Annotated in this window: 100 protein-coding genes, 2 tRNA genes and 1 pseudogene (2 of these 103 only partly in view); 43 read left to right on the top strand and 60 right to left on the bottom strand. The window is 69.7% G+C overall.

The window, feature by feature from the left end:
* A protein-coding gene (locus E5N76_RS12960) for a CarD family transcriptional regulator (protein ID WP_149537728.1) crosses the window boundary here: on the bottom strand, nt 1-155 show its start. Its footprint begins 331 nt before the window's first position; the window shows 155 of its 486 coding nt (coding positions 1-155); it begins with the start codon at nt 153-155; the stop codon falls past the left edge of the window.
* A 343-nt stretch (nt 156-498) separates the two neighbouring features.
* On the opposite strand from E5N76_RS12960, the gene E5N76_RS12965 reads away from it, so the two are divergent.
* On the top strand, nt 499-1,293 hold the full coding sequence (locus E5N76_RS12965; RefSeq protein WP_149537729.1) for a hypothetical protein: 795 nt from the start codon (nt 499-501) through the stop codon (nt 1,291-1,293).
* A gap of 72 nt (nt 1,294-1,365) precedes the next feature.
* Here E5N76_RS12965 and fdxA read toward each other — a convergent pair whose 3' ends face one another.
* Nucleotides 1,366-1,698 (bottom strand): ferredoxin FdxA, encoded by a 333-nt coding sequence (gene fdxA, locus E5N76_RS12970; protein ID WP_149537730.1) that lies wholly within the window; start codon nt 1,696-1,698, stop codon nt 1,366-1,368.
* Nucleotides 1,699-2,065: 367 nt separating this feature from the next.
* On the opposite strand from fdxA, the gene E5N76_RS12975 reads away from it, so the two are divergent.
* From E5N76_RS12975 to E5N76_RS12990, 4 genes are all read left to right on the top strand, one after another.
* Nucleotides 2,066-2,953 (top strand): PhzF family phenazine biosynthesis protein, encoded by an 888-nt coding sequence (locus E5N76_RS12975; protein WP_149537731.1) that lies wholly within the window; start codon nt 2,066-2,068, stop codon nt 2,951-2,953.
* A 270-nt stretch (nt 2,954-3,223) separates the two neighbouring features.
* Entirely contained in the window at nt 3,224-4,861 is a 1,638-nt protein-coding gene (locus tag E5N76_RS12980; protein WP_149537732.1) for an acyl-CoA dehydrogenase family protein, read from the top strand.
* Nucleotides 4,862-5,214: 353 nt separating this feature from the next.
* Complete coding sequence (locus tag E5N76_RS12985; protein WP_149537733.1) at nt 5,215-5,979, top strand: Crp/Fnr family transcriptional regulator; 765 nt, start codon at nt 5,215-5,217, stop codon at nt 5,977-5,979.
* 277 nt (nt 5,980-6,256) lie between these two features.
* Complete coding sequence (locus E5N76_RS12990) at nt 6,257-8,302, top strand: diguanylate cyclase domain-containing protein (protein WP_149537734.1); 2,046 nt, start codon at nt 6,257-6,259, stop codon at nt 8,300-8,302.
* Nucleotides 8,303-8,648: 346 nt separating this feature from the next.
* On the opposite strand, the gene E5N76_RS31590 is transcribed toward E5N76_RS12990, so the two are convergent.
* Nucleotides 8,649-8,837, bottom strand: a complete 189-nt coding sequence (locus tag E5N76_RS31590; protein ID WP_457852678.1) for a succinate dehydrogenase assembly factor 4 — start codon at nt 8,835-8,837, stop codon at nt 8,649-8,651.
* 256 nt (nt 8,838-9,093) lie between these two features.
* Here E5N76_RS31590 and htpX point away from each other — a divergent pair, with 256 nt between their 5' ends.
* The gene (gene htpX, locus E5N76_RS13000; protein ID WP_149537735.1) at nt 9,094-10,050 is read left to right on the top strand and encodes a zinc metalloprotease HtpX; all 957 of its coding nucleotides are present in this window, start codon (nt 9,094-9,096) and stop codon (nt 10,048-10,050) included.
* A 246-nt stretch (nt 10,051-10,296) separates the two neighbouring features.
* A complete protein-coding gene (locus E5N76_RS13005) occupies nt 10,297-10,680 on the top strand; it encodes a c-type cytochrome (protein ID WP_149537736.1) in 384 nt (127 codons plus the stop codon).
* Nucleotides 10,681-10,986: 306 nt separating this feature from the next.
* On the opposite strand, the gene E5N76_RS13010 is transcribed toward E5N76_RS13005, so the two are convergent.
* The 4 genes from E5N76_RS13010 to E5N76_RS13025 all read right to left on the bottom strand — a co-directional run bounded on the left by E5N76_RS13010 (nt 10,987) and on the right by E5N76_RS13025 (nt 14,714).
* On the bottom strand, nt 10,987-12,051 hold the full coding sequence (locus E5N76_RS13010; RefSeq protein ID WP_149537737.1) for a ketopantoate reductase family protein: 1,065 nt from the start codon (nt 12,049-12,051) through the stop codon (nt 10,987-10,989).
* Between the two features lie 44 nt (nt 12,052-12,095).
* On the bottom strand, nt 12,096-12,530 hold the full coding sequence (locus E5N76_RS13015; protein ID WP_149537738.1) for a hypothetical protein: 435 nt from the start codon (nt 12,528-12,530) through the stop codon (nt 12,096-12,098).
* Between the two features lie 393 nt (nt 12,531-12,923).
* The gene (locus tag E5N76_RS13020) at nt 12,924-13,676 is read right to left on the bottom strand and encodes a DUF7168 domain-containing protein (RefSeq protein ID WP_149537739.1); all 753 of its coding nucleotides are present in this window, start codon (nt 13,674-13,676) and stop codon (nt 12,924-12,926) included.
* An 81-nt stretch (nt 13,677-13,757) separates the two neighbouring features.
* Complete coding sequence (locus E5N76_RS13025; protein ID WP_149537740.1) at nt 13,758-14,714, bottom strand: Bug family tripartite tricarboxylate transporter substrate binding protein; 957 nt, start codon at nt 14,712-14,714, stop codon at nt 13,758-13,760.
* 229 nt (nt 14,715-14,943) lie between these two features.
* Here E5N76_RS13025 and E5N76_RS13030 point away from each other — a divergent pair, with 229 nt between their 5' ends.
* Nucleotides 14,944-15,327: a VOC family protein gene (locus E5N76_RS13030; RefSeq protein ID WP_149537741.1), complete on the top strand. Its 384-nt coding sequence runs from the start codon at nt 14,944-14,946 to the stop codon at nt 15,325-15,327.
* A gap of 219 nt (nt 15,328-15,546) precedes the next feature.
* Here the strand turns inward: E5N76_RS13030 and E5N76_RS13035 are convergent, their stop codons facing one another.
* The 4 genes from E5N76_RS13035 to E5N76_RS13050 form a co-directional block, all read right to left on the bottom strand.
* Complete coding sequence (locus tag E5N76_RS13035; protein ID WP_187830141.1) at nt 15,547-16,458, bottom strand: NAD(P)-dependent oxidoreductase; 912 nt, start codon at nt 16,456-16,458, stop codon at nt 15,547-15,549.
* Between the two features lie 8 nt (nt 16,459-16,466).
* Nucleotides 16,467-17,696 carry an ABC transporter substrate-binding protein gene (locus tag E5N76_RS13040; RefSeq protein WP_149537743.1) on the bottom strand — a complete coding sequence of 410 codons (1,230 nt, stop codon included), beginning with the start codon at nt 17,694-17,696 and terminating at the stop codon, nt 16,467-16,469.
* A 200-nt stretch (nt 17,697-17,896) separates the two neighbouring features.
* Nucleotides 17,897-18,763 carry a flagellar motor stator protein MotA gene (motA, locus tag E5N76_RS13045; RefSeq protein ID WP_149537744.1) on the bottom strand — a complete coding sequence of 289 codons (867 nt, stop codon included), beginning with the start codon at nt 18,761-18,763 and terminating at the stop codon, nt 17,897-17,899.
* Nucleotides 18,760-19,866 (bottom strand): flagellar motor protein MotB, encoded by a 1,107-nt coding sequence (locus E5N76_RS13050; RefSeq protein ID WP_149537745.1) that lies wholly within the window; start codon nt 19,864-19,866, stop codon nt 18,760-18,762. The genes motA and E5N76_RS13050 overlap by 4 nt, the downstream gene beginning before the upstream one ends.
* A gap of 317 nt (nt 19,867-20,183) precedes the next feature.
* On the opposite strand from E5N76_RS13050, the gene E5N76_RS13055 reads away from it, so the two are divergent.
* From E5N76_RS13055 to E5N76_RS13065, 3 genes are all read left to right on the top strand, one after another.
* Nucleotides 20,184-21,800: an ABC transporter substrate-binding protein gene (locus E5N76_RS13055; protein WP_149537746.1), complete on the top strand. Its 1,617-nt coding sequence runs from the start codon at nt 20,184-20,186 to the stop codon at nt 21,798-21,800.
* 47 nt (nt 21,801-21,847) lie between these two features.
* On the top strand, nt 21,848-22,801 hold the full coding sequence (locus tag E5N76_RS13060; protein WP_149537747.1) for an ABC transporter permease: 954 nt from the start codon (nt 21,848-21,850) through the stop codon (nt 22,799-22,801).
* A gap of 198 nt (nt 22,802-22,999) precedes the next feature.
* On the top strand, nt 23,000-23,911 hold the full coding sequence (locus E5N76_RS13065) for an ABC transporter permease (protein ID WP_149537748.1): 912 nt from the start codon (nt 23,000-23,002) through the stop codon (nt 23,909-23,911).
* A 98-nt stretch (nt 23,912-24,009) separates the two neighbouring features.
* On the opposite strand, the gene E5N76_RS13070 is transcribed toward E5N76_RS13065, so the two are convergent.
* Nucleotides 24,010-25,830 (bottom strand): glycoside hydrolase family 15 protein, encoded by a 1,821-nt coding sequence (locus tag E5N76_RS13070; protein WP_149537749.1) that lies wholly within the window; start codon nt 25,828-25,830, stop codon nt 24,010-24,012.
* A 147-nt stretch (nt 25,831-25,977) separates the two neighbouring features.
* Nucleotides 25,978-27,450, bottom strand: a complete 1,473-nt coding sequence (locus tag E5N76_RS13075; protein ID WP_149537750.1) for a helix-turn-helix domain-containing protein — start codon at nt 27,448-27,450, stop codon at nt 25,978-25,980.
* A 150-nt stretch (nt 27,451-27,600) separates the two neighbouring features.
* Between E5N76_RS13075 and aceA the strand changes: the two genes are divergently transcribed.
* A complete protein-coding gene (aceA, locus tag E5N76_RS13080) occupies nt 27,601-28,935 on the top strand; it encodes an isocitrate lyase (RefSeq protein ID WP_149537751.1) in 1,335 nt (444 codons plus the stop codon).
* Between the two features lie 14 nt (nt 28,936-28,949).
* Complete coding sequence (locus tag E5N76_RS13085) at nt 28,950-29,156, top strand: hypothetical protein (RefSeq protein ID WP_149537752.1); 207 nt, start codon at nt 28,950-28,952, stop codon at nt 29,154-29,156.
* A gap of 114 nt (nt 29,157-29,270) precedes the next feature.
* On the opposite strand, the gene E5N76_RS13090 is transcribed toward E5N76_RS13085, so the two are convergent.
* Nucleotides 29,271-29,903, bottom strand: coding sequence for a DUF1345 domain-containing protein (locus tag E5N76_RS13090; RefSeq protein ID WP_149537753.1), 633 nt, complete (start codon nt 29,901-29,903; stop codon nt 29,271-29,273).
* A gap of 207 nt (nt 29,904-30,110) precedes the next feature.
* On the opposite strand from E5N76_RS13090, the gene E5N76_RS13095 reads away from it, so the two are divergent.
* The 8 genes from E5N76_RS13095 to E5N76_RS13130 all read left to right on the top strand — a co-directional run bounded on the left by E5N76_RS13095 (nt 30,111) and on the right by E5N76_RS13130 (nt 38,926).
* A complete protein-coding gene (locus tag E5N76_RS13095; RefSeq protein ID WP_187830142.1) occupies nt 30,111-31,484 on the top strand; it encodes an ABC transporter substrate-binding protein in 1,374 nt (457 codons plus the stop codon).
* Nucleotides 31,485-31,903: 419 nt separating this feature from the next.
* Nucleotides 31,904-32,737, top strand: coding sequence for a carbohydrate ABC transporter permease (locus E5N76_RS13100; RefSeq protein WP_235907697.1), 834 nt, complete (start codon nt 31,904-31,906; stop codon nt 32,735-32,737).
* Nucleotides 32,737-33,639, top strand: coding sequence for a carbohydrate ABC transporter permease (locus E5N76_RS13105; protein ID WP_149537755.1), 903 nt, complete (start codon nt 32,737-32,739; stop codon nt 33,637-33,639). The genes E5N76_RS13100 and E5N76_RS13105 overlap by 1 nt, the downstream gene beginning before the upstream one ends.
* 79 nt (nt 33,640-33,718) lie before the next feature.
* Nucleotides 33,719-34,822 carry an ABC transporter ATP-binding protein gene (locus tag E5N76_RS13110; protein WP_149537756.1) on the top strand — a complete coding sequence of 368 codons (1,104 nt, stop codon included), beginning with the start codon at nt 33,719-33,721 and terminating at the stop codon, nt 34,820-34,822.
* 102 nt (nt 34,823-34,924) lie between these two features.
* A complete protein-coding gene (locus E5N76_RS13115; protein ID WP_149537757.1) occupies nt 34,925-35,767 on the top strand; it encodes an FkbM family methyltransferase in 843 nt (280 codons plus the stop codon).
* Nucleotides 35,768-35,796: 29 nt separating this feature from the next.
* Nucleotides 35,797-36,882 (top strand): malate/lactate/ureidoglycolate dehydrogenase, encoded by a 1,086-nt coding sequence (locus tag E5N76_RS13120; protein ID WP_149537758.1) that lies wholly within the window; start codon nt 35,797-35,799, stop codon nt 36,880-36,882.
* 1 nt (nt 36,883) lies between these two features.
* Entirely contained in the window at nt 36,884-37,621 is a 738-nt protein-coding gene (locus E5N76_RS13125) for a hypothetical protein (RefSeq protein WP_149537759.1), read from the top strand.
* 333 nt (nt 37,622-37,954) lie between these two features.
* Nucleotides 37,955-38,926: a Bug family tripartite tricarboxylate transporter substrate binding protein gene (locus tag E5N76_RS13130; protein WP_149537760.1), complete on the top strand. Its 972-nt coding sequence runs from the start codon at nt 37,955-37,957 to the stop codon at nt 38,924-38,926.
* Between the two features lie 143 nt (nt 38,927-39,069).
* Here E5N76_RS13130 and E5N76_RS13135 read toward each other — a convergent pair whose 3' ends face one another.
* From E5N76_RS13135 to E5N76_RS13145, 3 genes are all read right to left on the bottom strand, one after another.
* Entirely contained in the window at nt 39,070-40,023 is a 954-nt protein-coding gene (locus E5N76_RS13135) for a Bug family tripartite tricarboxylate transporter substrate binding protein (RefSeq protein WP_149537761.1), read from the bottom strand.
* On the bottom strand, nt 40,023-40,937 hold the full coding sequence (locus E5N76_RS13140; protein ID WP_149537762.1) for a TauD/TfdA dioxygenase family protein: 915 nt from the start codon (nt 40,935-40,937) through the stop codon (nt 40,023-40,025). Before E5N76_RS13140 ends, E5N76_RS13135 begins: the two co-directional genes overlap by 1 nt.
* A gap of 174 nt (nt 40,938-41,111) precedes the next feature.
* The gene (locus E5N76_RS13145) at nt 41,112-42,071 is read right to left on the bottom strand and encodes a threonine dehydratase (protein WP_149537763.1); all 960 of its coding nucleotides are present in this window, start codon (nt 42,069-42,071) and stop codon (nt 41,112-41,114) included.
* Nucleotides 42,072-42,170: 99 nt separating this feature from the next.
* On the opposite strand from E5N76_RS13145, the gene E5N76_RS13150 reads away from it, so the two are divergent.
* From E5N76_RS13150 to E5N76_RS13160, 3 genes are all read left to right on the top strand, one after another.
* The gene (locus E5N76_RS13150) at nt 42,171-42,713 is read left to right on the top strand and encodes a hypothetical protein (protein WP_149537764.1); all 543 of its coding nucleotides are present in this window, start codon (nt 42,171-42,173) and stop codon (nt 42,711-42,713) included.
* Between the two features lie 391 nt (nt 42,714-43,104).
* Nucleotides 43,105-44,793 (top strand): sigma-70 family RNA polymerase sigma factor, encoded by a 1,689-nt coding sequence (locus E5N76_RS13155; RefSeq protein WP_457852679.1) that lies wholly within the window; start codon nt 43,105-43,107, stop codon nt 44,791-44,793.
* A 220-nt stretch (nt 44,794-45,013) separates the two neighbouring features.
* Entirely contained in the window at nt 45,014-45,982 is a 969-nt protein-coding gene (locus tag E5N76_RS13160) for a Bug family tripartite tricarboxylate transporter substrate binding protein (RefSeq protein ID WP_149537766.1), read from the top strand.
* 76 nt (nt 45,983-46,058) lie between these two features.
* On the opposite strand, the gene E5N76_RS13165 is transcribed toward E5N76_RS13160, so the two are convergent.
* On the bottom strand, nt 46,059-46,379 hold the full coding sequence (locus tag E5N76_RS13165; protein WP_149537767.1) for a hypothetical protein: 321 nt from the start codon (nt 46,377-46,379) through the stop codon (nt 46,059-46,061).
* A gap of 90 nt (nt 46,380-46,469) precedes the next feature.
* Nucleotides 46,470-46,769, bottom strand: a complete 300-nt coding sequence (locus E5N76_RS13170; RefSeq protein ID WP_149537768.1) for a hypothetical protein — start codon at nt 46,767-46,769, stop codon at nt 46,470-46,472.
* Between the two features lie 191 nt (nt 46,770-46,960).
* On the opposite strand from E5N76_RS13170, the gene E5N76_RS13175 reads away from it, so the two are divergent.
* Nucleotides 46,961-47,434: a DUF1203 domain-containing protein gene (locus E5N76_RS13175; RefSeq protein ID WP_149537769.1), complete on the top strand. Its 474-nt coding sequence runs from the start codon at nt 46,961-46,963 to the stop codon at nt 47,432-47,434.
* 92 nt (nt 47,435-47,526) lie between these two features.
* On the opposite strand, the gene E5N76_RS13180 is transcribed toward E5N76_RS13175, so the two are convergent.
* Nucleotides 47,527-49,386, bottom strand: coding sequence for an ABC-F family ATP-binding cassette domain-containing protein (locus E5N76_RS13180; RefSeq protein ID WP_149537770.1), 1,860 nt, complete (start codon nt 49,384-49,386; stop codon nt 47,527-47,529).
* A 385-nt stretch (nt 49,387-49,771) separates the two neighbouring features.
* On the opposite strand from E5N76_RS13180, the gene ndk reads away from it, so the two are divergent.
* Nucleotides 49,772-50,194 (top strand): nucleoside-diphosphate kinase, encoded by a 423-nt coding sequence (ndk, locus tag E5N76_RS13185; protein WP_149537771.1) that lies wholly within the window; start codon nt 49,772-49,774, stop codon nt 50,192-50,194.
* Between the two features lie 85 nt (nt 50,195-50,279).
* Here the strand turns inward: ndk and E5N76_RS13190 are convergent, their stop codons facing one another.
* The gene (locus tag E5N76_RS13190; protein ID WP_149537772.1) at nt 50,280-51,617 is read right to left on the bottom strand and encodes a dipeptidase; all 1,338 of its coding nucleotides are present in this window, start codon (nt 51,615-51,617) and stop codon (nt 50,280-50,282) included.
* A gap of 133 nt (nt 51,618-51,750) precedes the next feature.
* Nucleotides 51,751-52,578: an SDR family NAD(P)-dependent oxidoreductase gene (locus E5N76_RS13195; RefSeq protein WP_149537773.1), complete on the bottom strand. Its 828-nt coding sequence runs from the start codon at nt 52,576-52,578 to the stop codon at nt 51,751-51,753.
* 94 nt (nt 52,579-52,672) lie between these two features.
* Here E5N76_RS13195 and E5N76_RS13200 point away from each other — a divergent pair, with 94 nt between their 5' ends.
* On the top strand, nt 52,673-53,587 hold the full coding sequence (locus E5N76_RS13200) for an AraC family transcriptional regulator (protein ID WP_149537774.1): 915 nt from the start codon (nt 52,673-52,675) through the stop codon (nt 53,585-53,587).
* Nucleotides 53,588-54,153: 566 nt separating this feature from the next.
* On the opposite strand, the gene E5N76_RS13205 is transcribed toward E5N76_RS13200, so the two are convergent.
* Nucleotides 54,154-54,239: transfer RNA gene (locus tag E5N76_RS13205), tRNA-Leu, on the bottom strand.
* A 49-nt stretch (nt 54,240-54,288) separates the two neighbouring features.
* Nucleotides 54,289-55,695 (bottom strand): amidase, encoded by a 1,407-nt coding sequence (locus E5N76_RS13210; RefSeq protein ID WP_149537775.1) that lies wholly within the window; start codon nt 55,693-55,695, stop codon nt 54,289-54,291.
* A 146-nt stretch (nt 55,696-55,841) separates the two neighbouring features.
* Here E5N76_RS13210 and E5N76_RS13215 point away from each other — a divergent pair, with 146 nt between their 5' ends.
* On the top strand, nt 55,842-57,176 hold the full coding sequence (locus tag E5N76_RS13215; protein WP_149537776.1) for an LLM class flavin-dependent oxidoreductase: 1,335 nt from the start codon (nt 55,842-55,844) through the stop codon (nt 57,174-57,176).
* Between the two features lie 123 nt (nt 57,177-57,299).
* Here E5N76_RS13215 and E5N76_RS13220 read toward each other — a convergent pair whose 3' ends face one another.
* From E5N76_RS13220 to E5N76_RS13240, 5 genes are all read right to left on the bottom strand, one after another.
* Nucleotides 57,300-58,331 carry an LLM class flavin-dependent oxidoreductase gene (locus E5N76_RS13220; protein WP_235907698.1) on the bottom strand — a complete coding sequence of 344 codons (1,032 nt, stop codon included), beginning with the start codon at nt 58,329-58,331 and terminating at the stop codon, nt 57,300-57,302.
* 507 nt (nt 58,332-58,838) lie between these two features.
* On the bottom strand, nt 58,839-59,615 hold the full coding sequence (locus E5N76_RS13225) for a hypothetical protein (RefSeq protein WP_149537777.1): 777 nt from the start codon (nt 59,613-59,615) through the stop codon (nt 58,839-58,841).
* 1,332 nt (nt 59,616-60,947) lie between these two features.
* Nucleotides 60,948-61,199 (bottom strand): hypothetical protein, encoded by a 252-nt coding sequence (locus tag E5N76_RS13230; protein ID WP_149537778.1) that lies wholly within the window; start codon nt 61,197-61,199, stop codon nt 60,948-60,950.
* A 343-nt stretch (nt 61,200-61,542) separates the two neighbouring features.
* Nucleotides 61,543-61,743: a hypothetical protein gene (locus E5N76_RS13235; protein ID WP_149537779.1), complete on the bottom strand. Its 201-nt coding sequence runs from the start codon at nt 61,741-61,743 to the stop codon at nt 61,543-61,545.
* Nucleotides 61,736-62,332, bottom strand: a complete 597-nt coding sequence (locus tag E5N76_RS13240) for a hypothetical protein (protein ID WP_149537780.1) — start codon at nt 62,330-62,332, stop codon at nt 61,736-61,738. Before E5N76_RS13240 ends, E5N76_RS13235 begins: the two co-directional genes overlap by 8 nt.
* A 588-nt stretch (nt 62,333-62,920) precedes the next feature.
* Here E5N76_RS13240 and E5N76_RS13245 point away from each other — a divergent pair.
* From E5N76_RS13245 to E5N76_RS13265, 5 genes are all read left to right on the top strand, one after another.
* Complete coding sequence (locus E5N76_RS13245; RefSeq protein ID WP_149537781.1) at nt 62,921-64,516, top strand: primase-helicase family protein; 1,596 nt, start codon at nt 62,921-62,923, stop codon at nt 64,514-64,516.
* Nucleotides 64,517-65,304: 788 nt separating this feature from the next.
* A complete protein-coding gene (locus tag E5N76_RS13250; RefSeq protein ID WP_149537782.1) occupies nt 65,305-65,859 on the top strand; it encodes a recombinase family protein in 555 nt (184 codons plus the stop codon).
* A gap of 1,836 nt (nt 65,860-67,695) precedes the next feature.
* Nucleotides 67,696-68,271 carry an Nmad2 family putative nucleotide modification protein gene (locus tag E5N76_RS13255; protein ID WP_149537783.1) on the top strand — a complete coding sequence of 192 codons (576 nt, stop codon included), beginning with the start codon at nt 67,696-67,698 and terminating at the stop codon, nt 68,269-68,271.
* A 5-nt stretch (nt 68,272-68,276) separates the two neighbouring features.
* Nucleotides 68,277-69,419: an ImmA/IrrE family metallo-endopeptidase gene (locus tag E5N76_RS13260; protein ID WP_149537784.1), complete on the top strand. Its 1,143-nt coding sequence runs from the start codon at nt 68,277-68,279 to the stop codon at nt 69,417-69,419.
* Nucleotides 69,403-69,906, top strand: coding sequence for a hypothetical protein (locus E5N76_RS13265; protein WP_149537785.1), 504 nt, complete (start codon nt 69,403-69,405; stop codon nt 69,904-69,906). The genes E5N76_RS13260 and E5N76_RS13265 overlap by 17 nt, the downstream gene beginning before the upstream one ends.
* 44 nt (nt 69,907-69,950) lie before the next feature.
* On the opposite strand, the gene E5N76_RS13270 is transcribed toward E5N76_RS13265, so the two are convergent.
* Entirely contained in the window at nt 69,951-73,214 is a 3,264-nt protein-coding gene (locus tag E5N76_RS13270) for an error-prone DNA polymerase (protein WP_149537786.1), read from the bottom strand.
* Complete coding sequence (locus E5N76_RS13275; RefSeq protein WP_149537787.1) at nt 73,211-73,654, bottom strand: hypothetical protein; 444 nt, start codon at nt 73,652-73,654, stop codon at nt 73,211-73,213. Before E5N76_RS13275 ends, E5N76_RS13270 begins: the two co-directional genes overlap by 4 nt.
* 126 nt (nt 73,655-73,780) lie before the next feature.
* Between E5N76_RS13275 and E5N76_RS13280 the strand changes: the two are divergent.
* Both E5N76_RS13280 and E5N76_RS13285 read left to right on the top strand, forming a co-directional pair.
* Nucleotides 73,781-74,387: pseudogene (locus E5N76_RS13280) on the top strand (SOS response-associated peptidase family protein); the annotation flags it as partial.
* A 473-nt stretch (nt 74,388-74,860) separates the two neighbouring features.
* A complete protein-coding gene (locus E5N76_RS13285) occupies nt 74,861-75,922 on the top strand; it encodes a site-specific integrase (RefSeq protein WP_207791966.1) in 1,062 nt (353 codons plus the stop codon).
* Between the two features lie 114 nt (nt 75,923-76,036).
* On the opposite strand, the gene E5N76_RS13290 is transcribed toward E5N76_RS13285, so the two are convergent.
* The 4 genes from E5N76_RS13290 to E5N76_RS13305 all read right to left on the bottom strand — a co-directional run bounded on the left by E5N76_RS13290 (nt 76,037) and on the right by E5N76_RS13305 (nt 78,038).
* Nucleotides 76,037-76,111, bottom strand: a tRNA-Thr gene (locus tag E5N76_RS13290).
* Between the two features lie 110 nt (nt 76,112-76,221).
* Nucleotides 76,222-76,614 carry a hypothetical protein gene (locus tag E5N76_RS13295; protein ID WP_149537789.1) on the bottom strand — a complete coding sequence of 131 codons (393 nt, stop codon included), beginning with the start codon at nt 76,612-76,614 and terminating at the stop codon, nt 76,222-76,224.
* 259 nt (nt 76,615-76,873) lie between these two features.
* Entirely contained in the window at nt 76,874-77,770 is an 897-nt protein-coding gene (locus tag E5N76_RS13300) for a DUF6065 family protein (protein ID WP_149537790.1), read from the bottom strand.
* A gap of 70 nt (nt 77,771-77,840) precedes the next feature.
* A complete protein-coding gene (locus E5N76_RS13305; protein WP_149537791.1) occupies nt 77,841-78,038 on the bottom strand; it encodes a hypothetical protein in 198 nt (65 codons plus the stop codon).
* A 661-nt stretch (nt 78,039-78,699) separates the two neighbouring features.
* Between E5N76_RS13305 and E5N76_RS13310 the strand changes: the two genes are divergently transcribed.
* Together E5N76_RS13310 and E5N76_RS31035 are read left to right on the top strand one after the other, a co-directional pair.
* Entirely contained in the window at nt 78,700-80,736 is a 2,037-nt protein-coding gene (locus tag E5N76_RS13310; RefSeq protein ID WP_187830143.1) for a BTAD domain-containing putative transcriptional regulator, read from the top strand.
* A gap of 74 nt (nt 80,737-80,810) precedes the next feature.
* Nucleotides 80,811-81,227, top strand: a complete 417-nt coding sequence (locus E5N76_RS31035; protein ID WP_207791967.1) for a kinase — start codon at nt 80,811-80,813, stop codon at nt 81,225-81,227.
* Nucleotides 81,228-81,247: 20 nt separating this feature from the next.
* Here the strand turns inward: E5N76_RS31035 and E5N76_RS13320 are convergent, their stop codons facing one another.
* The 5 genes from E5N76_RS13320 to E5N76_RS13340 form a co-directional block, all read right to left on the bottom strand.
* Complete coding sequence (locus tag E5N76_RS13320) at nt 81,248-81,838, bottom strand: HD domain-containing protein (protein ID WP_149537793.1); 591 nt, start codon at nt 81,836-81,838, stop codon at nt 81,248-81,250.
* 141 nt (nt 81,839-81,979) lie between these two features.
* Nucleotides 81,980-82,966 (bottom strand): Bug family tripartite tricarboxylate transporter substrate binding protein, encoded by a 987-nt coding sequence (locus E5N76_RS13325; protein WP_187830144.1) that lies wholly within the window; start codon nt 82,964-82,966, stop codon nt 81,980-81,982.
* Nucleotides 82,967-83,140: 174 nt separating this feature from the next.
* Nucleotides 83,141-84,109, bottom strand: a complete 969-nt coding sequence (locus E5N76_RS13330; RefSeq protein WP_149537795.1) for a tripartite tricarboxylate transporter substrate-binding protein — start codon at nt 84,107-84,109, stop codon at nt 83,141-83,143.
* A gap of 13 nt (nt 84,110-84,122) precedes the next feature.
* On the bottom strand, nt 84,123-84,629 hold the full coding sequence (locus tag E5N76_RS13335) for an anthrone oxygenase family protein (RefSeq protein WP_149537796.1): 507 nt from the start codon (nt 84,627-84,629) through the stop codon (nt 84,123-84,125).
* 15 nt (nt 84,630-84,644) lie between these two features.
* Nucleotides 84,645-85,709 carry a ketopantoate reductase family protein gene (locus E5N76_RS13340; protein WP_187830145.1) on the bottom strand — a complete coding sequence of 355 codons (1,065 nt, stop codon included), beginning with the start codon at nt 85,707-85,709 and terminating at the stop codon, nt 84,645-84,647.
* A 127-nt stretch (nt 85,710-85,836) separates the two neighbouring features.
* Between E5N76_RS13340 and E5N76_RS13345 the strand changes: the two genes are divergently transcribed.
* On the top strand, nt 85,837-86,688 hold the full coding sequence (locus E5N76_RS13345) for an LLM class F420-dependent oxidoreductase (RefSeq protein ID WP_149537798.1): 852 nt from the start codon (nt 85,837-85,839) through the stop codon (nt 86,686-86,688).
* Nucleotides 86,688-87,074, top strand: a complete 387-nt coding sequence (locus E5N76_RS13350; RefSeq protein ID WP_149537799.1) for a RidA family protein — start codon at nt 86,688-86,690, stop codon at nt 87,072-87,074. The genes E5N76_RS13345 and E5N76_RS13350 overlap by 1 nt, the downstream gene beginning before the upstream one ends.
* Nucleotides 87,075-87,203: 129 nt before the next feature.
* Here the strand turns inward: E5N76_RS13350 and E5N76_RS13355 are convergent, their stop codons facing one another.
* The gene (locus E5N76_RS13355; protein ID WP_149537800.1) at nt 87,204-87,941 is read right to left on the bottom strand and encodes a DUF3750 domain-containing protein; all 738 of its coding nucleotides are present in this window, start codon (nt 87,939-87,941) and stop codon (nt 87,204-87,206) included.
* A gap of 92 nt (nt 87,942-88,033) precedes the next feature.
* Here E5N76_RS13355 and E5N76_RS13360 point away from each other — a divergent pair, with 92 nt between their 5' ends.
* Entirely contained in the window at nt 88,034-89,026 is a 993-nt protein-coding gene (locus tag E5N76_RS13360) for an LLM class flavin-dependent oxidoreductase (protein WP_149537801.1), read from the top strand.
* 92 nt (nt 89,027-89,118) lie between these two features.
* Here the strand turns inward: E5N76_RS13360 and E5N76_RS13365 are convergent, their stop codons facing one another.
* Nucleotides 89,119-90,441: an APC family permease gene (locus tag E5N76_RS13365; protein ID WP_149537802.1), complete on the bottom strand. Its 1,323-nt coding sequence runs from the start codon at nt 90,439-90,441 to the stop codon at nt 89,119-89,121.
* A 51-nt stretch (nt 90,442-90,492) separates the two neighbouring features.
* Here E5N76_RS13365 and E5N76_RS13370 point away from each other — a divergent pair, with 51 nt between their 5' ends.
* Nucleotides 90,493-91,383: an SDR family NAD(P)-dependent oxidoreductase gene (locus tag E5N76_RS13370; protein WP_207791968.1), complete on the top strand. Its 891-nt coding sequence runs from the start codon at nt 90,493-90,495 to the stop codon at nt 91,381-91,383.
* A gap of 98 nt (nt 91,384-91,481) precedes the next feature.
* Here the strand turns inward: E5N76_RS13370 and E5N76_RS13375 are convergent, their stop codons facing one another.
* The 14 genes from E5N76_RS13375 to pcaDC form a co-directional block, all read right to left on the bottom strand.
* Entirely contained in the window at nt 91,482-92,342 is an 861-nt protein-coding gene (locus tag E5N76_RS13375) for a DMT family transporter (protein ID WP_207791969.1), read from the bottom strand.
* Between the two features lie 6 nt (nt 92,343-92,348).
* Nucleotides 92,349-93,596 carry a M20/M25/M40 family metallo-hydrolase gene (locus E5N76_RS13380; protein ID WP_149537803.1) on the bottom strand — a complete coding sequence of 416 codons (1,248 nt, stop codon included), beginning with the start codon at nt 93,594-93,596 and terminating at the stop codon, nt 92,349-92,351.
* Nucleotides 93,597-93,868: 272 nt separating this feature from the next.
* On the bottom strand, nt 93,869-95,101 hold the full coding sequence (locus E5N76_RS13385) for a flavin monoamine oxidase family protein (RefSeq protein ID WP_187830146.1): 1,233 nt from the start codon (nt 95,099-95,101) through the stop codon (nt 93,869-93,871).
* Nucleotides 95,102-95,109: 8 nt separating this feature from the next.
* Nucleotides 95,110-96,135 (bottom strand): MBL fold metallo-hydrolase, encoded by a 1,026-nt coding sequence (locus E5N76_RS13390; protein ID WP_149537805.1) that lies wholly within the window; start codon nt 96,133-96,135, stop codon nt 95,110-95,112.
* Nucleotides 96,136-96,372: 237 nt separating this feature from the next.
* A complete protein-coding gene (locus E5N76_RS13395; RefSeq protein ID WP_149537806.1) occupies nt 96,373-97,383 on the bottom strand; it encodes a KpsF/GutQ family sugar-phosphate isomerase in 1,011 nt (336 codons plus the stop codon).
* On the bottom strand, nt 97,384-98,121 hold the full coding sequence (locus E5N76_RS13400) for a 3-deoxy-manno-octulosonate cytidylyltransferase (protein ID WP_149537807.1): 738 nt from the start codon (nt 98,119-98,121) through the stop codon (nt 97,384-97,386). It lies immediately after the preceding gene.
* Nucleotides 98,118-98,960: a 3-deoxy-8-phosphooctulonate synthase gene (gene kdsA, locus E5N76_RS13405; RefSeq protein WP_149537808.1), complete on the bottom strand. Its 843-nt coding sequence runs from the start codon at nt 98,958-98,960 to the stop codon at nt 98,118-98,120. The genes E5N76_RS13400 and kdsA overlap by 4 nt, the downstream gene beginning before the upstream one ends.
* Before the next feature lie 484 nt (nt 98,961-99,444).
* On the bottom strand, nt 99,445-100,389 hold the full coding sequence (locus tag E5N76_RS13410; RefSeq protein WP_149537809.1) for a hypothetical protein: 945 nt from the start codon (nt 100,387-100,389) through the stop codon (nt 99,445-99,447).
* Nucleotides 100,386-101,117: a polysaccharide pyruvyl transferase family protein gene (locus tag E5N76_RS13415; RefSeq protein WP_187830148.1), complete on the bottom strand. Its 732-nt coding sequence runs from the start codon at nt 101,115-101,117 to the stop codon at nt 100,386-100,388. The genes E5N76_RS13410 and E5N76_RS13415 overlap by 4 nt, the downstream gene beginning before the upstream one ends.
* A gap of 114 nt (nt 101,118-101,231) precedes the next feature.
* The gene (locus E5N76_RS13420; RefSeq protein WP_187830149.1) at nt 101,232-102,332 is read right to left on the bottom strand and encodes a polysaccharide pyruvyl transferase family protein; all 1,101 of its coding nucleotides are present in this window, start codon (nt 102,330-102,332) and stop codon (nt 101,232-101,234) included.
* 305 nt (nt 102,333-102,637) lie between these two features.
* Nucleotides 102,638-103,984: a 3-carboxy-cis,cis-muconate cycloisomerase gene (pcaB, locus tag E5N76_RS13425; protein ID WP_149537812.1), complete on the bottom strand. Its 1,347-nt coding sequence runs from the start codon at nt 103,982-103,984 to the stop codon at nt 102,638-102,640.
* A gap of 140 nt (nt 103,985-104,124) precedes the next feature.
* Complete coding sequence (gene pcaG, locus E5N76_RS13430; RefSeq protein ID WP_149537813.1) at nt 104,125-104,658, bottom strand: protocatechuate 3,4-dioxygenase subunit alpha; 534 nt, start codon at nt 104,656-104,658, stop codon at nt 104,125-104,127.
* On the bottom strand, nt 104,655-105,350 hold the full coding sequence (pcaH, locus tag E5N76_RS13435) for a protocatechuate 3,4-dioxygenase subunit beta (RefSeq protein WP_149537814.1): 696 nt from the start codon (nt 105,348-105,350) through the stop codon (nt 104,655-104,657). Before pcaH ends, pcaG begins: the two co-directional genes overlap by 4 nt.
* On the bottom strand, nt 105,347-106,501 hold the full coding sequence (gene pcaDC / locus E5N76_RS13440) for a bifunctional 3-oxoadipate enol-lactonase/4-carboxymuconolactone decarboxylase PcaDC (RefSeq protein WP_149537815.1): 1,155 nt from the start codon (nt 106,499-106,501) through the stop codon (nt 105,347-105,349). Before pcaDC ends, pcaH begins: the two co-directional genes overlap by 4 nt.
* 390 nt (nt 106,502-106,891) lie before the next feature.
* On the opposite strand from pcaDC, the gene cobA reads away from it, so the two are divergent.
* The gene (gene cobA, locus E5N76_RS13445; RefSeq protein WP_207791970.1) at nt 106,892-107,674 is read left to right on the top strand and encodes a uroporphyrinogen-III C-methyltransferase; all 783 of its coding nucleotides are present in this window, start codon (nt 106,892-106,894) and stop codon (nt 107,672-107,674) included.
* Nucleotides 107,675-107,785: 111 nt separating this feature from the next.
* Here cobA and E5N76_RS13450 read toward each other — a convergent pair whose 3' ends face one another.
* The 4 genes from E5N76_RS13450 to E5N76_RS13465 form a co-directional block, all read right to left on the bottom strand.
* The gene (locus E5N76_RS13450; RefSeq protein WP_149537816.1) at nt 107,786-109,111 is read right to left on the bottom strand and encodes a TRAP transporter large permease; all 1,326 of its coding nucleotides are present in this window, start codon (nt 109,109-109,111) and stop codon (nt 107,786-107,788) included.
* A complete protein-coding gene (locus E5N76_RS13455) occupies nt 109,111-109,602 on the bottom strand; it encodes a TRAP transporter small permease (protein ID WP_149537817.1) in 492 nt (163 codons plus the stop codon). The genes E5N76_RS13450 and E5N76_RS13455 overlap by 1 nt, the downstream gene beginning before the upstream one ends.
* A gap of 10 nt (nt 109,603-109,612) precedes the next feature.
* Nucleotides 109,613-110,650: a TRAP transporter substrate-binding protein gene (locus E5N76_RS13460; RefSeq protein WP_149537818.1), complete on the bottom strand. Its 1,038-nt coding sequence runs from the start codon at nt 110,648-110,650 to the stop codon at nt 109,613-109,615.
* 212 nt (nt 110,651-110,862) lie between these two features.
* Nucleotides 110,863-111,750, bottom strand: a complete 888-nt coding sequence (locus E5N76_RS13465; RefSeq protein ID WP_149537819.1) for a 2-dehydro-3-deoxygalactonokinase — start codon at nt 111,748-111,750, stop codon at nt 110,863-110,865.
* 155 nt (nt 111,751-111,905) lie between these two features.
* Here E5N76_RS13465 and E5N76_RS13470 point away from each other — a divergent pair, with 155 nt between their 5' ends.
* Nucleotides 111,906-112,072, top strand: the beginning of a protein-coding gene (locus E5N76_RS13470) for a universal stress protein (RefSeq protein WP_149537820.1). Its footprint extends 676 nt past the window's final position; only the first 167 of its 843 coding nucleotides appear in the window; its start codon is at nt 111,906-111,908; its stop codon lies off the right edge, out of view.

Here is a 112,072-nt window from a genome sequence, read left to right on the forward strand (position 1 = left end):
TTGTTGACCGGGACGCGGAGCGTCATCCGGTTCTCTTCGAAGGTGACGACGATGACCTGCAGGGAATGCCCTGCGGCGGACATGGTCTCGATTCCCTGAACGGTGCCGACCCCATGGGTCGGGTAGACGACGTGGTCGCCGGTTTTGAATTCCACGGGCTTGGCAGGCTGTCTCTGAGGAGGGAGGGGAGGCCCCTCGCGCCGGGCCGAGGCGACGGCGGCGGGGGCGGCGGAACGGCCGGCTTCGGCTGCCGCGTGTGGCAGCTTTGGCGGCGGCAGGGGGGCGGCGGCCTGCGCCTCGGCGAAGCCGGAGGGGCGGGGCGATGTGGCGGGCCTGGGCGGCTCGGCCGGCCGGGCGGCGGCAGGGGCCGGGGCAGCCGGCTTCGCGGCCGCCGGGGCTGGGGCTGCTGGGGCGGCGGCCGGCCTGGCGGCGGCGGCAGGCTTCGCCGGGGCGGCCTTGGCGGCCGATGGCGGTTCCGCCCCCGGCGCGGGGGCGGGCTTGGCTGCCGGCCTGGTGGCCGGGCCGGGCTTCGCGGCCGGCTTGGCCGCGGGTGATTTGGCAGAGGCAGAGGTCAAGACGGGAGTCTTCGGAGCAGGGGGCTTCACAGGGGCAGGCTTGGCAAGGGCGGAGGCGGTGGTGGCGGGCTTGGCGGCGAGGGCCTTCGGGGCTGCTGGCGGCACCGTGACAGGCTTCGCCTGGCCGGGCCGGGCGGCGGGCTTCGCCGCGGCGGCAGCCGGTTTGGCGCTGGCCGGCTTCGCGTTGGCCGGTTTCGCCGGCGCCGGCCTGGGGGCGGCCGGCTTCGCGGCCTGGGCCTTTGCGCCGGCCGGCTTCGGCGATGCCGGCTTGCCGGTAGCGGATTTCGGCGCCGCGGGTTTCGCGGCGGCGGCGCGGGGGACGGCAGGTTTCGCGGCAGGGCTGCGGGGCTTGGTCGGGCTGGCGCTGCGCCGGGGGGTCACCACCTGCTTGGCCTTGGCGACGGGCGGCTTGGCCTTGGTGGCGGTGCCGGAGGGGGTGCGCTTCCGCTTCCGGGTAGGGGTCTTGGCGCGGGCGGGTGCCTTCATGCCGGACAACTCTCCTGCGGCGCTGCCCGGACGCGTGGCCGACCGCGCTTCCTGCGCGCCCACCCGCTTCGGCCAGACCATGTCAGCGGCCAGAGATCCGTCCGGTGCAGGCCCGGGCCGCGCAGCGCCCCCGCCGCGCGCCCCGATTCGGGGAAAAAGCTTCGCGGCAGTGTCACAGAACGCGACGGGCCGCCGGCTCACGCCGACCTCCGCCATCAAGTTGAAAGCATAGCATTAATTTTGGGCTGAGTCACCCTCACCCCGGCAAGGCCCGCGTCACGCCCGCGCTGGGGCGGGCCCGGCCTCAGGGCTTGCCGGGGTCCGGGCTGAACAATTCCTTCTTGCCAGGCTTGCCTTTCCATTCCTCGGCATCGGCCGGCGGCTCCCCCTTGCGGGTGATGTTCGGCCATTGCGCGGCATAGGTCCGGTTCAGCTCCGCCCATTCGGTCGCGCGGTCGTCGCTGTCCGGCGCGATGGCCTCGGCGGGGCATTCCGGCTCGCACACCCCGCAATCGATGCACTCATCCGGGTGGATCACCAGCATGTTCTCGCCGACGTAGAAACAATCCACCGGACAGACCTCGACGCAGTCCATGTACTTGCACTTGATGCAATTCTCGAGAACGACATAGGTCACGGCGGCCAGGTCCTTCAGGCCCCCGCATCGGCGGCGCGGGGCGTTGTGCGACGCGACACATGGCGCGACGGCGCGCCGCTGGCAAGCCGCAAGGCGGGAAAAGCGCCCGGGGACAGGCGCTTGGCGGCGGCGTGTGGGGCGCCGGCCATGTGCTTTGCCGCTCCCTGTCCCGGGTCGTCCCCGGGGTCGTCCCCGGGGTGTCCAGCTCCGCCGGAACTGCTCCGGGCCATGGCCGGCAGGGCTGCCACGCGCCTGCCGGCGGTGCCGCCCCGGGGCGATCTGCTCTAGGCTGCCGGCCCATCCCGCGCGGGCGGGGCGCCCTTCGCCGCGGGGGGGCGTCATCGCCGCGCCAGCCCAGGGGCCGCCCATGCGCCGCTTCGCCTTCCTCACCTTGGACGTCTTCACCGACCGCCGTTTCGGCGGCAACCAGCTCGCGGTCTTCCCGGATGCGCGCGGGCTGGGCGATGCCGAGATGCAGGCCCTGGCGAATGAGTTCAACCTCAGCGAGACGACCTTCGTCCTGCCGCCGGACAACCCCGCCAACACTGCCCGGGTGCGGATCTTCAACCGCACGGCGGAGATGGATTTCGCCGGCCACCCCAATGTCGGCACCGGCTATGCGCTGGCGGAGCGGGCGGTGGGGGGCGTGCTGCGCTTCGAGGAACGCGCCGGGCTGGTGGAGGTGCGGGTGGAGCGGGATGCGGCGGGGCGGCTGCTCGGCGCCACCATCGATGCGCCGCAGAAGCTGAAGATCGGGACGGAGGTGCCGGTGGCGCTGGCCGCCGCCTGCGCCGGCATTCCGCCGGAAGGGGTGGTGACCGCCCGCCACCTGCCGGTGACGGCGAGCGATGGCGGCAACCCGAGGCTGCTGCTGGAGGTGACGGAGGCGGCGATGGCCGCGGCGGTGCCGGACCTGGCCGCTTTCCACCGCGCCGTCGCCGAGGTGCCGGCGCTGGGCGGGTGGCTTTCGCTGTACCTGTACCGCCGGGCCGGGCCGGGGCTCCGGGCGCGGATGTTCTCGCCGCTCTCCGGCACCTGGGAGGATGCGGCGACCGGCAGCGCGGCGACGCCTTTGGCCGGCTTCCTGCTGCATCTCGGCGGTGGCGAGAGCGGGGCCTGGGAGATCGCCCAGGGCGTGGAGATGGGAAGGCCCAGCCTGCTGCGTGCCAGCGCGCGGCGGAATGCGGCGGGCGAGATCTTCGCCAGCGTCGGCGGCGGCTGCGTGCCCGTGCTGCGGGGCGAGGTGGAGCTGTAGCCCGACGAACCCGAGGTCCGACTCGGGCCGGGGTCCGGGGCCGGTCCGGTCCCCCGGCGGAGGTGCGGGGTCGCGGGCACCGCCCACGACGCCCTCCTGCCGGGGTGCCAGGGGCAGCGCCCCTGGCACCCAAGGTGCTAGAGCGGCTTCACGCTGATTGTGCAGCGCGAAACCGCTCTAGCTCATGGATTGTAGAGCAGATTCACGCCCCTGGGCGATGCCGCCCTCCGGCGATCTGCTCTAAGGGATACCGAAGAACGGAGGCAACGCATGACCGCTGCACCCACCCAGGCGGAGGATCTGGTCTTCGGCCTCACCCGCCTGATTGATTTGCCCGGCCTCACCGGCGGCGCCCTGGCGGCGGAGGACATCGCCGCCATCATCGGCGAGGCGGAGCGCTTCGCCACCGGCATCCTCTGGCCCGCCTCGCAGGAGGCGGACCGCCATGGCGCCCGCTACGAGAACGGCGTGGTCCGCACCCCGCCTTCCTATAAGGCGGCCTACCAGGCCTGGGTGGAGGGCGGCTGGCAGGGCCTCGCCGCCCCGGCGGAGCTGAACGGCGTGGAGCTGGGCGGGCAGGAACTGCCGCAGGCCCTGTGGATGGCGGTTTCGGAACTAGTCACCACCGGCGACATGGCCTTCAGCCTCTGCCCCTTGCTGACCGCCGGCGCCATCGAGGCGATTGCCCGCTTCGCCTCCCCGGCCCAGCAGGCCGCCTGGCTGCCGCCTTTGGTGCGCGGCGAATGGACCGGCACCATGTGCCTCACCGAGCCCCAGGCCGGTTCCGACCTCTCCCTGGTCCGCACCAGGGCGGAGCCGGACGGCGCCGGCGGCTACCGGCTGCACGGCCAGAAGATCTTCATCACCTGGGGCGAGCACGACCTGACCGAGGATACGCTGCACTTGGTGCTGGCCCGGCTGCCGGATGCGCCGCCCGGCACCCGCGGCATCAGCCTGTTCGCCGCGCCGAAGCGGCTGCCCGATGGCCGCCGCAACGCGTTGCGCTGCGGCGGCATCGAGAAGAAGCTCGGCATCCACGCCTCCCCCACCTGCGTGATGCTGTTCGAGGGGGCGGAGGCGGAGCTGGTGGGCGCGCCGCATCGCGGCCTGCACGCCATGTTCGCGATGATGAACGCCGCCCGGCTCGGCGTCGGCGTGGAGGGCGTGGCGCAGGGCGCCCGCGCCTTGGCCCTGGCGGAGACCTATGCGGCGCAGCGCATCCAGGGTGGCAAGCCCATCGACCGCCACCCGGATGTGGCGCGCATGCTGGCGGAGATCCGCGCCATCACCCTCGCCGGGCGGCTGCTGGCGCTGGAGGCGGGGGCGGCGCTGGACCGCGCCCGGCGGCTGGGCGAGAGCGAGGCGCGGGTGGCGCTGCTGACGCCGATCGTGAAGGGCTGGTGCACGGACCGCGGCGTGGAATGCGCCTCGCTCGGCATCCAGGTGCATGGCGGGATGGGCTTCGTCGAGGAGACCGGCGCCGCCCAGGTGCTGCGGGATGCGCGGATCGCCCCGATCTATGAGGGGACCAACGGCATCCAGGCGCTGGATCTGGTGGGGCGGAAGGTGCAGCGCGATGGCGGGGCGGAGATGCGCGCCCTGCTGGCCGAAGTGAAGGCGGCCGATCCGCGCCTGGCCGAGTCGGTGGCGGGGCTGGAGCGCGCCACCGCCTGGCTGCTGGAGCGCGGGGTGCGGGAGCCGGCGGCGGCGGAGGCGGCGGCGACCGCCTATCTGGAGGCCTGCGGCTGGACCCTGGGCGGCTGGATGCTGGCCCGGGCTGCGGCGGCGGAGCCGCGCTACGCCCCCATCGCCGGCTTCTACCTGGCCCGGCTGTTGCCGCGGGCGGCGGCGCGGGTGGCGGAGATCGAGGCGGCGGACGCGCTGCTGGCGCTGCTGCCCACGGGCTGAGTTTCCACAGCACAGGGACCTGTTCCCGCCTCGCTCCGTCCTGGCCGGCGCGAGGCTCGGCTCGGCCCCGGGGCAGGCGCACCAGCGCGCGTGCCCATGACATGCGACTTGCCGCAAGACGTGCGACGAGACGCCTGGCCGGGCATTTGCACGCAATCCCTAAGGCAGATATTCCTCTTTCGGTTGCAATCTGCATTCCGCGACGTGCTGGCTGCGACGGAGATGACGGAAAGAGCGGCCCGAAAGGGCTGGACAGGAAGTTGTGGCGATTGCGAATCGGTCGCAGTTTCCCCCATGGCAGGCCCGGTGATCTCTGATATCAACTGTTCGCGATACGACTTCGGAGGTCCTCGGTGGCGTCATCGAGTGCGGAAGACGAGGGCGGGATCCGGTCCTGGGCGGTTCGGCGTTCCGGCAACCGCCTGCTGGACCGCCTGCCCCTGGCGGACCTGGAATTGCTGCAGACGCAATTCGTGCCGGTCATCCTCACCATGGGCAGCCAGCTCGAATTCGGCGACCGCGCCACCTCCTTCGCGGTGTTTCCCTGCGATTCCACCGTGCTGTCGCTGCAGATCGCCACGGAGGACGGGCGCGCGGTGGAAGCGCTGATGGTCGGCGCCGAAGGGGTGGTGGGACAGCCGAGCGACCTGACCGGCTTGCGCGGACTGCGCTGCCAAGTGCTGGCCGGCGGGCCGGGGCTGAAGGTGGAGGCCTCCCGCCTCGCCGCCGCGGCGGCCGCGGCGCCCAGCCTGCAGGCGCTACTGGACGGCTATCGCACCGCGCTGCTGGGCCAGGCGATGCAGGCGGCGGCCTGCGCCGCGCTGCATCAGGTGGAGGAGCGGACCTGCCGCCGGCTGCTGGAACTGCACGACCGCATCGGCCGCGCGGAATTGCCGATGACCCAGGAAGCGCTCGCCGATGCGCTGGGCGTGCGGCGCACCACCATCACCCGCATCATCGCCGGGCTGGAAGAGCGCGGGCTGGTGCAGCATCGGCGCAGCCGCGTGCTGGTGCTGGACCGGAAGGGGCTGGAAGCGGCGAGCTGTGAATGCCATGGCGCCGTGGCGGCCATGTTCGCGCGGCTGGTGCCAGGGCTTTATCCGAGCGCGGGAGGGTGAAGGACGGGGGGCTCCGCCCCCGTGCCCGGCAGGAGCGCTGCAAGGCCGACCCGCTCCTCGGGCCGATCCGACGATCCGTCTCGAGCGCATGATTCGGGACTTCGCGTCGGCAGGGCAGGCCGATATGTTTGACCGGAACTCATTTCAATTCCGCGAATTTGCCGCGCATCCGGCGACCGCGCATGGCTGAGGGCGGCTGATCGACACCGGGCTCGCGGCCTGTGGCTGGCACGCGGCGATCCCCGGGCGCGGACGAAGCTCGCCCAGGGGCGAGCCGATGGGCGCGGCCGTCGTGCGGAAGCCGCTCTGTGGCCGCTGCCACGGCGGGCCGAACGCTGGAAGGAAGGGCATGCATCCCCCGGAGTGTTCCAGTGCCGCACAGGACAGCGCCCGGCGCCCGGATGCTCAGGCGCGTTCGGATAGCCTGCGCGCCTACCTGCTGCTGGGCCTTGTGTGCCTCGCGATCTTTGCCGTGGAGGGCTGGCATGAGTGGACGCGCCGGGAGAGCCAGCTCCAGGAAGTCCAGACGGCCTCGGCGAATCTGGCCCATTCCATTCTCCAGGAGGCGGAAGGCGCCATCGCCGCGGCGGATGCGGCGCTGGTGGGAATTGTCGACCGCCTGGAAGCGGATGGTACGGGCCCGGAGGCGATGGCACGTCTCGGCGGCCTGATGGCCGCCGCTTCCGCCAACCAGCCGCAGCTACGCGGCTTCTCTGTCGATGACCGCGACGGGAAACGCCTGCTCAGCTCGGTGCCGAACCAGACGCTGAGCGTCAGCAACGCCGACCGCCCCTACTTCCAGCATCATCGCGCGGATCCCGGTCGCGGTCCGTTCCTCGGTCCGCCGGTCCGCAGCCGGCGGAACGGCGACTGGCTCCTGACGATCTCCCGGCGCGTCGAGGATCGCCAGGGGCAGTTCGCCGGCGTCGCGCTCACCTCGATCGCCTCGGCCAGCGTGGCGCAGATCTACTCCACCTTCGATGTCGGCCGGGAGGGCTCGATCACCCTGGTGCACACGAACGGCATGATCATGTCGCGCCATCCCTTCGACGATTCCGTCATCGGCCGGATCCTGCCGATGGTGCCCTCTCTGGCGGAGCGCGGGCCCGCGGGTCAATTCCGTGTCGTGTCCGCCATCGATGGCGTGTCGCGGCTGGTTGCCTACCGCCGGAGCGAGCGCTTCCCAATTCTCGTGACGGTCTCCGCCGGAACCGATGAGGCCCTGGCCGCCTGGCTCCGCGGCGCCCGGTTCCGGATGGTATCGGTCCTCGCCGTGACGGGCGTCATTCTGGTTCTCGGGCTGCGCCTGATCGCGCAATTGCGGCGGCGCCGGCAGGCGGAGCGGGTCCTGGCGCAGAGCGAGGCCCAATTCCGCATGCTGGCGGAGCATGCGAGCGACATGGTGTCGCGCGTGGGCGCAGACGGTCTGCGGCGCTATGCCTCGCCGGCCGCGAAGCGCCTGCTGGGGATGGATGCCGAGAAGCTCGTCGGGCGGCGCCCCGAGGAGAACATCCATCCGCAGGATCGGCCGGAATTCGAGGCCGCCGTCGCCTCCCTGGGCGAGGGCCAGGAGCAGGCCGGCCTGACCTACCGCGCACGGCGCGGCGACGGCGCGGAGATCTGGATCGAGTCGACCCTCCGGCTGGTGCGCGACCCGCGGACCGGCGCGCCGGATGGCTATGTCGGCATCTCGCGCGACGTGACCGTCAGCCGGGCGATGGAAGCGAAGCTGGCGGAGCTCGCCGCGACGGACGGGCTGACCGGCATCGCCAATCGCCGGCATTTCGACGATGAGCTGGTCATGGAGTGGCGCCGCGCCGCGCGGAGCAGCAAGCCGCTGGCGGTGATGCTGCTCGACGTCGATCACTTCAAGCGGTTCAACGACCTTTACGGGCATCCGGCGGGCGATGACTGCCTGCGGAGCGTGGCCTCGGCCATCGCCGCGACGATCCGCCGGCCCGGGGATCGCGCCGCCCGCTATGGCGGGGAGGAATTCGCGGCCATCCTGCCCTCGACGGACCTCGCCGGCGCCAGGGACGTCGCCGAGCGCGTCCGTGCGGCCATCCAGGCCCTGGCCATCCGCCACGAGGGAAGCGAGGCCGGTGTCGTCACGGGCAGCATCGGCGTGGCCGCGGTGGTGCCCGGAGCAAAGGCCGCGCCCGAGATTTCCGCCCTCCTCGGCACGGCCGACGCGGCGCTGTACGAGGCGAAGCGGGAGGGGCGCAACCGTGTGGCGTGCATGCCGGTGCCGGATGCGTCCGAGGCAGGCCTGGACTCCCACCCTGCATCGCCGCGCGTCCCTCCCGACAGCAAGGCCCTGTAGAACACCCGGACTTGCCGCAGGGGCCGGGGCGGCCTGCCTTCGCTGCAGGCCGGGGAAGGAGGCCGGCGTGGCCGCGCCGCCAGCCCCTGGCCCCTGCAGCACGGCCGGTTCGACGCGCTGGAACGAAGCCTGAATCGCCGCCCCCAGGCCGCCAACAGATTCTGATCGGAATCAACCGCCTGGCCCGAGTCGCACGAACGAATCGCCACCCCGCGACTCGGGAGACCGCCAACCCCCTGACCCACAAGGGTTTGTGGCTGAAGGCAGCGCGGCCTACCAGGCCGTTCCCGCTCCGATCCCGCATCCCGCCCGAGTCGCAATCGCGCCCGGCGCGTGCGTCGCTGGGTCAGAAATCCGAGACCCGGCCCTTGCGTTCCCAGTCGCCGTAGCGGGTCGGCTCCGGCCCGGTAGGGCCGCCGATTTCCTTCGCCCGCATTTCCTTCACCCGCACCGGCGGATCGCTCGGCGGGTCCCCGGCCGGTGGCAGCCTGGGGTCGCCGGGCAGCGGCACGTCCTGCCCGGGCGGGTCGTCGATCGGCGGCTCCGGCAGATCCGGCCCAGGTGGGGGCGGCGGCACCGGCGGCACCGGCGGCGGCGGCCCGGCGGGGGGCAGCGGATCGGACAGTCGGGCGGGGTGCGGCACGGCACCCCCTTGTCGAGTCTCGGTCATGCTTCTCATCTGGGGCATCGGGGCCGGCTTGGCCACCAGGCTTCAGGTTCAAGGGCTGCGCCACCCGCCCGGCCAGGGCGGGGGTGGAACAGCCACAACGCGGCTTCCGGGGGTCGGGATCATGGGCGGCTATCTGCGGACGGCGATTCTCCTGGCGGGGCTCACCGCCCTCTTTCTTGCCATCGGCTATGCGATGGGCGGGCGGCAGGGGATGGTCATCGCCTTCCTCCTCGCCTGCGGCACCAATCTCTGGGCCTGGTGGAACAGCGACCGCGTCGTGCTCTCCATGCACAATGCGGAGCCGCTGGCGCCGGAGAGCGCCCCGCGCCTCTACCGCCTGGTGCAGGGGCTGGTGCAGCGCGCCGGCCTGCCCATGCCGGCGCTCTACGTAATCCATGAGGACCAGCCCAACGCCTTCGCCACCGGCCGCAACCCGGAGAATGCCGCGGTCGCCGTCAATACCGGCCTGCTGAACCTGATGAGCGAGGAGGAGGTGGCCGGCGTGGTGGCGCATGAGCTGGCGCATATCAGGCATCGCGACACGCTGCTGATGACCATCACCGCGACGCTCGCCGGCGCCATCGGCATGCTGGCGCAATTCGGCTTCCTGTTCGGCGGCCGGCGGGAGGATGGCGGGCGCAACCCCTTCGGCCCGATCGGCGCGATCCTGCTGATGATCGTCGGGCCCATCGCCGCCATGCTGGTGCAGATGGCGATCAGCCGCGCCCGGGAATATGAGGCGGACCGGCTGGGCGCCGAGATCTGCGGCGACCCGCGCTGGCTGGCGAGCGCGCTGCAGAAGCTGGAGCGCTACAAGCAGGGCATCGTGAACCCAACGGCGGAGGCGCATCCGGCGAGCGCGCATCTGTTCATCATCAACCCGTTGTCCGGCATCCGGCTGGACAGCCTGTTCACCACCCACCCGCCGACCGAGGAGCGGGTGGCGCGGCTGCTGGCCATGGCGGCGCCGCAGGGCGGCGGTGGCCGGGGCGGTGGCGGCTGGGGTGCCGCCCCGGCGGCGCCTGTCCGCCAGCCAGGACCGTGGAGCGGCGGAGCGCGGCGCAACCCCTGGGGGTGAGGCCGGTCCCGAAGACTCCGCGGGGGGGCGCCCTGCGCGGCTTCCATTGGCCGTCCCAGGCCCCGCCCCCTGGCCCGGCTCTTTGGCCCCGCTCCTGGCCCTGGCCGTGCCGCGCGGCCCTGGCCTGGGGCGAAATCCCGTGCCGGCCCGCGGCCGGGACCCTTGCTGGGCAGGCGTCGCGGCAGCCTTGACGCAGTGCAGCATGGCGCGCATCTCCGGCGCATCGCAGCGGGAGACACCAGCCGCATGATCCGTGTCGCCAGCCTTGCCCTTGCCGTCGCCATGCTGGGCGGTTCCGCCCTGCCCGCCGCGGCGCAGGATGCCGCTGCCGGGCAGCGCGTCTTCAACCAGTGCCGTGCCTGCCACACCGTCGATGCCGGCGGGCGCAACGGCGTCGGGCCCAACCTGCACGGCATCATCGGCCGCAAGGCGGCGAGCATCGAGGGCTTCCGCTATTCCGCCGCCATGCGCGCCAAGGCCGAAGGCGGGCTGGAATGGGATGAGGAGACGCTGCGCGCCTATGTCACCAACCCGAGGGCGGTGGTGCCGGCCGGCTCCATGTCCTATCCCGGGCTGCGCAATGAGCAGCAATTGAACGACCTGCTCGCCTATCTGAAGGCGAACAGCTAGTGTCTTGTCCGCTGCGTTCGCTGATTTCCAGCGAACGCAGCGGACAAGCAGGCCACTGAGAACAAAAGCCAGTGGCCCGAGAACGAAGTCCGCGGGACTGCGGAATCGGGACGCTAGAGCGGTTTCACCTCGCCTGCGCTCGGCGAACCCGCTCTAGCCCCTTGTTCGGTCGCATTTTCCGAGTCGTCCGGCGATTCCGCCGGACTTGAAAATGCTCTAGAGCGGTTTCACCTCGTCTGCGCTCGGCCCCGCGGCGCGGCGCGCCAGCGCGTGCCGGTCGCCGCTGCCCCTGGCGACCAGCCGCCCTCAGATATTGATGCCGATGATGTTCTCCGGCCGCGCCGGCACCTCGCCCAGCTCCACCCGCTTCACGATCTCCGTCAGCGCGGCATTGGCCGGGGCGGGGAGACCAGCCTTCTTCCCCTCCGCTGCGATGAAGCCGTTGATGAAGTCGATTTCCGTCTTGCGGCCCTTCGCCATGTCCTGGGCCATGGAAGGCCGCTGCAGATCGCTGCGCTGCGCCTTGCGGCCATTCTCCACCAGCGTCGCCTCGGCGGTTTCCAGCGCCGTCAGGTCACCCTCGCCGGCGGCCGCCAGCAGCGCGGGATCCATGGCCTGGATCTTCTCCAGGCTGTAGCCCAGCGCCTGGCCGATGCGCACTGCCTCCGCCCCGATGCGCAGCGCGAAGCGGCGGATCTGCGGGTGCTGGTCGCATTGATTGCCGGAAAGCCCGGTGGCGGCGCTGGTCGGGTTGCGCATGGCGTTGACGCAAAGCTTCGACCAGCGCTCGCCCCAGAGATTGGTCGTCGCCTTCACGCTGTCGATGCCGGCGATCATGTCGCGCAGCGCCTCCAGCCGCGGGGTGATGCGGCCATGCACCTCCCCCACCGCGAAGACGATGCGCCCGCTGCCGCCGCGGCCGACGGTGCGGCGGATCTTCCCCGCCTCGTACAGATCGACCGAGATGGTCGCCGCGATCATGCTTAGCGTGCGGCCCCAGCCGACGGCGCTCGCGATCCGTTCCTCGTTGATGCAATTCTGCAGCGAGACGACGAAGCCGCCCTCCGCCAGATAGGGCGCGACGAGATGCGCGGCCCAGACCGTGTCGTAGGACTTCACGCTGACGAAGGCGATGTCGATCGGGCGGTGGCGGAAGGCGGATTGCACTTCCGTCAGATGCAGGGCCGGGACCTGTACCGTCACATTCTCCTCCGGCTCCAGCCCGGAGAGGGCGAGGCCATGGGCGCGGATCGCCTCCACATGCTCCGGCCAGGGGTCGATGAGGGTGACATCCTGGCCCAGCCGGGCGAGGTGGCCGCCGACATAGCCGCCCACCGCGCCGGCGCCGATGAAGGCAATTCTTGGCCGCATGGTCCCGTTCCTCCGCAAGAGGGGGAAGCCTAGCGCGGCCGGGCTCAGTCGAGGAAGGCGGGGCGCGGCGCCGGATCGAAGGCGAGGCCCGCTTCGCGCAGGGAGGCTTCCAGCGCCGCCCGCGGCATGCGGGCATGGCGGACCAGCAGATGCAGGTAAAGGCCGAGGAAGAGCGGCCCATGCCCGTCGCTGGCGCCCTCCACCGTGCTGCTCATGGCATGCGCCAATTCGTGCAGCAGGATCCAGGTGGGGAGTTCGGGCGGCGCCTCGATGGCGGTGCGGCTGGCGCGTGCCACGGTGCTGCGCGCCTGGCGCGGGAGGGGCCGCACCCGTGGTGGGAAGCGCAGCCCTTCGGCGGTCCAGACGTGATCGACCAGCGCCTGCAATTGCCCGAAGGGCACGCGGGAGACGTCGCGCGGCGCCACCTCCGCATCCTCCCAGGCGTAGAGCCGCCGCGCCGCCACGTCGCCGCGGCTCATCGCGCCCTGCCTCGCCGGCACATGGAACTGCCTGCGACGGTGACTGGGGCTCCGCGAAGCTTGCCTCGCAGGGTGAGGGCGAGGGCAACCATCGCCCCGGGCCATGGAGCTGGAAGGCTGGCAAGGGTTTCGCCGCGCGTCGTGCAGACGGCGCGCCGCCAGCGTGAGGTGCGGACAGCAGGCCCCCGGCGCGCCGTGCGGACAGCACACCGCCAGCGCAACCTGCGGGCAGCCCGTCCCCGGCATGATGTGCGAGCCGCGCGCCGCTGGCGTGGCGCGCGGCGCGGCTTCGCCGCCGCCTCGGTGCTCTTCAGCCCCATGGCGTTGGCTCCGGGTGCGTTCGACGGTGTCGAACGCATCATGGGGCGCGTCGGCGTGAGGTAGGGAGGGGCGTCACTTCCGCGGCAGGCTCCTGGTCCCGGCGCCCGCGCCCACCGGCCGCCCCAGCCCGACGCGCCCGCCCGCCGCCGCGCCCTTGCCATAGGCGCCGCGATCCCGAACCGTCGCCGTGCTGTACACGGTGCGCAGCCGCACGCCGAGGCCACGGAACCCCTCCTCCACCTTCTTCTCCTTGGCCAGCACCAGCGCGGTCGAAGCACTCGCCGCCGCCGGCCCCGCCGCGTCGCGCCGTGCCTCGGCCGCTGCCTCCCGCTCCGCCACCATCGCTTCCAGCCGCTTCGCGATCCGGTCGGCGAAGCCGTAGCGGAAGCTGCGCAGCCGGGTCTGCGGCGTGGCGCGGCTGCGGGCGTAATCGGCGCTGGCGCGGAACTGCCCTTCCTCCCAGGCCAGCGCGCCGCCGATGACGCGCAGCAGGTACTCCGCCATCTGCACATCCGGCTCCAGACCGAACAGCACGAAATCTGCCCGCCCATCGGTCCAGCCGCGGCATTCGCAGAAGCGCAGCAGCGCCGGATACAGCCAGCGCAGCGCCAGGCGTTGCGGCCCGGCGAAATCCAGCCGGCGCTGCACGCATTCCTCCGCGCGCAGCTCCACCTCGCTCATCGAAAGCCCATAGACCTCCAGCAGCTCCCCCACCTTGGCGGCGGCAGCCAGGGCCTCGGCCTCGGAACAGCCGCGCTCCACGGTCTTCGCGGCCAGGGCCCGGATGCGGGCTTTCACCTTGGCGAGTTCGCTCTGCTGATCCATGGGCGCTAGGTGCCGGCGGCGCCCGCCCGGGGTCAAGCCCGCCGGATGGCGGGCGCGGCGCGGCCCCGGGCCGCAGGCCGTTCAGTCCAGCGTCACCCCGGCCGCCTGCACCACCGGGCGCCACAGGGCGAATTCCGCATCCCAGAATTGCGCCAGCCCCTCCGGGTCGCTGCCCACGGCGTCGATGCCGTTCTCTGCCAGGCGCTGCGCGACCGCGGGCGAGCGCACCGCCGCCCGCAACCCCTCCGCCAGCCGCGCCACCGCCGGCGCCGGCGTGGCGGCGGGGGCGAAACAGCCGAACCAATTGAGGATGCGGTAGCCCGGCAGCCCCGCCTCCTCCGCCGTCTGCACCGCCGGCAGCGAGGGATGCCGCGCCGCGCCCGTCACCGCCAGGCCACGCAGCGCCCCGCTCGCCACATGCGGGTGCAGGGAGGCGAAGCCCTCGATGAGGACGTCCACCGTGCCGGCGATGAGGTCCGGAATCACCAGCCCCGCCCCGCGATAGGGCACATGCTCCGCCCGCCCGCCGGCGCGCATCGCCAGCAGATGCGCCGAGAGATGGTTGATGGAACCCGGCCCGGCCGAGCCATAGGTCAGCGGCCGCGGGCTTTCGCGCAGCAGCGTCAGCAGGTCCCCAAGGGTGTGCGCCGGCACATGCGGCCCCGCCACGACCAGCATGGGCATGGTGCCGATGAGGGAGACGGGCGCCAGGGCCCGCCGCGTCTCGAAGCGCAGCCCCGGCCGCAGCAGCGCATTCAGCACGGCGGAGCTGACGGTGAAGAAGCCCAACGTGTTGCCGTCCGGCGCCGCATTCACCGTGGCTTCCGTGCCGATGACCGTGCCGCCGCCGCCGCGATTCTCGATGACCACCGGCCGCCCGAGCGCTTCCCCGAGGCTCGGCGCGATCAGCCGCGCCGCGACATCCGTGGCGCCGCCCGGGGCAAAGGGCACGATGACCCGCAACGGGACAGGCTGGGCCCGCGCCGCCGGCGCGGCGAGCAGCCCGGCCAGCGTCGCGCGGCGGCTGACATGCGGCATGACGTTTCCCCGGAAACCCTGCCGCCACTCTCCCGCCCGAGCCCTGCCCCTGTCCAGCCGCCCCGCCCCGTCCTAGTCTCCTGGGTCCGAAGTCCTGCGGGCTTCGGACCCAGGACGCCAGCTCTTGTTTTCAGTGGCCTGCTTGTCCGCGCCGTTCGCTGGAAATCCGGCGCGCTTCGCGGGCAGGACACCAGGCTGCGCCCGGAGCAAAGCCAGGAGGAAACGAGCCATGCCCAAGATCCGCTTCGACCACATCCATCTGCGCAGCCCGAACCCGGAAGCGACCGCCGCCTGGTTCGCCGACACCCTGGGCGCGGAAATCCTCCGCTCCGCCCCCGGCGGCAAGCCGCGCATCGACCTGAAGCTGGGCGGCCAGGACATCTTCATCGCCGAGGCCGATGCGGCGGTGGCGGCGGCGCCCTCCTCGCCCTATCAGGGCCTCGACCATATCGGCTTGTTCGTCGAAGGGCTGGACGAGGCGGCGGCGGAGCTGAAGGCGAAGGGCGTGACCTTCACCATGGAGCCGAAGCAGGCCCGCCCCGGCGTCCGCATCTGCTTCATCCGCGGGCCGGAGAACATCTCCATCGAGCTGCTGGAGCGGACGCCGGCCTGAGCAGGGGCTTTGCCCGTTGGCGGCAGTCCCGCCAACCCCCCACCAGGGGCGCTGCCCCTGGACCCCGCCGGAGGTGGACCACCCTCCGACCTCGATGGGAGTTCTGCGGTTCAGCCTGCCGAGGCAGACCGGGGTCCGGGGCCAGGTCCTGGCCCCGGCGGGAGCGCGGAGGGCAAAGCCCTCTGCCGGGGGGGGCGGGAACAGCGCCCTCGATCGGCGCTACGCCTCGTTCCGCCGGCTCGCCACCAGCTCCGTGCCGGACCAGCCCTCGGTGATCTTCGCCAGCTCCGAGATGTCGCCCTTGGCGAGGCCGCCGGACATGGCGAGGCCATAGAGCATCTGCGCCGCCCGGCTGGTCGGCATCACCAGCCCCAGCGCCTCCGCCTCCTGCAAGGCCAGGCGCATGTCCTTCGCCATCAGCTCCATACGGAAGCCGAAATCGAAGCGGCGGGACAGCACCGGCCCCTCGGCAAAGCGCTCCGTGGCGAAGCTGCGGCCGGAGCTCTTGTTGATGACGCCGACCATCAGCTCCGGGTCCAGCCCGGCCTTGGCGCCCATGGCGAAGGCCTCGCAGGCCGCGGCCCAGGTGGCGGCGGCCAGCAGGTTGTTCACCAGCTTCAGCGTCTGGCCCAGCCCGACCTGCGGCCCGACGAAGACGGTGTTGCTGCCGATCGCCTCCAGCACCGGCCGCACCGCATCGAAGGCCGCCCGGTCGCCGGCCGCCATGACGGAGAGCGTGCCTGCCTCCGCCCCCGCCACGCCGCCCGAGACCGGCGCGTCCAGCGCCGTCACCCCGCGCGGCGCCAGGCCCTCAGCGACCGCCACAGCCACCTGTGCCCCGGTGGTGGAGAGATCGACATAGGTGCGCAGCGCCGCGCCCTCCGCCAGCCCGCCCGGGGCCAGCGCCACCTTCTGCACCACATCCGGCGTCGGCAGGCTGACCAGCACGGTCGCCGCCTCCGCCGCGACGGCGGCGGGGGAGGGGCGGGCGCTGGCGCCGGCGGACACCGCGGCGGCCACCGCCACCGGATTCACGTCATGCACCAGCACCTGATGCCCGGCGCCGAGCAGCCGGCGGACCATCGGCGCCCCCATGGCGCCGAGGCCAATGAAGCCGAGGGGGGCAGTCATCGGCGCGCTCATGGCCGCACCAGCGGGCAGCCGCCCTCGTTCAGCGGGCGGAAGGCCTGCTCGCCCGGGATGGTGGCCAGGATGCGGTAGAGATCCCAGGGGCTGGAGGAGTCCGCCGGCTTCTTCACCTCCATCAGATGCACGTCATGCACGTGCCGGCCATCCGCGCGCACCCGGCCGCCATGGGCGAAGACGTCGTCCACCGGCAGTTCCCGCATCTTCGCCGCGACCGCCATCGCCTCATCCGTGCCGGCGGCCTCGATGGCTTTCAGCCAGTGGCGCACGCCGGAATAGACGCCAGCCTGGTACTGCGTCGGCATCCGGCCCTGGTGGCGTTCGGCGAAGCGGCGGGCGAAGGCGCGGGTCTCCTCGTTCTGGTCCCAGTACCAGCCATCCACCAGGACGACGCCCTGCGCCGTCTGCAGGCCCAGCGCCTTCACATCGGTGATGTTGACGAAGAAGCCGACGAGGCGCTGGCCCTGCCGGGTGAGCCCGAACTCACCCGCCTGCTTGATCGCGTTCACGGTATCCGCGCCGCCATTGGCGAGGGCGACGACCTGCGCGCGAGAGGCTTGCGCCTGCAGCAGGAAGGAGGAGAAGTCCGGCGTGTTCAGCGGGTGGCGCGCCCGGCCGAGCACCCGGCCGCCCTCCGCGGTCACCACCGCCTCGGAGCCGCGCTCATTGGCGTAGCCGCCCTCGTAATCGACGGTCAGGTAGTACCAGCTCCGGCCGCCTTGCTGCATGACGGCGCGGGTGATGCCGGAGGACAGGGCATAGCTGTCCAGCACCCAGTGGAAGCCGACCGGCGAGCATTGCCGGCCGGTGAGTTCGGTGGTGACGGCGGAGGTGTTGATGATGATGCGGTTGCGTTCCCGCCCCACCTGCTGCACGGCCAGCGCGACGGCACTGTTCGGCATGTCGATGACCATGTCCACGCGGTCCGTGTCCACCCAGCGGCGGGCCAGGGCGGCGCCGACATCCGGCTTGTTCTGGTGGTCGCCGCCCACCACCTCGATCGGCTTGCCGAGGGCGCGGCCGCCATTGTGGTCCTCCGCCGCCATGCGCGCCGCGATGACGGAGCCGGGGCCGGCGAAATCCGCATAGGGGCCGGAGATGTCGGTGAGCACGCCGACGCGCACCACGTCATCCGAAACCTGGGCGCCGGCAACCTGGACACCGGCGGCAAGGGGCGCAAGGCACAGGGCAAGCGCGCAGGCCGCGCCGCGAAGCAGGGACATCCATTTCCTCCGTCGGTTGCGCCTTCCGGCGCTTGGCGGAAGATGCTACACCATCGCGCCCCGGATGCCAGCCCGGCCCCGCTTCGCCGGTCCGGCGCTGCCTGTTCTGGTTCCTTGCCCGGCGCTGCGTCGCCGGCCCGGCCCGGCCTGCCCTGCCTCAGCCTTCCGGCCCGCTCCGCGTTTCCTCACGCGGCCCGGCGTCAGGAAATCTGCAGCTCCTGCAGTACCGCCTCCAGCTCCTGGAAGCTCGGCATGGCATGGGTGGGCACGGTCTTGCGCCCGGCCTCCACCGCCACCTGCGGCGCATTGCCATGCAGGTGGGAGACGATGACGGCGCGGATCACCTCGTAATACAGGGCCTCCTCCTCCACCACGCCCTTCAGCCGCGCGGCCATCGGCCCCATCATGCCATAGGCGAGGAGGATGCCGAGGAAGGTGCCGACCAGCGCGCCGCCGATCATCCCGCCGAGCACCACGGGCGGCTGGTCGATGGAGGCCATGGTCTTGATGACGCCGAGCACCGCCGCGACGATGCCGAGCGCCGGCAGCGCATCCGCGATGGCCTGCATGGCATGGGAGGCGTGCAGCTCCTCATTCGTCCGCTTCTTCAGCTCCCGCGCCATGATGTCCTCGATCTGGTGCGGGTCGTCGGCATTCATGCCGACCATGCGGAGATAGTCGCAGATCATCGCGCAGGCGGTCTTGTCCGCGGCGATGCCCGGGAATTTCTGGAAGGCGGCGCTTTCCTCCGGCTTCTCGATATGCGGCTCCAGCGCCATGGCGCCCTTGGACTGCGCCAGGCGGACGAACCAGTAGAGCAGGGCGAGCAGGTCCGTGTATTCGTGCTTGTGGAATTTGCAGCCCTTCACGATCTTTCCGAAGCCGCCCAGCACATGCTTGATGTCGTGCGGGCTGTTGGACATGACGAAGGCGCCGATCGCCGCCCCGCCGATGGTGATCATCTCATGCGGCAGGGAGTGCAGGATGACGTCGAATTTGCCGCCGGCGATGACATAGCCGCCGAAGACGCAGGCGAGCAGGAAGACGAGGCCGCCGATCGTGGTCATGGGGTTCCCGGAGCCGCGGCGGAAGGTGGAGCAAGGGGCGGCGCGGCGCGCAGCAGGGTGATGGCCACGCGGCGATTGGCCGCGGCATTGGGCTGGTCGGGCAGCAGCGGGTCGCGGTCGGCATTGCCGGTGACGCTGCGCAGCCGCGCTTCGCCGATGCCGCTTTCCACCAGGATGCGGCGCACCGCATTGGCGCGCTCGGCGGAGAGTTCCCAATTGCTGCGTTCGCCGCCGCGGAAGGGGGTGGAATCGGTGTGGCCGGCAATGGCCAGGGCATTGGGCAGCCGGGCGGCGATCTGCGCCACGCGCTGGATCAGCGCCCGCGCCCGGTCGTTCGGCGTGGCGCCGCCCACCGGGAACATCGGCTGGCGGTCGGCATCGAGGAGCTGGATGCGCAGCCCCTCCGGCACCTGGTCGATGCGGAGCTGGCGGGCGAGCTCGGCCAAAGCGGGGTCGTCGCGGACGGCGGCGCGCAGCTCCTCGGCGGCCTGCTCGAAGGCGGCGGCCTCGCGCCGCGCGGCCTCGGCGCGGAATTCGGCATCGGTGATGCCGTCCGGCCGGCTGCCGCCGAGATTGCCATCCGTGGTGCCGGGGGTCTGGAGAGCGCCCTGCAGGGCGCCTTGCGGCGTGCCCATCGGCGGCGCGGCGCCGGGCGGCGCGGTGCTGGCCTGGTTGGGGCCGAGGCCGGCCTCGCCGGGGATGGGGTGGTCGGTCGGGGCGCCGGGGCCGGATTGCGGCGCCTGCTCCGCCTCCTCCTCCTCATCCAGGTCGACGCGGGCGGGGGAGGGGCCGCGCTCCACCCGCAGCAGGGTGGTGCTGCTGGACATCTCCCCGGGCGCGTTCGGCGTGGCGCCGCCGAAGGGGGCGCCGGAGCCGGTGGCGTTGCGGCCAAGGACGTTGGTGGGGGAGAAATAGTCGGCGAGGCCGCGGCGCTGCTCCTCCGAGGTGGCGTTGAGCAGCCACATCAGCAGGAAGAAGGCCATCATGGCGGTGACGAAATCGGCATAGGCCACCTTCCACGCGCCGCCATGATGCGCGTGGCCGCCTTCCTCATATTTCCGGACCACGATGGTGGCGCCGTCCCGCTTGCCTCTGCCCGCCATGTCCCGGCCATGCTCCTGCGCGGGCATCTTGCCGGGCGGGGCTTAAGAGACCGTTTGAGGCCGGCGGCGGGCCGGCGCGCCACCGGCCCACCGCCCCCGGCGCCCGGCGATGCCCGCCCCGGGGCATGCGGGCCGCTGCCGGCATGGGCAGGCTGCCCTTGGAATGGGCAGGGCGGCGGCGGGGCAGGGCCCAATCCCCCCCGGAGGGCCCCGCCAGGGGGTGGCACGACCCTTGCGAAACCCCTGGCGGGTCCGCCGGGAGGCGTGGGCCTTCGTCATCACACGGCACAAGCCAGGTCTCCGGGAGACGCCTTGCCATGACCCTCAGGCGTGCAATCTTTGCTGCCTGCATCGCCAGCCTGCCCCTGCTCGCCGCCGGCCCCGCCGCGGCGCAGGGCACCATCCGCATCGGCATGACCGCGGCGGACATCCCGCTGACCCATGGCCAGCCCGATCAGGGTTTCGAGGGCAACCGCTTCACCGGCATCCCGCTTTACGACGCGCTGACGCATTGGGATCTGTCCGCGGCCGACAAGCCTTCCACCGTCATCCCCGGCCTTGCCACGGAGTGGGCGGTGGATGAGGCGGACAAGACGCGCTGGGTGTTCAGGCTACGCCCCGGCGTCACCTTCCATGACGGCTCGCCCTTCAACGCCGATGCGGTGGTGTGGAATGTCCGGAAGGTGCTGGACCGCGAGGCGCCGCACTACGATCCGCGCCAGGTGGGGCTGACGGCCACGCGCATGCCGGCGCTGCGCCGGGCGGAGAAGGTCGACGAGCTCACCGTCGCGCTTTTTACGAGCGAGCCGGACAGCCTGCTGCCGATCAACCTGACCAACCTCTTCATGGCTTCCCCCACGCAATGGGAGAAGCTGCGCGCCGCGGCGCCGAACGCCGAGGCCGCCTGGAACGCCTTCGCCGCCAACCCCGCCGGCACCGGGCCCTTCCGCCTGGTGCGCTTCGTCCCGCGGGAGCGGGTGGAGATGGTGCGGAACGAGAATTACTGGGGCGAGAAGGCCAAGGCCGAGCGCATCGTCCTGCTGCCGATCCCGGAGGCGAATGCGCGCACCGCCGCGCTGCTCTCCGGCCAGGTGGACTGGATCGAGGCGCCGGCGCCGGATGCCGTGCCGCAGCTCCGCGCGCGCAACATGGTGATCACCCAGAATTTGCAGCCGCATGTCTGGCCCTGGCAGCCCTGCTTCGTCCAGGGCAGCCCGCTGGCCGATGTGCGGGTGCGACGGGCGCTGAACCTGGCGATCGACCGGGAGGGGCTGAAGCAGCTCCTCGGCGGCTTCATGGTGGCCCCGGTGGGCACCGTGGCGCCGGGCCATCCCTGGTGGGGCAACCCCGGCTTCCAGATCCGCACGGACAAGGCGGAGGCGCGGCGGCTGCTGGCCGAGGCCGGCTACGGCCCGAACCGGCGGCTGGCGCTGAAGGTGCAGATCAGCGCCAGCGGCTCCGGCCAGATGCAGCCGCTGCCGATGAACGAATTCCTGCAGCAGGATTTGAAGGAGGTCGGCATCGACGTCGAATTCGACGTGGTGGACTGGAACACCCTCTTCACCAATTGGCGCCAGGGCTGCACTGCGCCTTCGGCCCGGGGCGCGCACGCCACCAACGTCTCCTTCGCCGCCATGGACCCCTTCTTCGCCATGGTGCGGTTCTGGGACAGCCGGATGGCGCCGCCGACGAGCAATAATTGGGGCTTCTTCGACGACCCGAAATTCGACGCCATGATCCGCGAGGCGCGCAACACCTTCGACCCGGCGGCACGCGACGCGGCGCTGGCCCGGCTGCATGCCGCAGGGGTGGATGAGGCGCTGTTCATCTGGATCGCCCATGACGTGGCGCCGCGTGCCATGGCGCCGCGCATCCGCGGCTTCGTCCAGCCGCAGAGCTGGTTCGTCGATCTTCGCCTGCCCTATGTGCAGTAACGCCTGCGGGGCGGGCCGGCGGCCCGCCCCATTCGAGGAATGACCGCATGATTCTCTACCTGCTCCGCCGCGTGCTCTACGCCATCCCGATCGCCCTCGCGGTCGGGTTCGTCTGCTTCATGCTGGTGCAGATCGCGCCGGGCGACCCGATCAACGCCATCGTCCCGCCGGATGCGCCGGCGGATGTGGTGGAGCAGGTGAAGAAGGATTACGGCCTGGACAAGCCGCTGCCGGCGCAATTCGGGCTGTGGCTGTACAAGGTGGTGCAGGGCGATCTCGGCCGGTCGCTGGCCACCGGAAGGCCGGTCTGGTCGGATCTTTCGACCGCCATCGGCAATACGCTGATGCTGGCCTTCTGCGCCTCGACGCTCGGCTTCCTGCTGGGCTGCATCCTGGGGGGGCTGGCGGGAACCTTCCGCGGCTCGGTGCTCGATCGCGGCGCGGTGGGGCTGGCCGTCGCCGGCGTGTCCGTGCCGCATTACTGGCTGGGCATGGTGATGGTCGTCATCTTCTCCGTGCAGCTCAATTGGCTGCCGGCGATGGGGGCGGGGCCCGGCGGTTCCTCCGACTGGGCCTGGGACTGGGACCATGTGAAGCACCTGGTGCTGCCGATGGTCACGCTTTCCGTCATCCCCATGGGCATCGTGACGCGCACGGTGCGCGGCCTGGTCGCCGAGATCATGAACCAGGAATTCATCACCGCGCTGCGCGGCAAGGGCATGACCCGCGGTGCCATCTTCCTGCATGTGGTGAAGAATGCCGCGCCGAACGCGCTGGCTGTGATGGGGCTGCAGCTCGGCTACCTGATGGGCGGCTCCATCCTGGTGGAGACGGTGTTCTCCTGGCCCGGCACCGGGCTGCTGCTGAACAGCGCCATCTTCCAGCGGGACCTGCCGGTGCTGCAGGGGACCATCCTGGTGCTGGCCATGTTCTTCGTGGCGCTGAACCTGATAGTCGACCTGATGCAGACGGCGCTCGATCCGCGGATCAAGCGGGCATGATCCGCGGAACCATCTGCGCATGTTGCCGCGCTCTTCCGTCCGTGCGCAGCGCTGCGTGGCTACCATCCGCGCGCATTGCCGCGCGGCTTCCACCCGCGCGCGTTGCCGCGTGGCTACCATCCGCGCGCGTTGCCGCGTGGCTACCATCCGCGCGCGTTGCCGCGCGACGTCTCAAGCGGGCCTGAGGAGGGAATACCCATGAGCACCGCCACCACCCCCTCCGCCGCCGAGGCCGAGCTCGCCGTCCAGGCACGCCAGGCCCAGGCGAAATCCGACGGCTACTGGGCCGGCGTGTGGAAGCGCGTGCGACGGGACCCGGTGACGATCCTCTGCGCCAGCATCCTGCTGCTGATGCTGTTGGCCATCGTCTTCGCCCCGCTGCTGGCGCCGCACGACCCCTACCAGGGCAGCATGATCCGAAGGCTGCGCGCCATCGGCACGCCGAACTACCCGCTGGGTACGGACGAGCTGGGGCGCGATATCCTGACGCGCCTGCTCTATGGCGGGCGGCTCTCCTGGTTCATGGGCATCACGCCGGTGGTCTTCGCCTTCATCATCGGCACCACCCTGGGCGTCACCGCCGGCTATGTGGGCGGCAAGGTGAACATGGCCATCATGCGCGTCACCGACGTGTTCTACGCCTTCCCCTCCGTGCTGCTGGCCGTCGCCATTTCCGGCGCGCTCGGCGCCGGCATCTTCAACGCCATCCTGGCGCTGACCCTGGTCTTCATCCCGCAGATCATCCGGGTGGCGGAGAGCGTGACCCAGGGCGTGCGCAGCCTGGATTTCGTGGATGCCGCGCGGGCCTCCGGCGCCTCCGGCTTCACCATCGTCCGCGTGCATGTGCTGGGGAATGTGCTGGGGCCGATCTTCGTCTATGCCACCTCGCTGATCTCGGTCTGCATGATCATCGCCTCCGGCCTCAGCTTCCTCGGCCTCGGTACCAAGCCGCCGGAGCCGGAATGGGGGCTGATGCTGAACACGCTGCGCACCGCGATCTATGTGCAGCCCTGGGTGGCGGTGCTGCCGGGCGCCTGCATCTTCGTCACCTCCATCTGCTTCAACCTGCTGGCCGATGGGTTGCGCCAGGCGATGGACGTGAAGGGGTGATGCGGCCGGCCCCACGGGTCTGAAAGGTGTCGAGGGGTCCGGGGAGGCTTTCGCCTCCCCGGTGGAGGTTCGGGGGCAAAGCCCCCGATCTTCCTTCGTCAGTTCCTCGCCGGTTCCGCCCCCTCGCCCTCCGCCCGCTCCCGCGCCGGCCGGCGGGCCAGGGCGAAGGCCAGGCCGACCAGACCGAGATGCGAGAAGGCCTGGGGGAAATTCCCCACCTGCCGCTCGGCCCGCGCGTCGTATTCCTCCGCCAGCAGCCCGACATCATTGGCCAGGCCCACCAGCCGGTCCAGCACCGCATGCGCTTCCGTCCATCGGCCCTGCAGCGCGTAGACCTCGCCCAGCCAGGCGGTGCAGGCCAGGAAGGTGCCCTCCCGCTGCGGCGGCAGGCCTTCCACCCGCGGGTCCGGGCGGTAGCGCAGCACCAGCCCGTCCTCCAGCAACTCCTCCTCGATGGCGCGGACGGTGCCCTGGATGCGCGGGTCGTCGGCCGGCAGGAAGCCGACCAGGGGCATGCGCAGCAGCGCGGCATCCAGGGCAGGGCTGCCATAGCTCTGGATGAAGCTGCCGCGCTTCGCGTCGAAGCCCTGGGCGCAGACCTCCGCATGCACCTCCTCCCGCAGCGCGCGCCAGGCGGCGATCGGCCCTTCCAGCCCGTATTCCTCGGCCGCCCGCACCGCGCGGTCGAAGGCGACCCAGACCATGACCTTGGAGTGGACGAAGTGCCGGCGCGGGCCGCGCACCTCCCAGATGCCCTCATCCGGCTCCCGCCAGATCTGCGCCAGGTGGTCCAGCATCGCCCGGGTCATCGCCCAGGTCTGGCCATTGCCCTGCAGCCCGACATGGCGGGCAGCGTAGAAGGCATCCACCACCTCGCCATAGACGTCGAGCTGGAGCTGGTTGCTGGCGGCATTGCCGATGCGCACCGGGGCGGCGCCCTCATAGCCCGGCAGCCAGGGCAGGATCATCTCCGGCGTCCGCCGCTGGCCGTCCAGGCCGTAGAGCGGGCGGACCTGCTCCGCCGTGCCGGCGACGGCGCGCAGCAGCCAGCGGCGCCAGGCCTCCGCCTCCCCCAGATGCCCGGCGCGGACCAAAGCGTGCAGGGTCAGCGCCGCGTCGCGCAGCCAGCACAGGCGGTAATCCCAGTTCCGCTCGCCGCCCAGCGTCTCGGGCAGGGAGGTGGTGGGGGCGGCGACGATGCCGCCGGTCGGCGCATAGGTCAGCGCCTTCAGGGTGAGGAGGGAGCGGCGCAGCATCTCCGGATGCGGGCTTTCCTCTGCGATCCGGCAGCCGGCCAGCCAGTCCCGCCAATGGTGCTCGGTGGCGGAAAGGGCGGCGGCGGCCTCCACCGGCGGGCCGGGCGGCTTGTGGGATTCGGTCCAGACCAGGTGGAAGGGCACCGCCTCCCCCGCCGTGACGGTGAATTCGGCATAGGTCCGGCAATTCTCGCCGCGCAGCGGGACGGGGGTGCGCAGCGCCACCTGGTCCGGGCCGCAGACGGCCAGCAGCGTGCCATCCGCCGCGCGATGCACCCAGGGGATGAGGGAGCCGTAATCGAAGCGCAGCACCAGCTCCATCGCCATGGCGACGCGGCCGCGGCGGCCTTCCACCAGCCGTACCAGGTCGGCGGCGCCGTTCCGCACCGGCATGCCGTCGATGAGGGCCACGCAGCCCTCCGCGGTCTCGAATTCCGTCTCCAGCACCAGGGTGCCGGGGCGGTAGCGGCGGCGTGTGGCGAGGATCTCGTCCTGCGGGGCGATGCGCCATCGGCCGTGCTCCGGCCCGCCGAGCAGGGCGGCGAAACAGGCGGCGCTGTCGAAACGGGGCAGGCAGAGCCAGTCGATGGAGCCGTCCTTGCCGATGAGCGCGGCAGTGTGGCCATCGGCGATCAGGGCGTAGTCCTCGATGGGCAGGGGCATGCGGGCCTCGTGCGGTGTCGGGTGCCTGGACTCGTTGGAGGCGCTTCGGTTCCGTTGAGAGGGGCTGCCCCTCTCGAACTCTCCCCGCCAAAGGCCGAAGGGCCTTTGGAAACCATGACTCTAGGCGCGACGGCCGAGACGCAAAACTCAAGGGTTCCAAGGGCCCTTCGGCCCTTGGCGGGCGGGGGTTCGGGGGAGAGGCGCGCCTTGCGGCGCGACGCCTTCCCTCGCCACCTCGAATCTCCAGGGAGCTGCGCTGGTCACCAGCGGGTCCAGCGCCAGCCGGTGTTCCAGCGGCGGAAAGGCCCGGCTGCGGCACTCCGCCCGGTCGCAGAGCCGGCAGGACAGCCCGATGCCGACCGTCGCCCCCGCCAGGTCCAGCCCCTCCGCATAGACCAGCTCCGCGGCGCGGGAGAGGTCGCAGCCGATCGCCACCACATGCACCGCCGGCGGCTCCCCCCAGCGCGAAGCCGGCGCCTGCACGCTGCGCGCCAGGCAGAGGAAGCCGGCGCCGTCCGGCAGCTGTGCCACCTGCACCCGCAGCGTGCCGGGCGTGGCGAAGGCGTGATGCACGATCCATTTCGGGCAGGAGCCGCCGAAGCGGGCGAAGGGGAAGCCGGCGGCGGAGAAGCGCTTGTCCACATTCCCCGCCGGATCGACGCGCAGGAAGAAGAAGGGGATGCCTCGGGCCCCCTCGCGCTGCAGCGTCGTCAGCCGATGGCATGCCTGCTCGAAGGAAACCCCGAAGCGTGCCGCCAGCGCTTCCAGATCATGCCGCAATTCCTGCGCCGCGGCCAGGAAGGGGGCGTAGGGCATCAGCAGCGCGCCGGCGGCGTAATTCAGCAGCCCGATGCGGATGAGCTGCGCCGCTTCGGGGCTGCTCGGCTCGAACCCCGCCATGGCCGCCTGCACCGCTTCCCCCGCCTCCAGCAGCAGCAACTGGAAGGCGAGCTGGAAGCCGCGGCTTTCCCGCGGCAGCGCCTCGGAAAGCTCCAGGCGCCGCCCCGCCGGGTCGTAGCGCCGCAGCGTGCCGCCGAGCGGGCCGACCGTCACCACCAGCCCGTGCCGTTCGCGCAGCCGCTGCGCCACGGCGTGGTTCATCTCGGCCGGCGCGGTGACGCCCATCGCCGTCGCCAGCGCCTCCGCCGCCGCTTCCAGCCCGGGGAAATGGTTGGCGTGGTCGTGGAAGAAGTCGCGGGCCTCCTCATTGGGCAGCAGCAGGCGGCGGCCGGTGGGCAGGGCGATCCCGCCACTGTCCTCCCGCGCCACGCGCCAGGCGCGATACAAGGCGAGCATGGCACGCGCCGCCTGGGGCGCGCCGCCGGCGAGCGTCGCCAGCTCCGCCTCCGGCACCTCCTCGAGGCCGAGCAGCGGGTCGGTCAGCACCTCCCGCAGCCCGGTTTCCAGCGCCTTCTCCTGCCTGCCGGAGAGGGTGGCGAGATCGACCTGCAGCGCCTCGGTCAGCTTGATGAGCAGGCTGGCGGTGACGGCGCGCTGGTCGTGCTCGATCAGGTTGAGATAGCTGGCGGAGATGCCGAGGCGGCTCGCCAGGGCCTGCTGCGTCTGCCCCCGTTCCTGCCGCAGCCGGCGCAGGGTGCGGCCGATCAGCGCCCGGGCCATTCTTTACATCCTTTACAAGTTTGCTGTGGCGCTGGTGAAAAGCGCCACTGGTTTGCCGTGGCTTCTCGGCATGCCATGCTGAACTTCGGCAGTGCAATGTGAATTATTCACTCGACCGGCGGCGATCGCCGGATCGTTTGGAGGATCCGCATGCACCCCACCCCAACCCCCGTCCTGGCCCCGGATGGCAGCCATGGCGGCAAGCGGCCGGAGCCCGGCCGCTTCGACGGCATCCGCCGCGACTACACCCCGGCCGATGTCGCCCGCCTCTCCGGCAGCTTCCGCATCCAGCACACCCTGGCCGATATGGGCGCGCGCCGGCTGTGGCAGCTCCTGCACAGCGAGCCCTATGTGAACACGCTGGGCGCGCTGACCGGCATGCAGGCGCTGCAGCAGGTGAAGGCGGGGCTCAAGGCCATCTACCTCTCCGGCTGGCAGGTGGCGGCCGATGCCAACAGCGCCGCCGCCATGTACCCGGACCAGTCGCTCTACCCGGTCGATTCCGTCCCCACCGTGGTCCGGCGCATCAACAACGCGCTGCGCCGCGCCGACCAGATCGCGGTGCAGGAGGGCCCAAATGGGAAGAATGGGGGGGACCAGACCCACTACATGGCGCCGATCATCGCCGATGCCGAGGCCGGCTTCGGCGGCGCGCTGAATGCCTATGAGCTGATGCGGGCGATGATCGAGGCCGGCGCCGCCGGCGTGCATTTCGAGGACCAGCTCGCCTCGGAGAAGAAATGCGGCCATCTCGGCGGCAAGGTGCTGGTGCCGATCAGCCAGCATATCCGCACCCTGAACGCCGCCCGCCTGGCGGCCGATGTGGAGGGCGTGCCGACCGTGCTGCTCTGCCGCACCGATGCCGAGAGCGCCCAGCTCCTGACGAGCGATGTGGATGAGCGCGACCGGCCCTTCATCACCGGCGAGCGGACGCCGGAGGGCTTCTTCCGGATCAAGCCGGGGGTGGGCAAGCAATACGCCATCGCCCGCGGCCTCGCCTATGCGCCCTATGCCGATCTGCTGTGGTGGGAGACGAGCGAGCCGGACCTGCAGGATGCCCGCGACTTCGCCGAGGCCATCCACCGCGAATTCCCCGGCAAGCTGCTGGCCTATAATTGCTCGCCCAGCTTCAATTGGCAGCGGAAGATGGGCGTGGAGGCGGCCTCCCGCTTCCAGCGCGAGCTGGGCGCCATGGGGTACAAATTCCAGTTCGTGACCCTGGCCGGCTTCCACAGCCTGAACCTCTCCATGTTCAGGCTGGCGCGCGGCTACGCCGAGCGCGGCATGGGCGCCTATTCGGAGCTGCAGCAGGCGGAATTCGCGGCGGAGGCCGAGGGCTTCACCGCGGTGCGGCACCAGCGGGAGGTGGGCGTCGGCTATTTCGACGCGGTGGCGACGGCGGCCGGCGGCGGCCACTCCTCCACCACCGCCCTGGCCTCCAGCACCGAGGCCGCGCAGTTCCACGACCATGCGCCGGCAGAATGAGGAGGAAAATCCCCATGTCGCACGAGCAGTATGATGACGGGCTGGTGCATCCCCATCGCTGGGCGCGTGAGCCGATGCCCAAGCGGCCCGGCCCGGTGACGCGCCAGGCGGAACTCGCCGAGGCCATGGACCAGCACCCGGAGGAGGCGGAAGGCTTCGACGAGGGGCTGGTGCACGGCCATGACTGGGCCTCCGCCGAACGGAGCCGGATGGCGGGGTGACGGGGGCTTTCGCCCCCAAGAACCCCAGCAGGGCGATGCTCCCGTTGGCGGCAGTGCCGCCAACCCCCGCCGGGGCCAGGACCTGGCCCCGGTCCGAGTTTCAGACCCGAGGGTTCAGCCGAACAGCCCTGCCGCCAGGTTTATCGCCGTCGCCAGGATGACCATGTTGAACAGGAAGGATACCAGCGCATGCGCCAGGGCAAGCTGGCGCATGAGCTGGCTGCAGATCTGCACGTCGGAGGTCTGGAAGGTCATCCCGATGGTGAAGGCGAAATAGAGGAAATCGGAGAAGCTCGGCGCCTCGCCGCCGGGGAATTCCAGCCCGCCGCTCACCTGCCAGTACTCATGCGCGTAGCGCACGGTGAAGACCAGGTGCACGAAGACCCAGGACAGGCCGATGACGAAGAGGCCGGTCGCGACATCCCGGGACGAGGCCGCGTCGCTGCCGGCCGCCAGATGCCAGGCGACGGCGACCAGCGAGGCCAGGGCGGCGGCGAGGCTGGCCGCCAGCACCATGCCCTCGCCCTCATCCAGCTCCTCCGCCCGGCGGCGCAGCATCTCGGGCGTCGAGTGCCGCATGAGCTGCACGGTGGCGAGGATCCAGACCGCGACGCCAAGGCACCAGCCGGCCAGCATCGCCTCCGGCACCGGCAGCAGGGCGGCAGCCCAGAGCACGAGGCCGCACAGCGCCGCGAGCCCGGCGCAGGAGACCAGCACCTTGCGGTGATGCAGCAGGCCGAGGCGCATCAGCCCGCCGCCGCCGGGCTGCTGGTAGGCCGGAGGATGCCCCGGCAGGCCAAGCTTTCCATCCGTTCATCTCCCGGCCGGCGGTACGCTTCGTCACGCGGCAACCCGTTGTCATATCGGGGGTCGACCCCTTAGGGTGGCATCATGGCCGGGACAGGCCAATGCAAACAGGCGGCGGGAAGGCCCGCCGTACAAGGGAGACGAGGAATGTCTGAGAAGGGAAACGCCCCAGGTGCGCCCACCCGGCGGCAAACGCTGCGGGCGGGGGCCGGGGTGCTGGCCGGGGGCGTGCTGGCCGCCCCCATGGTGCATGCGCAGGGCACCGGCGGCACGCTGCGCTGCGCCTTCTGGGACCACTGGGTGCCCGGCGGCAATGAGGCGCTGAAGCAGCTCTGCGGCCAGTGGGGCGAGCGCAACCGGGTGAGCGTCCATCTGGACTTCATCAACACCACCGGCAACCAGCTCCAGCTCACCGCCGCCGCCCAGGCGCAGTCCCGCAACGGGCATGACGTCATCTCCCTCAGCCCATGGGATGTCGGCGCCTATGCCGACCAGTTGGAGCCGGTGGACGACGTGATCCAGCGGCTGATCGGCAAATACGGCCCGATCAACCCGGTGGCCGAATTCCTCGCCAAGCATGGCGGCAAGTGGCGCGGCGTCCCCGCCACCTCCGGCACCCAGAACAAGCCCGCCTGCGTGCGCTACGACCTGATGGAGCAGCATGCCGGCATCGATGTCCGCGCCATGTGGCCGGCCGAGCCGAAGAAGGGCCCGACCGCCGATAATTGGACCTGGGACACCTTCCTGACCGCCGCCGAGAAATGCCACGCCGCCGGCGTGCCCTTCGGCCTGCCCATGGGCCAGTTCACCGATGCGGTGGACTGGGTCGGCGCCCTCTACCTTTCCTACGGCGCGGCGGTGACGGATGCGGACGGCAAGCCGACGGTGCGCGGCAATGCGAAGCTGAAGACCGTCATCGAATATGCGGTTCGGCTATCCAAATTCCTGCCCAACGATGTCTGGGCCTGGGATGACGCCTCGAACAACCGGGCGCTGATCTCCGGCCGCTCCGCCCTGGTGTTCAACCCGCCCTCCGCCTGGGCGGTGGCGAAGCGGGACGCGCCTGCGGTCGCGGAGAAATGCTGGACCATCCCGATGCCGCGCGGGCCGGAGGGGCGGTTCCTCGCCTATCTCCCCTGGACCTCCGGCATCTGGAGCTTCGGCCGCAACAAGGCGGCGGCGAAGGCGATGCTGGAATTCCTCACCGAGCGGGACAGCGCCGAGCTGACCACCAACACCAGCGGCGGCTACGACATCCCGCCCTTCGCCAGCATGAGCGACTTCAAGGTGTGGGCGACGGAAGGCCCGCCGGTCGGCACCAATTTCAACTACCCGCTGAAGCCGCACCATGAGGCGAAGGCGAGCATCGCCTTCAGCCCGGCGCCGGCGGAGCTGGCCAGCCAGATGTACATCCAGGCGCTGAACACCAAGGTCATCGCCCGGGTCGCCCAGGGCGGGGAGACGGTGGACCAGGCCATGGGCTGGCTGGAGCGCGAGATCAACAACATGCGCCGCGGCTAGAGCAGATCGCCGGAGGGCGGCATCGCCCGGAGGCGTGAATCTGCTCTACAATCCATGGGCTAGAGCGGTTTCGCGCTGCACAGTCAGCGTGAAACCGCTCTAGAGCGTCGGTCTGGGCCGGGCGTCGGGCGTGCCTCACGCCGCCTTTTCTTGTCTGCCCGCGGGGTTTCGCGCTTTCGGTGGCGGGACCGCGGCGATGGCCGTCCGGGAAGGGGCCGGGGCTGCGCCGCCCCGGCCGCCGGAACGGCCGGAATAACAGGGGCCGCCCGCCGCGAGGCGGAAAGGACCCAGCAGGGAGTATTGCGTCTATGGCCTCTGACGCGTCCGCTGTTCTTGGCCCTGCCCGCGCTTCGGCGCCGGCGGGGTCGGGCTCTTCGCTACGTCGCTTCGCCCGAAGGCGCTCGACCGTCGCCTTCCTGATGACCCTGCCATTGATTGCGGTGATCGCCGGGCTGGTCGCCTGGCCGGCCAGCTACGCCATCTACCTGGCGACGCTGAACCGGCGCATGACCGCCTTCATCGGCCTCGACAACTTCGACATCCTGCTCGACAACGAGACCTTCCGGATGGTGATCTGGCAAAGCTGCTTCTTTGCCGTCACCGCGGTGCTGCTGAAGGCGCTGATCGGCTTCTGGCTGGCGCATATGCTGCACCACATCCCCACCAAGGGGCAGCGCAAATGGCGCGGCATGCTGCTGGTGCCCTGGGTGATCCCGCCGGCGCTCTCGACCCTCGGCTGGTGGTGGATGTTCGAGCCTTCCTACTCCTCCATCAACTGGCTGCTGAACGCCGTCGGCGGCCCCTCCATCCCCTGGCTGGGCGAGCCCTGGTGGGCGCGGATTTCCGTCGTCATCGTCAATGTCTGGTATGGCGCGCCCTTCTTCATGATCATGTATCTGGCGGCGCTGAAATCCGTGCCCGACCAGCTTTACGAGGCGGCGGCGATCGACGGCGCCACCGGCTGGCAGGGGCTGATCCATGTGACGCTGCCGATGATGCGGAACATCATCAGCATCACCGTGCTGTTCAGCCTGATCGTCACCTTCGCCAATTACGACATCGTCCGGGTGCTGACCAATGGCGGGCCGCGCGACCTGACGCATGTGTTCGCCAGCTACGCCTTCCAGGTGGGCGTGCTGTCCGGGAACATCCCGCGCGGCGCCGCCGTCAGCCTGTTCATGTTCCCGCTGCTGGCCGTGGTCGCCTTCTTCGTCCTGCGCGGGGTCAATCGCCGGCAGAGGGAGATGGCGTGATGTCGGCCACCGCGGCACGTCCTTCCGCTGCCCTGCCCGGCCTCGGCCGGAAGATCGGCAGCCTGCGGCGGGAGCGGCGCTGGGCGCTGGTCACCGCCTACATCTCCCTCGTCATCGCGGCGATCTTCATGCTGGGGCCGCCGCTCTACATGCTGCTCACCAGCCTGAAGACCAGCGCGGAGATCGCCGACCTCAGCCGCAGCCCCTGGTCGATCTCCACCGTCACCCTCTCGAATTACGCCGCCATCCTCGGCGACCCGATGTTCCGCGGCTTCTTCTACAACTCCATCATCGTCACCGTGCTGGTGGTGGCGATCACCATGGTGATTTCCGTGCTGGCGGCCTTCGCGCTCGCGCGGATGCGCTTCTTCGGCAGCCAGGTGCTGGCGACCGGCGTGTTCCTGACCTACCTGGTGCCGGACACGCTGCTGTTCATCCCGCTCTACCAGATCGTCGGCGGGCTCGGGCTGCTGAACTCCATTTGGGGGCTGGTGCTGGTCTACCCGACCCTGACCGTGCCCTTCTGCACCTGGATCATGATCGGCTACTTCGCCTCCATCCCGAAGGAGCTGGACGAGGCGGCGCTGATCGACGGCGCGGGCTGGATGCAGATGCTGACGAAGATCTTCATCCCCGTGGCGCTGCCCGGCATCATCGCGGCGACGATCTTCGCCTTCACCGTCTCCTGGGCGGCCTTCGTCTATCCCACCGCCTTCATCACCCAGCCGGATTCCATGCCGCTGACCATCGGCGTGGTGAGCCAGCTCATCCGCGGCGACACCTTCGCCTGGGGGCAGTTGATGGCCGGCGCGCTGCTGGCGGCGCTGCCGCCGGTGATCGTCTATGCCTTCCTCATGGACTACTACATCGCCGGCCTGACCGCCGGCGCCACCAAGGGATAACGGGTCCGGCCGGACGCCGCCGTGCCGCGAGGCGTGGCGGTTCGCCGGACCGGGGGGCTTCCATCACGGGGGTACGTCTATGGCTCAGGTCACCCTACGCAGGATCATCAAGGAATATGAAGGCGGCGTGCAGGCGGTGAAGGGGATCGACCTCGACATCGCCGACCATGAATTCGTCGTCCTCGTCGGGCCGTCCGGCTGCGGCAAATCCACCACGCTGCGCATGATCGCGGGGCTGGAGGAGATCTCCGCCGGCGACATCGCCATCGGCGGCGCCCTGGTCAACGACATCCCGCCGCGCGACCGGGACATCGCCATGGTGTTCCAGAACTACGCGCTCTATCCGCACATGACGGTGTACGACAACATGGCCTTCGGGCTGATGCTGCGGAAATTCCCGAAGGCGGAGATCGACCGGCGGGTAAAGGAGGCGGCGCGCATCCTCGATATCGGCATGCTGCTGGACCGCAAGCCGAAGGCGCTCTCTGGCGGGCAGCGGCAGCGCGTGGCGATGGGCCGCGCCATCGTGCGCGACCCCAAGGTGTTCCTGTTCGACGAACCGCTCTCGAACCTTGATGCCAAGCTCCGGGTGCAGATGCGCACCGAGATCAAGAAGGTGCACCAGACGGTGAAGACCACCACCATCTACGTGACGCACGACCAGGTGGAGGCGATGACCCTGGCGGACCGCGTGGTGGTGATGAATCACGGCGTCATCGAGCAGGTCGGCCCGCCGCAGGAGCTGTACCACAACCCCGCCACCCGCTTCGTCGCCGGCTTCATCGGCAGCCCGGCGATGAATTTCATCCCCTGCCGGCTGGAACAGGGCGGCGCCGGGCTGCAGGTGGAACTGCCGGGCGGCGTCGCCCTGCCGGTGCCGGCGGAGCGCAAGGCGCGCTACACCGCGCATCAGGGGCGGGAGCTGCTCTTCGGCATCCGCCCGGAACACCTGACCGAGGTGCGACCGAACGACCACCGCGACAACATGGCGGTGTTCGAGGCGGTGCCCGAGGTGGTGGAGCCGATGGGCATGGAGACGCTGGCGCATTTCCGCGTGGACGGCGCCGAGATCTGCGCCCGGCTGGATCCCGCGACGCCGGCGGCGCCGGGGCGGAAGCTGCCTTTGGCGGCGGACATGGCGAAGATGCACCTGATCGATCCGAAATCCGACAAGGTGCTGTAGCCGCCTGGCTTGGCCGCGCCGGGGGGCCGTGGCGGGCGCCCCGGCAAACGCGGGTTGACCGCGCCCGGCCGTTTCGATATCGGCGCATGCGAGGAGGCCCGCATGCTGCAAGTGACCCCCCGCTGGCGGCGGGGCCGATTCCATGGCCTCAAGGCAAGGCTGGCCTACCCGCTCTTCCTGCTGCTCAACCGCCCGCGCTTCGCCGGGTTCGGCCGCCTCGCCTATGATTTCGCGCTGCGCTGCAACGGCCTCGCCATCAACTTCCCCGGCCCGGGCGGGCTCTCGCGGGCGGAGGATGCCTTTCTCCGCCGCCTCGCGCCGCAGCTCCGCGATGGCGTCATCTTCGATGTCGGCGCCAATGAGGGCGCCTATGCGCGCCGCCTGGCCGCGCTGCTGCCGCAGGCAAGGATCCTGGCCTTCGAGCCGCATCCGCGCACCGCGGCAAGGCTGCGCGGCCGCGTGCCGGCGAATGTCGAGGTGGTGGAGCAGGCGGTGGGTGCTGCCGCCGGCTCCGTCGTGCTGCATGATTTCGCCGGGGAGGATGGCTCGACCCAGGCGAGCCTCGATCCCGGTGCCATCCGCCTCTATGGCGGCGAGCCGACGCGCTTCGAGGTGGCCTGCACGACGATCGACGACATCCTCGCGGCGCGCGGAATCGAACGGGTGGCCTTCCTCAAGGTGGATACCGAGGGCTACGACCTGGCCGTGCTGAAGGGGGCGGCGCGGGCGCTGGCGGAGCGGAGGATCGGCGTGATCCAGTTCGAATTCATCGGCGCCAATATCGTCACCGGCGCAACGATGCGGCAATTCTTCGAGGTGCTGGAAGGCTACGACATCGGCCGCCTCTGCCTGAACGGGGAGGTGCTGCCGCTGCCGGCCTACAGCGTGCGGCGCTGCGAGATTTTCGTCTCCCAGAACCTTGTCGCCCGGGCCCGGCCGCGGTAGCGGGAAGCAACAGCCCGCGGAGTCCTGCCTTGCCCGCCGAAGCCCCGGTCGTCATTGCGGCCGACACGCTCGAAGCCCTCGTCGCTTCCATCTTCCGCGCCAATGGCTGCGAAGCGGCGGAGGCGGGGCGCATCGCCCATCATCTGCTGGGTGCCAATCTGGCGGGGCATGACAGCCATGGCGTGGTCCGCGTGCCCCGCTATGTCGAATGGCAGCAGGCCGGTTATGTGGTGGCGGGCCAGCAGGCCGAGATCGTCATGGATGGCGGCGCCTTCGCCCTGCTGGACGCGCATTACGGCTTCGGCCAGACCGTCGCGCCCCAGGCCACGGCGCTGGGTATCGAGCGCGCGCAACAGCACGGCACGGCGGTGATCGCGCTGCGCAATGCCGGCCATGTCGGGCGCATCGGCGCTTACTCCGAGCAGGCCCTGGCGGCCGGCCTCATCTCCATCCATTTCGTCAATGTCGCCGGCAGCGTGCTGGTGGCGCCCTTCGGCGGTACCGAACGGCGCTTCTCCACCGCGCCCTTCTCCATCGGCATCCCGACCGACCCGCCGGTGGTGCTGGATTTCGCCACCTCCCTGGTCGCCGAGGGCAAGGTGCTGGTCGCCTCCAATGGCGGCAAACCACTGCCTGAGGGATCCTTGATCGAGCCGGATGGCCGCCTTTCCAGCGATCCGCACACCCTCTACGGCGAATACGAGCAGGTGGGGCCGCGCAGCCCGGCGAATGGCCTCGGCGCCATCCGCGCCTTCGGCGAGCACAAGGGCAGCGGCCTCGCTTTGATGTGCGAGCTGCTGGCGGGCGCCTTCACCGGCGGCGGCTGCTCCGGGCCCATCGCGGCGCGCGGGCGCATCGCCAATGGCATGCTTTCCATCTACATCTCGCCGCAGCATTTCGGCACGGAGGCGGCGTTCAGGCAGGCGGCGCAAGATTACGTCGCCTGGGTGAAATCCTGCCGCCCCGCCACGCCGGGCGAGGAGGTGCTGGCCCCCGGGGAGAAGGAGGCGAAGCTGCGCGCCGAGCGCCTGGCGAACGGCGTGCCGCTGCAGCCGGATACCTGGGAGAGCATCGTCCGCTGCGCCCGCAGCCTGGGCGTGACGGTGCCGAATTAGCGTGGGCGAGGAGCCGGCTTCGGCGCGCTACCTCCGCTACCGGGGCTTGCGCGGGCAGATCCTCAGCGCCGCGGCGAAGCGGGTGCCGCTGGCCAGCATCGCGCAGCAGGCCCGGGCGCTGTCGCTGTGGGACGGCAAGGCGGTGGCGCCGGGGGAGGAGGCGCAGCTTGCCGCCGCCTTCGATCTCGGCGTGCTGGACCCGCTGGGCGGGCATGGGCGGGGGATCGACCGCGAGGCCAAGGCGGCGCCCCCGGCCGAGGGCAGCGACGCGGCCCGTATGCTGGCGGCGCTGCAGGACGCGCGCTTCGGCATCTTCCGCCTGATCGGGCCAGAGGCGGCCGGCGGCGCGGCGGTGGAAAGCCTGCCGGATGGCGCGCGCCTGACCATCTGGGACAGCTATCTGGCAGAGCGCACGCCGCCTGGCCGCGTCTTCGGCGCGCGCCTCGCCTGGCCGGACCCGGACCTCGCCATGACCTGCGGCGTGCTGGCGCCGCTGGATGGCTGGGCGCTGCGCCAGCTCCTGGCCGGGGCGGTGCCGGAACGCGGCCCGGTGCAGCCGCGGCAGATCCGCGTCGAGGACCTGGCCGAGATCGACACCATCCTGGCCGAGCCCCAGGCGCGGGAGGTGCTGGCTGCGCTGCTGGGGAAGCCCGGCTTCGCGGCGCGGCTGTATCGCGCGGCCATCGACCGCGGGCTCATGGGGCCGGTGCCGGGGCGGATGCCACGGGTGCTGCACTGAGGGCCTGCCTCGAAAGGGTCGGTGGAGCGTCCCGGCGGGTCTTTGCCGCCCTGGTGACGTCCATGTCCTGGCCAGGACGAAAAATCCTCGCCGGTCCACCGCCGGGACCCGGTTGAGGCAGGCTCCGAAGACGCGGAGCATGCCGGGGCGGGGCTCACCGGCCGGCGAGGCGCCCGTCGCAGGCGCCCCCGCGACGGGGGCCTGAGGGAAGCGGGCTGGCACCCCGGATCAGCCCGCTCGCCTTTGCCCGGGCCGGCCATTCCCTAAGGCTGGTCGACTGACCTAAGCTTCTCCGCAACGGCGCCGCAACGCGCCCGCGACGGGGAGACGTCCATGCAACGCAGGCTCATCCTGGCCACGGCCGGGCTGCTCGCCACGCCCGGCCTGCTGCGCGCCCAGGCCGGGTATCCGCTGGCCAGGCCGGTGCGGATCATCATGCCTTCCACCCCCGGCACGCCGCAGGATTTCTACGCCCGCTCGCTTGGCGAGCACTGGTCCCGGGCGCTCGGCGGCACCTTCGTGGTGGAGAACCGGCCCGGCGCCTCCGGCACCATCGGCCTGGCGCATGTCGCGGCCTCGGCGCCGGATGGCTACACCCTGACCTTCAATTCCAATACCGCCCAGACCATCGCGCCGCAGGTGATGCGCGACCCGGGCTTCGAGGCGCTGAAGAGCTTCGCGCCCATCATGCTGGCCTACAAATACGGCATGTTCCTGCTGATCACGCCGAGCATCCCGGCGCGCAGCACGCAGGAATTCCTCGCCTGGGCGCGGGCCAGGCGCACCGGGGTGAACATGGCGAGCGTCGGCCTCGGCAGCGGCGGGCAGTTGATGGGCGAGCGCATCAAGCTGCGCGGGGGCTTCCCGGCGGAGCCCATCCATTATCGCGGCAGCCCGCCGGCGCTGCTGGCGGTGGCGCAGGGCGAGTGCGACTACATCATGGACAATGTCGGCGCCTCCGCCCCGCTCCGGCGGGAGGGGCGGCTGCGCGGCCTGGCACTGACCGGGCGCAACCGGGCGCCGGACAGCCCGGAGATTCCCCTGTTGTCGGAGGAAGGGCTGCCGGGCTTCGACGAGGAGATCTGGTTCGGCGTCTCCGCCCCCGCGGGCACGCCGCCGCGCATCGTGGCGATGCTGAATGCGGAGGCCAATCGCTGGCTGGCCTCGGAGGAGATCCAGCGGCGGATGGCAGGGTTCTCGCATCAGCCGATGGGGGGCAGCCCGGAGGATTTCGCCACCTTCGCGGCGCGGGACATGGAGGTTTGGGCCTCGGTGGTGAAGGAGACGGGGGTGAGGGCCGAGTAGCGCAGCCGGTCCGCCAAAGGCCGAAGGGCCTTTGGAAACCATGAGTTTTGGGCCTCGACCGTCGGGTCCGAGCTCAAGGGTTCCAAGGGCCTTTCGGCCCTTGGTGGGTGGGAGTTTGGGGGAGGGCAAAGCCCTCCCTCAACCTATTCGGGCTTGATCCCCGCCTCCCTGATCACCTGCCCCCACCGCTCCTTCTCCCGCTGCACCAGATCGGCCAGCGCCTCCGGCCCGCCCCCCAGCACCCGCGCCCCCAGCCCGGCCAGCTTCTGCCCCGCCGCCGGCGTTTCCAGCCAGGCATTCACCGCCCGGTTCAGCGGCAGCACCTGCTCCGCCGGCAGCCGCGCCGGCCCCAGCAGCCCGAACCACCCCTCGATCTCCGCGCCCGCAAAGCCCAGCTCCTGCAGCGTCGGCAGTTCCGGCGCCAGGGCGGAGCGCGCGGCGCTGGTCACCGCCAGCCCCCGCACCTCTCCCCGCTGCACCATGCCCAAGGTCAGCGCCAGATTCTCGAACATCAGGTTGATGCGCCCGGCCAGCAGATCCGCCCGCACCGCGCCGCTGCCGCGGTAGGAGACATGCAGCAGGTCGATCCCCGCCAGCCGCTTCAGCAGCTCCCCCGCCAGATGCTGGCCGGTACCCATGCCGGTGGAGGCGAAGTTCAACTGCCCCGGCTGCGCCTTGGCCAGCGCCACCAGCTCCGCCACGCTGTGCACGGGCAGGGAGGGATGCACCACCAGCATGTAGGGCGTCGCCGCCACCGCCGCGATGGCGGCGAAATCCGTCACCGGATCCCAGGAGAGATTCGGGTAGAGCGAGGGCAGCACCGCATGCGCGCTGGAACAGAGCAGCAGCGTGTTGCCGTCCGGTGCCGCCCGCGCCACCGCCTCGGTCCCCACCATGCCGCTGGCGCCGCCGCGATTCTCCACGATGACGTTGCGCGGCAGCCGTTCCGCCAGCGCCTCCGCCACCATGCGGCCGACGATGTCCGTGGTGCCGCCGGCGACATAGGGCACCACCACGCGCATCGTCTGCCCTTGCGCCCGGGCGATGGCGGGCGCCGCGGCCAGCGCCGCCAGCACTCCGCGTCGCGTGGCGCGCATCAGGAGAGGGCCGCGACGGCCTGGATCATCTGCTCCTTGGTCGCGGCCGGGCCGGCTTCCGCCAGCCGTCCTTCCGCCTCGCCCTCCAGCGAGCAGCGCAGCATCAGCCGCGGCTGGGTCTGGTCGAAATCCGGCAGGGCGACATGGCAGGTGCAGCGATTATCCCACAGCACGATGTCGCCCACCTGCCAGCGATGCCGGTAGACGAATTCCGGCGAGGTGGCGTGGGCGTTCAGCAGGTTCAGCAGCGCCGTGCTTTCATCCTCCGTCAGGCCGAGAATGTGCGACACCCGCTCCCCCGCCAGCAGCGATTTCCTGCCGGTATCCGGATGCACGCGGACCATCGGGTGCACCACCGGCGGGTTGCGCGACGTCAGACCCTGGATGATGGCGGGATCGCGCGCCCCGATGCCCTTCACCAGGGAAACGTCGTGCACCGCTTCCAGCCCTTCCAGGAAGCGCTGCATGGTGGGGCTCAACGTCTCATAGGCCATGGTGAGGTTGGCCCACATGGTGTCGCCGCCCACCGCCGGCTTCTCCTTGCACAGCAGCAGCGCGCCCTTGGCCGGCCGCAGCGAGTAGGAGAGGTCGGTATGCCAGTTCCGCCCGGTATTGCGGGTGCCGGAGGGCTTGCCGAGCCGCTTCTTGTTGGTGACGACCAGGATTTCCGGATGGCCTTCCAGCAGCGTCTCCGGCGCCTGGCTGGCATGCTGGTCCAGCTTGCCGAAATTGGCGGAGAAGGCGATGTGCTGCTCCGGCGCCAGGTTCTGGTTCGGGAAGACCAGCACCACATGCTTCAGCCAGGCGTCGTAGAGCCGGCGGCGCGTCAGATCGTCCAGCGGCCGGGTCAGGTCGAGGCCGGTGACTTCCGCGCCCATGGCATAGCCGAGCGGGGTGATGGCGAGGTCGGCCATTGGTTTCCTCCGGGGATTTTCCCGAAGGCTAGCCCCCCGCCGGCACCGCCGGCAAGTCGATCGACCAGAGCGGCTTCACGCTGGCCATGCCGGCACGAAGCCGCTCCAGCTTCTTGTTTTGCTGCCTTTCCCGGGTCGCCAGACGAGTCCGCCTGGCCTGAAATGCCGCGGGCCTCAGGCCCCCGCCAGCACCCAGTCGCGGAACAGCGCCAGGTCGATATTCCCGCCGGAGAGCACCAGGCCGATGCGCTTCCCCGCCATCCGCCCCTTCTCCCGCAGCAGCGCGGCCAGCGGGGCGGCGCCGGCGCCCTCGGCCAGATTGTGCGTATCCTGCCAATAGGCGCGGATGGCGGCGGCGATCTCGTCCTCGGTCACGCTCACCACCCGGGCGGCGCCGCGGCTGATGATCTCCAGCGCCGCCGCATCCGGCTCCCGCGTCGCGATGCCGTCCGCCTGCGTCGCCGCGCTGTTCAGCGTGACGCGCCGCCCGGCGGCGAGCGACTTGCCGTAACTGCCCGCCTCGGTGCTTTCCACGCCGATGATCTCGGTGGTGAGGCCCAGCAGGTCCCGCGCCAGGATGCAGCCGCAAATGCCGCTGCCGAGGCCGATCGGGACGTAGAGCGCATCGAGCCCTGGCGCGCCGCGGAATAATTCCAGGGCATAGGTGGCGACGCCCAGCACCAGCTCCGGCGCGAAGCTGGGGGCGAAGACCAGGCCTTCCGCCCCTGCCAGCCGCGCCGCCTCTTGCCGCGCCTCGTCGAAATCCGCGCCGTATTCCAGCAGCCGGGCACCCAGCGCCCGCATGGCGGCATTTTTCTCCACACTGTTGCCGTGCGGCACCAGGATGGTGACGGGGATGCCCAGCCGGGCGCCAGCGAAGGCCAGGCTCTGGCCGTGATTGCCCCGTGTGGCGCTGATGACGCCCGGCAGCCCCGGCCGTGCCCGCTGCAGCGTTTCCAGCAGCACCAGCCCGCCCCGCACCTTGAAGGCGCCGGTGGGGGTATGATTCTCGTGCTTCACCCATACCTCGGCGCCGCAACGGGCGGCCAGCAGGGGCCAGGCGAACTGCGGCGTCGGCGGCATGATCCGGTACAGGCGGCTGGCGGCCGCCTCCAGCGCCAGCAGGTCGAACATCGGGGCGGTTCCTCCGGCAAGATCGGGCGGCAAGATCGGGCGGAAACATCGGGCGGGCCGCGGCGTTGGCCCCGTTCCAGGATAACGGAGCAACCGGGAATGGCCATCGAGGTCAACAGCGCCGGCTGGACCGGCGAGGCCGGGGGGACCACCCCCACCCTTCAGGTCTGTGGCGAATTCCACGACCCGAAACAGCTCGACGCCGCCCTCTCCCGGCTGGAGGGCAGCGCCTTCCAGCGGGCCGATCTTTCCGTCCGCGTGCCGGGTCGGGAGGACAGGCGGGCGGAGTCCGAACGGGAGACGCCGGTGCGGGAGGATGACGCCCGCAACCTGCGCACCCTGGGCAATGGCATCGCCGCGGCGGCGGTGGGCATGGCGGCGGCCGGGCTGGTGGTGGGCACGGGCGGCGCCGCGCTGCCGGCGGTGGCGGCTGCGGCGGCGGCGGGCGGCGCTACCCTGGCTGCCGGGGAAATGGCCGGCCAGGGCGCCGCCCCGGGCGGCCATGTGCCGCAGCATGAGGCCGCGGAGCACCAGGGCAGCGTCCTGATGGTGCATGCCGCTTCGCCGGAGAAGGCCGAGAAGGCGGAGGCGCTGCTGCAGAGCTGCGGCGCCGTCCGAATCTGGCGGGAAGGCGGTGCGTGACGTCGCTTCCGGTTGTCCCGAAAAGGGTTTCTTAAGCTTCCGGTACAGCGCACATTACGCCATGTTTCTGTTCGGCGCATCTCGCAGGGGTGGTCCGCACGGCATGCAGTCCTCTCCTGCTGATTTCGCTTCCGATGAACGGGCTGCCTGCACTAGAAGTGCGCCCCTGGCGCGTCACGGCGCAGCACGGGGGTGTATGCGCCCCGGCGGCACCCTAAATGTGGGTGGCGCCGCGGCGCACCCCCCTTCCCCCTGGACCCGATCGGCTAACGGGCCCGCTTTCGTGGGTGCGTAGACGTGTCTCCGCCGCGCGGCGCTGGCGAAGCGCCCGAACAAGGATGGAAGGTGTGGCCCCCCGGCGCCGGCCAGGGCCGCCGAGGAGTGTGGAATGATGGACGGGTTTGTCACGGATACCATGCTGGACGAGGCCGAGCCCGAGCTGCGCAGCTCGCGCCCGTTGGGCGCGCCGAGCCTCGAGGCGCTGGTGGCTGACGTCCCGGCCGAGGAAATGGCGCCCTGGACCGAGGCTGATATCCTCGACGAACCGCCGCCGGAGACCGAGGGCGAGGAGTCCGAGGACACCGAGAAGGTGGCGGAGGAGGCCGAGGATACGGTCGCGCCTGCCGCGTCCGCCGGCAATGTGAACGAAGCGACGCTGGGCCGCACCGACGACCCGGTGCGCATGTTCCTGCGCGAAATGTCCCGTACCGAGCTGCTGACGCGCGAGGAGGAAGTCGCCCTCGCCCAGCGGATCGAGGCCGGGCGGGAAGCCATGCTGAACGCGCTGGGCGAGAGCCCGACGACGATCGCCGCGCTCGCCGATTGGCGCGAGGGCATCGCCGAGGCGCGGCTGCCGCTGCGCGAGGTGGTGGAGCTGGAAGCTCTCGCCGCCGCCGCCGAGGCGCCGGAGCATGGCGAGGAGGAGAGCGGCGACCAGACCCAGGAGCAGCGGCTGCGGCCGGAAATGCTGGCGGCCTTCGATGCCGTGCTGGCGGCGGGCGCCGTGCCGGGCTCCGCCAACCTGCTGGGCGCGCTGCGCCTGCGGGCCGACCGGATCGAGGACCTGATCGGCCGCATCCGCGACGCCAACCGCCGGCTGACGGCGCTGGATGGCCGCGCGCTGCGCGCCGCCCAGGGGGCGAAGCTGGACCGCGAGGGCTTCCTGAAGCTGTGGGATGGCAGCGAGGCCGGCGCCGAGAAGGTGGCTGGCAAGCTGAAGGCCGCGGCAGCGGCGGAGGTGCGGGCGGTGCGCGCCGATATCGCCGCGCTGGAAGCGCAGGTGGGGCTGGCGGCGCCGGTGCTGCGCCGGGTGAACCAGGAGATGGCGCGCGGCGAGCGCGACATGCGCCGGGCGAAGGAGGAGCTGACGCGAGCCAATCTGCGGCTGGTGGTGCACATCGCCCGCAAGTACCGCAACCGTGGCCTGCTCTTTGGCGACCTGATCCAGGAGGGGAATATCGGCCTGATGCGGGCGGTCGAGAAATTCGACTGGCGCAAGGGGTTCAAATTCTCCACCTACGCCACCTGGTGGGTGCGGCAGTCCGTGACGCGCGCCATCGCCGATCAGGCGCGGACCATCCGCGTGCCGGTGCATATGGCGGAGACGGCGTCCAAGGTCGCGCGCATCGGCCGCAGCCTGGCGCAGCGGATCGGCCGCGAGCCGACGCCGGAGGAGCTGGCGCAGCGCCTCGGCATGCCGCTGGAGAAGGTGAAGTCCGTGCAGGCTATCGCGCGCGAGCCGGTGAGCCTGGATACGCCGATCGGCGAGGATGAGGATGGCCGCCTCGGCGACCTCATCGAGGATCGCGCGGCGGTGCTGCCCTTCGACGCGGTGGCGCGGTCCGGCCTGCGGGCGGCGGCGGCCAAGGTGTTGTCCGGGCTGACGCCGCGCGAGGAGCGTATCCTGCGCATGCGCTTCGGCATCGGCATGGAGCGCGACCACACGCTGGAGGAGGTCGGCAAGACCTTCAACGTGACGCGGGAGCGCATCCGGCAGATCGAGGCCAAGGCGCTGCGCAAGCTGCAGCAGGGCTCGGGCGGCCGGGCGCTGCGCACCTTCCTCGAAGGCGACCAGGGCTGATATTCCCCATGACGTTGCTGGCGCAACGTCATGGAGGCGCCGGGGTCCCTGTTCTCATGGCACCTTGCACAGCCTGGCGCGGCGAAGCCGCGCCAGGGCAACAGGCGGCGCTTGTTTCGGCGGGGCGCTGGACGGCCTGAATTCTTGGCGTTCCTTCTTCGGCTTCGGCATGCTGGCGGGGGAGCCGGCGGGACAGCCGGCCATCGAAGGAGGATCGCCCATGCCGAATGCCGGATTGCGGCGGCGTGCCCTGTTGCTGGCGCCCGCTGTCTCGCTCGCCATCCCCGCTTTGGCGCAGCCGCGTTATCCGGACCGGCCGATCCGCGTCTATGTCCCCTGGACGCCGGGCGGCGCCACCGACATCCAGATGCGCTCCGTCTGCGAGATCGCGCAGCGCCATCTCGGCCAGCCGGTGGTCGTGGAGAACAAGCCGGGCGCCAGCGGCACGCTCGGCGCCGTGGCGCTGAAGGATGCGAAGCCGGACGGCTACACCCTCTCGCAAATGCCCATCGGCGTCTTCCGCATGCCGGCGATGCAGGCGAAGCCGCAATGGGATCCGGTGGCGGATTTCACCTGGATCGTGCGGCTGGTGGGCTATATGGGCGGCGTGGTGGTGCGGCCCGACGCACCCTGGCAGACCCTGCCGGAGCTGATCGAATATGCCCGCGCCAACCCCGGCCGGGTGAATTACGGCACGCCCGGCGCCAACACCACGGAAGTGCAGATGCAGAGCCTGGCGAAGCTGGCGCGCATCGAATGGGTGCCGGTGGCCTTCCGCGGCGCGGCGCCGAACCTGCAGGCGCTGCTGGCGGGCGACATCCACTTCTCCGCCGAGACCTCCGCCTGGGCAGATATGGCGCTGGAGGGAAGGCTGCGCCCGCTGGCGGTGTGGATGAGCGAGCGGGCGAAGCGCTTCCCGGAGGTGCCGACCTTCCGCGATTGCGGCTATGACGTGCTGGGCGAAAGTACCTATGGCATCGCCGGCCCGCGCGGCATGGCGCCGGAGGTGGTGCGCATCATCCACGACGCGTTCCGCCTGGCGGTGCATGACCCGCAGCATGCGGCGGTGCTGGCGCGCTTCGACATGCCGGTGCGCTATCTGGGCAGCGAGGCCTTCGCCGACGAGGCCGTGGTGCTGAAGGAGGAGGCGCGGCGGATCGTGCAGGAGCTGGGCCTGCGCATCGGCTGAGCCTGCCCCGGAAACGCAGCAGGCCGGCCAGCTTGCGCTGACCGGCCTGACGGCGTGCGGCATGGTCGCCGAGGATTCAGCCCCGCGGCGCGATGCCCTCCGCCACCATCGGCGCCGGCGCGGCGGGCTCGCCATACACCACCACCGCATTCTCGCCGCCGCCCTGCAGCAGCGCGTTGCGGCCCGGCGCGGTGACGGTGGCGCTGGCGCTGTACTGCGCATCCGCGCCGCCGCCGGTCATCTGCGCGACGGCGCCGCCGGCGCGGTTCGCCGGCGTGGCGTCATAGACCAGCACGGCATCCTCGCCGCCGCCGATGAGGCGCGGGCCGGGCTGCGCCTGCGCGGCACCGAGGGTGCCGAGGGCGATGAGGGAAGCGATCAGGACCTTGTGGAACATGGTTATCTCCTTTGTGTCGAGTGCCGTGTGAAGGCGGGCGCTGAATGCGCCGGAAGCGCGACGGAGTATGTGAGCGGCGTCACGCGGCGCTCAGCCGCGCCGCCTGGCTGCCGGCACTGCGGCATCGCGCACCAGCGCCGCATCCTCGCCGCCGCCGAGCAGCATGGCCGGGGCGTTGCGCTGCGTGCGGGCTGCGGCGGCGTGGCCATAGGCGAGGTCCTCGCCGCCGCCCGTCACCTGCGCGACGCCGCCGCCGGCGATGTTGGCGGAAGGCACGTCATAGACGAGCTGCGCGTTGTCGCCACCGCCGATGAGCAGCGGGCCGGCCGCCTGGGCCGCGCCGAAGGAAGTGGCGAGGAGGGCGGAAGCGAGGATCAGGCTGCGGATCATGGTGGGATCTCCTGGCGAGGTCGGCCGGGCCATTCGCCCCTGCCGTCGCCCGGAGAATGGGTGGCCGCGCGCGTGCTGCCCAATATTGGCTTCGGATGATCCCCATTCGGCGTGCGTATCGCCGCAACCGCCGGATGGCCGCGTGCCGGCGGTCTTCGTCATGCTGCCGCCGGAGAGCGAGGAGTTCGGGCATGGCGGGTTTTCGGTGCATCGCAATTCCCGGCGCGACGGCGGCGCGGTGGCGGGCCACGGGGCGGGATGATCGTTGCCTGGCGCTGCATCGGCGCGTGGTGGACGGGCCGGGCTTTCCCTGCCGGCATTGTCTGCGCCTGGGCGAAGCGGGGGAGGAGATGCTGCTGGGCAGCTATGCGCTGCCGCATCCGCTGGGCGTGTACTGGACGCCGAGTCCGATCTTCCTGCATGCGCGGGAATGCGAGCGCTTCGCGGCCGAGGAGGTGGTCGCGCCCATCGTGCTGGCCAATCCGCTGGTGTCCGTCCGCAGCTATGACGAGGCGGAGCTGTGCCTGTATGATCTGGGTGCCGTCGCGCCAGGTGCCGAGGTGGCGCCGCTGCTGGAACGCGCCCTGGCCGACCCGCGCACGCGCTGGGTGAACATCCACACCGCCCGCCCCGGCTGCCTGCTGACCGCCGTGGAGAAGCTGTGACGGGCGTTTCCGCGGGCGGAGCCCAGACTCAAGGGTTCCAAGGGCCTTTCGGCCCTTTGCGGGTGGGGGTTTGGGGAGGGCAGAGCCCTCCCTCAAGCTACCTCGAGCTTCTCCTGCAGCTCTAGCCACTCGTCCTCCAGCGGCGAGAGCAGCTTCGTGATTTCCGCCCGTCTTTGCGTCGCCCGCGCGACCAGGTCCGTCTTGTTGTTCGCATAGAGCCGCGGGTCGGCCAGCGCCGCGTCGATGGTCGCCGCTTCCTGCTGCAGCTTCGCCATCTCTGCCTCGATCCGCTTCGCCTTTTCGCGCAGCGGTGCCAGCGCGGCGCGGTTTTCCGCGCGTTCCCGCCGCTCGCTCGGCTTCGGCGTTGCGGCTTCGCCGCGCGTCGGGCGGCGGCCGGAGAGCAGCGCGCGGTAGTCTTCCAGATCGCCGTCATAGGGCGTCACGCGCCCGTCGCCGACCAGCCAGAGCCGCTCCGCCACCAGCTCCACCAGATGCGGGTCGTGGCTGATCAGCACCACCGCGCCCTTGTACTCCGCCAGCGCCTTCACCAGCGCGTCGCGGGCGTCGATGTCCAGATGGTTGGTCGGCTCGTCGAGGATGAGGAGCTGCGGCGCTTCCCGCGTGCAGAGCGCCAGCAGCAGCCGCGCCTTTTCCCCGCCGGAGCAGGCGCTGATCTGCGTCTCCGCCCTGTCCGCATCCAGGCCGAAGCGCGCCAATTGCGCGCGGCATTGCGCCACGGTGGCGCGCGGCAGCGCCGCCTGCATATGGGTCAGCGGCGTGCCGTTCAGGTCCAGCTCCTCCGCCTGATGCTGGGCGAAATAGCCGATCTTCAGCTTGGGCGCGCGGTGTTCCTTGCCGGCCATCAGCTTCAGCCGCCCGGCGAACAGCTTTGCGAGCGTGGACTTGCCGTTGCCATTGGCGCCCAGCAGCGCGATCCGGTCGTCCTGGTCCAGCCGCAGCTCCAGCCCGCGCAGCACCGGGCGGCCGTCATAGCCCACCACGCCGTCGGAGACGGAGAGCACGGGCGGCGGCAGCTCGGCGGGTTCCGGGAAGGCGAAGCGCGTCGCCGCATCCTCCACCACTGCCTCGATCACCGGCATGCGCTCCAGCGCCTTGATGCGGGATTGCGCCTGGCGGGCCTTGCTGGCCTTGGCGCGGAAGCGGTCGATGAAGCTCTGGATATGCGCCCGTTCCGCCGCCTGGCGCTCCGCCGCCGCGGCCAATTGCGCCTGGCGCTCCGTCCGCACCCGGACGAAATTGGCGAAGCCGCCCGGGTAGAGCGTCAGCTTCGCCCGGTCCAGATGCGCGATGGCGTCCACGCAGCGGTCCAGCAGGCCGCGGTCATGGCTCACCACGATGGCGGCGCCGGCGAAGCGCTGCAGCCAGCCTTCCAACCAGATGGTGGCCTCGAGGTCGAGATGGTTGGTCGGCTCGTCCAGCAGCAGCACATCCGGTTCCAGGAACAGCACCCGGGCCAGCGCCACGCGCATGCGCCAGCCGCCGGAGAATTCCCGGCTCGGCCGCGCCTGCGCCGCCGCGTCGAAGCCGAGGCCGGCCAGGATGGTGGCGGCGCGCGCCGGGGCGCTGTCGGCATGGATGGCGATCAGCCGCTCATGGATTTCGGCCAGGCGGTGTCCCTCGGGCTCGGCGGCGGCCTCCGCCAGCAGGGCGGCGCGTTCGGTATCGGCGGCCAGCACCGTCTCCAGCAGGCTGTCCTCGCCGCCCGGGGCTTCCTGCGCCACATGGCCCAGGCGGGCGCGCTGGGCCAGGCGGATCTCCCCGCCATCGGGGCTCAGCTCGCCGGTGATGGCCTTCAGCAGGGTGGATTTGCCGGCGCCGTTGCGGCCGACCAGCCCCACCTTCCGGCCCGGCTCCACGGTCAGGGCGGCGGCGTCCAGCAGGGTGCGGCCGGCGATGCGCAGCGTCAGGTCGCGGATGACGAGGGCGGTCATGTGCGGTGTTCTAGCGAGCCAGGCCGCCCCGACGAAAGGGCTGGCGGAAAATTGCGGGCAGGGAACAGAATCGCCGCATGCGGCCCAAGGCTCTCGGCACCGAAGCGGCCTGGCACGCACTGTTGCCCGCTCCGCGACGGTTCCGTCCGGCGGCCCGGCGCGGTCGGCATCCTCTTCGCCCCGCGCTGGTGGCCCCCCTGCGGCTTGTCTTCCGGGCCGGATCGGCCAGGCTGCTCCCCCGCCCGGCGGCCAGCTCTCCCGGCCGGGCGGGTGAGGGCCGCGCCGCGGCGCGAATGATCCGGCCGGCGGCCGTCACGGGGCTTGCCTCCCCCGCCGCACTCACCTATCCGGCGCCCACCAGCCGATTCTGCAAAGGACCGCCGCCATGGCCGTGGAACGCACTCTCTCCATCCTGAAGCCGGATGCCACCCGCCGGAACCTGACCGGCAGGATCAACGCGAAATTCGAGGAAGCCGGGCTGCGGATCATCGCCCAGAAGCGGCTCCAGCTCTCCGAGGCGCAAGCGGGGGCCTTCTATGCCGTGCACAAGGAACGGCCCTTCTACAAGGATCTGGTGGCCTTCATGACCTCCGGCCCGGTGGTGGTGCAGGTGCTGGAGGGCGATGACGCGGTGGCGAAGAACCGCGAAATCATGGGCGCCACCAACCCGGCCAATGCGGCGCCGGGGACGATCCGCAAGGAATTCGCCGAAAGCATCGAGGCGAACAGCGTCCATGGCAGCGACAGCGCGGAGAATGCGGCAACGGAGATCGCGTTCTTCTTCGCCGGGACCGAGATCGTCGGCTGAGGCTCGCGGGGGGCGTCGCGGCAGTCCCGTGGCCCCTCCCCAAACGCCCGTCGCAAGGGGCCGGAAGGCCCTTTGGACCCGAAGCTTATGCCGGCAACACCTCGCCCAGAACCCGGGCGTAATTGCCGCCCAGGACGCCGGCGGCTTCCTCCGCGCTGAAGCCCACTTCCAGCAGCGCGGCGGCCAGGGTAGGGGTCTCGCGGTAATCGCCGAAACAGGGCGGGGAGAGCAGCCCCAGCATGTCGGTGCCGATGCCGACATGCGCCGCCCCTACCACATCGGCTGTCCGGGCCATTCCTTCCGCATAGGCGCGCAGCGTCGGGAAAATCGGGCTGGGCGGCCAGATGCCGATGACGCCACCCGTGCCCGAGACCAGCCGCGCATGGTCCCGGGTGATCTGGCGGGAGCGGGGGCCGGGCCGGCTGGTCAGCGAGGTGTGGGACAGCACCACCGGCCTCGCCGCCACCTCCACCGCCCGCTTGGCGGCCAGGAAACTGGCATGCGCCACATCCACCACCACCCCCAGCCGGTTGCATTCCCGCACCACGGCAGCGCCGAATTCCGTCAGCCCGTCATGCTCCGGCGGCTCGGTCTGGATGTCGCCCAGCTCGTTCACCCGGTAGTGCAGCAATTGCAGGTGGCGCAGCCCATGGGTGGCGAAGGCGCGCTCCAGCCCCGCCAGCCGCCCTTCCAGGAAGTCGGCGCCCTCGGCCGCTACCACCACGGCCGGACCGGCACCGGGGGAAAGGGCGGCGGCAAGGCCCGGCCGGTCCTTCACCACGGCCAGCCCCTGTGCCGCCACCAGCCCGTGGAGCCGGGCGAAGGCCGCCTCGGCATGCGCCGCCAGCTCACCCGGCGCCGGCGGGCGGAAGGCGGCGATGCGGTTGTCCGGCGTCAAGCGCGTCACCGGCGTATCCGCCACCATGGCCAGCGCCACCAGGCGCATCCGGCCTTCCCGCATCGGCGCCGCCAGTGGCTCCACCGGCTGCGGGCGGGCGCGGCCGAGGATCACCCGCCCGGCATGGCTGTGGAGATCCGCCGGGGCGGCGCGGGCCAGCAGCGCCTCCACCGCCGGGCCGGGCGGCGCGGCGGCGGGGGCGGCGCAGCCGGGCAGGGCGGCCACGCAGGCCAGCGGCAGCGCGGCGCCGAGCAGGGAGCGCCGGCGCAGCCAGGGCCCCGGCGCTTCCGCCAGCCCCAGCAATTCCGCCTGCGCCAGCAGGCCCCGCCAGGGCGCAGCTGCGCGCCACAGCCCGCGGAACCGCAGCCGACCGACGGGCGGGGCCAGCGGCGTGGTGCATTCCACCAGCACCGTGCGCGCCGGGTCCGGCCGGCAGCAGGCGCAGCAGGCGGCATCTTCCGTCAGCAGCAGCCGATGCGTATCGAGGGGCACCGCCCAGCCGGTGGCGTCCTGGACCTTCTCCATGCTGCATCCTCCGCCCGGCGGAGGGAGCCTGCAGCGCCCTGGCGGGAAGCGCAATGATCCGGGCCGGCGGTCTTGCGCGCGGCTTGGCCCGCATGGTGGGGGCGGCGCCCCTGGGCGCCGCCATCGCCCTGCATCACGGGCGCCGGGGCCCGAAGGTCTCCCGCATGCTGCGCCGGTACTCCTCCTCCGAGGTGCTCCAGCGCAGCCTGGCGAGAAGCTTCGTATCCGCGCCGGCCGGAAAGCGGAGGCGGAGGCCTTCCTCCGTGGCGGCCGCATGCACCGCCTCGGCCACTTCCGCCTCCGTGCAGAACGCCGTCGGGTAATCGGCGAAGCGGGCGAAGCAGGCCTGCGCGAAAGCCCCGTACTCAGCGGGGATCAGCCCCTGCATCCGGACGCTGCCATTGGCGCCGAAATTGGTGCTGGGCGCATAGCCGGGCTCGACGAGGCGCGCCTTGATGTTGAACCCCTCCAGCTCGTAGGCGAGCGATTCCGTGAAGCCCTCCACGGCGCATTTGCTGGCGGCGTAGATGGCGACGAGCGGCATCACCCCCAACGTGACGCTGGAGGTGACGTTCACGATGACGCCGTGGCCCTGCCGGCGCATCCGGGGGATGATGGCGCGGCAGGCGGCGATGACGCCGAAAGTATTGGTCTCGAAGATCTCGCGCACCGTGCTGTCCGGCGTGGCCTCGACGATGGAGCCGAGGCCGATCCCGGCATTGTTCACCCACACATCGATGCCGCCGAAGGCCGCCACGGCAGCCTTGATCGCCGCGGCGATGCTCTGTCCGTCGGTGACGTCGAGCGGCAGCACAAGGAGGCGCTCCGGCGCCTCGCCGAACAGCGACGGGTCCGGCCGCCGCATGGTGGCGACGACGTTCCAGCCACGCTCGAGAAAAAGCGCCGCGGTCGCCTTGCCGTAGCCCGAGGAGGTGCCGGTGATGAGGATCGTCCTTGGCATGCGGGTCTCCATCCTTGCGAATGGGCCGACCCTAGCCGCCCTGGGCAGGATGCTACATAATCATTACCCCTTATTGAGTTATGGATCGTCCAGGATGGATCCGCTCAGCGACGTCATCGCCCTGCTCCGCCCCAGCACGGCGGTCGCCAAGCCCATCACCGGCCGCGGCCGATGGGGGGTCCGCTACGCCGCTCATGCGGCGCCGGGCTTCACGATCATCCTGCGGGGCGCGTGCTGGATCGCTTTCGAGGGCGAGGCGCCGCGGCAATTCCAGAAGGGGGATTTCCTGCTTCTGCCCACGACGCCGGCCTTCTCGCTCGCCAGCCATCCGGGGGTCGCGTGCGAGCCGCGGGCGCCGGTGAACGCGCCGGTGCGCCATGGCGAGCAGGAAGGGGAGCCGGATTTCATCTCCCTGGGCGGGAGCTTCCAGCTGGAGCCGGCGAACGCGCCGCTGCTGCGCGCTTTGCTGCCGGGCTGCATCCATATCCCCGCCGCCGAGGGGCGGGCGGGACGGCTGGGCCGCCTCATCGGGCTGCTGATGGAGGAATGCGCCTCCGAGGCGCCGGGCAAGGACATGATCCTGCAGCGCCTGCTCGAAATCCTGCTGGTGGAGGCGCTGCGATGGCGGGGGCCCGATCCGGGCGCCGTTGCGGCCGGCCTGCTCGACGGCATGCGCGACCCGGCCCTGGCGCGGGCGCTGCGGGCGATGCATGCCGATGTCCGGGCGGGCTGGACGGTCGCGGCGCTGGCCAGGGTGGCGGGCATGTCCCGGTCGGCCTTCGCGGCGCGCTTCGGCGAGGCGCTCGGCTGCGGGCCGATCGAGTACCTGGGGCGCTGGCGCATGGCGCTGGCGAAGGATGCGCTCATCCGGGGGGAGAAGACGCTGGAGCGGATCGCAGCGGAGATCGGGTATGAATCCGCGAGCGCCTTCAGCACGGCATTCCGCAAGCGCCTGGGCTGCCCGCCTGGGCAGTTTGCACGCGCCGGCCGCGCCGCAGCTTCTCCCTAGAGCGTGATCGGTTGAGGTCGAATCGACCGAAACGGTGGATCACGCGACCGAACAAAGAGCTAGAGCGGGGCGGGTGAGCGCAGCTCAACCGATCCCGCTCTAGTGTCCTGCCTGCGAAGTTCGCTGGATTTCAGCGGACTACGTCGACAAGCAGGTCATTGGAGCGCGCTCGGTTGAGGTTGAAGCAACCGAAACCGCGACTCACGCGACCGGACAGGGGGCTGGAGCGAGGCGCGTGAGCAAAGGCGAGGGCATCACGCTCCAGCGCCCAGGGCCAGAGTTGGAGGGCGGAGATTGGCCTGGTTGCGTGGAACCGCACTGGCGCGCTGGGTCGGCCGGCGGCGTCGCGCACAGGCCGATGGTGCGATAGGGCGAAGCGAAACCGCACCCGCCTGCCGCCTCGGCAGATGGCGGCACGCCGGATGAAATGGTGCGGTTGAGCAGAGCGAAATCGCACCGGCGCGATGGGTTGGTGGGCGGCATCGCGCAAAAGAAAATGGTGCGGTTGAGCGGAGCGAAATTGCGCCAGCGCGATGGGTTGGCGGGCGGCATCGTGCCAAATGGAGTGGTGCGGGTGGTCGGACTCGAACCGACACTCTGTCGCCAGAAACGGATTTTGAGTCCGTCGCGTCTACCATTCCGCCACACCCGCGCACCCCCCAGCTAGCACGGCAAAGGCGGGATGCGAAGCGCCGGGGCCGCTACCAGCGCGGGTCGATCGGCGGCCGTGGCCCGTCCCCGCTTTCGATTACCTCGCCGGCGGCGAGGATCAGATCCTCCCGGAACCTGGCCCCCATCACCTGCACGCCGAGCGGCAACCCGTTCGCTTCCCCCACCGGCACCGCCAGCACCGGCAGGCCGAGCACCGGCAGCCCCACCTGGGTATGCGCTGCCGCCAGCACCCGCCGCATCCCCTCCACCCCCTGCATGTCGAGATCGACCGGCAGCGCCTGCTCCCCGCCGCCGGGCAGGACGACGATGGGGTAATCCTGCAGGAACATGGTCCAGCGGCTCAGCATGGCGTCGCGCTCGGCGATGGCGGCGCGGTACTCGTCGTAGCCCGCCATCGGGTGCAGCTTCACCCAGCTCTCCACCGAGACGCGGATGCCGGCATCGCCCTTCTCGGCAATGGCCTCCGCCAGCCCGCCGAACACGTCCCGCACGCCGATGGCATGCCAGAGCCGGGTCAGCGCCGCGAAGCCCGGATGCTGCGGTTCCTCCACCGCATAGCCGGCTTCTTCCAGCAGCTTCCCGGCGCGGCGCACCGCGTCCTGCAGCGCGGGCTCGGTCGGCGCGCCATCCGGGGCGGGGACCAGGGCGACCTTGATCGGCCGCGGCGGCGGCGGGCCTTCCAGCGGCGCCGGGACATAGCGGTTGTCCCGGTAATCCGGCGCCGAAAGCGGTGCGAGGGCGAGGCGTGCATCCCGCACGCTGCGGGTCAGCGGGCCGTTCATCGCCATCATCTGCGCCGAGAAGCTGCGGCCAAGCGGCGCCGAGGGATTCATCGCCGGCACCCGGCCGAGGCTCGGCCGCAGCCCGACCACGCCGTTGCAGAAGGCCGGCCAGCGGATGGAGCCGGCGATGTCATTGCCCATCGCGATGGCGCCGAGGCCCGCCGCCGCCGCCGCGCCGGCGCCGCCCGAGGAGCCGCCCGGCGTCCGCCCCTTATCCCAGGGGTTGTAGGTGGGGCCGTGCAGGTCATTCGCGGTGAAGAGCCGCATGGAGAAGGCCGGCGTGTTGGTCCGGCCGATGATGATGGCGCCGGCCTTGCGGAGGTTGGCGACGACCGGCCCGTCCTCCTGGGCGATCGCGTCCTTCAGGGCGACGACGCCATTGGTGGTCGGTAGGCCCTTCTGGTCCACATTCACCTTGGTGGTCACCGGCACGCCATGCAGCGGGCCAAGCGCCTCGCCCCGCGCGCGCGCCGCATCCGCCGCCGCGGCGGCGGCCAGCGCTTCCTCGCCCAGCACCTGCACCACCGCGTTCAGCTTCGGGTTCACCGCCGCCAGCCGGGCGAGGGCGGATTGCACCGCCTCCTTCGCCGAGAGCTGGCCGATCCGGATCAGGCGGGCGGTCTCGGTGGCGTCCAGGGTCCAGGCTTCGGGCATGCGGCGGGTCTTTCGGTAGGAAAGGCGCAGAATGCGGCCAAGGCGGAGCCCCGGCAACCGGCACCGGGCCCGGCCACGCCCCGTCCGGCGATGGCTTGAACCCCGGCGCGGCGGGGACATCTTTGCCCAAAGCGGAGAATTCCCCGATGGCAAAGCGGCAATTGCGGCTGGGGGCCTTCATGCGCCCGGTCTCCATCCATACCGGTGCCTGGCGCTACCCCGGCGCCTGGCGGGACACCAATTTCAACTTCCCCCGGCTGCGCTACCTGGCCCAGGCGCTGGAGCGCGGGAAGTTCGACGCCTTCTTCATGGCCGACCACCTGGCCGTGCTGAACATGCCGGTGGAAGCGCTGAAGCGCAGCCACACGGTGACGAGCTTCGAGCCCTTCACCCTGCTCTCGGCACTGGCGGTCAGCACGGAAAGGCTGGGGCTGATCGCCACGGCTTCCACCACCTTCGACGCGCCCTACCACATCGCGCGCCGCTTCGCCTCGCTGGACCATCTCAGCGGCGGGCGGGCGGGGTGGAACATCGTCACCACCTCCAACCCCGATTCGGCGCTGAATTTCGGGTTGGAGGAGCATATGGAGCATGGCGAGCGCTACCGCCGCGCCCGCGAATTCTACGATGTGGTGACCGGACTCTGGGACAGCTTCGCGGAAGATGCCTTCATCCGCGACGCCGAGAGCGGCATCTTCTTCGACCCCGAACGGATGCATGTGCTGGACCACCGCGGCGACTACCTTTCGGTGCGCGGGCCGCTGAACATCGCGCGGCCGGTGCAGGGCTGGCCGGTGATCGTGCAGGCCGGTGCCTCGGATGCCGGGCGGCAGCTCGCGGCGGAAACCGCCGAGGTGATCTTCGGCGCCCATGGCACGCTGGCCAGCGCGCAGGAATTCTACGCCGATGTGAAGGGCCGCATGCAGAAGCTCGGCCGCGATCCGGAGCATCTGAAGATCCTGCCCGGCTGCTTCGTCGTGGTGGGCGACACGCTGGAGGAGGCGAAGCGCACGCGCGCCACGCTGGACAGCCTGGTGCATTACGAAAGCGCCATCGCCTCCCTCTCCATCGCCCTTGGCACGGATGCGTCGCGCTTCGACCCCGAGGGGCCGCTGCCGGAGATCCCCGAGACCAATGCCAGCAAGAGCGGGCGGGAGCGGGTGATCGCCCTGGCGCAGCGGGAGGGGCTGAATGTGCGGCAGCTCGCCCAGCGGCTGGGCGGCTATGGCGGGCTCGCCATGGTCGGCACGCCGGCGATGATCGCGGACGAGATGCAGACCTGGCTGGAGGAGCGGGGCTCGGACGGCTTCAACGTCATGTTCCCCTACCTGCCGGGCGGGCTGGAGGATTTCGTCGAGAAGGTGGTGCCGGAGCTGCAGCGGCGCGGCATCTTCCGCCGCGAATATGAGGGGCGGACGCTCAGGGAGAATCTCGGCCTGCCGCGGCCGGAGAACCGCTTCTTCGAGCAGGGAGCGGGGTGAGGAGGCTCCGCCCTCCTCACCTTTCAACCGCGAGGGGACGCGGCCAGCGGTGGAGGCGGCCGCCGGACCCGTATCGGCCTGACCGTGCCTGGCCGGTTGCAGGCCGGCTGCCGGGGCAGGGCATCAGCGCCACCCCAGTGCCGGCGCGACGTGCTTCAGGATGCTCTCGATGACATGCGCGCAGTACGCCACGCCGAGCTGGTTCGGGATGGTCAGCAGCAGCGTGTCCGCTGCGGCGATCGCCTCGTCGGCGCGGAGCTGCTCGACCAGCGCCTCCGGCTCGGCGGCATAGCTGCGGCCGAAGATGGCGCGGGTCTTCTCGTCGAGGAAGCCGACCTGGTCCTGCTCCTTGCCGCCCCGGCCGAACCAGGCGCGGTCGCGGTCGTCCAGCAGCGGGAAGATGCTGCGGCTGACTGAGACCCGGGGCGTCCGCGCATGGCCGGCCTCCTGCCACGCCGCATGATAGGCGCGGATCTGCTTCGCCTGCTGGATGTGGAAGGGCTCGCCGGTCTCGTCATCCTTCAGGGTGGAGCTTTGCAGGTTCATGCCCTGCTGCGCCACCCAGACCGCGGTGGCGTTGGAGCCGGAGCCCCACCAGATGCGCTCCCGCAGCCCCTCTGCATGCGGCTCCAGCCGCAGCAGGCCCGGCGGGTTGGGGAACATCGGCCGTGGATTGGGCTGGGCGAAGCCCTCGCCGCGCAGCAGATCCAGGAACACCTGGGCGTGGCGGCGGCCCATATCGGCATCGGTCTCGCTCTCGGCCGGGACGTAGCCGAAATGCCGCCAGCCATCGATCACCTGCTCCGGCGAGCCGCGGCTGAGGCCGAGCTGGAGCCGGCCGCCGCTGATGAGGTCGGCGGCGCCGGCATCCTCGGCCATGTAGAACGGGTTCTCGTAGCGCATGTCGATGACGGCGGTGCCGAGTTCGATGCGGCTGGTCTTCGCGCCCATGGCGGCCAGCAGCGGGAAGGGGGAGGCGAGCTGGCGGGCGAAATGGTGGACGCGGACATAGGCGCCGTCCGCGCCCAGCTCCTCCGCTGCGACGGCGAGGTCGATGGATTGCTGCAGCGCCTCGGCGGCGGAGCGGGTGCCGGAACCGGGCGAGGGCGTCCAGTGGCCAAAGGAAAGGAAGCCGATCTTTTTCATGATGGGCATGGTCCAGAGGGGCGGGTGCGCGCCGCCGAGAAGGTTGGGGCGGCCTCGAGATGCTCGATGCGGCCTGCGTTGCGCGAGAATATGGGGTTTGCCCCGCATCACCTCCATCAGCGAGGTCAATGATGGTCATGCACGGGCCCTATTCGACCACGGCGCGGCGGATCGCGTTGGGGGTCGCGGCCAGGGCCCGCGACGCGATGTTCGCCTTCAGGGAGCGAACCACATGCGCGGTCTGGCCAGGATAGGCGTAGCTGCCGATCTCGGCATTCGGCAGGCGATGTCCGCTTGAACGCCCGGAGCATTTTCAAGTCCGGCGGAATCGCCGGACGACCCGGAAAATGCGACCAGACAAAGGGCTGGAGCGGGTTCGCCGAGCGCAGGCGAGGCGAAACCGCTCCAGCCGCTCGAGCGGCGGCAGGCGCGCGGGGGCTGCGCTCGGGTCGAAGGCAGCGAAACGGGTGGATGCCCAGCTCCGTGCAGGCCGTCATGCTGACGGTCAGGCCTCCGTCATGGCCCGATATGCTCGTGCCCGCGCGGCAGGAGAGGTCGCTCCAGCACCTCGATGACCAATATGCGCAATTCCTCGTTCATCAGCGCGATGCTCGCTTCCAGCAGGTCCAGCATCGCGTCGCGCATTTCCAGCTCCTCGGTCGTGTAGATGCCGCCCGGGCCGAACAGCAGCGCGATTCGCTCCTGCTCCAGTTGCGAGCCGGATGGCCCCAGCCGCTCCCCCGCCCGCCATTCCTCGGCGACCGCCTCGGCCGGCGTGCGGCCTGCCGCGTCACCGGCTGGTCGACGGGTCAGGTATCTCCAGACCGTGCGTGGAAAGAGGTCGGAGCGGGGTGGACGCTCCCAGATTTCGCGCAGAAGGTTGCGCTCGGTCCGTAACCTGCCGGACGCCTTTCCGAACAGCAGGGTGGTCGCGACCGAAGCTTCGGCGCTGCCGCCAACGATGCCGGCGATGTCACCGCCGGCCGACGCACCGCCCAGCGAGAGCCCGCCCGACAGAGCCGCCGTTGCCGCGCCGACCAGGATGCTGGCCAGACCAAGCCGCCTGGACCGTCGGTCCTCCGCTGCCTGCAGTCGCACACGCAGCGCATCCCCCCGTTCGCCTTCGCAATCGATCACGGCGAGCGTGCTGGAGACATCGACCATGGCCAGGATGATGCGGTCCATGATCGCCTGCCGCAGGCGAAGCGTCTGCATCTCCGCCGCCAGGCCGCGGGCGCGTTCCGTCTCGACCAGCCGTTCCAGCAGGGGCACTGCGCCGAGGACATCGGCCATCTCGATGGCGCCCCGCGAAAAGCCATGAGCCGTTAATCGCCCGACGGCCAACTGAGGTGATGCGGGTGGCGGCGGTGAGGGCTCTGCGTCAAGGGAGTGCCGCATCCGGCTGACCGGAGCGCAGACACGGTCGAAGCCACTCCGCTGCGGCTCTTCCAGCTCCTGGCCTGACAGCGATGTGCAGCCAGCCAGGAGCGTAAATGCGAGCGTCACCTGCCGGAACCGGGCGGCCGCCCTGTGTCCGACAGCGTTTGATTGGGGAGCGACCTCTGCGACGGCGATGACGTGGATGTACGCGTTCCTTCCCGAGAGCGCCATCTTGGCCCAGGCGCATGGAGGCGGCTACGCCGCCGGAGCCGCGCCTCGAGCAACCTATGGGTTGGCAGGCGCGGCCGGGCGGGGCTCAGGGCATGGGCTGGACGGTAGCCAATGGCAGGACCGGTGCGCCGATCAAGGTCCGGAGGGAGTGGTCGGACACAGCAGGGGCAGCACTGGCGCGGCGCAGGTTACGCAAGCCGTTAGAGCGTGATCGGTTGAGGTCGAATCGATCGAAGCCGTGAATCACGCGACCAGACAATAAGCCAGATGGGTGAGCGAAGCTCGGCCGTCCCGCTCTGGGGTCGGGACCAGGCGCGGCCGTCGGGCCGAGGCCGGGGGCCTCCGGTGATGGACGAGAAGCTGCATGGTGGTCGGCCGCCGATGCTTTGCAGGAAGCGGTCTGCGGGCCAGGTGATCATGCGGTATCGCAGGAGAGCGGGCGTGGCGATCCGTGCACGAAGCGCGAGAGGACGCGTGTCGGGGGAAGTGGCCGGCGACGCGACGCCTCGGCGAAACCAGGGCAGGCGAACGAGCCAAGAACCGGAAGGCAGGAGGTGGCGGCAGAGAGGGGCCTCTCCGAGCCAACGGGGCCGATACGCCCGAGCGGGCGTTATCCGTAGCGCCCTGGAGAATGTAAGCCCTTGAAAAGATGGTGCTGCCAGAGAGGATTGAACTCTCGACCTCTCCCTTACCAAGGTGCTTATTACTCGGTTTGTACTTAAAGCGATGTGACCTACTACATGTAGGCCGGCTGGCTATTTTTTCGCGCTATTTATTGTTTATTTTTAGCGGTCCAAGTATAGGAAAGGCCACACGATGCAAAATCGTGTGGCCTACCGAGATTGATAGTAGCGTTATTTCAATAGGTTGATGGTGTTTTGGGGGCTGATCACGAGCCTCAGCCAGGGAAGTATTAGATCATCTCAGCGGCTAAGCACCCAAACGAAAAGACCCTACCGGGGTCGAGTCCGGTAGGGTCTCGGGTCGGTCGGGGATTAGGTGTCCTGACGCGGCTTAGGGGGCCTTCCCTACGGCCTCGGAATACTGCTCCCTTATAGAAGAGCCAGGAAGCCCATCGAAGGCGCCAGCGGGCTTCCTGGCGGGCTTTCTGGCGGCCCTCCTGGCGGCTTTCGCCTCTCGTGCCTTCGCTGCCGCCTCATCAGCCAGAACGAATGCTATGGCGGCTAGGATGACGCCGAGAGCGGCGATCTGGTCCTGGGCAAGCGCCAGGTCGATCTGAGCCTGCTCCATGCTGTCAGCGTTCACCAGCGCACCTCCCCCAGGTGCCGGGGCGGTCGCTTCGGGAGCTTATACCTCGCCCACCCTGGCAGCTCTGCTTCTGGTTCTGGCGGCGGCGCGGGCTCGGGCGCGCTGGCGACGATTGGAGCGGGGGACGAGGGGGTTTCCTCCTCGACCTTCTTGCGACGACGCTTCGGTGGCCTGTCGTCGCCAGGAAGGGTGAACCAATCACTTGCCATTGCTGTCGTTCTCGGCCTCAAATTCAGGCTCCGCAGGGGATGGAAGCGGGGCCAAGGGGCCGAATGGAGCGGAGACCCCTCCGCGTAGGACGCCCTGGAGGACGCTCCGGCAGGACGGTGCAGGCCCCTCATCATTCAGCATCGGCCGGTACCTTCTGCTGGGCATCGTGGGCCGGCGCAGGCGGAGCCACGGGACGGATGATGGCCTCACGCATGACCGACCCGTCCGGCATGGCGTGCTCGATGACGCCGAATTCCAGCTCGGTATCGTCTCCGCCCACCCATCCGCGCATCGTACGGCCGTTGGGCATGACTTCGAGGTACTCACGCATTGCCGGTAGCCCGGAGAATCTGATGGGTGCTGCTGGCGACCGCCTTAGAGACATGGGCCGGTGGGTCCTGCTCCAGGCCGTTAGCTGCGGCTCGAAGATGGCTCGCCATGGAGTTGAGAGCCGTCAGGATGAGCGGCCCACCGCTGGCTTCGCTGAAGATCTCGCGTGTCCGAAGCCGAATGGCGAGTTCACGGGTGCGGATCTCCATGGCTTTGGCGATTGCCGCTGCGAAGGTGCGGTCGATCTCGGCGGCAATCTCCGCCAGGTCGACCAGTTCGGCGTCGATCTCGACGCGGGCTACCGCCTGCAGCTCCGCCTTTTCGGCGGCTTCGGCCTCGGCGATCTGGCGCTTCGCCTGTTCGACCGTCTCGACGGTTCGAGCATGCGTGGAGCGTGCAGCGATGAGGATGGATTCAGTCCGCGCAGGACCATCGAGGTCGCCAGACAGGACGGCGTCTTTGATGGCGGCGTCGTGGCGGGCTTGCGCTTCGAGGACGACGGCGGCGGCGCGATCAGCGGCGCCTTCAAGTTCGCGCAGACGAGTGCGCAGGGATTCTGAAGTAAAAGTGGACAAGTCTAAATCATTCATTGCCAAGGGATGCAAGAACCCCTATAATAATGGAGTTCTACGTGAGAAAGCACACTGCCGAAAGGCAGAAGCATAGGCCATACTGAGGGGGAGATCGAGAAATCGATCTCCCCTTCTTTTTTGGCTTAAGGAACCCTGAGACCAGGGTGGTTGTCGAGATCGGACACTGCGACATAGCGGCGTCCGCGCAGACGGAAAGTCGGGATCTCCTCGCGGATGAGGCGTCGGCGCAAGGTCCAGTATCCGACATCGATTCGGGCGGAGGCTGCTTTAATGCATACCATCTCGCCAGCGGCGATAGCCGAGTTGAGTTCAGTAGTGGTCATGGACAATAGTATACAACAACCTGCACATTGAAACAAGTACTAGCATATCGCACACACGTACTGTAAAATAGTGTCATGTTTTGCGGCTGCTTGCAGACAAGAGATTTTTTTGTCTCGTGGTATTTCATTGCCCATTCGCCAGCCGTATAATCATGTCGTTACTTGCACTCGTGTGCAGTGACACCTCTGTGCCGATCGACTGTGTTGGCACCTTTCTCCGGCAGCCGGTCTTTGCTGCCGCTTCTCACTAGAACATAAAGCTATGTCTGATATTACCAATACGATGCCCGGTGTTGCGGGCAGCAAGAAGGATTACCACCTCTTCCAACTGGAAGACTTCGCCAACCACGTCGGAAAGCCGGTCGATACCATCATCGAAGACACTGCCATGCAGTTCTTCTACGATGACGACTACTTCGAGAACCGGGCGAAGCGGAGGGAAAAGGCTCGGGAGCTGATCGAGCACTACCTCCTTCCCCTGAACCGCCAGCACGCCCTTATCAACGTCAGTGGGACCTTCGGCGTAGCGGACTTCCGCAGCCTGACGACGCCGACCTCATACAACCCGAAGATCGAGCGTGCGTGGATTCCACGGTCCATGCCCGAGATGAGTAGCCTCACCGATTTCGCAGTGAAGTACGAGAACCAGAGCTGCACGGTCATGGTCAAGGACAAGGACAAGTCCAAGTACGTGCAGCGGAAGGTCACTGACGTCTGGCGGAAGTGGTCTTACCGCCGTGAGTACATGCGGGGTTTCCTCCTGGCTCCGGACATCGATCAGAAGGATCTTCCCGAGAGCTACAACACCTGGCGTGGCTGGGGCCTGGACGTGGACCCTCAGGAGCCACCGCATCCGGTGGCCTGGGAGACCCTGCGGAAGCATTTCGAGGAAGCTTACTTCCAGGGCAGGAAGCGCGAACTCGAATGGTTCTATTCGTGGCTCGCGGACCTGTTCCAGAACCCCATGTCGAAGCCCGGCTCGTCTATCATCCTGCGCGGGAAGAAGGGCACCGGCAAGACGCTGCTGGCTGACATCATGAAGAAGCTGATCGGGGCTCAGTACTTCGCCCGCCTCGATAAACCGTCTCAGCTCACTGGACAGTTCAACGGGCACCTTTTGTCGACTCTCTTGGTGGATGTTGAGGAGGCATTCTTCAGCGGGGACAAGGCTGCGGAAGGTACGATCAAGTCGTGGATCACGTCTGAGGACGTCCAGATCCGCCTTATGCGGACTGACGGATTCATGGCCAAGAACTTCTCGCGGTTCATGTTCACGAGCAATGAAAAATGGGTTGTGCCCGTGTCAGACGACGAGCGGCGCTTCTTTGTGATCGACGTATCAGACAGGTTCCTCGGAAATGACAAACACTTCGAGCTTCTTTGGACTGAGCTGGAGCATGCTGGCGGATTCAGGGAATTCTTCAAATTCCTGCTGACTTGGAAGAAGCCTGACTGGGTCAAGCTGAACCAACCGCCGAAGACTGAGGCGCTGGCCCGCCAGTTTGAGGAGAGCCTTACCATTCCCGAGCGCTTCTTCTGGAACGCGGTCAAGATGGGCGAAGACTATCCGCTCCCTGAAGGCGGCGAAATCTATCGCAGCCAGATCAAGCAGCAGTACGCGGAGTGGATGCAGAAGTTCGGGACGAACTGGCAGGCAACCAACGACAAGCTGTTCACCGACCTGTGCGAGAAGTTCTGGGAAGCTGAAGCTGTAGGCCGGAAGAAGATTGCACGCACCGACAATAAGGGGACGGTCTACCTGCTCCCATCGCTCAACGATCTACGGGCGATCCTCACGGACAAGTTCAGCCTCCATGACGACGCCTTCGACTGCGACGACGAGGGCGAGGAGGACTGACGAGCTGGAGGACAGCTCCGCAATGACGAAGGGGGAGGGCACATGCTCTCCCCCTTTTCGTTTGGACACCCTGCGAGGGTTTGGACACCCACGGGACAGGCTGTCCGGGGGAGGGTGTCCACGCGAAACCCAGGAAAACCCTGGCTTTGGACAGCATGGACACCATAGACACCCTTTTTGGGGGTCACATCCTCCGTAGATTTTTTCCGCCCATTCCGGCGTGAGAGGAGGTGCCTGCGGCTTCTCTGTCCTTCCTGAATTCATTTTCTCTGAACTAGCTAAAAAGGGTGTCTATGGTGTCCATGCTGTCCAAAGCCAGGAAAAACCTGGGTTTCGCGTGGACACCCTCCCTCCCACAGGGTGTCCAAACACGGCGGAGGGTGTCCACACCTCACGCCCAGCTCCCCACGCCGGCAGTACGCCACATCAGGCGCAGCACCTGTCCCCTTCGCCGCTGCTTGGGTACCCCCCGCTTTGGGTCCCATTGCGCTTTCTCAACGCTCCGCCGCCGCCAGCATTGCCGATTGCTTTAGGACGCCGGCCTGGTCACTGCGAAACCGTTGGCGCCACTAACGCCGAAGCGCTGGCAAGCGGGCTTTGTGGCCCGATTCCTCCCGCTTCAACGCTCTGGCCCACTTTAATTCGCTGTACCGCCTTTCTCACTGGACCTTGGTCGTGTGAGACTTCTCAGCGCGCCTCCAGAACGTCTCACACAAATAGGCCCTGGATTTTTTGGACGGCTCCGCTACAACGTCTTAGACTTCAGTGAGAATAACGGAGCGCGCAGCATGCTGGTGGGGTACGGACGAACCTCGACTTCCGAGCAACAGGCCGGGCTGGAGGCGCAGGAACGCGATCTCCGAGCCGCCGGAGTCGAGAAGCTCTTCACCGAGCAAGTTTCCAGCGTGGCGAAGCGGGCGCAGCTTGAAGTGACACTGGACTTCGTCCGCGCTGGCGACGTGCTGGTGGTGACGAAGCCCGACCGCCTGGCGCGCTCCACGGTTGACCTGCTGGCCATTGTGGCGCGTCTGGAGGCCAAGGGCGTGGCTCTACGCATCCTGTCCATGGGCGGCGCCTCGCTTGATACCAACACCCCCACGGGCCGGCTCATGCTGACGATGCTCGCTGGTATCGCCGAGTTCGAACGCGGCCTCATGCTGGAGCGTCAGCGGGAGGGCATCGCCACGGCAAAGGCGAAGGGGAAGTACCGAGGCCGGGCGCCCACGGCGCAGCGACAGGCCGACAAGGTGCGAAGGCTCAAGGCCGAGGATGTGAAGCCGATGGAGATTGCCAAGCGGCTCGGTATCAGCCGCGCCAGCGTGTACCGCATCCTCGAAGCATAAGATCTGCTCCGGAAGCATGCTTAGACGTCGGCCTATGCGTAAAGTACATATCTCGCGACGTTACTTCGTCGTTGTGGGATCGGGCGCAGCTCAGGTTACCCTCGCTTGAATGTTACAGACCTGTGGGGTCTTCGTTCTGGGAGTTTCGCCGGGGCGTCGCCCCCCCGACTTCCACAAACGGAGTTTCCCGAACTATCTCGATCCACAAGTCAGGCTGGGCGGACGAGGCTTTGTCCAACCCATCGGCAACGCTGGGGCGTTCATCTGAAGAATTTATCTGCATTGCCGCCCTTAATCTAATTACACGGCGACAAATTATTTAGCCAATAGCGTACAACAGGAGTCAATGTCCGGTCCGTATTATGGGAAAATGTTCCCTATGCTTCTCCGATTCTATCTCGTTTGTAGAATGGCCCTGCTAAGGTACTTTTACCTTTCTCATTCGGCAGTGCGGTCTTTGACGCTCAAAGTGGCTTCGCGGTGCGCCCTGCACGGGGCGCGCCATGCTCTGCCCTGTATCGAGACCAGGAGCCTGAGCCGACGCAACCTGAGTTGGTGCTCCCGGCGCACATTGATGGGCTCCAGCAGCGCGAGGCCCCTTCGACGAAAAAGCTGGAAGGCCGAGCCGCATTTCGGGCATACTTCAGCCAATCGAAATTCAGGTACTTTTTAAAAACGAGTATGGTATCGTAAGTTCGATGGCGCCGTACCAGCTATACGCAACAGCAAGGCTATGAAGGGTGCCGGGAAGATGATTCCCGTCGAGCGACAATGCTGCATCCGTGAGGTCGGCCTGGCCCGAAACGGGCAACCGCGCTGGTGGTGCAACGCCCATGGCGGCAATGCCAGTGGTCGTGGTGGCGCTAGGTTGGACGTGTGTCAGCCCGCTGGTACGGACGAGGATCTAGTAGGATGTCTCGACCTTGACCCAGCCGAATACCCTGGCGGAATTGGAATCTGGGCCGCTCTTGAGCCTGTTCTGAACACCACAGGCCGGTCGGCCCAATCCGGCATCCATGTACATGCCCGTAAGAGCGCAACGGCAAAGAAGGAAATTGACGGTACGTTTCCAGCGGTGCGCGTGCGCTGTAGCCCCGACCTTTTTGGGCCTAGGAATGTCTTGATTCGCCGCGCTGCCGCCCTCGGCTACTATTTTGGCCGGCTTCTCGGTCACCGGCTGAAATACCTCACGTGCCCACGTTGCGGCGAGGGCCATCTGGACTCCGATGAGTTTGCTCTCCGACCGCACCGTCGGCATCTATGCCATGCTTGCGGTCGCCATTTTCATGACTCAGAAGATGCAATTTCTAATCCGATTGTCCTCGCCCGCAAACAACTGGAGGGCATCGACGCAAACGGTTCGCCGGAAATGGCTACCGAAACGCTAGATGTGCGGCTTTCGGACTATCCTGGCGGAGTTCAGATCTGGGCCTCGAACCCTGCCATTCTTTGGACTGGACGGCGGTCGGAGCAGGAGGGCATTCACGTACATTTATTCCCGGGGAAGCGAGGCGGCCCCGAGCCTGATGAGACCTTTTCCTTGGTGCGTCTCGATGGTGTTTCTATAGATATCGAAATGGTGAGATATTTGATGGCGCAGCAGGCGCTTCCCCACCTCGTCGGCAAGATCGATGCCTTGGTCTGCTCTAAATGTGGACAGCCGCACCTAGACCGCCACACCAAAGCTCTAATGCCGCATAGCGAGCACGAGTGCGAGCATTGCGGCGCGACTTTCAGACCGCCAGGCCGCCGTCGCCTTTCCGTAAGCAACCCGTTAATCTCGGCGTTCGGGCGACTCCTGGGACCCCAGTCGCCCGCGCCTGACCAGAGGAAGCCATGAAGGGATACGTCTACATAACGGGTACCGGTGCTGACCCCGCGCTACGCGGCAACCTTAACGACCCTCTGTTCACGACAATCCCCACGCTTGGCGCATGCATGCCGAACGTCCGGCGTTTCGTCTCAAAGGGCGACTGGATTTTCGTGGTAAGCGGTAAGGTTCCCGGCGTTCAGCAATATGTCGTCGGCGGCTTACAGGTTGCAGAGAAGATCAACACGCTGGCCGCTTATGAGCGTTTCCCCGAAAATCGGCTTGCGCGCGACGCGGGCGGCAAGGTGGTGGGCAACATCATTGTGCACGCAGATGGAACACAGCACCCTCTGGACCATCACCCTCTGGACACCTTCGAGAGCCGAATTGAGAACTTCATCGTAGGCGGCAATGCTGTCGCGCTAGACACGCCGAATCAGGTCGAAATCGGTCGTGCACAGACGCTTGGCAAGTTGTCGGAGATTTTGGTTCGGCCGAGAGCGAATCGGGTTATCGATGTTATAGGCCGGTGGTCGAAGCTCGACGAAGTGCAGATTGGTAAGATGCTGGACTGGCTGTCCGGTATTAAGGGAGCGACCTAGCTGGCATGGATGGGGTGGCGCGCCTACTTCAGTCGCTTGAACTGTCCGCCGAGAATATTGCCGCGGCAACTCGGCTGTCGGTGGAGCGCGTGCAGGCAATCATAGAGGGGGCACCCGCCGATCTGTCGGAGCTGCGCGCATTGTCGCAAGGCCTGCGCCTTCCCATGCGGGCCTTTGCCTTGGGCCGCCGGACGGCTGACGGAGAAGGTGAGCTTAGCGTCCTTTTTCGTAGCGCTGCTCAGCGCGGCCCGCGACAGCAGCAGTCGACGGTGGATTTCGTAGCAGGCTTCGTCGAGGCCGCGATCCGAATCTTGCCGAACCGCGCCCGTCCGCCGGAGTGGCTCGGAGAGATGAGGCCGGTAGAGCAGACCTCCCTGGAGGCTCACCGGCTGGCGGACCGCTTTCGGGACGTTTTCCTGCCGACGCAACTTGATGCCCCCCTTACGGATCTGCCAGCTCTGCTTAACGACAAGGCCGAGATCATTGTTGGCGGTCTGAGGCTGTCACGCTACGAAGGTGCTTCTGTTGTCGTTGGTGGCTACGGGTTTGCCTTTGTGTCGCCCCGATTCCCAGGGCGAATGCTCTTTACTTTGGCGCACGAGTTGGGGCACATTATCGCCCATCATCGCCAAGGCGAGCCCGCGATCTTTGATAGCTCCACACAGATCGCTGCTTGGAAGCAGCGTTCTATTAATGAGCGATTTGTGGATACCTTTGCATCAGCGCTTTTACTCCCAACACGCGGTGTGGCGCGGGCGCTGAAGGCCATTCGGACCGCTCTGAACGCCACTTCCGATAGCGTCGGAGACATCGAGCTTCTCTACCTCGCGCGCTTCTTCGGCGTCAGTTTCGAGGTTGCTGCCAGACGTTGCGAGCAGCTCAAGCTGCTGCCGCAAGGCGGCGCTACGGCTCTTGCCGAAGCTTTGAAGAAAGAATTTGGTAGTCCCGAGAAGCGAGCAGATGTGCTCGGCTTGCCACCTCGCCCGGAGATCAGAATTCCCAAGGTTTCAGACAGGCTGCTTTTATACGTGGTGGATCGTATTGAAGCAGGGCGGGTGTCAGCCGGATGGGCTGCCGAACGCTTCGGCCTGACGATTGGGGATCTGTTTGACGCGCATGGCAGAATAGCTCGTGAACGTCGTCGTTGACGCCTGCTCCCTCATCAATCTCTCAAACGCGAGCGCACTTGGATTGGTGTGCCAACTGCAGCGCTGTCGCTTCTGGATCGCCGCCGGAGCAGCCGGCGAATGTGAGGGAGATTGCGCACGCCAGTTGCTGTCGCTTGTGGCCACAGGCACCCTGCACCGTGTTGACGACACTACAATAAGCGCGGCCCGCGTTCTTGAGCTGTTGGCAAGGTATGGCCTTGGGCAGGGAGAAACAGAATCCATAGCCGCGTGCGAGGAGCATGGCTTCGTATTTTGCTCAGACGACAAGTTGGCTCGGGGCTTGGGAACATCTTTGCTGGGAACGAAGCGCGTCATTGGATGCCTTAGGCTCCTTCGTTGGTGTGTGGAGGAGCGCATTATCGAGTGCATGGCTGCAATCGATCTGCAGGGCGTGATGCGTGACCGCGGCGGTTTCTTACCAAAAATGGAGCAAAAGTTCTTTTGTACCGGGATTGCAGGTTGTTAGATAGACGGCCGGGCTCAGGCAGGTGGGTGACGGGCGATCTCGGTCTATCTGAAGTCCCGCGTCTTCTGACTGATCCTAGGCCTACGTGAACCAGGATCAGGGCGCCGTACCTCATCCGCCCGCCCAAGCGCGCGGTCCAGTCCCGACGACGCGCCGTCGATCTCGCCAAGCCGGTCCAACAGGTCCGATCTGTCCACCAAGCGCTCGGCAATGACGTGGATGATTGGCACCTCGGTCGCCTCTTCCGTGCGCTCCACCCTCCCCTGCACCAGCAGTAGCCTGCCGCCGATCAGCGCGACTCGGTCACGCTCAGCGATCCGGGCATAGACCACCAGGTTCGCGGTGCCGTGCTCGTCCTCCGTGGTGATGAAGACGATGTTCCCCTCACCCGGCCTTTGTCTCGTGATGACCATGCCGACGTGTTTCACACGTTGGCCTTGCCGCAGGGCGCCAAGGGCGCGCGTATCGACGCAGCCCATGCCCCCCAGAATGGGCCGCAGCAGCGCAAGGGGATGACGCCCAAGCGTCAGGCCCGACGAGACGTAGTCGCTGACGATGGCCTCGCCTTCGCGCTCGTGCGGTAGAGTGGCGGAGGGCTCCACCAGCATCGGGACATCGTCTGCCACTTCGAACAATGCCAACTGCTGTCCTTCGACGCCAGTCGCATCCCAAATCGCTTTCCGCCTGCCTTGCGGGAGGCTCCTGAAGGCATCGGCAGCAGCAAGCGCTTCGATTGCGCGCCGCCCGACACCGGAGCGCATCACCACTTCAGCAATCGACGTGTAGGGGACTCCGTTGCCGGCCCGCGGTGCCTCTTCGATGGCCCGCCCGTCCACTTCAGCAAGGCCAGCGACGATGCGCATACCGAGGCGAAGCGCTAGCCGATCTTTGCTGCCTTCGTCCAGCTCCAGCGAGTGATCCCACCCGCTAGCGTTCACATCGATGGGGCGGACATCAACCCCGTGGCGGCGCGCGTCATCGACGATTTGCGCTGGCGCGTAGAAGCCCATCGGCTGCGAATTCAGCAGCGCGCAGGCGAAGATTCCGGGGTGGTGACATTTGATCCAGCTCGACGCATAGACCAGGTGCGCGAAGCTGGCGGCGTGACTCTCCGGAAAGCCATAGGACCCGAAGCCCTCTATCTGGCTGAAGACACGCTCGGCGAAATCCGGATCGTAGCCGCGCTTGACCATGCCCTGGACAAGACGCTCCCGGTAGCTGCTGACGCCGCCGGTGTGCTTAAAAGTCGCCATCGCGCGGCGGAGCTGGTCCGCCTCGTCCGGGGTGAACCGCGCGGCGACGATGGCGACCTTCATCGCCTGCTCTTGGAACAGCGGTACGCCAAGGGTCTTCCCCAACACGCGTTCCAACTCGTCCGGAGGACCATGTTCGGGCGAGGGCGAGGGAAATTCGACCACCTCCTTGCCAGCGCGCCGACGAAGATAGGGATGCACCATATCGCCCTGGATCGGGCCGGGGCGGACAATCGCTACCTGAATCACAAGGTCATAGAATTCCTTGGGGCGTAGCCGAGGCAGCATGTTCATCTGCGCCCGGCTTTCTACCTGAAAGACGCCGAGGCTGTCGCCGCGGCGGAGCATGGCATAGGTGTCCGGGCACTCCGGCGGCATGTCGGCCAGGCCGAGCGATAGTGCCTTATGCTCTCGCAGTAGGTCCAGCCCTCGCCGCAGGCAGGACAGCATGCCAAGGCCGAGGACATCGACCTTCAGCATCCCCAGTGCGTCGATATCGTCCTTGTCCCACTCCAGCGTAGTGCGATCTTCCATCGCCGCGTTGGTGACGACGGCAAGCTCCACCAGCGGCCCGCGCGTGATGACGAAGCCGCCCACATGTGTGGCGATGTGGCGCGGGCTGCCTTGCAGCTCCTCCGCCAGCTCCAGTGCCATGGCGAGGCGAGGGTCTTCCGCCGGCCGGAATCCTTCGGCCTCGGCGACGGTGCCAAGATCGGCGTCGCGATGGCTCCAGCCAAGCTTGGCCAAGCGGCCGGTGATGTCCTCGCTCAGGCCCATGGCTTTGCCGACCTCGCGGATCGCGCTGCGCCCGCGGTAGCGAATGACGGTGCCGCAAATTGCTGCTCGGTCTCTGCCATAGCGGTTGTAGATGTGCTGGATGACCTCCTCGCGTCGCTCGTGCTCGAAATCGATGTCGATATCCGGTGGCTCATTCCTGCTCGCCGACACAAATCGTTCGAACAAAAGATCATGCTTCGCCGGATCAACGGCGGTGACGCCGAGCGCGTAGCAGACGGCAGAATTGGCCGCTGATCCGCGCCCCTGACAGAGGATGCCCTGGCCGCGCGCGAAGCGGACGATCTCGTGTACCGTCAGGAAATAGGGCGCGTAACCCAACTGCGCGATGAGCTTCAGCTCATGGTCAAGCCGGCCCTGGATATCCGCGGTGACGCCATCTGGCCAACGCTCCGCGGCAGCCTCAGCAGTGCGGGCCTCAAGGGTCTCCTGCGGGGTGCGGTCAGGGTCCAGGATTTCGTCGGGATATTCGTAGCGAAGCTGGTCCAGGGAAAAGCCTCGCGCCACGTCCAACACCCGGAGCGTATTCGCCAGCGCCTCGGGATGGCCCTCATAGAGCCGCTGCATCTCTGCCAGCGGCTTCAGGCACCGTTCGCCGTTCCGCTCCGCCTCCCAGCCGAGCTGGTCGATGGTCACCGTGCGGGCGATACAGGCCAGGACATCGGCAAGCCGCCGCCGGTCCGGATGGTGGTAGCGCGGGTCGGTGCTCGCCAGCAGCCCGCCGCCGACCTCTTCCGCCAGCGCCGCCAGCCAGTCCAGGCGCTTCCGGTCGTCGCCCCGGAAGGTCCAGGGCGCCGCAAGGAACAGTGGCAAGGCCAGCTTCCCGCGCAGCACCACCGCCTCATCGGCCATGCGCTGGGCGAAGCTAGCGTCCAGCACCGATGGAGGCATGGCAGCTACCACCCAGCCTTGGGCGGCAGCGATCATGGCCTTGGGTGTTATGGGGCAATCACCCTTCGGCGCCGCCATCCGCGCCTCGGACAGCAGCCGGGTCAGCCGCCCGTAGGAGGCCCGATCCGTAGGCCAGACGAGATACTCACTCCCATCCACCAGCCGCAGGCGAGAGCCGACGACGAAGGGAAGATCGACTTCCTTCGCCGCGACGTGGCCACGCACTACCCCGGCCAGGCTGTTGGTATCGCAGATCGCCAGTCCTGCATGGCCGTACACCTTGGCCGTTGCCACCAATTCCTGTGGCGAAGAGGCCCCGTCCAGCAGGCTGAAATGCGACCGCGCGCCGAGTTCGGCGAAACCGATCATCCCCCCGCCCGGTGCAGCGCGGTCGGTGGCAGCCGGGTGACGACGAAGCGGCTCCGGGCCATATGGTCCGCGATCCATTCGGCCGCCAGCTTTGCCGTCACGTCCTTGGTGCCGGGGGTGGGCTTGCCCCGGGCGTCATGGCGCAGCGCATAGGCGAGGCAGGCAACCACTTCATCCCGGGGAGCCGGGTTCAGATCGATGAACCAAGCGCCACCGGCCTCGGTGTGGGGTGGACGGCTCGCCAGCGCCAGCAGAGCCTCCGTCAGGTGGCTGGCAGGCAGGGCGGGCCAGGTCGCCAAGGCAGCACACCGGGCGGCTTCCAGGCCATCGTCAGGGCTCCCTCCGGCGGCAAGGGCACCGTCGCGCGCGGCGACTAGCAACTGCCAAAGGGCTGGCGCGATCCAGTCTGGGGGAGGGGTCGGCTGGGGGTCTTCGGGCATCACCGGGCGTCCCTAGGTTTAAGCACGATAGGGAACATACACAGAACATCGAGCAGAGGCGAGTCCCCGGAGCCGCCATCCCTTCAGGCATGGTCAGTTTCGATCCTTCCGCGTTACCCTGGCAAAATGTGCAACCTGTACTCGCTGACCAAAGGGCAGGTGGCGATCCGCCAGATTGCGCGCGCCATGGCGGATCGTACGGGAAACCTTCCACCGCTCCCCGGCATCTACCCGAACACCCACGCGCCGATTGTCCGCAACGGGTCCGATGGGCGAGAGCTGGCACTGGCGCGCCGTCGAACCCGGTCCACCTAACGGGTAAGCGAGACCCCGGAGTGACCAACGTTCGGCATTCCAAGGCTGAGCACTGGCTCCGGTGGACGGAGGTCGCGCATCGCTGCGTTGTGTGCCCTTTACCAGCTTCTCAGAATTCAGCGGCGCTCAAGGCGGTGACGTTTGGTTCGCGCTGTCGCCGGAAAGGCCGTTGGCCTTCTTCGCCGGGATCAATGTGCAGGGCTGGCGATCTACCCTGAAGGTGAAGGACGGTGAGACCGTCGATGACCTATTCGCCTTCCTGACCTGCCGGCCCAATGCCGAGGTGAAGGCCGTCCATCCCAAGGCAATGCAGGCTATCCTCACTAGCTGCGAGGAAATCGATGTGTGGATGAATGCGCCCTTGTCGGAGGCGCTGGCCCTGCAAAGGCCCCTCCCGGACGGTGCGCTCCAGATCGTTGGGCGGGGCGGGAAGCAGGACGGCGGGGAGCTAGGCGAGGCGTCAACCGCCGCTGCGCCAGCTCAGTCCCCTGCGCGTCAAGGTAGTCTGTTCTAGACCTGCCAGCGCCTCCCAGCGGGCCATCCTCCTGCGCGATGCATCCGAGCAGCGAATACTGCTCCCTACTAGAGAGCCCCAGATCAGCCGCCTATCAGGCTAGCCCCTAAACGCCTCTACCCGGCGTCCTTGCCGCCTAAAGTCCTTTAGCGCGGAGCGTGCTTCGCGCTCCTCCGGGGTCCTTCTTGCCGTCAGCCTCTCCCTTTGCCCGCCGTTTTTTTGACGCTGGTCGAACGGGCTGGCGCGGGCAGAGAAAACGAAAATGAAATCACTTCAATCGCTTATGGCAGCATCTCTCGATGCCGCCCAAACTCGCGACGCTCGCGAGAACAGTCTAGAGTCCTCCACCATCGCGCAGCATGTGGGGCGGACTGGACATGGCTAGAACGAAGCTGCAGACACCCAACTTCACCTTGTCGAAGCGTGCCGATGGTTACTACGTGATCCGGTACACCGACCCTGCAACTGGCAAGACCCGGGACAAGGCGACTGGGACCAAAGACGCAAAGGAAGCAGAGGAGGAAAGGGCGAGGTTTGCGGCTGACTACAGGAAGCCGAAACTTGCCAAGAATCCCACTGTTGCCGAGCTGTGCGACGCCTACCTTGAGTACCGGAAGCCGCAAGTTAAGAGCGCAGCATCCCTTGAGCACTCATACTCTCCAATTAAGCGGCACATCGGCGCTCTTTACGCGCAGTCCATTACCCAGACCACCATCACCGACTACATCAAGAAGCGGTCAGGCGACGTTTCCGGCGGCGCGAGCGGACGCCTTCGGATCAAACCCGTCAGCGAGGCCACCATCAACAAAGAGCTGCGCCAACTCCGCGCGGCGCTGAACTGGGCAGGATCGGAGGACAAGATCGACCGGGTTCCGACATTCCGGATTGAGCTGTCGGCCGGCGAAGCCCGCGACCGCTGGATCACGAAGGAGGAGGCGAACCGCCTTATGGAGACTTCGTCTCCGCACATCGCCCTGTTCCTTCTCATCGCCCTGTCCACCGCGAAACGGCGCGAAGCAATCCTGACCCTGACGTGGGGCAATGTCGCCCTCCACCCCGCGGGACACGAAACCATCGACTTCGGGGACGACGTGGGGAACAAGCGCCGGGGGAAGACACCCATCGCCGGGAATGTGCGCCTCATCGAAGCCCTGAAGGCTGCGAAGGGGGTGGCCAAGACGCCTTACGTGATCGAATTCCGAGGGAAACAGGTGGCAGATGTGAAGACGGCCCTGCGAGCGTCCTGCCGCCGGGCCGGCGTGGAGGAGATCACCTCACACGTCCTGAAGCACTCCGCCATTACGTGGATGGTGCAGGCCGGCATCCCTTACGAGCAGATCGGGAAGTTCACGAACACGTCCAAGGACATTATCGAAAAAGTCTATGGACATCACTCACCGGCCTTCGTCGCCGAGGCTGTGGGGGCGCTGGCGTTCTAAGCGTGTTCGATACTTGTGCCTGTTAAGTACTCAAATCTCGGGTTTTACACGAGTTTGGGCTTCCAACCCTGCCGGGAAAATCTAAGAAAACCTAAATTTATCAAGGGCTTAGGATGGTGCTGCCAGAGAGGATTGAACTCTCGACCTCTCCCTTACCAAGGGAGTGCTCTACCACTGAGCTACGGCAGCGTACCGTGGAGACGGGCCGGCGGTTCCTAGCTTTCCGGGGCGGGAAGTGCAACCCCGGGGCTGCTGATCAACCGCCCGGCCTGCCGTTTCCCTGCTCCGCCCGCCGGCCGCTATTGCCCGGCCAGCATCACCCCGGCTTCCGCCAGGGCGGCGGCAAGCGTCGCCAGGGCGGTCTGCATGGCCTGCGCCCTGGCATCATCCGCCGGTGCCGCCGCCCAGGCTTCCAACGCCGCCTCCAGCACCCGGGTGCCGGCCAGGATGGCGGCCTGCTCTCCCGGGTCGGTATCCCGCCGCGCCAGATAGGCGGTGGCGGCCGCCTCGGCGAAGGTCGCGGCGGCGCGCATCGCCGCCACCTGGCTGGCATGGTCGGAGTCGGTGGTGGCGCAGCCAGGCAGGGTGCCGCCGGCCAGCAGCAGGGCCAGCAGCGCCGCGGCGCGGGCGCGCCCGGCAGGGGAGAGGGCAGCCGGGCGCGCGCCCGGCGCCACGAAAGCGGTGGGGATCATGGGGGGTCTCCGGGATTTTCGGGGGGCGGCCTGCCTGGCCGCTCGGGCACCGGCGGCACGGCCCCGGGGGAAGGCTGCGCGCCGGAAGCTTGTGCCGGGCGCTGGAGCGTGATGCGCTCGCTTTCGCTCACGCGCCCCGCTCTAGCGTCCCGATTCCGCAGTCCTGCGGACTTCGTTCTCGGGCCACTAGCTTCGGTTTTCAGTGGCCTGCTTGGCCGCGACGTTCACTGGAAATCCAGCGAACTTCGCGGGCAGGACACTAGGTTATTGTTCGATCGCGTGAACGGTCGATTCGCCCCCCACCGATCACGCTCTGGGCCGCCGGCTGGCCGGAAGGGGCCTGGCCCGCTGCCTGGGCCGCCGCCATCGCCGCCGCCATATGCGGGCAGATGCCGGCCCGGCGGCGCTTGCGGCCCTCCGCCGCGTAGCGGCCCTGCTGATGCGCCGGGTCCTGGTTCGGCGCCACGATATCGCGCTGGTAATCCGCCCAATCCGCGGTGCTGAAGCCGCCCAGCGCCGCCACCATCCCGCTGTTGTTCAGCACCGCATCGGCATAGGCCACCTGCGGGATGGGCTGCACCTGCAGCACCGGCTCATGCGCATGGAACAGGATGGGCGTGTCCGTCCGGGTCAGCCGCAGATTGGTGAAGAGCGGCCCGAACCAGCGGTCGCATTCGACGATGCCCTCATAGGGCTCATAGCCCGGGTGGCGCGGCAGGTTGGCCATGGGCCGGACCAGCAGGCTCCAGCCCGGGGCGGTGCGGGCGGCGAGGCCGGTCCACATCTGCACCACGCCCGGCTCCTGTAGCGCGGTCAGGAAGGGGGGCGAATAGCCGCGCACCGCCGCCGGCGCCGCCTGGTCGAAGCGTTCGGCGAAATGCGGGAATTGCGCGGCGCCGAGCGGCGACCAGTCGTCCAGCCCCTCACAATGCCACCAGATCTGGGCGCCGTCCCAGACCAGGCTGAAATCCATCGCCGGATAGACATGCCAGCCGAAGCCCGCGGCTTGGGTCACCGCGTCGCAATAGCGGAAGGCCCGGGTCGGCAGGCTGCCGAGGCCGCTGCGATCCGCCCGTTCCGGCGCGCGGACGCCGTCGATCAGACGGTAGAAGGTGACGATGGCCGGGGAGGCGGGGCTGGTCGCGGCGGGGGTCATTGTGACGATCTTCCTCTGATCCTCGGGGGGAGGACGGGCAGGCGGCGGGGGACGCCGCCTGCCCCGCGCCTCAGCCGCGGCGCATGCCGGCGCCGAGCCGGACCCGGCCGGCATCGGCGATCGCCGGGGCGCCGCGCCGCATGCCGGCGCCGAAGCGCACCTGGCCGGCGGCGACCGGCGGCAGGGCCGGGCAGGCGGAGCGCTGCATGCCAGCGCGGAAGCGGACCAGGCCAGCATCGACGATATGGGCGGGGAGGATGGGGCGCATGGTGTTCTCCGGTCTCGAGCGCTGGGGGTTGTGCTTTGCGGCGTTCGCTCACCCCGCCGCTGAAGGAACAATGTCGGAACATTGCGGCATGCGCAAGAAATTTTTCCTCGTTAGCGGCGCTTTATGGGGGTATCGGGGTAGGGAATAGGAATAAATATGTTATAACAGGTGAAGCCCGGCCGCCATCCGCTTGTTTTAACGTCCCCTCACACCCGCAACGGCGATCTCACGCCGCCTGCGCGGCCAGGCGCGCTATCCCTCCGCCTGGCCTCCGCTCGCCCGAGCGCCCGATATCAGCCGACGACCGGGATCAGGATGGCCATGCCCGACCTGCCGCAAGCGGAGCTGCGCCGCGTCTTCGAGGCAGCCCGCCGCTTTCTCGCCTACCGCGCCCGGGCCACCGCCCTGACCGGCGCGGCCGCCCAGGCCCACCCTCGCTCATGCCATCGAGCGGGATTTCCTCGCCTTCGACATCGCCCGGGCGGAGCGGGAGCTGCGCGAGGCGGTGCTCGCCATCGACCCCGATCTGCCGGCCGGGCCGCCCAACGGGGCCGGCCCGGGCTGAGCGGCCGGCGCCTGCCCCATGGGCTTCCTGCCCACCTGTCGCGAGGCGGTGAATTCGCGGGGTGACGGGAGCGCCACATGGTCTAGATTCCCCGCCATGGGTGTGTCCCTCACCACGACTGCGCGCGCCGATGCTGCACTGTCCCCCGTCCCGCCTGCCATGGACCCTGCCGCACCCGGGCCCTGCCTGCGGCTGGTGCTGATCGGCCGCATGGAAGCCTGGAGTCTCGCCAGCGTGCAGGTGCTGCCGCGCACCCGAAAGGCGCGGGCCCTGCTGGCCGTGCTCGGCCTCGCCCTCGGCACGCCAGTGACTCGGCTCCGCCTCGCCGAGCTGCTCTGGTCCCGTCGCGGCGCGGAGCAGCAGCGCGGCTCCCTGCGCCAGGCGCTGCATGAGTTGCAGGACTCGCTGGCGCCGGTCGGCGTGCCGCTGCTGGCTCCGACGCGGGAGGCGGTGAGTCTGCGCGCCGGCCCGGTCTGGGTGGATGCGCTGGAAGCCGCCCGCACCGGCCTGGCGCGGCCGGAGGCGCTGGACCTGCTGACCGGCGAGCTGCTCGCCGATCTCGATGGGCTGGATCCCGCCTTCGATGCCTGGCTGGCGGAGCAGCGCAGGCGGCTGCGCGATGCCGCGGTGGCGCAGGCGGCGCTGCTGCTGGAACGGGCGGAGGGCCCGGCCGCCGCTGCCAGCGCCGCCCGTCGCCTGCTCGGCTACGACCCGGTGAATGAAGGCGCCTGGCGCGCCCTGATCCGCGCCGAGGGCAGCCGGGGCGATCGCGGCGCGGCGCTCGCCGCCTATGAGAATTGCCGCAGCCTGCTGGCCGAGCGCTTCGGCACCACCCCCTCCGCCGAGACCGAGGCGCTGGCCGTGGCGCTGCGGGCGGAGGGGCCGGCGCCGATCATCGCCGCCGCCCCGGCCCCGCCGCCCGCGCCCCCGGCGCCGCGCGGCACCTTGCGCGGCGCCCGGCTCGGCGTGCCGCCGCTGCGCGTCATCGGGGAGGTGGAGGAGCATCTTTCCGTCGGGCTGGCGGAGGAGATCACCGCCGCCCTTGCCCGCTTCCGCTGGATCTTCCTGGTGGACAGCGCCTCGCTCGCCAGCGCGGCGGAGGAGCGGGGGGAGGAGGCGGCGGCCCGCGCCATGGGGCTGGATTTCCTGCTGGCCGGCACGGTGCAGCGGGCCGGCGACCGCGTCCGCGTCTCCCTCCGCCTGACCGATCTGCGGGAAGCCGCCGGCCTGGTCTGGACCGGCCGCTTCGACCGCGAGGCGCAAGACATCCTGGCCCTGCAGGATGAGGTGGCGGCGGAGGTGGTGGCGCGGATCGACCCCGAGATCCTGCTCATCGAGGCGAATCGGGCGAGCGCCCGCGGCAGCGTCAACGCCTCTGCCTACGACCTGCTGCTGCGGGCCATCCCGGCGATCCACCGGCTGGACCGGGACGGTTTCCTGGCCGCGGCGGAATGGCTGCGCCGGGCGGAGGCGCTGGAGCCGGACTACGCCCCGGCGCATGCCTGGCATGCCTATTGGCATCTCTTCCTGGTCGGCCAGGGCTGGGCGCCGGACGAGGCTGACTCCATGGCGGAGGCGGAGCGGCTGGCGCAGCGTGCCATCGCGCTGGACCCGCTGGATGCCCAGGCGCTGACCATCTCCGGCCATGTCCGCGCCTTCCTGCTCCACAGGCTGGAGGAAGGCGCGGCGCTGCATGAGCGGGCCCTGGCGCTGAACCCCAACCTCGCCATGACCTGGGTATTCTCCGGCATGGCGCTCGCCTATCTCGGCCAGCATGAGGCGGCGCTGACGCGGCTCGACCGCTATGCCCGGCTCGCCCCCTGCCACCCGCATGCCTTCTTCTTCGACGCGGCGCGGGGGATTCCGGCGCTCTGCCTCGGCCAGCATGAGGCGGCGGTGGAAGTGGGGCGGAAGGCCACCGCGCTGCATGCCGGTCTGAGCTACCCTTACAAGACCTATCTCTCGGCGCTGGGCCATCTGGGGCTGACGGGCGAGGCGGCGGAGGTGAAGGCGCGGCTGCTGGCGATCGAGCCGGATTTCACCCTGGAGAAGGCGCTGCGCCGCACCCCGCTGCGGCGGGCGGAGGATCTGGCGCATTACGAGGCGGGGCTGCGCAAGGCCGGGCTGGAATAACCCGCGCTGGTGGTGTTCGGCGGCCTGCCGGGGGTGGGAGACGACGCTTTCCCGCGCCCTGGCGGCGCGGCACCATGTGGCTGCGGACCGACGCCATCGAGCAGGCGATGCGGCAGCGCGGCGTGCCGACGGCGCAGATCGGCCCCGCCGGCCACACCGTGGCCCAGGCGGTGGCGGCGACGAATCTGGCGCTGGGCCGCGACGTCGTGGCGGATGCGGTGAGCCCGGCGGCGGCGCGCGCCGCTTGGCGCGCCCTGGCGGCGGAGGCCGGCGCAGCGCTGCCGGAGGTGGTGTGCAGCGACCTGGCCGAGCACCGCTGCCAGGTGGAGTCGCGGCAGGCCGATATCCCCGGCCTGGCCCTGCCGGACTGGGCGGGGGTGACGGGCCGGCGCTACGAGCCCTGGACCGCGCCGCACCTCGTGCTCGATAGCGCGCGGCTGGCGGCAGCGCTGGCGTGGCTGGAAGCGGAGATTGCCGGGCGCGGCGCCTGATCCGCCATGCCCGCTTCCCGCTACTTCCCGTGCCGCAGATAGAGCGGCGTCTTGCCCATCTGCCGGAAGGCGTGGTCCGCGGCGAAGAGATCCGCGTAATGCAGCACATGCGCTTCCAGGTTGCGGCCATGGAAGGGCGCGTTGGTCGCATGCGTCGCCACGGTGCTGACGACGGTATGCGGGAAGCCCAGCTCCTTCAGCAGCATGCCGCCGATGACGCCATGCGGCAGCTCGTAGAACAGCGGCGTGTGCACGCCCGTATCGCCCTCCCGCCCATAGATCAGCGGCTTGTCCACATCGTGCAGGATGAGGATGGCGACCAGCACGTCGGGGTCGAATGCCACCTTCCAATCCGCTGCGGCGCGGGCACCGAGATCGATGCCGGCCCGGGTCACGTCATTCACATGGTCCATCAGCCGATAGGGTTGCTCCCCGGGGGAGAAGGGCATGTCCTCCAGCTTCTCATGGCCGGAGGAGGCCCAGGCGCTGACCCAGGCGGTCACCACCTTCTCCCGCACCGGCGGCGAAAGGCGGTCGAGGCCGAAGAGCCATTCCTCAACCGCCTGGCGGCGCCAATTGCTGGTGGTGTCGATATGGTAGGGTTCGGTCATGCGGGGCGCTCCTGACGGCGCGTGTTTCAGGCCAGGCGGAGATGCCTGGCGATGCGGCAAATCAGTAAGCTGCCTGCTCATCTGTTCCACTTATCTCAGATCTGACGGATCACGTCGTGATCCGTCAGATCGGCGGCTGCTCTAGTCGATCCGGATATTGGCCATGCGCACCATATCCGCGAAGAAGGCGATCTGCTGCTCCCGGAAGGCGGCGAATTCCTCCACCGTATTCGGCCGCGTCAGGGCACCGAGGGTCAGCAGCCGCTCGGTCACCGCCGGCTCCCGGATCACCGCATTCAGCGCGGTGTTGAGCAGGCTGATGAGCGCCGGATCGGTGCCGGCGGGGGTGAAGAGGCCGTTCCACTCATAGGTTTCGAAGCCCGGCAGCGTGTCCGCAATCGCCGGCACGCCGGGCAGCACGCTGAGCGGCGAGAGGCCGCAATGCGCCATCACCTGCGCGTCCTTCGCCGCGAAGATCGGGACCGAGCCGGGCACGTTGCTGAATTGCAGCGGCACCCGGCCGGAGATCAGGTCGTTGCGCGCGGCGCCGAATTCCCGGTAGGGCACGTGGTTGATCTGCGTGCCGGCGCGGTGGTTGAACAGCTCCAGCGAGACATGCTGCACCGTGCCGATGCCGGTGGAGCTGCAATCGAGCTGCCCCGGCTTCTCCTTCGCCAGCGCCACCAGCTCCGGCACCGAATGCGCCGGGAACTCCTTGGTGGCATGCAGCGTGTTCGGCGTGACCATGGTGAGGAAGACCGGCATCAGGTCCCGCCGCGTCTCGTAGGGCAGGCGGCTGCCGAAGAGCGACGGGTTCACCGAATGCGCCGTCGCATCGTAGAGCAAGGTGTAGCCATCGGCCGGGGCACGGGCCACGGCCTGGGCGGCGACGGTGCCGGCGGCGCCCGGCCGGTTCTCCACCACGAATTGCTGGCCGAGCCTTGCGGAAAGCCCCGCCAGCACGATGCGGGAGACGACATCCGCCGTGCCGCCCGGGCTGTAGGCATTGACGACGCGGACGCTGCGGGCCGGGTAGCTGCCCTGGGCGCGCGCCAGCCCCGGCGCGGCCAGGCCGGAGGCGGCCAGCAGCGCGCCGAGGGCTGCCCGGCGCGTGGCGGTGACGGTCATGCGGTTCCTCCCCTTCTTCTCGAACGTAGCCGTGCTGTTCTCCGGCATGCCGGCGCGGTGCAGCCGCCCTCGGCGTGGATCGCCTTGCAGGGGGCGGGCGGGCCGGGCTTGCCTCCCCTTCCGGCCACCCGCCAGGCGGAGGGGCGCGGCCTGCGCATGGGCCGCGGCCGCGGCTCAATCCGCGAAGGCGCCGGCCGCCTGGATGACCGGCCGCCACCGATCCACCTCCTCCGCCAGGAAGCGCTTATGGAAGGCGATGGAGGCACGTTCCTCCGTCGCCGGCGCCGTCGCCAGCTCGGCGAAGCGCTGGCGCAGCTTCTCGTCGCGCATGGCGCCGCGCAGCATGGCGGAGAGGGATTGCTGGATCTCCTCCGGCGTCCCAGCCGGCGCATAGACCGCGTGCCAGGTGGACATGGCGATGCTCGGGAAGCCGGCCTCCACCGTGGTCGGCAGTTGCGGCAGCTCCGGCACGCGCTGCGGCGTCGTCACCGCATAGGCCGCCACCCGGCTCTCCTTGATGAAGGGCAGGGTATTGGTCGCCTGGTCGCAGAGCAGGTCGATGCGCCCCGCCATCAGCTCCGCGATCGCCGGCGCGGTGCCGCGGAACACCACCGTCGTCGCCTGGGCGCCGGCCGCCTGCTGCAGCAGCATGCCGCAGAGATGCGCGGCGGAGCCGAGGCCGGCATGGGCGAGGTTCAGCTTCTCCCCCTGCTCCTTCAGCGCGCCGACATAGCCGGCCAGATCCTGCGCCGGGAAGCCGGGCCGGGCGATCAGCGTCATGGCGGAATCGGAGACCAGGCCGAGCGGCGCGAAGCTTTCCAGCACGGAGTAGGGCAGGCGGCGATAGAGCGTGGCGGAGGCGGCGAAGCCGATATTGTTGCACAGCAGGGTATAGCCGTCCGGCCGCGCCTGGGCGCCGCGCAGCGGCCCGACCGTCGCGCCGCCGACGCTTTCCACGACGAAATTATGGCCGCTGCTGCGCGTCAGCGCATCGGCGAGGATGCGGGTGACGGTATCCGTCGGCCCGCCCGCCGCGCCGGCGGCGATGAGGGTGACGGGCCGCACCGGGAAGCCCTGGCCGAGGGCAGGGGCGGCGAGGGTGAGGCCTATCCCGGCAAGGGCGGCACGGCGGGGTATGGGCATGGACGCGTCCCTTTCATGGTGGCGCTTCGCGCCAATTGGCCGCCAGCGCCGCGGCCATCAGGCCGAAGGCGAGAGTGGCGGCAAGGCTCCGCACATGGTTCCAGGCGGTCCATGGCCGGGCGTAGCGCCGCCAGGCCATGGCCGCGGCAGCGGGGTCCGCCGGGGCCTCGCTGGCCGCCAGCATCTCGTTCAGCGGCAGGTTGCAGGCCAGGGTGACGCCGAAGGTCCCGATGCCGTAGGCCAGCGCGCCCGCGAAGCACAGCAGCGCGGGCAGCCTGGCGCCGTCCGCCAGCCCCGCCACCCCCGCCAGCACCGGGAGGGCCAGCGCGCCGAAGAAGCTGAAAGCGAAGAGCGGGGTGCGGATCTCCGCATTGATCGCCTGCATGGCGCGGATCGCCGCGGCCGGATCGGCCGCCGCCAGCCCCGGCATGACGGCGATGGAGAAGGCGTAGAACAGCCCCGCGGCCAGCGCCGTGGCCAGCAGCCCGAGCCCCAGCAGGATCTGGTGCAGCAGGGCCATGGGGCATGCCCTCCCTCAGTTGAGGCGGAGCTCCTTGATGTGCTTCGGGTCGGGCTGCAGCTCGCCGCGCTCCACGCGCTTGACGATATCGGTCAGCGCCGCATTGGCCGGCGTCGCCAGGCCGATGCTCTGCGCCTTGTCGACGATATAGCCGTTGATGAACTCGATCTCCGTGCGGCGGCCCTTCACCATGTCCTGGCCCATGGAAGGGCGGTGGGCGCCGCCGCCGGGCTTCCGCGCCTCGGCCAGCCGGTGCTCGTCATATTCGTGCCGCGCCGCGAGGTCGCCCTCGCCGGCGCGGGCGATCACCTCCGGGTCGATATGGTGGATCTCCTCCAGCGTGTAGCCCAGCGCCTGGCCGACGCGGATCGCCTCCGAGCCCAGCCTCGCGGTGAAGGCGCGCAGCGTGTCGTCCAGCAGGATCTCCTTGCTGACCAGGCCGGTGCAGGCGGAGAGACCATTGGCCATGCCGTTGGTCACGAGCTTCGACCAGCGCTCGCCCCAGAGGTTGGGCGTGGTCAGCGCGCTGTCCGAATAGGCGACGAGGCGGGTGACCTCCTTGGCGCGGTCGGTGATGCGGCCATGCACCTCGCCGACGCGGAACACGGTATGCGCCGCGCCGCCCTTGCCGGAGGCGCGGCGGACATGGCCGGGCTCGCAGAGATCGACGGTGATGGAGGAGGCGATGGCGCCGAGGGTGCGGCCCCAGCCGACGATGCCGGCGACCGTCTCCTCGTTCATGCAATTCTGCAGCGAGACGACGAAGCCGCCGGGCGAGAGGTACTGCTTCACCATCAGCGTGGCCCAGGCGGTGTCGTAGGACTTCACGCAGACGAAGGCGATGTCGAAGGGCTTCTCCTTGCTGACATGCTGCAGCTCCGTCAGGTGGATGGCGCGGACCGGGACGGTGAATTCCGGCACGTCCTTGATGTGGGAAATGCGCAGGCCCTTGCTCCGCATCGCCTCCACGTTCTCCGGCCACATATCGACGAAGGTCACATCCTCGCCCGCCTGCGCCATATGCGCCCCGGCATAGCCGCCGACCGCGCCGGCCCCGATGATGGCGATGCGGTTGCCCATCTGCGTCTCCTCACCCTCGCTTGGCGGGAAGTATGCGCCGGGCGGCCGGCGTGGTCCATCTCCCCCCTGGCCATTCCCCTTGGGGCGCGGATCGTGCCACCATCCGCCGAGGACGGGGAGACGGACCATGAAGATCGGCCTGGCGATGTTCTTCACCGACTATTCCATGCGGCCGGAGGAGCTGGCCGTGGCGGCCGAGGCGCGCGGCTTCGAGAGCCTCTGGGCGCCGGAGCATTCGCACATCCCGCTCAGCCGCAAATCCCCCTGGCCGAGCGGCGGCGAGCTGCCGAAGATGTATTACGACGTGATGGACCCCTTCGTGACGCTGACGGCGGCGGCCATCGCGACCAAGACGCTGAAGCTGGGCACCGGCATCTGCCTGGTGGTGCAGCGGGACCCGATCCAGACGGCGAAGTCGGTGGCCTCGCTGGACCTGCTCTCGAACGGGCGCTTCCTGTTCGGCGTGGGGAATGGCTGGAACCAGGACGAGATCGAGGATCACGGCACGGTCTTCGCCACCCGCCACAAGCTGGCGCGGGAGCGGATCGAGGCGATGCAGGCGATCTGGACGAAGTCGAAGCCGGAGTATCACGGGGAATTCGTGAATTTCGGCCCGATGATGACCTGGCCGAAGCCAGTGCAGAAGCCGCACCCGCCCATCATCGTCGGCGGCGCCTTCCCGCACGGGGCGCGCCGCGCCATCCGCTACGGCAATGGCTGGATGCCGCACCGCACGCGGCAGCATTACGCGGATGTGGCGGCGCTGCTGCCGGAATTCCGCCAGATGGCGGAGGCGGCCGGGCGGGACCTGGCCGGCCTGCCCATCACCATCTGGGGGGCGACGGAGGATTACGACGCGCTCTGCCGCGACCAGGAGCTGGGTATCGCGCGCGTGATCCTGAGCCTGGAAGCGGCGAAGGCGGATGTCATCCTGCCGCAGCTCGACCGCTGGGCGGAGCTGATCCGGAAGCTCGGCTGATGCCGAAGCGCGCCATCGCCTCCGCCAAGGTGTTCAAGGGCAGCCTGCCCTTCGCCCAGGCGACGCTGGCAGGTGGGTTCCTCTTCGTCTGCTGCACCGGGCGGGACCGCGAAGGGCGCTTCGCCCAGGGCGATGTCCGCGCGCAGACGCAGCAGGCGATCGACAACATCCGGGCGCTGGTGGAGGAGGCCGGCGGCACGCTGCGCGACGTGGTGAAATGCACCGTCTATGTGACGGACCGCGCCGACTGGGCGCCGATGAACGAGGTGTATTTCGCCAATTTCGCGACGGACCCGCCGCATCGGGTTTCCTGCATCGTGACAGGGCTCGGCTCGCCGGAGTGCCTGGTGGAGATCGACGCGACGGCTTGGCTGGGGGCCGAGTAGCGGGTCGTAGGCACGGCAGCGCATCCGCCCCCCAGCGTCATGGCCGGGCCTGACCCGTGCCATCCCTTTCGAGGCGGCGGCGGATGCCCGGTCATGCCTGGTGCGACGCTGAGGGGCGGTCCGGCTGCCCTATCCCGGCGCCAGGGCAATCCGCCCCAGCCCCGGCAGCTTCAACGCCGGCCGCCGCACATCCAGCCCCGCCACGGCGCCCAGGATGTTCACCTCCAGCCCCTCCACCAGCCCCAGCGTCAGCCCGGCATAGCCGCCGAGCGTCAGGGTGAAGCCCGTCCGGCTCGGCGTGCGGCGCAGCCAGGCGCCGTCATAGGGGTAGTCCTTGCCGATCGCCGTCGGCGGCAGCGCCACCTGCGCCTCCGGCACCGCATCCAGCACGGCGGCGATGAAGGTGTTGGAATTCGGCCCGGGCCAGGGCCGGTAATCCCCCCGGTTGCGCCAGGCATAGGCGGCGATGGCGGCCTGGATGCGCGGGATCATCGCCGCGGCCACCGCCCCATCGGCGGCGAAGACCTCCACCGGGGCGCGGCCGAACCAGCTTCCATCCGGGGCGAAGCCGTTGACGCGGATGGGCTCGCCCCAGGCGGTGTAGTCGTAGCGGGTATAGGCGGGCGCGCCCTCCGGCTTCACCACCAGCCAGCAATGCACGGCGAAGATGCCGCGCCAGCGCACGGTGGGGGCGGCATAGATGCGCACCACCGCCCCCGGCTGCGCCGCCGCCGGGGGCAGCAGGCCGGCGGAGGAGCGGTCCGCCCCCCACCAATCGGCGATGGCCGCCCTCTGATGGAGCGCGGCGGCGACGCCGAGCGGTAGCAGCCAGAACAGAACGAAAAGGGAAAGCAGGAGCTTCGGCATGGGCGTTGCCAGTCTCCGCCCGGCCGCTGCCGCTGCCAAGCACGCCGCCTGGCCGGGCTTTCCTCCGCGCCGGGCCACCCCACATGCGTCCCATGGTCCCGCTCTCGATCCTCGATCTCTCCCCTGTCCCGGAAGGCAGCGATGTCGGCCAGGCGCTCCGTAATTCCGCCGATCTGGCGCGGCATGCCGAGGGGTTGGGCTTCGGCCGCTACTGGATGGCCGAGCACCACAACATGCCGGGCATCGCCAGCGCCGCCACGGCGGTGGCGCTGGCGCATGTCGGTGCGGCGACGGAGCGCATCCGGATCGGCGCCGGCGGCATCATGCTGCCGAACCACGCGCCGCTGGTGGTGGCGGAGCAATTCGGCACGCTGGCCGCGCTGCACCCCGGGCGGGTGGAGCTGGGCCTGGGCCGGGCGCCGGGGACGGACCAGATCGCGGCGCATGCGCTGCGGCGGAACCTCGCAGCCGATGAGGGCCAATTTCCGCGCGACGTGGTGGAGCTGATGAATTACTTCCGCCCCGCCCAGCCGGGCCAGCGGCTGCGGGCGGTGCCGGGGGAGGGGCAGGAGGTGCCGGTCTGGATCCTCGGCTCCTCCACCTTCGGGGCGCAATTGGCGGCGGCGCTGGGCCTGCCTTTCGCCTTCGCCTCGCATTTCGCGCCGCAGATGATGTTCGAGGCGATGCAGGTGTATCGGGAGGGGTTCCGGCCTTCCGAGCAATTGGCGGCGCCGAAGGTGATGCTGGGACTGAACGTCGTGGTGGCGGAGAGCGATGCGGAGGCGCGCTTCCTCTTCACCTCGCAGCAGCAGAGCGTGCTGAACCTGCGCAGCGGCCGGCCCGGCAAGCTGCCGCCGCCGGTGGAGGATATGGCAAGCCGGCTGGACGCGCGGGGCGAGGCCATCCTGCGGAATGTGCTGGCCTGTGCCGTGGTCGGCGCGAAGGAGACGGTGCGGCAGGGGCTGGAGGCGTTCATCGCCGAGACGGGCGCGGATGAGCTGATGGCGACCGGCATGATCCACGACCACGAGAAGCGGAAGCGGTCCTTCAGCCTGCTGGCCGAGGCGGCGGGGATGGTAGGGTAGAGGCCGTTCCCTCCCCGGCGGTGTCGGGCGTGGCGTGTTGAGGCACACCCCCAACCCGGCCCTCCCCTGCTCCGCGGGGGAGGGAGGCGGCCTCACATCGCCGCGGCTTCCCGCCCCGGCCGCAGCACCAGCCAGGCGAGCAGGATCGCCACCAGCACCGCCCCCGCCAGCGCGGGCGCCCGCCAGTCGCCGCTCAGCACCCGGTTCGCCAGCAACGTGGCGCAGACCAGGGCGCCGAGGGCCGGCACCGCCGCCGGCACCTCGAAGCTGCCGCGCGGCTCCTCCTTCCGCCGCTGCAGCACCAGCAGGGCGATGTTCAGCGCGGTGAAGACCGCCAGCAGCAGCAGCACCGTGGCGGCGGCGAGCTGGCTGATATCCCCCGCCAGCATCAGCACCACCACCACCAGGAACAGCGCCGCCACCGCCAGATGCGGCGTGCGAGTCCCGCCATGCACCCGGCCGAGCGCGGCCGGCAGCAGCCCATGCCGCGCCATGCCGTAAGTGAGGCGGGAGGCGGTGACGTAATTCAGCAGCGCGGTATTCGCCACGGCGAAGACGGTGACGGCCACATAGACCCAGCCCGGCAGCCAGGGCGCGGCACGGGCCATCACCTCGGCCAATGGGCCGGGCGTCGCCGCCAGCTCCCGCCACGGCACCACGGAGACGGCGGTGATCGCGACCGCCATGTAGAGTACCGTCGCCACCAGCATGGCGGAGATGATGCCGAGCGGGATGGTGCGGTGCGGGTCCTTGCATTCCTCGGCGACGTTCAGCGTGTCCTCGAAGCCGATGAAGGCGAAGAAGGTAAGGATGGCACCCTGCAGCAGCAAGGCGGCGGTAATGCCCTCCGGACTCGGCGTCTCCCACAGATCCGCGCTGCCCCAGAAGCGCAGGCCGAGGGCGATGACGAGCAGCAACCCGCCGGCCTCCACCACGGTGCAGAGCATGTTGGCCCACATGCTTTCCCGGATGCCGCGGAAGACCAGCCCGGCGATCAGCAGCAGGAAGAGCAGCGAGATCACGACCGGCGGCAGGAAGGGCAGCTCGACCAGGCGCAGCAGGTTCTCCGCCACCACGCGCGACTGGGTGGCGACGGAGGTGAGGCCGGAGGCGAGCACGGCCAGCCCCACCACCCAGGTCAGCAGCGGCTTCTGCCAGGTGTGCTGCACCACCGTGGCGGCGCCGCCCGCCCGCGGGTAGCGGGCGCCGAGCGAGGCGTAGGAGAGGCCGGTGAGCAGCGCCGCCACCATCGCCACGGCAAAGCCCAGCCAGACCGCGGCGCCCAGCTCCCCGGCCGCGCGGCCGACCAGGCCGTAGATGCCGGCGCCCAGCATGCCGCCCAGGGTGTAGGCGAAGAGCTGCACCGGGCCGATGCTGCGCCTGAGGCCGGGTTCCTCCTCTGCCGTTTCGGCCATGCTGCTCCCCCTCCCTGTTGCCGCTTCCGCAACGGGGCGGCGGCGTGTGGGTTGCGTGGCGAAGGGGGCGAGGCTGGCCAGGGCGGGCCGGCGCTGCTCTACTGCCGCATCGCCACGCCGGATCCGCCGGCGGGCAAAGGGAGGAAGTATCCGATGGATTTCACCGGCAAGGTGGCGGTGGTGACCGGCGGCGCCAATGGCATCGGCCGTGCCGTGGTGCAGGGCTTCGTCCGCGGCGGGGCCAAGGTGGTGATCGTGGACCGTGATGCCGCCGCGGGCGAGGCGCTGGCGGCGGAATGCGGCAAGGCGGCGATCTTCCGCACGGCGGACGTGACCAAGGCAGCCGACGTGCAGGCCTATGTGAAGGCGGCGCTGGAGAATTTCGGCGCCATCGACTGCTTCCACAACAATGCCGGCATCGAAGGCAAGGTGGCGCCGACCGCCGAATATGACGAGGCGATGTTCGATGCGGTGATGGGCGTGAATGTGAAGGGCGTGTTCCTCGGCCTGCGCCATGTGCTGCCGGTGATGCTGAAGCAGGGGCGCGGCGCGGTGGTGAACACGGCTTCCATTGCCGGGCTGGTGGGCACGCCGGGCATGCCGGCCTATGTCGCCTCCAAGCATGCGGTGATGGGGCTGACCAAGGTGGCGGCCGGCGAGGTGGGGCCGGCCGGCGTGCGGGTGAATGCGGTGTGTCCCGGCCCGATCTCCACCCGCATGGTGCAGGAGATTGCCCGCCAGGTTTCCCCCAACAATCCGGAGGGCATCGAGCGCGCCTATTCCGCCGGCATTCCGCTGCGCCGCTACGGCGTGGCGGAGGAGGTGGCGAATGTCGTGCTGTTCCTCTGTTCCGACCTCGCCAGCAACGTCACCGGCGCCCAGTATGTGGTGGATGGCGGCCGCACCGCGACGCCTGCGGGCATCGTGCGGCAGTTAGACTAGGTAAACTCAAGGGTTCCAAGGACCTTTCGGCCCTTGGCGGGTGGAAGTTTGAGGGAGGGTCGCGCCATGAGGCGCGCCTCGCGGCGCGACGCCCTCCCTCAAGCTCTGGCCTCGCGCCGCGCGATCCAGGTGGTGCTGGCGAAGATGATCGCGCCGCCCAGGAAGGTGGCCTGGCTTGGGGTTTCCGCCCAGACCAGGAAGCCGAAGACCGAGGCCCAGACCAGTTCCAGGAAGCGGATGGGCTGCACCACGGACATCTCCGCCAGTGCGAAGGCCCGTGTCAGGCAGATATGCCCGGTGGTCCCCAGCGCCCCCGCCAGCAGGAACAGCGCCCATTGGACGGGCGTGGGCCATTCCCAGTTCCATAGCGCGAAGGGCAAGCTGAACAGCGCCACCATCAGCGACTGCCACACCACGATGACATGCGGCGTGTCCCGCCGCGTCAGCGCCTTGGTGATGAGGAAGGAGGCGGCGAAGAGAGGCGCCGAGGCGAGCATGACGAGGTTGTAGGGCCCGCCCGCGCCGGAGAGCTGCGGCGAGACCACCACCAGCACGCCGCAGAAGCCAATGGCCGCCGCCACCCAGCGCGCCGCCACCGCGCGCTCCCCCAGGAAGACCATGGCGCCGAGCATGATGAAGAGCGGGGTGGTGAAGCTGAGGGCGGTGATCTCCGCCAGCGGCACATGCGGCACCGCCCAGAACCACAGCAGCAGGCCGGAGGTGTGCAGCGCCCCGCGCCAGAATTGCCCGATGACGTTGTGCGGCCGGTAGGCAGCCAGGCCGGCGCGCCAGATGAAGGGGAACATGACGACGACGCCGGCGGAGTAGCGCAGGAAGCCGGTGACGAAGGGGTCCATATGCTGGGCCAGCCAGCGCAGCAGCCCGTTCAGCAGGATGAACAGCACCCCGCTGGCCAGCATCCAGAGCATGGCCTGGAGACGCAGGCTGGTTTTGGCCATGGGACGTCAGGCGGCGAGGAAGTCCAGCGCGGTCAGGGCGTGCACCTGCGCCACCTGGCGCAGCTCCTCCACCAGCACGTATTCATCCGCTCCCCCCATGTTATGCGGGGTGGGACCATAGACGATGGTCGGCAGGCCGGCCATGCGGTGCAGCCGCGCATCGCTGCCGCCGACGCGCATATTCACCGCGCAGGGGGTGCCCAGCACCTCGGCTGCCACCGCGGCGGCGCGGCGGACGATTTCGTGGCTGGGGTCGGTGTGGCTCGGCTCGAAGCGGCGGAGGATGCGGCAGGTGACGCCTTCATGCGGCGCCAGGGCGGCGGTGAGAGCGGCCTCGGCCTCGGCGCAGGTGATGCCGACCGGCAGGCGGATATCGGCGCCGGCGCGGGCGGCGGCGGGGACCAGGTTGGTGGAAGTGCCGCCCTCGATGCGGCCGATATTGACGGTGACGGCGGCGAGCACCTCGGCCTCGCCGGCGCCGGAGAGGGGCTCGCTGATCGGCTGGGCGGCGGCGATGGCGGCGGTGACGGCGGCGGGGGGGCGTGGCTGCAGGGCGCGGAGGCCGCGCACCGCATCCAGCGCAGCGCAGAGGCGGTCCAGCGCGTTGATGCCGAGATGGACATGGGCGCCGTGGCTGGCGCGGCCGGTGGCTTCCAACTCGATCCACAGAAAGCCCTTCTCGCCGAAGCGCAGCACGCGGGGGCTGCCGGCATCGCCGATGATGGTGGCGTCGCCGCGGGCTTCCGGGCTGTTTTCCAGCAGCCACTGGCTGCCGAGGGGGCCCATGGATTCCTCGTCCCCGGCGAGGGTCAGCACCGCCTCGCCGCGCCACAGCTCGCGGTGCTGCGCCAGCAGGGCCATGGCGGCGATGGAGGCGGCGAGGCCGCCCTTCATGTCCGCGGCGCCGCGGCCGTAAAGCCGGCCCTCGCGCAGCAGCCCGCCCAGGGGCGGGACGGTCCAGGGCAGGGCCTCGTTCACCGGGTAGGTGTCGAGATGGCCGTTGAAGACCAGGCGGCGGCCGGGGGCATGGCCACGGAGGATGGCGACGAGGTTGGTGACGCTGTCCGAGGTAGGGTGCAGCGCGATCTCGGCGCCCGGGACGTTGCGGCGGATGAGGGCGGCGGCGGCCTCCGCGACGGCGCGGGTGTCACCGGGCGGGTTGGGGGAGGGGATGGCGACAAGGGCCTGGGTCATGGCCACCACCTGCGCCTCGCAGGCGGCGGCGCGGGCGGCGAAGGCGGCGCGGTCGGTCATGCGCCGCAGCATGGGGCTTTGCCGAGGTTTCGGCGAGGGGGCTGGCGGGCGGCCTTCCCTCCCCCGCTTTGCGGGGGAGGGTCAGAGTGGGGGTGAAGTCCCCTGGGCCGGGGTGGTGGCAAGCACTCCCACCTCGGCCCTCCCCCGCAGGACGGCGGAGGGAGGGCCATTAGAGCAGATCGCCGGAGGGCGGCATCGCCCGGAGGCGTGAATCTGCTCTACAAGCCATAAGCTAGAGCGGTTTCGCGCTGCACAGTCAGCGTGAAACCGCTCTAGCCCAGCGCAGCGCTCACGGCCTCGGCCGCTGCCTCGCCGCTTTCCCAGGCGCCGCCGACGGTGCCGGCATAGCGGGTGTGGCAGGCCTCGCCGGCGAAGCGCAGCTTGCCCTCCATGGGGGCCGCCCGGGCCAGCACCGCCCGCGCCCCGGCGGCGCCGACATGGGCATAGCTGTAGCCGCCACGGAACAACGGATCGGCGGGCCAATGCGCCACCGTGGCGGGCTCCGGGAATACCCGCGCCACTGCCGCGGCGCCGAAATACCGCGCCAGCTCCGCCCGCGCCGCGGCCTCGGCCGAGGCGGCATCGGGCAGGGAGTCCGCCAGCCGGCCGCCGATATAGGCCATCGCCCAGGGCCGGCCGAAGGGCCAGAGCACCCAGGAACAGGGGCGGTCCCCCGGCCCCTCGATCATGCGCCCCAGCCGGGCGAAGGGCGGCAGGCCGAAGCGCTCCTCCCCCGCCGCCCGCAGCGCCACCTTCATCACCGGCGCCAAAGGCAGGCCGGCAATCGCCCGGGTCACCACCTCGGGCAAGGGCGGGTCGAAAACCAGTTCCGGCAGCACGCCGGTGCCGAGGGTGACGATCGCCGCCCGGCCGCGGAACTCACCCGCCCCGGTCTCCGCCACCATCCCGGCGGCGAGCCGCTGCACGCGGGCGCCGAGGCGGATCGGCAGCCCCTCGGCCAGCCGCGCCACCAAGGTGCCGATGCCCTCCCGCACCATCAGATTCTGCCCGTCCAGCACCGTCGCCACGTAGTCGATGAGGCTGCTGCGCTCGGATTCCACGCCGTTGATGATGGCGCCGAACCAATGGTTCACCGTCGCGTCCCAGCGGCCGCCGCGCGGTGCCGCCTCGCCCAGGCTGGTGTCCGGGCCGCCCGCCGCGGCGCGCACCGCAACGGCTGCCTCCCAGGCATCGCAGGCGGCCTCATAGGCGGCGCGGTCGGCGGCCGAGGCGGGGCGGCCCGCGGCCAGCAGAATGTCGCGGCGGCGGCGGCCGTCGTCATAAGGGGTGAAGCCCAGCTCGCGGGCCAGGGCGGTCAGCGGGTTCGCCTCCGCCACATGCAGCCAGGAGGCGCCGAGATCGAGCCCCGCCGCATCCGTCCAGGCGCGGCCGCCGACCCGGGTGCCGGCCTCCAGCACCAGGCAGCTCCGCCCCAGCGCGCGCAGCCGCCGCGCCGCGGCAATGCCGGCGGCGCCGGCGCCGAGCACCAGCACGTCAGCGTCCATCGGCGGGGTCATCGCGTGCGGAAGCGCCAGACTTCCCCTTTCTCCACCGCCAGCCGCCCCTGGCGTTCAAGCCGGCGGAGATGCGCCAGGGTCTCGCCCACGGTGAAGCCGATCTGCGTCATCTCCCCGGCGGCGCGGGGGAACAGCACCTGCGCCGCCTCGAAGGCGGTCAGCTTCTCGCGGCAGGCTTCGGCCAGGGTGTCCAGCCGCTCTGCATGGTGGCCCGCCAGCGTGTCCAGCCGGCGGTGCAGGGTGGAGAAGGGCTCGCCATGGGAGGGCAGCACCAGCGTGGCCTCCGGCAGCGGCCGGAAGCGCTCATTGCTGGCGAGGAAATCGCCCAGCGGATCGGCTTCCGGCTCGCCCGGATGCAGGCCGATATAGGGCGAGATGCGCGGCAGGATCTGGTCGGCGGAAATCAGCACGCCGCGTTCCGGCGAATGGAGCGTCGCCATGTCCGGCGCATGGCCGGCGCCGGTCACCACCTGCCATTCGCTGCCGCCGATGGTGATGGCGCGGCCATCCTTCAGCGCGTGGAAGCTGCGCGGCAGCTCTGCCACATTGCGCTGGTAGAGCGGGCCGCGGCCCTCGACGAAGGAAAGGTATTCGGCCGGGCAGCCGGCCCGGGTGTAGTGGGCGATCTGCTGCGCCATCATGTCCGGGCCGCTGTCGTACCAGAGGGCGCGGGCCATCAGCCATTCGATGCGGGTGATGTGCGGGAAGATGCCGAAGCGCTCGCAAAGCCAGCCGGCGAGGCCGATATGGTCTGGGTGGAAATGGGTGATGAGCAGGGCGGTGAGGGGCTTCCCGCCGAGCGCCGGCTGGGCCAGCACCTGGTCCCACAGCTCCCGCGTGGTGCGGCTGGCGATGGCGGTGTCGACCGCCAGCCAGCCGCCATCATGCTCCAGCAGCCAGATATTCACATGGCCGGGCGGGAAGGGCAGCGGCATGCGCAGGCGCAGCAGGCCGGGCTGCACTTCGCGCACCTCGCCCGGCGGCGGGGCTTCGGGCGCGAGGGTCGAAGGAAGGTCGGGCATGGCGGCAGGCTACACCCGAAGGGCACGGGAAGCACCCTCGAGGGGTGGGAAGAATGGGGGCTCCGCCCCCCAACCCCCACCAGGGGCTCTGCCCCTGGACCCCGCCGGGGGGGAAGAGCTTCTCCCCGGACCCCGCCCTGAATCTGCTGTTCAGCCTGCCGACCAACGCCGGAGGGGGGATCGGTCCAGTCCCCGGCAGGCGGGCGTACTGCCTCCAACGGCAAGAGCCCCGGCGCGTCAGGCGACTCCGGCGGATAGCAGGTGATGCAGGTGCAGGACGCCGACGGGGCGCTCTTCCTCCAGCACCACGAGCTGGCTCACCTTCCGCGCATTCATCTCCTTCAGCGCGGCGCTGGCGATGCGGTCCGGCGGCGTGGTCAGGGGGCGGAGCGTCATCACCTCGGTCACCGGGCGCTTCAGGATGCCGTCATGCATGTGGCGGCGCAGATCGCCATCGGTGATGAGCCCGGCCAGCCGGCCATCCGCCGCGGTGACGACGGCGCAGCCCAGGCTGTGGCCCGTCATCGCCAGGATGGCGCGGGACATGTCCGCGTCTTCCTCCACCAGCGGCAGGTTGGGCGCCTTCTGCATCAGCTCGCCCACCGTCATGAGCTGGGCCCCGAGCTTTCCGCCCGGATGGAATTGCGCGAATTCCTGCGGGGTGAAGCCGCGGCGGTCGAGCAGCGCCATGGCCAGCGCATCGCCCAGCGCCATCTGGATGAGGGTGGAGGTGGTGGGCGCCAGGCCGTGTGGGCAGGCTTCCGTGATCGACGGCAGCAGCAACAGGATGTCCGCCGCCTTGGCGAGCGCGCTGTTGGCGCCGCCGGTCAGGGCGATGAGCTGCACCCCGTGCCGGCGGGTGTAGTGGATGATGTCCCGCAGCTCCGCCGTGCCGCCGGACCAGGACAGGGCGAGGACGACATCGGCCGCGGTGAGCATGCCGAGATCGCCATGGCTGGCTTCCGCCGGATGCAGGAAGAAGGCCGGCGTGCCGGTCGAGGCCAGGGTGGCGGCGATCTTGTTGCCGACATGGCCGCTCTTGCCCATGCCGGTCACGACGACGCGGCCGGAGGTGGCGATGATGGTCTCGACGGCGGCGGCGAAGGCATCGCCCAGGCTGCCGTCCAGCGCCTCCGCCAGGGCCTGCATGCCGGCGGTTTCCACCGCCAGGGTCGCCGCCCCGGTCTCGCGGATGCGGGCGGCCTGCTCCGGGCTGGGCTTGCCGGCCTTGGCGCGTTCGATGGTCATTCAGCTCCCCCGCGATGCAAGTATGGTACGAGCGCGTTCCAGATCCTCGGCGGTATCGACGCCGAGCGGCACCACATCCACCTCCATGGCGTCGATCCGCATGCCGGCTTCCAGGGCGCGGAGCTGCTCCAGCTTCTCCCGCTGCTCCAGCACCGAGGGCGGCAGGGCGACGAAGCGGGAAAGGGCGGTGCGGCGCCAGCCATAGAGGCCGATATGGTGCCAGAGCGGCCCCTCGCCCCAGGGCGCCGTCGCCCGGGTGAAGTAGAGCGCCCGGTGCCGCCCGCCGCCGAGCGGGCTGCCGACGAATTTCACCACCTGGGAGGCGGTCCGCTCCTCCTCCCGCGTGATTTCGGCGACGAGGGTGGAGAGCGCCACCTCCGGCGTCTCCAGCGGCGCCAAAGCGACGCGGATGGCGCGCGGGTCGATGCTCGGCAGGTCGCCCTGCACGTTCAGCACCACGTCGTAGCGGCCATCGGGGTCCAGCCTGCCGAGCGCTTCCTGGATGCGGTCGGAGCCGGAGGGGTGGTCGGCGGCGGTCATCACCGCCTGGCCGCCGGCGGCGCGCACCGCCTCGGCAATGGCGGGGGTATCGGTCGCCACGGCGACGGGGCCGCAATCCGCCTCCAGCGCCCGGCGCAGCACATGGACGATCATCGGCGCGCCATGGATGTCCGCCAGCGGCTTGTTGGGCAGGCGGGTGGAGGCGAGGCGTGACGGAATCAGGACGATGGGATTCATGCCCGGGCGCGCGCCTTGGCCAGCCTGTCGAAGGCCATCAGCTCCTCGATCAGCGCCGGGAAGGCCTTCAGCGGCACCATGTTGGGGCCGTCGGACGGGGCGTTGTCAGGGTCCGGATGCGTCTCGATGAAGAGGCCGGCGACGCCGATCGCGACCGCCGCGCGGGCCAGCACCGCGACGAATTCCCGCTGCCCGCCGGAGGAGGTGCCCTGGCCGCCCGGCTGCTGCACGGAATGCGTGGCGTCGAACACCACCGGCGCACCCATCGCCGCCATGATGGGCAGGGAGCGCATGTCCGAGACCAGGGTGTTGTAGCCGAAGGAGACGCCGCGCTCCGTCGCCATGACGCGCGGATTGCCGGCGCCGGTGACCTTGGCGAGGACGTTCTTCATGTCCCAGGGCGCGAGGAACTGACCCTTCTTGACGTTCACCACCCGGCCGGTGGCGGCGGCGGCCAGCAGCAGATCGGTCTGGCGGCAGAGAAAGGCAGGGATCTGCAGCACATCCACCACCTCGGCGACCGGGGCGCACTGCTCGCGCTCATGCACATCGGTCAGCACCGGCAGGCCGAATGTCTCACGGATCTCGGCGAAGACCGGCAGGGCGGCAGCGAGGCCAACGCCGCGGGCGCCGGCGGCGCTGGTGCGGTTCGCCTTGTCGAAGCTGGTCTTGTAGACGAGGCCGATGCCGAGCTTGTCGCAGATCTCCTTCAGCGCCGCGGCCATTTCCAGCGCATGCGCCCGGCTTTCCATCTGGCAGGGGCCGGCGATGAGGGCGAGGGGCAGATGGTTGGCGAAGCGGACCTCGCCGAGGGTGATAACGGGGTCTGGAGAGGGCATGCGAAGCTGATCCATTGCGGCCGCCAATTTGCCTAGCACAGATGCGCAGTAAGTTGATGAAGTAAGTTGTCGCCCGGCGGCGCCTCGCCGAATGGGCCGCCCGCCCCGGCAGTGGCGATCAGGTCCGCTGGCACGTATCGAAGTGGAATCGGGTGACTCCCGAAGCATTGCTCGGCGGGTATGGAACTGGCCATTCCTGGCACAGCGGCCGGCGCGGATTGGTGGCCACTTTGCGGGCCTGGACATGATCTACCGAGCGACGGCCGGCAAGAATCCGCCGGCAAATAGCTGGGGCGGCGACTTCAGAAATCGCCCGAGATGTGACCGGGCTCATCGCCAGAACGAACCGCATGCCAGGACTGCAGTTCGCGCAGCGAAGCGGGATCAGACTGCCGGGGGCCGTGGCGTGGCCCGCTCAAGCGAATCTGGCGAGCCAGCCAAAGCAGCGGCCATTGGCCGGCGCGCGCTACATCGCCGAAAGCGACTAGGCGACCGGCGGAAGCTGCTCCACCGGGGCGGCGGGCTCTGCGGGCCCACCGATCGCCAGGCTGTCATTCTCGTCAGCCGGCGCCACCATGGCGGGCGCTTCGGCCGGCTGAGGGTAGGGCCGGGGAAGACCGCCAACGCCGAGCGACCGCCGCTCCAGGATGAAGCGGCGAAGCGGGCTGGCACGATGCGGCGGGATACGCTTGAGGTAGGCGATCTTGCCTTCCTCCATGATCTTCTCCACGCGCTCGATGGTCAGCGGCGGGTGGTGCGGCTCGAAGGTTCTCGAACGGGACGGAGCGAATTTGTAGGCGAACTGCCTGAAGCGGGACAGGTAGGTCGGAATGATGGTTTCTTCCTGCGGATAGAAGGCCGGCAGGTTGCGCATTGCGTCGAGCGAATAGATGTCGAGCAGGCGGCGCACGAAGCCGCCGAAGATATCCGCGCGCACCGCCATGCCGTCCACGCGCACCGCCACCGGGTCCCCCAGCCCATGCGCCTCACGGAAAGCGGTGAAGCCGGTATCCTGCTGGACCTGCTCATGCCAGCGCCAGCCCTTGGCCGTGGGAATGGTGTTGTTCAGCAGGATGTCGTGGCTGGCGACGTACCGGTCCATATCGGTGCCCACCACGAGATTCGCGGGGGACAGGATCTGGAAATGCGTGAACGGCCGCCGCAGCGTCATGGTCAGGTAGAGGAAGTTGGACACCTGCATCGGCAGCGTATTGCCCCATTTCGTGGGCATCTCGACGTCGTTCCAGTGCACGTCGGGATCATGCATGTCGACGCCGGTGGCAGCGGCGTGCTTGAGGAATTTCTCCTTGTTGTCCCGCGACACATGCACAACGAGAAAAGCGTTCCCATTGTAAGTGTAGCGGATGTTGCTCATCAGCTCCATCACCACATGGGGCATCTCGTGCACGGTCAGCGAGATCGCAATCACTGCAGCAGGTCCTGAACCTTGTTATAGAAGGAAAGGTTGTGCGCGCGGCAGTCCTGCAGCGCCTCGGGATAGGCAGTTGCTTCGCGCATGCGGTCCCGCCAGGTCTCTTCCGTCGCCATCGTCGGCGGGTATTTGTAGCCGAAGAATTTGGACGAATAGGGCAGGCACACGACCTTGCGGCCCAGCAGGGTGGCCCAATAGGCGCCGTGGTAGGAGTTCGTCACAACGACGGCCCCGCTGGCCAGGAACGCTATGGTCTCCGCCAGGCTGCCGTCGTTATAGGATTTCGGGATGCCCTGGATGTTCGGTTCCGTCAGCTTCTTGTCGTAGTTCACGAAGAGCACGGCGTCATGCGCGATGTCGTACGACTTGTCGAAGTGCTCCGACATGCAGGAGACACAGGGCACGTACTCGCCGCCCTTGCGACCGTATTCGCGCAGGCCGATGAGATCCAGCCCGCTCGGTGGGGCCGGGTGCCGCTCCGTTCCGTGTTGCGACGACCCGATCCCCCAGGCGATGCGGCGCCGGGCCTCGACCTTGCGCTGCGCGCCCTCTTCGCCGCGCATGGCGAATTCGATGGCGCCACCGCCGAAGATGACGGCATCGCATGGCGGGATCCTGTCATTGATGTTGAACACCTGCGCTTCCGGAAACTGGAAATACAGCGCAGGTGTACACATGCGGTCGCCGACGTTCTTCGTCCTGTGAATATGCGCGAAGGCAATCATCATGAACCCTCAACGACAGGTTCGGGCCCGACACGATACGCTCTCACCGATGACTGGGGACGGGTCAAGCTGGACGGGACCATTGGCTTGGTGACGATTCGCCGTTCCTGACCGTCACTGGATCAGGCGCAGCACATTTGCGGAAACCTCAAGATCGGCCGCCTGCAGGACGCCCACATAGCTCGCGCACAGCCGGCGCCGCGTCTCGGTGTAGGCCTCGGCGTCGAACCTGAAGTAGTCCATGACATTGTGCCGCGTCAGCGGGCCGTTGATGTCCTTGTAGTGGCAGACCGGGATCTGCATCGTCTGGCACATCTCCAGCGTGCGGCTGTCATGCGCGATGCAGGCGGCCGGCACGCCGGCCTGGATCGCCAGCATGGCGCCGTGGAACCGGGTGCCGACCACGAAGTCGAAGCGGCGGAGGAAATCCATCCATTGCCGCACATCGGCGAAGGCATAGGCGTAGCGGCTGCACCAGGTCCTGAATTCCTCGGTGGTGCTGAGCGGCGCGATGTAGTTCCGGCACAGCTCGAGCCGCTCCGGTGTCATGCTGTCGAATTCGCGGCAGGCCAGCTCGATCATCTCGATGCCGTGCTGGACGATGTAGGCGCCGTCGGTCAGCGTGACGATGTCGGCCAGGTCGTGCTCGATGGCGGCGAGCTGGGCGACGTGCGGAATGCCGGCCGCCACCGCGATCCGCCGCGGCCGCCGCCGGAAGCCGGCCGCCAGCTTGGTCGCCAGCGCCGGGTCGCCGCTGATGAAATTGGACGGGCAGCCGGTGACCGTCACCGCATTGCCGAGCCCGAGCTTGGCCACCTGCGCCCGGGTGTAGTCGCCGCGCAGGCCGATATTCGGGTGCGCGGTCGGGGCGCGGCTCGCCAGCTCCTCCAGCCAGGCCCGCGTGCCGGCGTCCAGCACGATGTCCTGCTCATAGGAATCCGCCTGGGCGCCGAGCCCGAGGCCGAGCACCGGCAGGTCGATCGCCCGCAGCCGTTCCGCCGCGGGGCCCAGCTTCATGTGGCGGCCGAGCTGGTTCGCCAGCGGCAGCACGACAATATCGCCAGCGTTACGAATCGCCGAGGGCGAATTGCCCAGGTAGAGCAGGGCCGGCCCGGACAGGCTGCGGGCGACGCCGTAGCGGAAGGCCAGGTTGCCGGTGTTGCCGCCGACCCGCTCGAAGATCGTGCCGGCGGACATCGGCTCGTGGTCGAGCACGTAGGGATTTCCGTCGAGGATTACGGGCCGTCGCTTGGGCACTGTTCCACTCCTGCTGCAACTCTGCCGGCGCAACATCTTCCGTGCCCGGTGCGAATCCGCCACCTGCGCGGCATCCTGTTCCATATCGGGTGTCTGCCCGCAGGACCTCGCCAGTCTCCTAACGTCCGCTTCGCGTAGCGAATACGGTGCACCGACCCCAGATACAGCCAATCCCGCAAGGGACAAGGCCACATTATGTAATTTCGCGGGGAATAGCTACCACTACGCCCGGTTGTGGTCGTACCGTGCGAAGGCCCGCGGCGCTACCCCAGCCGCGCCAGCACCCGGTCCACGAAATCCCCCGCCGCGCCCAGATAGCTTGCCGGCTCGGTCAGCTTCGCCAGCGCCGCCGCATCCAGCCGGCCCGCCAGCGCGGGCTCCCGCCCCAGCGCCGCGGCCAGGCTGATCCCCTCGGCCAGCGCCAGGTCGCAGGCGCGGTTGACCACGTGATGCGCCTCGCCGCGGCCCAGCACCGGGGCGAGGCCCATCATCACCGCCTCGCCCATGATGAGGCCGCCGGTGCTGTCCAGGTTGCGCCGCATCCGCGCCGCATCCACCACCAGCCCTTCCGCCAGCACCCGGGCGCAGGAAAGCGCGCCATGGGCGAGGAGGAAGGACTGGCCGATCGCCAGCGCCTCCGCCTGCCAGGGGCCGGTGCCGCGTTCCTGGTCCTGCGCCATGGCGGCCAGCATCTGCGGCACCAGCGCGTGCACGCCGCGGCTCTGGGCGATGATGTATTCGCAGGAGATGGGGTTGCGCTTCTGCGGCATGGTGGAGGAGCCGCCGCGGCCGAATTGATGCGGCTCCGCCACCTCCGCCACCTCGTTCTGCATCAGCAGGATGACATCGGTGGCGAGCTTGGACAGCGAGCCGCAGACCAGGCCGAGCAGCGAGACCGTCTCCGCCAACCCGTCCCGCGCCACATGCCAGGGCACGTCCGGCACGGCGAGGCCGAGCTCCTCCGCCAGCCCCGCCTGCACCGCGAGGCCCTGCGCGCCGAGCGAGGCCAGCGTCCCCGCGGCGCCGCCGAATTCCAGCTTCAGCACGCGCGGGCGGAGCTGGGCGAAGCGTTCCCGCATGGTGATCAGCGGGCTGAGCCAGACCGCGACCTTGCAGCCGAAGGTGGTGGGCAGGGCGTGCTGCAGATGGGTGCGGCCGGCCATCACCGTATCGCGATGCGTGCGCGCCATGGCGGCGAGGCCGGCGATCACCGCCTCCAGCTCCGCTTCGATCAGAGCCAGCCCGTCACGGATCTGCAGCACCACGGCGCTGTCCATGATGTCCTGGGTGGTGGCGCCCCAATGCGTCCAGCGCCCGGCCTCGGCGCCGGCCAGGGCGGAGAGCTGCTTGACCAGACCGACCACCGGGTAGCCGGTGTTGCGCGTGGCGGCGGCCAGGGCGGGCAGGTCCAGCCGCTTCGCATCCGCCGCCGCGGTGATCGCCTTCGCCGCCGCCTCCGGCACGATGCCGAGCTTCGCCTGGGCCCGGGCCAGCGCCGCTTCCACATCCAGCATGCGCTGCAGGAAGGCCATCTCGCCCATCGCGGCGCGCATCGCATCGGTGCCGTAGAGGGCCCCCAGCACGGGGCTGTCGGCGGGATTGACGCTCATCTCTTGCGATGCTCCTCGGTCCGGGCGCCGGGGGCGAGCGCTGCCGGCGACAGCGCCACCCCTGCCCGCCAATATCCGGCCCGAAGCCATAGGCAAAGGGGGCGACGAAGTCGATCCGCCGATGGCGCGGCGCCACCGGGTCATACCTCCAGGAAGACGGTCTCCCCTTCGCCCTGCAGCCTGATGTCCAGCCGCCAGGTGCCAGGGCCTTCGGGCCGGGCGATCAGCGTGCCGCGCCGCGCCGCCGGCACGGCGTTCAGCACCGGGTCCTGCTCGTTCAGCGCCTCGCCGGCGAAGTAGAGCCGGGTGACGAGCTGGCTGAGCAGCCCGCGGGCGAAGAGGGAAAGGGTGACATGCGGCGCCTGGAAGACATTGCCCGCCGCCCGCACCGGCCCGGGCTTCAGCGTGGTGAAGCGAAATTCGCCATTGGCATCGGTGGCGCAGCGGCCGAAGCCGTGGAAGGCGCCGTCGTACTGCCCCTCCGGATCGGCCTGCCACAGCTCCACCATGGCATCGGCGCAGGGCGCGCCATCGCCATCCGTGACGCGGCCGAGCAGGGTGATGCGCTCCCCCGCGATGCCGGCATTCGGCCCGTCGCCGCGCAGCAGGTCGGCCCATTCGGGGAAGTCGATCAGGTGCCAGTAGGGGCCGGCGGTCTGGCTCGCCGTGCTCATGCCGGGTTCTCCATCGGCGTCGCCTGGCGGCCGCGCAGCACGATGTCGAAGCGGTAGCCCAGCGCGTATTCCGGCTGGGTGATGTCGAGGTCGAAGCTGGCGACCAGCCGGCTGCGCGCCGCTTCGTCCGGCACGCAGTTGAAGATGGGGTCCAGCGGCAGCAGCGGGTCGCCGGGGAAGTACATCTGGGTGATCAGCCGCTGGGCGAAGCCCTGGCCGAACAGCGAGTAGTGGATATGCACCGGCCGCCAGGCATTGTGGTGGTTGCGCCAGGGATAGGCGCCGGGGCGGATGGTGGTGTAGCGGTACCAGCCCTCGGCATCGGTGAAGACCCGGCCCTCGCCCTTGAAGTTGGGGTCGAGCGGCGCGTCGTGCTGGTCCCGTTCATGGTTGTAGCGGCCGGCGGCATTGGCCTGCCAGACCTCCACCATGGCGCCCTGCAGCGGGCGGCCAGCCTCGTCCAGCACGCGGCCGGCGACGATGATCCGCTCCCCCTGCGCTTCCCAGCCCGGGCCTTTCGCCAGGTTGGCGTTGGACGGGTAGAGCGATTCCGTCATCCGCGGCGCGGCCAGCTCCGTCAGCGTTGGGGCGATGCGGATGGGGGCCTGGTCCGGGTGGCGCTTATGGGTGCTGCCATAGGCGGGCGCATCCAGGGGCGGCTGGCTGCCTGGGGCGACCGGTGCGTAGCTCATGCCTCCTCCATCTCCCGCAGCGTCTCCTTGGCGATGCGCAGCGCGCTGTTGCCGGCGGGGATGCCGGCATAGGCGCTGACCGCCAGCAGCACCTCGGCGATCTCCTCCGGCGTCACGCCCGTATTCCGCGTGGCGCGGACATGCAAGCGGAACTCCTCATGGTGGCCGAGGGCGGCCAGCATGCCGAGGCAGAGCAGGCTGCGGTCCCGGTAGGAGAGGCCCGGCCGCGTCCAGACCCGGCCCCAGACGCCTTCCAGGATGTAGTCGCGGAAGGGGGCATCCAGCGCGGTGAGGTTGGCCTCGGAGCGGGCGACATGCGCCTCGCCCAGGATGCGCTTGCGCACCAGCATCCCGGCCTCCGCCGCCGCGGCGGGCAGGGCGGTGACCTCCTCCATATGGCCGAGCACGGCGCGGGTCATCGCGCCTTCCTCCTCGAGATTCGGGATATGCGCGGCTTCCGGGATGATGACGAGCTTGCTGCCGGGAATGGCGGCCTGGATGGCGCGGGCGGCATCCGGCGTGGTGGAGGGGTCGCGGTCCCCGACCACGATGGTGGTGGGGCAGGAGAGCCTGCCCGTCAGCTCCTCTCCGGTCACGCCCTGCAGCGCGGCGGCGCAGCCCAGCCAGCCCACGGGGTCGGTGGTCAGCAGCATGCGCTTCAGGGCACGGGAGGAGGCGAGGGAGGTGTCCAGCACCCAGCGGGCGATGGTGGCATCGGCCACCGCCGCCATGCCGCCCGCGCGGACGGCATCCATCCGTTCCTGCCAGCCGGCGGGGCCGCCGAAGGAGAGGGCCGTGTCGCAGGGCAGCAGGGAGAGCGCGCGCTCCGGCGCCAGCGCCGCCATGCGCATGGCGATATGCCCGCCGATGGAAACGCCGCCGAGATGCGCCTGGCCGATGCCAAGCGCATCCAGCAGGGCGAGGCCGTCGCGGGCGAGCTGCTCCATGGTGTAGGGGCCGGGCGGGGCGTCGCTGAGGCCATGGCCGCGCATATCCATGCGAATGACGCGGAAACGCTTCGCCAGCGCCGCGGCCTGCGGGTCCCACATATGCAGATCGGTGCCGAGGGAATGCATGAGCAGCACGGGCGGGGCGCGTTCCGGCCCCTCCGCCGTGGCGTGGACGCAGACATCGCCGAGCTGGACGAACATGGGGCGCTTCCTCGTCTTCGTGGTGATTGAGGGGGAGCTCTGCTCCCCCTCGAACTCCCCCTCGCCAAGGGCCGAAGGGCCCTTGGAACCCTTGAGTTCGGCGTCTCGACCGCCGGCTCCAGAACTCATGGTTTCCAAAGGCCCTTCGGCCTTTGGCGGAGGAGAGCCCGAGCGGGGGCAGCGCCCCCTCTCGGCACCTGCGAGGGTCGCCCGGCACGCCAGGCCGGTCAACAGCCGGGCACAATTCCCTTGCCTCTCGGCTGGCCATTGCCTAGGGCGTCGGCATCGGCGCCAGCAGGCCCGATGCGGGGGCAAGGCAAGGGCGTCTCTCCCGCCCGAGGTGACTCGAACCAGCGGGCCAAGGGCGGCCCGCGGCACGCGCGTGACAGCATGACCTCTCGAACCGCGAGCGGCGCCGGCATGGCCGGCCGCGCCTTCCTGGTGGGCGCCGGCCCGGGCGATCCGGACCTGCTGACGCTGAAGGCCGCCCGGCTGATCGGCGAGGCTGACGTCCTGCTGTTCGACAGCCTGGTGGGGCGGGAGATCCTCGCCCTGGCGAAACCCGGCGCGCGGCTGGTGGATGTCGGCAAGCGCTGCGGCCGGCCTTCGGCGCAGCAGGCGGCGATCAACCGGCTGATCGCCACCCATGCCCGGGCCGGTCGGATGGTGGTGCGGCTGAAGGGTGGCGACCCCTTCGTCTTCGGCCGCGGCGGCGAGGAGCTGGCCAGCCTGCGCGCGGCCGGCGTGGCGGTGGAGGTGGTGCCCGGCATCACCACGGCGCTGGCGGTCGGCGCCGCGCTGCAGGTGCCGCTGACGCATCGCGGCATGGCGCGCGGCCTGCACTTGCTCACCGCCCATACGCGGGAGGGCGAATTGCCGGCGCATGACTGGACGGCGCTGGCCCGGGGCGGGACGCTGGCCATCTATATGGGCGTGCGTACCTTGCCTTTGCTGGCGGCCCGGCTGCTGACCGCCGGCATGGCGCCGGAGACGCCGGCCATCGCCGTGCAATCCGTGACGCTGCCGGAGGAGCGCCGCATCCCCGGCACGCTGGCCGATATCGCCGACCGGGTTGCGGCGGCGGGCGGGGAGGGGCCGACCCTGGTGCTGATCGGCGAGATCGCCGCCATGGCCCTGCCGGCTGCCGGGACATCCTGGGTGGCGGCCGCCTGAGACAGGCGGCAGGCGGCGCCGCGCCCCGGCCGAACGGCCCTGATCGCGGCCTGCGCGCTGCCGTCCACCAATCCTGCGCGCGCGGCCGTCCGGCCCTTCGGGCTGCCGGTATCAGCCCAGCAGCCGCACCAGCCACAGGCTCAGCCCCGGAAACAGCACGCACAGCCCCAGCCGCAGCAGATCCATCGCCAGGAAGGGCAGCACCCCGCGATAGGTGCGGGCGATCGGCACGTCCCGTGCGAGCGAGCTCACCACGAAGACGTTCAGCCCGATGGGCGGCGCCGTCAGCCCGATGCCGACCACGATCAGCACCAGGATGCCGAACCAGATCGCGGTCGGCTCCGCCCCGCCCAGGCCGAAATCCAGCGCCGTTACCACCGGGAAGAAGATCGGCAGGGTGAGCAGGATCATCGCCAGCTCATCCATCACCGCGCCCAGCAGGATATAGGCCAGCAGCAGCAGCCCCAGCACCCCATAGGGGGGGAAGCCCTGCTCGCCGATCCACATGGCCAGCAGCTCCGGCGCCGAGGTCAGGGCGAGGAAGGCGTTGAACACCTCGGCGCCGAGCAGGATGACGAAGATCATCGCCGTGGTCTCGGCGGTGGCAAGCAGCGCCGAGACCACCTCGCGCCGTCCCAGGGTGCGGCGGGCCAGCCCGACCGCCAAGGTGGCGATGCAGCCGATGGCGGCGCTTTCGGTGGGGGTGAAGACGCCGCCATAGATGCCGCCCACCACCACCAGGGCGATCAGCAGCACGGGGATGACGTTGCGCATCGCCTGCCGCTTCTCCGGCCCGGTGGACCGCGCCGCCGGTGGCACCAAGGCGGGCCGCGCCCGCACCAGCAGGAAGATGGCGAGGATGTAGAACAGCGCCGCCAGCACGCCCGGGATCAGCGCCGCCATGAAGAGCTTGGCGATGTTCTGTTCCGTGCTGATGGCATAGACCACCAGGATGACCGAGGGCGGGATGAGGATGCCGAGCGTGCCACCCACCGCGATGGTGCCGGTGGCGAGGCCTGGGTCGTAGCCATAGCGCCGCAGCTCCGGCAGGGCGGCGCGGCCGAAGGTGGCGGTGGTGGCGACCGAGGAGCCGCAGACCGCGCCGAAGGCGGCGCAGGCGCCGATGACGCTCATCGCCATGCCGCCACGATGATGGCCGACCAGGGCATTGGCGGCGGCGAAGAGGTCCCGCGCCAGCCCGCCCCGCTCCGCCAGCGCGCCCATCAGGATGAAGAGCGGGATGACCGAGAGGGTGTAATTGGCGAAGAGATGCCAGGGCGTGGTCTTCAGGTAGTTCAGCAGCACCGCGGCATCGACGATCCAGACATAGCCGCCGGCGCCCACCAGCAGCATGGCGAGGCCGACCGGGCAGCGCAGCGCGATCAGCGCCAGCAAGGCGGCGAAGCCGAGCGCGGCCTGGAGGAATTCCGGCGCCATCAGCCGCGCCCCCGCAGCAGGCGCCAGGCCCAGTACGCCGCCGCCAGGGCCGTCGCCGCGAAGCAGAGCCCGCCGAGGCCGATGGCCCACCAGGTGGGCAGGCCGAGCACCATGGTGGTGGTGCCGCTCGCCAGGGTTTCCCGCGCGCCGACCAGCAGCCGCTCCGCCAGCACCGTCGCCGCCGCCAGCCAGACCAGGGTCCAGAAGGCGTCCACCAGGGCGTTCACCCGGGGCGGGAGCCAGGTGGTGAAGGTGTCCACCAGGATATTGCTGCGCGTCAGCGTGCCCCGGGCGAGGAAGCCCATCACCGCCAGGCCGGAGCCGAGCGAGACCAGCTCGAAATCCCCAGGAATGGGCTGCGACGTGGCCCAGCGCTGCAGCACGGACCAGGTGGAGACCAAGGCGGTGGCCAGCAGCACGGCGCCGCCCGCCAGGGCCAGCGCGCTGCCGAGCCGCGCGACCGGGCCGCGCGGCGGGGCTTGCTCCTCCATGCGCCGCCCTTCAGCCGATGCCGGCGCCGTGCTTCGCCACCAGCGCCCGCGCCTGCTCCAGCAGCGCCGCGCCGTCCAGGCCGCGTTCGCGGGTTTGCGCCAGCCAATTCTCCACCACGGGCTTCGTCGCCTCCACCCAGCGGGCCTTCTCGGCCTCCGTGATGACGGTGATCTGATTGCCGCGGCGGCGGGCCTCCGCCTCCACCACCGGGTTGCGCTCATCCCAGGGCACGGCGGCCATGCGGGCGGCGGCGGCGCCGCTGTTGGCGTCCAGCACGGCGCGCAGCTCGGGCGCCAGCTCCGCGTACTTCGCCTTGTTCATCGCCAGGATGAAGGTGGCGATGTAGAGCGTCGGGCTGCCGGGGATCTCGGTGTGGAACTTCACCATCTCCTGCAGGCGGATGGAGGGCACCACCTCCCACGGCACCACGGCGCCGTCGATGACGCCCTGGCTCAGCGCCTCCGGCACCTGTGGCACCGGCATGCCCACGGGCGCGGCGCCGAGGGCGCGCAGCGCCTCGCCATTCAGCCGGGAGGGGAAGCGCAGCTTCAGGCCGCGCAGATCCTCCATCACCTTCACCTCGCGGCGGGCGTGGATCAGCCCCTCGCCATGGCCCCAGACGCAGAGCGGGTGCACCTCGCGGAATTCCTCGCGGAGCTGCGCCTCGGCGAATTCCTGCACCGCCAGACAGTTCACGATGGCCTTCTTGTGGGAGACGAAGGGCAGCTCGAACACCTCGATGCGCGGGAAGCGGCCGGGGGTGTTGCCGGGCAGGGTCCAGATGATGTCGGCCACGCCGTCCCGTGCCTGGTCGAAAAGCTGGGGCGGGGCGCCGCCGAGTTGCATGGCGGGGAAGATCTGGATGCGCAGGCGGTTATTGCTTTCGCGCGCGACCTTCTGCGCCCAGGGCTGCAGGAAGAAGCGGTGGACGTTGGACACCGCGGGCAGGAAATGGTGCAGGCGCAGCGTCACCTCCTGCGCCGCGGCGCCGCGGCCGAGGAGCAGGGCAGGGGCGGCAAGCAGGGCAAGCTGGCGGCGGGTAGGCATAGGCGTTTCCCCGGTTCTGGGTTGTGGGGCGGTGGTTTCACCCGAAATGGGGATGGATGCCAGATGTTTCGCCGACCGAGGGAGGCTCTGCCTCCCTCGGGCTCCCTCCGCCAAAGGCCGCAGGGCCTTTGGAAACCATGAGTTTTGCGCTTCGACCGTCGGGTCCAGACTCAAGGGTTCCAAGGGCCCTTCGGCCTTTGGCGGGTGGGGGTTTAGGAGAGGGCAGAGCCCTCCCTCAACACTGCGATTGAATGGAGCCCCCGCGCCGCCAGATCCACGTCGTCCAGCCTCCAGGCAAGCCCGTATTCCTCGAAGGCCAGCGCATAGGCTTTCGTCAGCGCTTCCGCCCCCGCCAGCAGCACGGTCCCCGCAGGCTGCACCGCACCGATCTCGTGCCCGATGAGCAGGCCGGAGAGGTACGACGCCGTCTCCGCCGCCGAAAGCTCCCCCATCAGCCCCAGCCCGCGCGTGCCGAAGAGGTGGTGCAGCAGCCCGCCCGCCTCCCTGGCCCGCCTTACGCCCCGGCGGAAGGCGGCGGCATCGGTCGGCCCCGCCCCCGCCATGCGGCCGAGGATGCTGTGCGCCAGCAGCACTGCCCGCACCTCGCCCGTCATCTGGGTAGCGAAGCGGCTGATCCGCCCCCCTTCCAGCCAGGCCCATTTGCTGTGGGTGCCGGGCAGGCAGGCCAGCGCCGGCGCCTCGCCCAGCGCCGCCAGCAGGCCGATCAGCTTGGTCTCCTCCCCCCGCATCACATCCGGCACCCCGCCCGCATCCCGCGCCTCCAGCCCGGGCACCAGCCACAGCTCGGCGCGTTCATGCGGGATGCGGGTGAGGCAGGCGGCGATCTCCGCCGGTCCGGCGGGGCAGGGCAGGTAGGGCGCTTCCACCCAGCCCTGCCGGCTGCCCACCATGCCGCAGAGCAGCACCTGGCTCTCCCCCTGGGCGAGCCAGGGCCCGATCGCCGCCTCCAGCGCCGCAGGGAAGCCGCCGGCGGGAATGGTGAGGATGCCCGCCTCCCGCTCGATGCGGCCGAGGATCGTGCCGTCGGCGGCCAGCCGGTAGGCGCGGAGGGAGGTGGTGCCCCAATCTATGCCGATCATGCCGCATGGGTAGCAGGGCGGGCCGGCGGGCGCAGCCTTCCTGCCCCTCGGCGGGAATTCGGCGGGGTTTGACTCCGATCAAGTCCGCGGGCCCCGGCTGTGGGCAGACTGCCCGGCATGCGTCACGCGGGCGCCATTGGGTGAGAGGACAGGCGATGTCGTTCAAGGACCTTCTGGTGCATCTGGACGGGACGGACCGTTCCGCGGAACGGCTGCGGCTGGCGGCGAGCCTGGCGCGGCAGCACGGCGCGCACCTGACCGGACTGTTCGTCGTGGATGCCATGCTGCCGGCGCTGGCCGCCGCCGATGCCAGCGGCGCGGC

The sequence above is a fragment of the Siccirubricoccus phaeus genome (assembly GCF_008360935.1).
GTDB classification, from domain to species: Bacteria; Pseudomonadota; Alphaproteobacteria; order Acetobacterales; family Acetobacteraceae; genus Siccirubricoccus; species Siccirubricoccus phaeus.

Bases quoted from the DNA above. Each gene is read 5' to 3' on its own strand.
- E5N76_RS12975 (WP_149537731.1), top strand. From the start codon at position 2,066: ATGCGCCGCTTCGCCTTCCTCACCTTGGACGTCTTCACCGACCGCCGT.
- E5N76_RS12980 (WP_149537732.1), top strand. From the start codon at position 3,224: ATGACCGCTGCACCCACCCAGGCGGAGGATCTGGTCTTCGGCCTCACC.
- E5N76_RS12990 (WP_149537734.1), top strand. From the start codon at position 6,257: ATGGGCGCGGCCGTCGTGCGGAAGCCGCTCTGTGGCCGCTGCCACGGC.
- htpX (WP_149537735.1), top strand. From the start codon at position 9,094: ATGGGCGGCTATCTGCGGACGGCGATTCTCCTGGCGGGGCTCACCGCC.
- E5N76_RS13005 (WP_149537736.1), top strand. From the start codon at position 10,297: ATGATCCGTGTCGCCAGCCTTGCCCTTGCCGTCGCCATGCTGGGCGGT.
- E5N76_RS13010 (WP_149537737.1), bottom strand. From the start codon at position 12,051: ATGCGGCCAAGAATTGCCTTCATCGGCGCCGGCGCGGTGGGCGGCTAT.
- E5N76_RS13015 (WP_149537738.1), bottom strand. From the start codon at position 12,530: ATGAGCCGCGGCGACGTGGCGGCGCGGCGGCTCTACGCCTGGGAGGAT.
- E5N76_RS13020 (WP_149537739.1), bottom strand. From the start codon at position 13,676: ATGGATCAGCAGAGCGAACTCGCCAAGGTGAAAGCCCGCATCCGGGCC.
- E5N76_RS13025 (WP_149537740.1), bottom strand. From the start codon at position 14,714: ATGCCGCATGTCAGCCGCCGCGCGACGCTGGCCGGGCTGCTCGCCGCG.
- E5N76_RS13030 (WP_149537741.1), top strand. From the start codon at position 14,944: ATGCCCAAGATCCGCTTCGACCACATCCATCTGCGCAGCCCGAACCCG.
- E5N76_RS13035 (WP_187830141.1), bottom strand. From the start codon at position 16,458: ATGACTGCCCCCCTCGGCTTCATTGGCCTCGGCGCCATGGGGGCGCCG.
- E5N76_RS13040 (WP_149537743.1), bottom strand. From the start codon at position 17,696: ATGTCCCTGCTTCGCGGCGCGGCCTGCGCGCTTGCCCTGTGCCTTGCG.
- motA (WP_149537744.1), bottom strand. From the start codon at position 18,763: ATGACCACGATCGGCGGCCTCGTCTTCCTGCTCGCCTGCGTCTTCGGC.
- E5N76_RS13050 (WP_149537745.1), bottom strand. From the start codon at position 19,866: ATGGCGGGCAGAGGCAAGCGGGACGGCGCCACCATCGTGGTCCGGAAA.
- E5N76_RS13055 (WP_149537746.1), top strand. From the start codon at position 20,184: ATGACCCTCAGGCGTGCAATCTTTGCTGCCTGCATCGCCAGCCTGCCC.
- E5N76_RS13060 (WP_149537747.1), top strand. From the start codon at position 21,848: ATGATTCTCTACCTGCTCCGCCGCGTGCTCTACGCCATCCCGATCGCC.
- E5N76_RS13065 (WP_149537748.1), top strand. From the start codon at position 23,000: ATGAGCACCGCCACCACCCCCTCCGCCGCCGAGGCCGAGCTCGCCGTC.
- E5N76_RS13070 (WP_149537749.1), bottom strand. From the start codon at position 25,830: ATGCCCCTGCCCATCGAGGACTACGCCCTGATCGCCGATGGCCACACT.
- E5N76_RS13075 (WP_149537750.1), bottom strand. From the start codon at position 27,450: ATGGCCCGGGCGCTGATCGGCCGCACCCTGCGCCGGCTGCGGCAGGAA.
- aceA (WP_149537751.1), top strand. From the start codon at position 27,601: ATGCACCCCACCCCAACCCCCGTCCTGGCCCCGGATGGCAGCCATGGC.
- E5N76_RS13085 (WP_149537752.1), top strand. From the start codon at position 28,950: ATGTCGCACGAGCAGTATGATGACGGGCTGGTGCATCCCCATCGCTGG.
- E5N76_RS13090 (WP_149537753.1), bottom strand. From the start codon at position 29,903: ATGCGCCTCGGCCTGCTGCATCACCGCAAGGTGCTGGTCTCCTGCGCC.
- E5N76_RS13095 (WP_187830142.1), top strand. From the start codon at position 30,111: ATGTCTGAGAAGGGAAACGCCCCAGGTGCGCCCACCCGGCGGCAAACG.
- E5N76_RS13100 (WP_235907697.1), top strand. From the start codon at position 31,904: ATGACCCTGCCATTGATTGCGGTGATCGCCGGGCTGGTCGCCTGGCCG.
- E5N76_RS13105 (WP_149537755.1), top strand. From the start codon at position 32,737: ATGTCGGCCACCGCGGCACGTCCTTCCGCTGCCCTGCCCGGCCTCGGC.
- E5N76_RS13110 (WP_149537756.1), top strand. From the start codon at position 33,719: ATGGCTCAGGTCACCCTACGCAGGATCATCAAGGAATATGAAGGCGGC.
- E5N76_RS13115 (WP_149537757.1), top strand. From the start codon at position 34,925: ATGCTGCAAGTGACCCCCCGCTGGCGGCGGGGCCGATTCCATGGCCTC.
- E5N76_RS13130 (WP_149537760.1), top strand. From the start codon at position 37,955: ATGCAACGCAGGCTCATCCTGGCCACGGCCGGGCTGCTCGCCACGCCC.
- E5N76_RS13135 (WP_149537761.1), bottom strand. From the start codon at position 40,023: ATGCGCGCCACGCGACGCGGAGTGCTGGCGGCGCTGGCCGCGGCGCCC.
- E5N76_RS13140 (WP_149537762.1), bottom strand. From the start codon at position 40,937: ATGGCCGACCTCGCCATCACCCCGCTCGGCTATGCCATGGGCGCGGAA.
- E5N76_RS13145 (WP_149537763.1), bottom strand. From the start codon at position 42,071: ATGTTCGACCTGCTGGCGCTGGAGGCGGCCGCCAGCCGCCTGTACCGG.
- E5N76_RS13150 (WP_149537764.1), top strand. From the start codon at position 42,171: ATGGCCATCGAGGTCAACAGCGCCGGCTGGACCGGCGAGGCCGGGGGG.
- E5N76_RS13155 (WP_457852679.1), top strand. From the start codon at position 43,105: ATGGACGGGTTTGTCACGGATACCATGCTGGACGAGGCCGAGCCCGAG.
- E5N76_RS13160 (WP_149537766.1), top strand. From the start codon at position 45,014: ATGCCGAATGCCGGATTGCGGCGGCGTGCCCTGTTGCTGGCGCCCGCT.
- E5N76_RS13165 (WP_149537767.1), bottom strand. From the start codon at position 46,379: ATGTTCCACAAGGTCCTGATCGCTTCCCTCATCGCCCTCGGCACCCTC.
- E5N76_RS13170 (WP_149537768.1), bottom strand. From the start codon at position 46,769: ATGATCCGCAGCCTGATCCTCGCTTCCGCCCTCCTCGCCACTTCCTTC.
- E5N76_RS13175 (WP_149537769.1), top strand. From the start codon at position 46,961: ATGGCGGGTTTTCGGTGCATCGCAATTCCCGGCGCGACGGCGGCGCGG.
- E5N76_RS13180 (WP_149537770.1), bottom strand. From the start codon at position 49,386: ATGACCGCCCTCGTCATCCGCGACCTGACGCTGCGCATCGCCGGCCGC.
- ndk (WP_149537771.1), top strand. From the start codon at position 49,772: ATGGCCGTGGAACGCACTCTCTCCATCCTGAAGCCGGATGCCACCCGC.
- E5N76_RS13190 (WP_149537772.1), bottom strand. From the start codon at position 51,617: ATGGAGAAGGTCCAGGACGCCACCGGCTGGGCGGTGCCCCTCGATACG.
- E5N76_RS13195 (WP_149537773.1), bottom strand. From the start codon at position 52,578: ATGCCAAGGACGATCCTCATCACCGGCACCTCCTCGGGCTACGGCAAG.
- E5N76_RS13200 (WP_149537774.1), top strand. From the start codon at position 52,673: ATGGATCCGCTCAGCGACGTCATCGCCCTGCTCCGCCCCAGCACGGCG.
- E5N76_RS13210 (WP_149537775.1), bottom strand. From the start codon at position 55,695: ATGCCCGAAGCCTGGACCCTGGACGCCACCGAGACCGCCCGCCTGATC.
- E5N76_RS13215 (WP_149537776.1), top strand. From the start codon at position 55,842: ATGGCAAAGCGGCAATTGCGGCTGGGGGCCTTCATGCGCCCGGTCTCC.
- E5N76_RS13220 (WP_235907698.1), bottom strand. From the start codon at position 58,331: ATGCCCATCATGAAAAAGATCGGCTTCCTTTCCTTTGGCCACTGGACG.
- E5N76_RS13225 (WP_149537777.1), bottom strand. From the start codon at position 59,615: ATGGCCGATGTCCTCGGCGCAGTGCCCCTGCTGGAACGGCTGGTCGAG.
- E5N76_RS13235 (WP_149537779.1), bottom strand. From the start codon at position 61,743: ATGCGTGAGTACCTCGAAGTCATGCCCAACGGCCGTACGATGCGCGGA.
- E5N76_RS13240 (WP_149537780.1), bottom strand. From the start codon at position 62,332: ATGAATGATTTAGACTTGTCCACTTTTACTTCAGAATCCCTGCGCACT.
- E5N76_RS13245 (WP_149537781.1), top strand. From the start codon at position 62,921: ATGTCTGATATTACCAATACGATGCCCGGTGTTGCGGGCAGCAAGAAG.
- E5N76_RS13250 (WP_149537782.1), top strand. From the start codon at position 65,305: ATGCTGGTGGGGTACGGACGAACCTCGACTTCCGAGCAACAGGCCGGG.
- E5N76_RS13255 (WP_149537783.1), top strand. From the start codon at position 67,696: ATGAAGGGATACGTCTACATAACGGGTACCGGTGCTGACCCCGCGCTA.
- E5N76_RS13260 (WP_149537784.1), top strand. From the start codon at position 68,277: ATGGATGGGGTGGCGCGCCTACTTCAGTCGCTTGAACTGTCCGCCGAG.
- E5N76_RS13270 (WP_149537786.1), bottom strand. From the start codon at position 73,214: ATGATCGGTTTCGCCGAACTCGGCGCGCGGTCGCATTTCAGCCTGCTG.
- E5N76_RS13275 (WP_149537787.1), bottom strand. From the start codon at position 73,654: ATGCCCGAAGACCCCCAGCCGACCCCTCCCCCAGACTGGATCGCGCCA.
- E5N76_RS13285 (WP_207791966.1), top strand. From the start codon at position 74,861: ATGGCTAGAACGAAGCTGCAGACACCCAACTTCACCTTGTCGAAGCGT.
- E5N76_RS13295 (WP_149537789.1), bottom strand. From the start codon at position 76,614: ATGATCCCCACCGCTTTCGTGGCGCCGGGCGCGCGCCCGGCTGCCCTC.
- E5N76_RS13300 (WP_149537790.1), bottom strand. From the start codon at position 77,770: ATGACCCCCGCCGCGACCAGCCCCGCCTCCCCGGCCATCGTCACCTTC.
- E5N76_RS13305 (WP_149537791.1), bottom strand. From the start codon at position 78,038: ATGCGCCCCATCCTCCCCGCCCATATCGTCGATGCTGGCCTGGTCCGC.
- E5N76_RS13310 (WP_187830143.1), top strand. From the start codon at position 78,700: ATGGGTGTGTCCCTCACCACGACTGCGCGCGCCGATGCTGCACTGTCC.
- E5N76_RS31035 (WP_207791967.1), top strand. From the start codon at position 80,811: ATGTGGCTGCGGACCGACGCCATCGAGCAGGCGATGCGGCAGCGCGGC.
- E5N76_RS13320 (WP_149537793.1), bottom strand. From the start codon at position 81,838: ATGACCGAACCCTACCATATCGACACCACCAGCAATTGGCGCCGCCAG.
- E5N76_RS13325 (WP_187830144.1), bottom strand. From the start codon at position 82,966: ATGACCGTCACCGCCACGCGCCGGGCAGCCCTCGGCGCGCTGCTGGCC.
- E5N76_RS13330 (WP_149537795.1), bottom strand. From the start codon at position 84,109: ATGCCCATACCCCGCCGTGCCGCCCTTGCCGGGATAGGCCTCACCCTC.
- E5N76_RS13335 (WP_149537796.1), bottom strand. From the start codon at position 84,629: ATGGCCCTGCTGCACCAGATCCTGCTGGGGCTCGGGCTGCTGGCCACG.
- E5N76_RS13340 (WP_187830145.1), bottom strand. From the start codon at position 85,709: ATGGGCAACCGCATCGCCATCATCGGGGCCGGCGCGGTCGGCGGCTAT.
- E5N76_RS13345 (WP_149537798.1), top strand. From the start codon at position 85,837: ATGAAGATCGGCCTGGCGATGTTCTTCACCGACTATTCCATGCGGCCG.
- E5N76_RS13350 (WP_149537799.1), top strand. From the start codon at position 86,688: ATGCCGAAGCGCGCCATCGCCTCCGCCAAGGTGTTCAAGGGCAGCCTG.
- E5N76_RS13355 (WP_149537800.1), bottom strand. From the start codon at position 87,941: ATGCCGAAGCTCCTGCTTTCCCTTTTCGTTCTGTTCTGGCTGCTACCG.
- E5N76_RS13360 (WP_149537801.1), top strand. From the start codon at position 88,034: ATGGTCCCGCTCTCGATCCTCGATCTCTCCCCTGTCCCGGAAGGCAGC.
- E5N76_RS13365 (WP_149537802.1), bottom strand. From the start codon at position 90,441: ATGGCCGAAACGGCAGAGGAGGAACCCGGCCTCAGGCGCAGCATCGGC.
- E5N76_RS13375 (WP_207791969.1), bottom strand. From the start codon at position 92,342: ATGGCCAAAACCAGCCTGCGTCTCCAGGCCATGCTCTGGATGCTGGCC.
- E5N76_RS13380 (WP_149537803.1), bottom strand. From the start codon at position 93,596: ATGACCGACCGCGCCGCCTTCGCCGCCCGCGCCGCCGCCTGCGAGGCG.
- E5N76_RS13385 (WP_187830146.1), bottom strand. From the start codon at position 95,101: ATGGACGCTGACGTGCTGGTGCTCGGCGCCGGCGCCGCCGGCATTGCC.
- E5N76_RS13390 (WP_149537805.1), bottom strand. From the start codon at position 96,135: ATGCCCGACCTTCCTTCGACCCTCGCGCCCGAAGCCCCGCCGCCGGGC.
- E5N76_RS13395 (WP_149537806.1), bottom strand. From the start codon at position 97,383: ATGACCATCGAACGCGCCAAGGCCGGCAAGCCCAGCCCGGAGCAGGCC.
- E5N76_RS13400 (WP_149537807.1), bottom strand. From the start codon at position 98,121: ATGAATCCCATCGTCCTGATTCCGTCACGCCTCGCCTCCACCCGCCTG.
- kdsA (WP_149537808.1), bottom strand. From the start codon at position 98,960: ATGCCCTCTCCAGACCCCGTTATCACCCTCGGCGAGGTCCGCTTCGCC.
- E5N76_RS13415 (WP_187830148.1), bottom strand. From the start codon at position 101,117: ATGATTGCCTTCGCGCATATTCACAGGACGAAGAACGTCGGCGACCGC.
- pcaB (WP_149537812.1), bottom strand. From the start codon at position 103,984: ATGAGCGTCAATCCCGCCGACAGCCCCGTGCTGGGGGCCCTCTACGGC.
- pcaG (WP_149537813.1), bottom strand. From the start codon at position 104,658: ATGAGCACGGCGAGCCAGACCGCCGGCCCCTACTGGCACCTGATCGAC.
- pcaH (WP_149537814.1), bottom strand. From the start codon at position 105,350: ATGAGCTACGCACCGGTCGCCCCAGGCAGCCAGCCGCCCCTGGATGCG.
- pcaDC (WP_149537815.1), bottom strand. From the start codon at position 106,501: ATGTTCGTCCAGCTCGGCGATGTCTGCGTCCACGCCACGGCGGAGGGG.
- cobA (WP_207791970.1), top strand. From the start codon at position 106,892: ATGACCTCTCGAACCGCGAGCGGCGCCGGCATGGCCGGCCGCGCCTTC.
- E5N76_RS13450 (WP_149537816.1), bottom strand. From the start codon at position 109,111: ATGGCGCCGGAATTCCTCCAGGCCGCGCTCGGCTTCGCCGCCTTGCTG.
- E5N76_RS13455 (WP_149537817.1), bottom strand. From the start codon at position 109,602: ATGGAGGAGCAAGCCCCGCCGCGCGGCCCGGTCGCGCGGCTCGGCAGC.
- E5N76_RS13460 (WP_149537818.1), bottom strand. From the start codon at position 110,650: ATGCCTACCCGCCGCCAGCTTGCCCTGCTTGCCGCCCCTGCCCTGCTC.
- E5N76_RS13465 (WP_149537819.1), bottom strand. From the start codon at position 111,750: ATGATCGGCATAGATTGGGGCACCACCTCCCTCCGCGCCTACCGGCTG.